Source organism: Azospirillum oryzae (genome assembly GCF_900177515.1).
Taxonomy (GTDB): domain Bacteria; phylum Pseudomonadota; class Alphaproteobacteria; order Azospirillales; family Azospirillaceae; genus Azospirillum; species Azospirillum oryzae_A.
This window is the reverse complement of sequence record NZ_FXAK01000007.1, coordinates 1,781,194-1,895,986: the sequence shown is the minus strand read 5'-3', so window position 1 is coordinate 1,895,986 and position 114,793 is coordinate 1,781,194. Positions and strand designations below refer to the sequence as shown.

General features: G+C 68.2%; 98 protein-coding genes (2 of these 98 running past the window's edge). 51 read left to right on the top strand and 47 right to left on the bottom strand.

The window, feature by feature from the left end:
* The 4 genes from B9N97_RS21360 to B9N97_RS21345 all read right to left on the bottom strand — a co-directional run.
* A protein-coding gene (locus tag B9N97_RS21360) for a flagellar hook-length control protein FliK (protein WP_085089748.1) crosses the window boundary here: on the bottom strand, positions 1–1,519 show its 5' portion. Its footprint begins 311 nt before the window's first position; the window shows 1,519 of its 1,830 coding nt (coding positions 1–1,519); the start codon lies at positions 1,517–1,519; its stop codon lies off the left edge, out of view.
* Positions 1,520–1,802: 283 nt separating this feature from the next.
* Complete coding sequence (locus tag B9N97_RS21355; protein WP_085089747.1) at positions 1,803–2,312, bottom strand: flagellar basal-body protein; 510 nt, start codon at positions 2,310–2,312, stop codon at positions 1,803–1,805.
* Positions 2,305–2,688: a rod-binding protein gene (locus tag B9N97_RS21350; RefSeq protein WP_244560826.1), complete on the bottom strand. Its 384-nt coding sequence runs from the start codon at positions 2,686–2,688 to the stop codon at positions 2,305–2,307. The genes B9N97_RS21355 and B9N97_RS21350 overlap by 8 nt, the downstream gene beginning before the upstream one ends.
* Before the next feature lie 5 nt (positions 2,689–2,693).
* Positions 2,694–3,836, bottom strand: a complete 1,143-nt coding sequence (locus B9N97_RS21345; protein ID WP_085089745.1) for a flagellar basal body P-ring protein FlgI — start codon at positions 3,834–3,836, stop codon at positions 2,694–2,696.
* A 230-nt stretch (positions 3,837–4,066) separates the two neighbouring features.
* Between B9N97_RS21345 and B9N97_RS21340 the strand changes: the two genes are divergently transcribed.
* Positions 4,067–4,492, top strand: a complete 426-nt coding sequence (locus tag B9N97_RS21340) for a flagellar assembly protein FliX (protein ID WP_085089744.1) — start codon at positions 4,067–4,069, stop codon at positions 4,490–4,492.
* 272 nt (positions 4,493–4,764) lie between these two features.
* Positions 4,765–5,184, top strand: coding sequence for an RNA polymerase-binding protein DksA (gene dksA / locus B9N97_RS21335; protein ID WP_012974451.1), 420 nt, complete (start codon positions 4,765–4,767; stop codon positions 5,182–5,184).
* A gap of 128 nt (positions 5,185–5,312) precedes the next feature.
* On the opposite strand, the gene ybaL is transcribed toward dksA, so the two are convergent.
* Positions 5,313–7,010: a YbaL family putative K(+) efflux transporter gene (gene ybaL, locus B9N97_RS21330; protein WP_085089743.1), complete on the bottom strand. Its 1,698-nt coding sequence runs from the start codon at positions 7,008–7,010 to the stop codon at positions 5,313–5,315.
* Between the two features lie 127 nt (positions 7,011–7,137).
* Here ybaL and B9N97_RS21325 point away from each other — a divergent pair, with 127 nt between their 5' ends.
* On the top strand, positions 7,138–7,395 hold the full coding sequence (locus tag B9N97_RS21325; protein ID WP_085089742.1) for a helix-turn-helix transcriptional regulator: 258 nt from the start codon (positions 7,138–7,140) through the stop codon (positions 7,393–7,395).
* A gap of 86 nt (positions 7,396–7,481) precedes the next feature.
* Positions 7,482–7,700, top strand: coding sequence for a DUF6494 family protein (locus B9N97_RS21320; RefSeq protein ID WP_085089741.1), 219 nt, complete (start codon positions 7,482–7,484; stop codon positions 7,698–7,700).
* A 4-nt stretch (positions 7,701–7,704) separates the two neighbouring features.
* On the opposite strand, the gene B9N97_RS21315 is transcribed toward B9N97_RS21320, so the two are convergent.
* Positions 7,705–8,781 (bottom strand): ATP-grasp domain-containing protein, encoded by a 1,077-nt coding sequence (locus B9N97_RS21315; protein ID WP_167393339.1) that lies wholly within the window; start codon positions 8,779–8,781, stop codon positions 7,705–7,707.
* 213 nt (positions 8,782–8,994) lie between these two features.
* On the opposite strand from B9N97_RS21315, the gene B9N97_RS21310 reads away from it, so the two are divergent.
* The 4 genes from B9N97_RS21310 (at position 8,995) to B9N97_RS21300 (ending at position 10,980) form a co-directional block, all read left to right on the top strand.
* Positions 8,995–9,141, top strand: a complete 147-nt coding sequence (locus B9N97_RS21310; protein ID WP_167393338.1) for a DUF1289 domain-containing protein — start codon at positions 8,995–8,997, stop codon at positions 9,139–9,141.
* Positions 9,142–9,227: 86 nt separating this feature from the next.
* Positions 9,228–9,392, top strand: a complete 165-nt coding sequence (locus B9N97_RS35720) for a hypothetical protein (RefSeq protein WP_167393337.1) — start codon at positions 9,228–9,230, stop codon at positions 9,390–9,392.
* A gap of 154 nt (positions 9,393–9,546) precedes the next feature.
* Positions 9,547–10,545 carry a linear amide C-N hydrolase gene (locus B9N97_RS21305; RefSeq protein WP_085089738.1) on the top strand — a complete coding sequence of 333 codons (999 nt, stop codon included), beginning with the start codon at positions 9,547–9,549 and terminating at the stop codon, positions 10,543–10,545.
* Between the two features lie 243 nt (positions 10,546–10,788).
* Positions 10,789–10,980: a hypothetical protein gene (locus B9N97_RS21300; protein ID WP_085089737.1), complete on the top strand. Its 192-nt coding sequence runs from the start codon at positions 10,789–10,791 to the stop codon at positions 10,978–10,980.
* Between the two features lie 217 nt (positions 10,981–11,197).
* On the opposite strand, the gene flgH is transcribed toward B9N97_RS21300, so the two are convergent.
* From flgH to flgF, 4 genes are read right to left on the bottom strand one after another with little or no spacing between them, the layout of a single operon-like run.
* Positions 11,198–11,962 carry a flagellar basal body L-ring protein FlgH gene (gene flgH / locus B9N97_RS21295; protein ID WP_208621239.1) on the bottom strand — a complete coding sequence of 255 codons (765 nt, stop codon included), beginning with the start codon at positions 11,960–11,962 and terminating at the stop codon, positions 11,198–11,200.
* 13 nt (positions 11,963–11,975) lie between these two features.
* The gene (flgA, locus tag B9N97_RS21290; RefSeq protein WP_085089736.1) at positions 11,976–12,752 is read right to left on the bottom strand and encodes a flagellar basal body P-ring formation chaperone FlgA; all 777 of its coding nucleotides are present in this window, start codon (positions 12,750–12,752) and stop codon (positions 11,976–11,978) included.
* A gap of 60 nt (positions 12,753–12,812) precedes the next feature.
* Positions 12,813–13,598: a flagellar basal-body rod protein FlgG gene (flgG, locus tag B9N97_RS21285; RefSeq protein WP_085089735.1), complete on the bottom strand. Its 786-nt coding sequence runs from the start codon at positions 13,596–13,598 to the stop codon at positions 12,813–12,815.
* A gap of 31 nt (positions 13,599–13,629) precedes the next feature.
* The gene (gene flgF / locus B9N97_RS21280; RefSeq protein WP_085089734.1) at positions 13,630–14,352 is read right to left on the bottom strand and encodes a flagellar basal-body rod protein FlgF; all 723 of its coding nucleotides are present in this window, start codon (positions 14,350–14,352) and stop codon (positions 13,630–13,632) included.
* Positions 14,353–14,841: 489 nt separating this feature from the next.
* On the opposite strand from flgF, the gene B9N97_RS21275 reads away from it, so the two are divergent.
* From B9N97_RS21275 to B9N97_RS21260, 4 genes are read left to right on the top strand one after another with little or no spacing between them, the layout of a single operon-like run.
* Positions 14,842–15,396, top strand: coding sequence for a flagellar basal body-associated FliL family protein (locus B9N97_RS21275; RefSeq protein ID WP_085089733.1), 555 nt, complete (start codon positions 14,842–14,844; stop codon positions 15,394–15,396).
* Between the two features lie 28 nt (positions 15,397–15,424).
* Positions 15,425–16,498 (top strand): flagellar motor switch protein FliM, encoded by a 1,074-nt coding sequence (gene fliM / locus B9N97_RS21270; RefSeq protein ID WP_085089732.1) that lies wholly within the window; start codon positions 15,425–15,427, stop codon positions 16,496–16,498.
* Complete coding sequence (locus B9N97_RS21265; RefSeq protein ID WP_085089731.1) at positions 16,495–17,139, top strand: DUF6468 domain-containing protein; 645 nt, start codon at positions 16,495–16,497, stop codon at positions 17,137–17,139. Before fliM ends, B9N97_RS21265 begins: the two co-directional genes overlap by 4 nt.
* Entirely contained in the window at positions 17,136–18,101 is a 966-nt protein-coding gene (locus B9N97_RS21260; RefSeq protein ID WP_085089730.1) for a MotE family protein, read from the top strand. The genes B9N97_RS21265 and B9N97_RS21260 overlap by 4 nt, the downstream gene beginning before the upstream one ends.
* Positions 18,102–18,318: 217 nt before the next feature.
* Here the strand turns inward: B9N97_RS21260 and parC are convergent, their stop codons facing one another.
* Positions 18,319–20,544, bottom strand: coding sequence for a DNA topoisomerase IV subunit A (gene parC, locus B9N97_RS21255; RefSeq protein ID WP_085089729.1), 2,226 nt, complete (start codon positions 20,542–20,544; stop codon positions 18,319–18,321).
* 20 nt (positions 20,545–20,564) lie between these two features.
* Entirely contained in the window at positions 20,565–21,287 is a 723-nt protein-coding gene (gene recO, locus B9N97_RS21250; RefSeq protein ID WP_085089728.1) for a DNA repair protein RecO, read from the bottom strand.
* A 194-nt stretch (positions 21,288–21,481) separates the two neighbouring features.
* Here recO and B9N97_RS21245 point away from each other — a divergent pair, with 194 nt between their 5' ends.
* Complete coding sequence (locus B9N97_RS21245; protein ID WP_085089727.1) at positions 21,482–24,028, top strand: sensor domain-containing protein; 2,547 nt, start codon at positions 21,482–21,484, stop codon at positions 24,026–24,028.
* A gap of 35 nt (positions 24,029–24,063) precedes the next feature.
* Complete coding sequence (locus B9N97_RS21240) at positions 24,064–24,447, top strand: hypothetical protein (protein ID WP_085089726.1); 384 nt, start codon at positions 24,064–24,066, stop codon at positions 24,445–24,447.
* 31 nt (positions 24,448–24,478) lie between these two features.
* Here the strand turns inward: B9N97_RS21240 and B9N97_RS21235 are convergent, their stop codons facing one another.
* From B9N97_RS21235 to B9N97_RS21225, 3 genes are read right to left on the bottom strand one after another with little or no spacing between them, the layout of a single operon-like run.
* Positions 24,479–25,243 (bottom strand): SGNH/GDSL hydrolase family protein, encoded by a 765-nt coding sequence (locus B9N97_RS21235; RefSeq protein ID WP_244560825.1) that lies wholly within the window; start codon positions 25,241–25,243, stop codon positions 24,479–24,481.
* Between the two features lie 8 nt (positions 25,244–25,251).
* Positions 25,252–26,037, bottom strand: coding sequence for an SGNH/GDSL hydrolase family protein (locus B9N97_RS21230; RefSeq protein ID WP_085089725.1), 786 nt, complete (start codon positions 26,035–26,037; stop codon positions 25,252–25,254).
* A 31-nt stretch (positions 26,038–26,068) separates the two neighbouring features.
* Positions 26,069–27,241 carry an OpgC family protein gene (locus B9N97_RS21225; protein WP_085089724.1) on the bottom strand — a complete coding sequence of 391 codons (1,173 nt, stop codon included), beginning with the start codon at positions 27,239–27,241 and terminating at the stop codon, positions 26,069–26,071.
* A 621-nt stretch (positions 27,242–27,862) separates the two neighbouring features.
* On the opposite strand from B9N97_RS21225, the gene B9N97_RS21220 reads away from it, so the two are divergent.
* Entirely contained in the window at positions 27,863–28,960 is a 1,098-nt protein-coding gene (locus B9N97_RS21220; protein WP_085089723.1) for a TRAP transporter substrate-binding protein, read from the top strand.
* A 77-nt stretch (positions 28,961–29,037) separates the two neighbouring features.
* Here the strand turns inward: B9N97_RS21220 and B9N97_RS21215 are convergent, their stop codons facing one another.
* The 12 genes from B9N97_RS21215 to B9N97_RS21160 all read right to left on the bottom strand — a co-directional run bounded on the left by B9N97_RS21215 (position 29,038) and on the right by B9N97_RS21160 (position 40,965).
* Positions 29,038–29,847: an MBL fold metallo-hydrolase gene (locus tag B9N97_RS21215; protein WP_085089722.1), complete on the bottom strand. Its 810-nt coding sequence runs from the start codon at positions 29,845–29,847 to the stop codon at positions 29,038–29,040.
* A complete protein-coding gene (locus B9N97_RS21210; protein ID WP_085089721.1) occupies positions 29,844–30,623 on the bottom strand; it encodes a TatD family hydrolase in 780 nt (259 codons plus the stop codon). The genes B9N97_RS21215 and B9N97_RS21210 overlap by 4 nt, the downstream gene beginning before the upstream one ends.
* Before the next feature lie 8 nt (positions 30,624–30,631).
* Positions 30,632–32,182 carry a methionine--tRNA ligase gene (gene metG, locus B9N97_RS21205; protein WP_085089720.1) on the bottom strand — a complete coding sequence of 517 codons (1,551 nt, stop codon included), beginning with the start codon at positions 32,180–32,182 and terminating at the stop codon, positions 30,632–30,634.
* A 52-nt stretch (positions 32,183–32,234) separates the two neighbouring features.
* Positions 32,235–33,371, bottom strand: coding sequence for a DNA polymerase III subunit delta' (locus tag B9N97_RS21200; protein ID WP_085089719.1), 1,137 nt, complete (start codon positions 33,369–33,371; stop codon positions 32,235–32,237).
* Positions 33,368–34,039 carry a dTMP kinase gene (gene tmk, locus B9N97_RS21195; RefSeq protein WP_085090695.1) on the bottom strand — a complete coding sequence of 224 codons (672 nt, stop codon included), beginning with the start codon at positions 34,037–34,039 and terminating at the stop codon, positions 33,368–33,370. The genes B9N97_RS21200 and tmk overlap by 4 nt, the downstream gene beginning before the upstream one ends.
* An 11-nt stretch (positions 34,040–34,050) precedes the next feature.
* The gene (locus tag B9N97_RS21190) at positions 34,051–35,241 is read right to left on the bottom strand and encodes a D-alanyl-D-alanine carboxypeptidase family protein (RefSeq protein WP_085089718.1); all 1,191 of its coding nucleotides are present in this window, start codon (positions 35,239–35,241) and stop codon (positions 34,051–34,053) included.
* A gap of 86 nt (positions 35,242–35,327) precedes the next feature.
* Complete coding sequence (locus B9N97_RS21185; RefSeq protein WP_085089717.1) at positions 35,328–36,287, bottom strand: septal ring lytic transglycosylase RlpA family protein; 960 nt, start codon at positions 36,285–36,287, stop codon at positions 35,328–35,330.
* 133 nt (positions 36,288–36,420) lie between these two features.
* Positions 36,421–37,215 carry a YdcF family protein gene (locus tag B9N97_RS21180; RefSeq protein ID WP_085089716.1) on the bottom strand — a complete coding sequence of 265 codons (795 nt, stop codon included), beginning with the start codon at positions 37,213–37,215 and terminating at the stop codon, positions 36,421–36,423.
* 86 nt (positions 37,216–37,301) lie between these two features.
* Positions 37,302–37,694: a VOC family protein gene (locus tag B9N97_RS21175; protein ID WP_085089715.1), complete on the bottom strand. Its 393-nt coding sequence runs from the start codon at positions 37,692–37,694 to the stop codon at positions 37,302–37,304.
* Between the two features lie 43 nt (positions 37,695–37,737).
* Entirely contained in the window at positions 37,738–38,325 is a 588-nt protein-coding gene (locus B9N97_RS21170) for a class I SAM-dependent methyltransferase (protein ID WP_085089714.1), read from the bottom strand.
* 43 nt (positions 38,326–38,368) lie between these two features.
* On the bottom strand, positions 38,369–39,073 hold the full coding sequence (locus B9N97_RS21165; RefSeq protein WP_085089713.1) for an exopolysaccharide biosynthesis protein: 705 nt from the start codon (positions 39,071–39,073) through the stop codon (positions 38,369–38,371).
* Positions 39,070–40,965 carry an ABC-F family ATP-binding cassette domain-containing protein gene (locus B9N97_RS21160; RefSeq protein WP_085089712.1) on the bottom strand — a complete coding sequence of 632 codons (1,896 nt, stop codon included), beginning with the start codon at positions 40,963–40,965 and terminating at the stop codon, positions 39,070–39,072. Before B9N97_RS21160 ends, B9N97_RS21165 begins: the two co-directional genes overlap by 4 nt.
* A 284-nt stretch (positions 40,966–41,249) precedes the next feature.
* Between B9N97_RS21160 and betB the strand changes: the two genes are divergently transcribed.
* From betB to B9N97_RS21135, 5 genes are all read left to right on the top strand, one after another.
* The gene (gene betB, locus B9N97_RS21155; protein ID WP_085089711.1) at positions 41,250–42,719 is read left to right on the top strand and encodes a betaine-aldehyde dehydrogenase; all 1,470 of its coding nucleotides are present in this window, start codon (positions 41,250–41,252) and stop codon (positions 42,717–42,719) included.
* 61 nt (positions 42,720–42,780) lie between these two features.
* The gene (gene betA, locus B9N97_RS21150; protein WP_432264197.1) at positions 42,781–44,544 is read left to right on the top strand and encodes a choline dehydrogenase; all 1,764 of its coding nucleotides are present in this window, start codon (positions 42,781–42,783) and stop codon (positions 44,542–44,544) included.
* A 46-nt stretch (positions 44,545–44,590) separates the two neighbouring features.
* Entirely contained in the window at positions 44,591–45,559 is a 969-nt protein-coding gene (locus B9N97_RS21145; RefSeq protein WP_085089709.1) for a choline ABC transporter substrate-binding protein, read from the top strand.
* A 220-nt stretch (positions 45,560–45,779) separates the two neighbouring features.
* On the top strand, positions 45,780–46,202 hold the full coding sequence (gene ndk, locus B9N97_RS21140; protein WP_085089708.1) for a nucleoside-diphosphate kinase: 423 nt from the start codon (positions 45,780–45,782) through the stop codon (positions 46,200–46,202).
* A gap of 156 nt (positions 46,203–46,358) precedes the next feature.
* Entirely contained in the window at positions 46,359–46,871 is a 513-nt protein-coding gene (locus tag B9N97_RS21135; protein ID WP_085089707.1) for a hypothetical protein, read from the top strand.
* Between the two features lie 27 nt (positions 46,872–46,898).
* On the opposite strand, the gene B9N97_RS21130 is transcribed toward B9N97_RS21135, so the two are convergent.
* A complete protein-coding gene (locus B9N97_RS21130; RefSeq protein WP_085089706.1) occupies positions 46,899–47,228 on the bottom strand; it encodes a cupin domain-containing protein in 330 nt (109 codons plus the stop codon).
* A 277-nt stretch (positions 47,229–47,505) separates the two neighbouring features.
* On the opposite strand from B9N97_RS21130, the gene B9N97_RS21125 reads away from it, so the two are divergent.
* The 3 genes from B9N97_RS21125 to B9N97_RS21115 are packed head-to-tail and all read left to right on the top strand — an operon-like array spanning position 47,506 to position 52,165.
* Positions 47,506–50,040 (top strand): response regulator, encoded by a 2,535-nt coding sequence (locus B9N97_RS21125; RefSeq protein WP_244560824.1) that lies wholly within the window; start codon positions 47,506–47,508, stop codon positions 50,038–50,040.
* A gap of 8 nt (positions 50,041–50,048) precedes the next feature.
* Positions 50,049–51,923: a response regulator gene (locus tag B9N97_RS21120; protein WP_085089704.1), complete on the top strand. Its 1,875-nt coding sequence runs from the start codon at positions 50,049–50,051 to the stop codon at positions 51,921–51,923.
* 59 nt (positions 51,924–51,982) lie between these two features.
* Entirely contained in the window at positions 51,983–52,165 is a 183-nt protein-coding gene (locus tag B9N97_RS21115; RefSeq protein WP_085089703.1) for a hypothetical protein, read from the top strand.
* Positions 52,166–52,186: 21 nt separating this feature from the next.
* On the opposite strand, the gene B9N97_RS35120 is transcribed toward B9N97_RS21115, so the two are convergent.
* The 6 genes from B9N97_RS35120 to tssJ form a co-directional block, all read right to left on the bottom strand.
* On the bottom strand, positions 52,187–52,372 hold the full coding sequence (locus B9N97_RS35120) for a hypothetical protein (RefSeq protein ID WP_136704195.1): 186 nt from the start codon (positions 52,370–52,372) through the stop codon (positions 52,187–52,189).
* 400 nt (positions 52,373–52,772) lie between these two features.
* A complete protein-coding gene (locus B9N97_RS21110) occupies positions 52,773–53,204 on the bottom strand; it encodes an ATP-binding protein (RefSeq protein ID WP_167393336.1) in 432 nt (143 codons plus the stop codon).
* Between the two features lie 24 nt (positions 53,205–53,228).
* On the bottom strand, positions 53,229–55,235 hold the full coding sequence (locus tag B9N97_RS21105) for a serine/threonine-protein kinase (protein WP_085089701.1): 2,007 nt from the start codon (positions 55,233–55,235) through the stop codon (positions 53,229–53,231).
* Positions 55,217–58,858, bottom strand: coding sequence for a type VI secretion system membrane subunit TssM (gene tssM, locus B9N97_RS21100; protein WP_085089700.1), 3,642 nt, complete (start codon positions 58,856–58,858; stop codon positions 55,217–55,219). Before tssM ends, B9N97_RS21105 begins: the two co-directional genes overlap by 19 nt.
* A 17-nt stretch (positions 58,859–58,875) precedes the next feature.
* On the bottom strand, positions 58,876–60,387 hold the full coding sequence (gene icmH / locus B9N97_RS21095; protein WP_085089699.1) for a type IVB secretion system protein IcmH/DotU: 1,512 nt from the start codon (positions 60,385–60,387) through the stop codon (positions 58,876–58,878).
* Positions 60,384–61,097, bottom strand: coding sequence for a type VI secretion system lipoprotein TssJ (gene tssJ, locus B9N97_RS21090; RefSeq protein WP_244560823.1), 714 nt, complete (start codon positions 61,095–61,097; stop codon positions 60,384–60,386). The genes icmH and tssJ overlap by 4 nt, the downstream gene beginning before the upstream one ends.
* Positions 61,098–61,340: 243 nt before the next feature.
* Between tssJ and B9N97_RS21085 the strand changes: the two genes are divergently transcribed.
* Positions 61,341–62,078, top strand: coding sequence for a tetratricopeptide repeat protein (locus B9N97_RS21085; protein WP_244560822.1), 738 nt, complete (start codon positions 61,341–61,343; stop codon positions 62,076–62,078).
* Between the two features lie 22 nt (positions 62,079–62,100).
* Here B9N97_RS21085 and B9N97_RS21080 read toward each other — a convergent pair whose 3' ends face one another.
* The 9 genes from B9N97_RS21080 to tssA form a co-directional block, all read right to left on the bottom strand.
* Complete coding sequence (locus B9N97_RS21080; RefSeq protein WP_085089697.1) at positions 62,101–63,642, bottom strand: class I SAM-dependent methyltransferase; 1,542 nt, start codon at positions 63,640–63,642, stop codon at positions 62,101–62,103.
* A gap of 43 nt (positions 63,643–63,685) precedes the next feature.
* Positions 63,686–64,771 (bottom strand): type VI secretion system baseplate subunit TssG, encoded by a 1,086-nt coding sequence (tssG, locus tag B9N97_RS21075; RefSeq protein ID WP_085089696.1) that lies wholly within the window; start codon positions 64,769–64,771, stop codon positions 63,686–63,688.
* Positions 64,735–66,567 (bottom strand): type VI secretion system baseplate subunit TssF, encoded by a 1,833-nt coding sequence (gene tssF, locus B9N97_RS21070; RefSeq protein WP_085089695.1) that lies wholly within the window; start codon positions 66,565–66,567, stop codon positions 64,735–64,737. Before tssF ends, tssG begins: the two co-directional genes overlap by 37 nt.
* Positions 66,560–67,036, bottom strand: coding sequence for a type VI secretion system baseplate subunit TssE (gene tssE, locus B9N97_RS21065; RefSeq protein ID WP_085089694.1), 477 nt, complete (start codon positions 67,034–67,036; stop codon positions 66,560–66,562). The genes tssF and tssE overlap by 8 nt, the downstream gene beginning before the upstream one ends.
* Positions 67,037–67,189: 153 nt before the next feature.
* Positions 67,190–67,987, bottom strand: coding sequence for a type VI secretion system accessory protein TagJ (locus B9N97_RS21060; RefSeq protein WP_085089693.1), 798 nt, complete (start codon positions 67,985–67,987; stop codon positions 67,190–67,192).
* 37 nt (positions 67,988–68,024) lie between these two features.
* Positions 68,025–69,575, bottom strand: coding sequence for a type VI secretion system contractile sheath large subunit (gene tssC / locus B9N97_RS21055; protein WP_085089692.1), 1,551 nt, complete (start codon positions 69,573–69,575; stop codon positions 68,025–68,027).
* Positions 69,576–69,582: 7 nt separating this feature from the next.
* Entirely contained in the window at positions 69,583–71,076 is a 1,494-nt protein-coding gene (gene tssC, locus B9N97_RS21050; protein WP_085089691.1) for a type VI secretion system contractile sheath large subunit, read from the bottom strand.
* A 4-nt stretch (positions 71,077–71,080) separates the two neighbouring features.
* Positions 71,081–71,587 (bottom strand): type VI secretion system contractile sheath small subunit, encoded by a 507-nt coding sequence (gene tssB / locus B9N97_RS21045; protein ID WP_085089690.1) that lies wholly within the window; start codon positions 71,585–71,587, stop codon positions 71,081–71,083.
* Between the two features lie 44 nt (positions 71,588–71,631).
* Positions 71,632–72,771 carry a type VI secretion system protein TssA gene (gene tssA, locus B9N97_RS21040; protein ID WP_085089689.1) on the bottom strand — a complete coding sequence of 380 codons (1,140 nt, stop codon included), beginning with the start codon at positions 72,769–72,771 and terminating at the stop codon, positions 71,632–71,634.
* Between the two features lie 278 nt (positions 72,772–73,049).
* Between tssA and B9N97_RS21035 the strand changes: the two genes are divergently transcribed.
* From B9N97_RS21035 to B9N97_RS20930, 22 genes are all read left to right on the top strand, one after another.
* Positions 73,050–73,355 carry a hypothetical protein gene (locus B9N97_RS21035; protein ID WP_085089688.1) on the top strand — a complete coding sequence of 102 codons (306 nt, stop codon included), beginning with the start codon at positions 73,050–73,052 and terminating at the stop codon, positions 73,353–73,355.
* Positions 73,356–73,373: 18 nt separating this feature from the next.
* Positions 73,374–73,757 (top strand): PAAR domain-containing protein, encoded by a 384-nt coding sequence (locus tag B9N97_RS21030; protein ID WP_085089687.1) that lies wholly within the window; start codon positions 73,374–73,376, stop codon positions 73,755–73,757.
* Between the two features lie 4 nt (positions 73,758–73,761).
* Entirely contained in the window at positions 73,762–74,829 is a 1,068-nt protein-coding gene (locus tag B9N97_RS21025) for a class I SAM-dependent methyltransferase (RefSeq protein WP_085089686.1), read from the top strand.
* A 250-nt stretch (positions 74,830–75,079) separates the two neighbouring features.
* Positions 75,080–77,770 (top strand): type VI secretion system ATPase TssH, encoded by a 2,691-nt coding sequence (gene tssH, locus B9N97_RS21020; RefSeq protein WP_085089685.1) that lies wholly within the window; start codon positions 75,080–75,082, stop codon positions 77,768–77,770.
* Positions 77,771–77,922: 152 nt separating this feature from the next.
* A complete protein-coding gene (locus B9N97_RS21015; protein ID WP_085089684.1) occupies positions 77,923–78,399 on the top strand; it encodes an Hcp family type VI secretion system effector in 477 nt (158 codons plus the stop codon).
* Positions 78,400–78,519: 120 nt separating this feature from the next.
* Positions 78,520–80,640 carry a type VI secretion system Vgr family protein gene (locus B9N97_RS21010; protein ID WP_085089683.1) on the top strand — a complete coding sequence of 707 codons (2,121 nt, stop codon included), beginning with the start codon at positions 78,520–78,522 and terminating at the stop codon, positions 80,638–80,640.
* Between the two features lie 64 nt (positions 80,641–80,704).
* Positions 80,705–81,274 (top strand): DUF6931 family protein, encoded by a 570-nt coding sequence (locus B9N97_RS21005; protein WP_244560821.1) that lies wholly within the window; start codon positions 80,705–80,707, stop codon positions 81,272–81,274.
* A gap of 4 nt (positions 81,275–81,278) precedes the next feature.
* Positions 81,279–82,583 carry an FHA domain-containing protein gene (locus tag B9N97_RS21000; RefSeq protein ID WP_085089681.1) on the top strand — a complete coding sequence of 435 codons (1,305 nt, stop codon included), beginning with the start codon at positions 81,279–81,281 and terminating at the stop codon, positions 82,581–82,583.
* Positions 82,584–82,637: 54 nt separating this feature from the next.
* On the top strand, positions 82,638–83,972 hold the full coding sequence (tssK, locus tag B9N97_RS20995; RefSeq protein ID WP_085089680.1) for a type VI secretion system baseplate subunit TssK: 1,335 nt from the start codon (positions 82,638–82,640) through the stop codon (positions 83,970–83,972).
* A 45-nt stretch (positions 83,973–84,017) separates the two neighbouring features.
* The gene (locus B9N97_RS20990; RefSeq protein WP_244560820.1) at positions 84,018–84,773 is read left to right on the top strand and encodes a hypothetical protein; all 756 of its coding nucleotides are present in this window, start codon (positions 84,018–84,020) and stop codon (positions 84,771–84,773) included.
* Complete coding sequence (locus B9N97_RS20985) at positions 84,770–86,923, top strand: MFS transporter (protein WP_085089678.1); 2,154 nt, start codon at positions 84,770–84,772, stop codon at positions 86,921–86,923. Before B9N97_RS20990 ends, B9N97_RS20985 begins: the two co-directional genes overlap by 4 nt.
* Positions 86,924–86,928: 5 nt before the next feature.
* The gene (locus B9N97_RS20980) at positions 86,929–88,026 is read left to right on the top strand and encodes an ABC transporter substrate-binding protein (protein ID WP_244560819.1); all 1,098 of its coding nucleotides are present in this window, start codon (positions 86,929–86,931) and stop codon (positions 88,024–88,026) included.
* A 10-nt stretch (positions 88,027–88,036) separates the two neighbouring features.
* Positions 88,037–88,828, top strand: a complete 792-nt coding sequence (locus B9N97_RS20975; protein ID WP_085089676.1) for a GNAT family N-acetyltransferase — start codon at positions 88,037–88,039, stop codon at positions 88,826–88,828.
* Between the two features lie 55 nt (positions 88,829–88,883).
* Positions 88,884–89,687 carry a hypothetical protein gene (locus tag B9N97_RS20970; RefSeq protein WP_085089675.1) on the top strand — a complete coding sequence of 268 codons (804 nt, stop codon included), beginning with the start codon at positions 88,884–88,886 and terminating at the stop codon, positions 89,685–89,687.
* A complete protein-coding gene (locus B9N97_RS20965) occupies positions 89,684–91,111 on the top strand; it encodes a HAMP domain-containing sensor histidine kinase (protein WP_085089674.1) in 1,428 nt (475 codons plus the stop codon). The genes B9N97_RS20970 and B9N97_RS20965 overlap by 4 nt, the downstream gene beginning before the upstream one ends.
* A gap of 10 nt (positions 91,112–91,121) precedes the next feature.
* Complete coding sequence (locus tag B9N97_RS20960; RefSeq protein ID WP_085089673.1) at positions 91,122–93,275, top strand: PP2C family protein-serine/threonine phosphatase; 2,154 nt, start codon at positions 91,122–91,124, stop codon at positions 93,273–93,275.
* A gap of 104 nt (positions 93,276–93,379) precedes the next feature.
* On the top strand, positions 93,380–93,718 hold the full coding sequence (locus B9N97_RS20955) for an STAS domain-containing protein (RefSeq protein ID WP_085089672.1): 339 nt from the start codon (positions 93,380–93,382) through the stop codon (positions 93,716–93,718).
* Positions 93,719–93,791: 73 nt separating this feature from the next.
* Entirely contained in the window at positions 93,792–94,193 is a 402-nt protein-coding gene (locus B9N97_RS20950) for a response regulator (RefSeq protein WP_085089671.1), read from the top strand.
* Positions 94,194–94,443: 250 nt separating this feature from the next.
* A complete protein-coding gene (locus B9N97_RS20945) occupies positions 94,444–96,012 on the top strand; it encodes a BON domain-containing protein (RefSeq protein WP_244560818.1) in 1,569 nt (522 codons plus the stop codon).
* A gap of 245 nt (positions 96,013–96,257) precedes the next feature.
* Entirely contained in the window at positions 96,258–96,866 is a 609-nt protein-coding gene (locus tag B9N97_RS20940; protein ID WP_085089669.1) for a TetR/AcrR family transcriptional regulator, read from the top strand.
* 42 nt (positions 96,867–96,908) lie between these two features.
* Positions 96,909–98,162 carry an efflux RND transporter periplasmic adaptor subunit gene (locus B9N97_RS20935; RefSeq protein WP_085089668.1) on the top strand — a complete coding sequence of 418 codons (1,254 nt, stop codon included), beginning with the start codon at positions 96,909–96,911 and terminating at the stop codon, positions 98,160–98,162.
* Positions 98,159–101,278: an efflux RND transporter permease subunit gene (locus B9N97_RS20930; protein ID WP_085089667.1), complete on the top strand. Its 3,120-nt coding sequence runs from the start codon at positions 98,159–98,161 to the stop codon at positions 101,276–101,278. The genes B9N97_RS20935 and B9N97_RS20930 overlap by 4 nt, the downstream gene beginning before the upstream one ends.
* Before the next feature lie 21 nt (positions 101,279–101,299).
* On the opposite strand, the gene B9N97_RS20925 is transcribed toward B9N97_RS20930, so the two are convergent.
* Positions 101,300–101,764 carry a hypothetical protein gene (locus B9N97_RS20925; protein ID WP_085089666.1) on the bottom strand — a complete coding sequence of 155 codons (465 nt, stop codon included), beginning with the start codon at positions 101,762–101,764 and terminating at the stop codon, positions 101,300–101,302.
* Between the two features lie 245 nt (positions 101,765–102,009).
* Here B9N97_RS20925 and B9N97_RS20920 point away from each other — a divergent pair, with 245 nt between their 5' ends.
* From B9N97_RS20920 to B9N97_RS20910, 3 genes are all read left to right on the top strand, one after another.
* Positions 102,010–104,016, top strand: a complete 2,007-nt coding sequence (locus tag B9N97_RS20920) for a PAS-domain containing protein (protein ID WP_143266798.1) — start codon at positions 102,010–102,012, stop codon at positions 104,014–104,016.
* Positions 104,017–104,185: 169 nt separating this feature from the next.
* The gene (locus B9N97_RS20915; RefSeq protein ID WP_085089665.1) at positions 104,186–104,398 is read left to right on the top strand and encodes a hypothetical protein; all 213 of its coding nucleotides are present in this window, start codon (positions 104,186–104,188) and stop codon (positions 104,396–104,398) included.
* 180 nt (positions 104,399–104,578) lie between these two features.
* Entirely contained in the window at positions 104,579–106,630 is a 2,052-nt protein-coding gene (locus B9N97_RS20910; RefSeq protein WP_167393335.1) for an ELWxxDGT repeat protein, read from the top strand.
* Between the two features lie 97 nt (positions 106,631–106,727).
* Here B9N97_RS20910 and B9N97_RS20905 read toward each other — a convergent pair whose 3' ends face one another.
* Together B9N97_RS20905 and B9N97_RS20900 are read right to left on the bottom strand one after the other, a co-directional pair.
* Positions 106,728–110,231 carry an indolepyruvate ferredoxin oxidoreductase family protein gene (locus tag B9N97_RS20905; protein ID WP_085089663.1) on the bottom strand — a complete coding sequence of 1,168 codons (3,504 nt, stop codon included), beginning with the start codon at positions 110,229–110,231 and terminating at the stop codon, positions 106,728–106,730.
* 258 nt (positions 110,232–110,489) lie between these two features.
* A complete protein-coding gene (locus B9N97_RS20900; RefSeq protein WP_085089662.1) occupies positions 110,490–111,542 on the bottom strand; it encodes a response regulator in 1,053 nt (350 codons plus the stop codon).
* Between the two features lie 363 nt (positions 111,543–111,905).
* Between B9N97_RS20900 and B9N97_RS20895 the strand changes: the two genes are divergently transcribed.
* Entirely contained in the window at positions 111,906–112,460 is a 555-nt protein-coding gene (locus B9N97_RS20895; protein WP_244560817.1) for a cation diffusion facilitator family transporter, read from the top strand.
* A gap of 145 nt (positions 112,461–112,605) precedes the next feature.
* Here the strand turns inward: B9N97_RS20895 and B9N97_RS20890 are convergent, their stop codons facing one another.
* Positions 112,606–113,889, bottom strand: coding sequence for a lytic murein transglycosylase (locus B9N97_RS20890; protein WP_085089660.1), 1,284 nt, complete (start codon positions 113,887–113,889; stop codon positions 112,606–112,608).
* 401 nt (positions 113,890–114,290) lie between these two features.
* Between B9N97_RS20890 and B9N97_RS20885 the strand changes: the two genes are divergently transcribed.
* Positions 114,291–114,793 carry the start of a CgeB family protein gene (locus B9N97_RS20885; RefSeq protein ID WP_085089659.1) on the top strand. The gene runs 565 nt beyond the window's last position, so 503 of the gene's 1,068 nt are visible here — the first part of the coding sequence; it begins with the start codon at positions 114,291–114,293; its stop codon lies beyond the right edge, outside the window.

Genomic DNA, 114,793 nt, shown 5'->3' with positions numbered 1-114,793 from the left:
TGTCCAGCTTGATGTCGATCCGGCCAAGCTCGGCCGGATGCAGGTTGATGGTGAACTGGTCGACCTCGTCGCCGACATTCTTCTTGATATGGACGGCGATCTGGTCGTGCACGCCCATCGGCATGCCGGCGCCGCGCGACGGGCGGAGCGTCGCGGTCGCCTGCGGCTGATCGAGTCCGGGAATGCCGCCGTGAGCACCTTCCATCGCGGCCAGGGCCGGGTGGGTATGCGGGCTGGCGGTGGCGGTGCCGGATGCCCCGCCGGCCGCGCCGGTGGCATCGATGCCCTCCAGTGCCGTAGCGGCCTTACCGGTCGCAGCGGTCGTGACGGTTTCCGCCACTGGAACGGCGGGCGTCGCCGGCGGAACCGGCTGCTGCGGCATCGCCTGAGTTTGGGGCTGGGCATCGTTCCGGCCGCTGCCCTCACCGCCGGCATGCTTGCCATTCTGCTTGGCTTCGCCCGTCTTGGCCTTGGCTGCGGCCAGCAGGTCGGCGAAGTGGTCGGGCAGGGCGACGTCCTCGTCGCTCGGCAGTGCTTCGACACCGGCATCGGCCTGTGACGCGTCCGCGGCCTTCGCGGCGTCACCATCCACGGCACCGCCCTTGCCCGCCGCCTTCGCGGCTGCGTCGGCACTGGCGGCCTGTCCACCCGCCATCGCACCGGCAGCAATGGCCTGCGCCTGGGCGAGCTGGGCGGCGGGATCGAGGGTGCCGGCCGTGCCGGTTCCGGCGGCCCCGACCTTCACGTCATCATCGGCGCCGGCGCCGGCCTCATCGGTGACATCCTTGGCTGCGGCCTGTCCGGACGGCATCAGTCCGGCGAGGATCAGGTCGCTGGCCTGTGGCACCGGCTGCGGCGGCACCGGCTGAGCGGCCGGAGGCTGTTCGGTGGTGGACTGTTCGTCGGGCTGGGCCTGCCCGTGGGTTCCGTCATCGGCCGACGCGGTTTCGGTCTGCCCGGCATCCTCGGCCGAAGCGGCTGCATCGTCTGTCGCAGCGGCCTCGTCGGCCGACGCGGTCTTGGTGTCGTCCGTCTTCGCCGCGGCAGTCTTGGAAGAATCGGCCTTCGCCCCGTCGGCCTTCGAGTCCTTCGCCGGCTTTTCGGCTTTGGTCGGCCGGTGGTCGTCCTGCCCGGCCTGGACCTTGCGGTCATCGTCGGCCTTGGCGGACTTCGGCTCCGGAGCGCGGGCGGCATCGGCGGCATCGGCAGCCGGACGGGCGGTCTGGGCCGGGCGGTCGCGGGTCAGGTCGGGCTTCGGTTCGGCGCGCACCGGCTGCTTGCGCTGGGCTTCCGCCCTACGGGCGTCGCTGGCCTCCTTGGCCGCGTCCTTTGCGGCGTCCTTGGCCGCGTCGCGTGCCGCCGCATCGGCCTGCTCACGCTTGCGCGCGGCGGCGTCGGTCAGCATGCGGTCCATCATCTTGGAAAACAGGTCGTTCTTCGTCCCCGTCCCCTGCGTCTGCTGGGACTGGCTGAGACCGTCGAACAAGGACGCGGCGATGTTGTTCGATTGGACTTCCATGGAACGGCCTCTCAGGGACGGCGGAACGCACCGACAGCGATGCGGAGCGACCAATGCAACAGGCGGGCCAGTTGCGACCCCAAGCCATCGGGCCATCCATACGGTGCAGGGCGGCAGTTCCCGCCCCATGGCGCGCGTCCGACCGGCAATTTCCGCCGGGTGCGGGGCCTTTCTTGCCGCAGCAGCCCGATCGTGAGGAAAAGCCCCAAAGAAAAAGGCCGCCCCTGTGGAGAGAGGCGGCCGTCCGAAAGATCTCGGCAGTCACGGATGAAGGCTGTTCGGATCAGAGCCGGGTGTTCAGCGCCGCCGAGGTGCGCGGCCCGCTGGGCGTCGGGGAATAGCCGCGGCCCCCGCCCATGTGGGCGGCATAGGCGGTGGTCGGCGCCTTCTGCTGGCGGGTGATGACGGTGACGACGGTGTCGACCATCACCTTCTGCGCCTCGCCGCCGATGCGCAGGGCCTCCGCATTGTCGGCGGTGGCGGCATAGAGCCTGCCGGTCGCATCCTTCAGCGCGGTCTTCAGCTCCTGCGGCAAACCCATCAGCCCGTCGCGGTCGACGCGCAGCATGCGGCTGATCTCTTCATAGACCAGCGTCATCGGCTGCTTGTCCTTGACGATCTGCGCCAACTCCTTGGCCGGGCGGCGGGCACGCACGGCTGCGGCCTCGCGCTCCAGCAGGGCGGTCAGGCGGCCCATCAGCTCGACCAGCGCCACCGCGCGTTCCTGCGCGTTCTTCGGCAGGTTGGCGGCCGGCTTTGCCGGCTGGGGGAAACGGACGTCGACCTTATCCATGGCTGGCCTCCTGGGCGCGAAGAAGCTCTGCGTAAACCTGCTTGGCGATGCCGAAGCCGCCGCGCTGGGTGATCTGCTTGCCGAACTGCTCGACCAGCATCGGCCGGAACATTTCCTCGCCGCGCCCGCCGCCGAAGGTCTCGTCGGTCTCGATCCCCTCGAACATCGGGCTCAGCATCTGCGACACGAACTGGCTCTCGAACTCGTTGGCGGACTTGCGCAGCTGGGCAAGCTTTGCCGGGTCGGTCTTGGCCTCCAGATCGGAAATCTTTGCCAGGGTGCGCACGCCGAACCCGGCGGCCTGGGCACGCTCCACCAGTGAAGAGGCTGGCGAGGCGCTGCGCGGGGCCGAAGCGGCGGAAAGGGCGGGGCTCATGGACATCAGATCACCTCGATCTCGGCTTGCAGGGCTCCGGCGGCCTTGATCGACTGGAGAATGGCGATCATGTCCCGCGGACCCACTCCAAGCGCATTCAAGGATTGTACCAACTCCTGCAAGGTCACCCCGGAATTCATCACGGCGAGGCGGTTGTTGGACTGTTCGTCGACCTGGATGTCGGTGCGCGGCACCACCGCGGTCTGGCCCTGGCTGAAGGGGCCGGGCTGGCTGACCTGAGGGGTTTCCGTGATGCGGATGGTCAGGTTGCCCTGGGCGATGGCGACGGTGGAGATGCGCACATTCTCGCCCATCACGATCACGCCGGACTTTTCGTCCACCACCACGCGGGCGACCTGATCGGGGGTGATGCGCAGCTGTTCGATCTCCGTCACCAGCCCCACCACGTCGCCGCGACGCGACTCCGGTACGTTGATGAGGACGGAGGACGGATCGGTCGCCTGGGCGCGGTTGCCGCGCAGCTGGATGTTGATTGCGGTCGCCACCCGCTGGGCGGTGGTGAAGTCCGGATTGCGCAAGGACAGCCGCAGCACCGGCAACTCGGCCAGCGAGAACTGGATTTCCCGCTCCACGATGGCGCCGGAGGAGATGCGGCCGGAGGTCGGCACGCCGCGGGTCACGCTGGCGCCCTGACCCTGGGCGGTGAAGCCCGAGACCGCGATCGGCCCCTGGGCCACCGCATAGACCTCGCCGTCGGCGCCCATCATCGGGGTGACCAGCAGGGTGCCGCCCAGCAGGCTCTTGGAGTCGCCCATCGCCGACACGGTCACGTCGATGCGCGTGCCCTGTGCGGCATAGGCGCCCAGCGTCGCCGTCACCATCACCGCCGCCACGTTCTTGGTGCGCAGGTTGGTGCCGCGGGTGTTGACACCCATCCGTTCCAGCATGCCGGTCAGGCTCTGCTCGGTGAAGGGCGAGTTGTTCAGGCTGTCGCCGGTGCCGTTCAGACCCACCACGAGGCCATAGCCGATCAGCATGTTGTCGCGCACGCCCTCGACATCCACGATGTCCTTGATACGGGCGGACGCGGCCAGTGCCGGTGCGGCCGGGGTCCCGAACGCCAGCAGGGCGGTCAGCACGGCCAGGACGGCGCGGCGGCGCAGAAGGCGAAGGGTGGTGGAAATCATGACGCGGACACTCCTGAACTCGTGCCCGTCCCTATACAAACGCCGTGCCAGATGCCGAAAACGGCGGCCTTCTGCTCATGTCCTGAAAAACGCCCGGGAAATGGCGCCTTTCGGTCACAGCCGGTCGGCAAATTTTGCCCGATTGCGGCAAACCTTGACCGGATGTTAAGGTTGGTCCATCTACAGTGCGCGCGTTTACGCATCCTTTACTGCAAACGGTTGCACGGATCATGAAAGTCGAAGGCTCCGGTAACATACGCGGCAGCGGTTCGGTACGCCGCACCGGCAAGTCCGAAGGCTCGTCCGGCGCCGCGTTCTCCAAGCAATTGGTGGGGGAGGCGGGCTCGGCCCATGGCGTCAGCGGCACCGCCGCCACGGCCGGGGTTTCGGGCGTGCTGGCCCTGCAGGAGGTCGACGCGACCGACGACGCCACCGCGCGTGCGTCGCGCGGCAAGATGCGGGCGGAGGAGATGCTCGACCGGCTGGAGGAAATCCAGCACGGCCTGCTGTCCGGTACCCTGTCGATGCAGAAGCTGGTCGATCTGGCGAAGGTGGTGCAGACGCGCCGTGCCCAGGTCGACGATCCCGGTCTTGCCGAAATCCTGGACGAGATCGATCTGCGGGCGCAGGTCGAATTGGCGAAGCTTACCTCCTGAGTCCTCTCGAGCAGTTGGGCCGATGCCCCGTGGCCGTTCGGCGGCAGTCTGGCGGGGCAGGGCGCGGCCCGACCCGTGGCGCCATGACCGACGGGTCACATGCCCCGATGGGGTAGCGGTACGGCGCGGCCAATGTGCCACTCTGACAAATCTTTTTTATTCCAAGGGCTTGTTTGGTCGTTTTAGGGGCGAACCAATGGGTTGCGGTCGCGCCGTGGCGTGCCTATACTCCGCGCCGCCCGGATCACCCCTTTTTCGCTGGATGCTTTCGGATGACGTCGCCGCTTCTGCCCCAGAACTATTCCCCGTCGGAAGACGAGGAGTTCATGAACCCGATCATGCGGGAGTATTTCCGCCAGAAGCTGCTGCGCTGGCGCGCCGAGCTTCTTGCGGAATCGACCGGCACGCTGAACAGCCTCCAGGAAGGCGGTATCCAGGAACCGGATATCGCCGACCGCGCCTCGGCGGAGACCGACCGCGCGCTGGAACTGCGCACCCGTGACCGCGAACGCAAGCTGATCTCCAAGATCGACGCCGCGCTGGAGCGTCTGGTCGACGGCAGCTACGGCTATTGCGAGGAGACGGGCGATCCCATCTCCGTGCGCCGGCTGGATGCCCGTCCGATCGCGACGCTGAGCCTGGAGGCCCAGGAGCGTCACGAGCGGATGGAACGGACCCAGCGCGACGACTGACGCCGCGCCGTCTTCTGGTGGATCACGGCCTTCCCGGCGCCTGTCGCCGGGTCGGGGGACGTGCGTTTCGCCGGAAGTAGCACCGACGGATTCGAAAGCGCCGGTCCCCGACCGGCGCTTTCGTCGTTTCAGGTCGCCGCCAGCACGCCGGCTCCATCGGCCTCGTCCCCGTCCCCATCACCAGCGGCGTGGCCGGCATAGTCGATCATCCGTCGGGCGATCTCGCGCTCGCCCATGAAGACGGCGTCGGCGCCGGTGCGGTCGAGATGGGCCACGGCCTCGTCGCTGTGGGCGCGGGCGGCGATGGCGATGGACGGATTCACCGATCGGGCCTGCTGGACGACACCGCCGCCCTCCAGCGCGTCGGGAACCGTGACCAGCAGCAGCGAGGCACCCTGTACCCCGGCGCGCTCCAGGATTCCGGCGGCATTGGCATTGCCGTAGATCGCCCGCACGCCCGCCGCCTGCAGGCTCTTCACCCGTTCACGTTGAAGGTCGATCACCACCAGCGGCCGGTCTTCCGCCAGCAGAGCCTGCGTGACGTAGCGGCCGACACGCCCATGGCCGACGACGATGACATGGCCGCTCAAGGCTTGGTAATCGCGCAGTTCCGGCGCTGTGTCGGCCGGCGGCAGCGGCTCCGCCTCGTCCGGGAACAGGCGCTGGACCGCGGCGAACAGCAGCGGGTTGGCGGTGATCGACAGCAGGGCGCCCGCCAGGATCAGACCCTGGCCCTCTTCCGGCAGGATGCCGAGTTGCATGCCCAGCGCCACCAGGATGAAGGAGAATTCGCCGATCTGCGCCAGACTGACCGCCACCGTCACCGCGGTGCGCAGCGGATAACGGAACAGCAGAACCAGACCGAAGGCAGCCACCGACTTGCCCAGCAGGATGATCGCCAGCGTCGCCAGGACCGCCCAGGGCGACCGGGTCAGCACCGCCGGGTCGAACAGCATACCGACCGACACGAAGAACAGCACGGCGAAGGCGTCCTGCAGGGGCAGGGTCTGTTCCGCCGCCCGGTGGCTGAGGTCGGATTCGTTCAGCACCATCCCGGCGAAGAAGGCGCCCAGCGCGAAGGACACGCTGAACAGGGTGGCGGAGCCATAGGCGATGCCGAGCGCCAATGCCAGCACGCACAGGGTGAACAGTTCGCGCGAGCCGGTGCGGGCGATGCGGTCCAGCACCCAGGGCACGACCCGCCGGCCGCCGACCAGCATCAGGGCGACGAACAGCGCCACCTTTCCCAGCGTCCACGCCAGCGACAACAGCACCTCGCCGTCCATCCCGCCGCCGCTTTCCAGCATGCGGGATACCGGCGGCAGCAGCACCAGCGCCAGCACCATCGCCAGATCCTCGACGATCAGCCAGCCGATGGCGATCCGCCCCCGTTCGGTCCGGAACAGGTTCAACTGCTCCAGCGCGCGCAGCAGCACCACCGTGCTGGCCACCGACAGGGCCAGCCCGAACACCAGCCCGGCTGCCAGACTCCAGCCCAGGAAACTGGCCAATCCCCAACCCATCGCCGTCGCGATGGCGATCTGCACCACCGCGCCGGGCACTGCGATCGCCCGTACCTTCATCAGGTCGTCCAGCGAGAAATGCAGCCCCACGCCGAACATCAGCAGGATCACCCCGATCTCCGCCAACTGCGACGCCAGCTGCATGTCGCCGACGAAGCCCGGGGTGAAGGGGCCGATTGCGACGCCGGCAAGCAGATATCCCACCAGCGGCGACAGGCGCAGCCGGTGGGCCAAGGCGCCAAAGACGAAGGCCAGGACGATGGCGGCCACCATGGTGGCGATCAGGGGGACGTGATGGGGCATGCGGCGGCATCTCCGGCGGCGGGGGGAAGGGCGCGGAAGGAGCTTGGATTCCGGGGTGGTCATGCACATATTGTGGTGGAAATGACCAACTTCAACGCTTATGGCGGAGCTTTTTCCGGAGAAAAATATGCCCACGAAAGGTGTTTTGACTCCGGGGCTGTGCCGTGCGGCCCGCGGCTTCCTGGACTGGACGCAGGAGGAGCTTGCCGAACGGGCGACGGTGTCCCGCGGGACCATCCGCGACTTCGAAAAGGGGCGCCATGCCCTGCACCGAAGCACCGAAACCCTGCTGGCCACGGCCTTCACCGCCGCCGGCCTTCTGCTGGTCACGCGGGAGGACGGGGGGCCGGGCGTGCTCCATCCCGGCGAGCCGCCGCCAGAATAGGGGACGGCTGCCCCATGGAACCAACGCCGCTTTGCAGGGGTTCGGAACGGAACGCTCGACAGCGGTTCCCAATTCGGAGGCCGGACATGGACAACGAGATCTTCAACCTCGACCTGCGCAAATTCCTCAAGCAGGTCGGCGTCACCTCCCAGCGGGAGATCGAACTGGCGGTCGGCCGCGCGCTGGCGGAAGGCAAGCTGGACGGGATGAAGTCCCTGCCGGTCCGCATGGTGCTGACGGTGGACGGTATCGACCTGACGCACGAGGTTACCGGCGAACTGTCGCTGGACCAGCCGCCGCAATGACCGGTCAGGCGGGGTGCAACTGTGGCGTGATGTTCAGGATCGCCGCGGTCATCCGCCGTTCGGTCCAAGGCACATCGTGGTGGGCGGCGGTCAGAAAACGGCTGTTGGCATCGCGGGCCCATTCCGCCGGGAACAGGGCAACCGTCTTGCCGGGGGTCCGGCCGAACATGCCTTCATAGGGCCGGCCGTCCAGCGCGCAGGCCATCGCCCGGCACAGGTCGCTGCCCGCCAGACTGCCGAGATGGGTGGTCTGGGTCGGGCGGGCGTTGAACTCCAGGAAAACGGGCGGGCCGCCGTCCTCCGGCAGGATGGCGTCGATGCCGCCAAAGCCGGAGTAGCGCGTCAGCTCCACCATGCTGCGGGCCATCTCCATCAAAGGCGGAAGGTCAGCCAATTCGATCACCGAGGCGGGGCCGAAGGGCTCCGGCTGGTGCTGCAGGACGGTATAGGCGAACCCCTCCAGCATCCGTCCGTCCAGCGCGCAGAACGACACCGACGCCGCCCGCCCGCGCACGAACTCCTGCGCGACGAGCCGCCGGCCGGCTGGAAACGCGCTCGTCTGTTCCAGTTCTGCCACCATAACGGTGGCGTGCCGGGCGTCGGATGCCAGAAAAACCCCGCGGCCCGCGGAACTGCCGTCATATTTCAGCAGAAGCGGTGCGCCGAGCCCGGACAGGTCGTTTGAGCCGAGGCGCCGTGGATCGACCAGGACCTGACGTGGCGTCCGAATGCCGGCCTCCGCCGCGAGTTCCACGCAGCGCGAGCGCGCCTCTTCCCAGCAGACGTCGCCGTACCAGCCCTGGAGGAAGCGTAGCCTGCGTGCATCGGCGCTGTCCCCCGCCAGCCGTTCGAGCAGGCGGCCGGCCAAGCCGAGCACCCGGACAGCGCTTTCCTCGCAACCGATGACGATGTCCGCACCCAGTTGTGCCGCCGCACGCGCGGCAGTGACCGTCAGGTCGTCGACCGGCATTCCCGCGGCGAACGGATGCCTGCCGTCGACATGATCGCTGAACTCGAGCAGGGAATTCCGGGGGAAGATGGCAAAGACGCGAAATCCTGCCGCTTTCAGCGCGGCGGGCATTCTTGCGGTGCCGTGACGATACATCGCGCAGGACACCAGCAATGCCGTTGGCATACGAAACTTCGCGGGGAGTGGATAGAGAGGATGCTTTATACCCTAAGCATCCTGACCGCAACCCATTCCGCCTATGCCTCCACCCCCGACACTTGAGATCAAAACTGCTTTCCGATAGGGATGGGTCCGCACCGCCAACCGTAGGGAATGCCCACTGCCATGAGCGACGATCCCGATTGCCTGGGCATGTGTGCCATCGACCGCGACGTCTGCACCGGCTGCGGCCGCACGCTTGACCAGATCAATGCGGCCCTCGACCGTGCCGATGGCGAAAGCGACGCCGAGACCGGTCGGTCGGCCGGCTGAGGTCCCCGGCCTTCTCCCGCGACGATCTCCGGCCGCCGCTGTTTCCTCCTCATCGCCAGTCGGAAGAACGACCGAGGAGCAGCAAGATGGCCGACCAGCCCAACCAGAATCCAGCCGACGCCGACCGCAGCGAAACGCCGCAGAAGCCTGCCGATGCCGGAAAGGCCGGTGGCGGCAAGATCAGCCGGGTCACCGAGAAGGCCCAGGAAGAGGCGGCCAAGGACCGTGCCCGCGAAGGCGGCTACCAGTAGGTGGCAGCCTTCCCAAGGCAAGACGGCCCGGCTCCCGATGCAGGAGGCCGGGCTGTTTCTTTTTGAATGGTATGCAGTCCAGAATATTTTTGAAAGCGATTGTCGCGTTGATATTTTCCCGTTGTGAGAGTCATTCAGACGGGGAAATACAACCATGTGCACGGATTTTCTGGTGGAGGCGGCTGATGGAACGGTCGTCAACGGCCGCAGCATGGAGTTCGGCATCGACCTGAAAGGCGCCCTGATCGTACGGGCGCCGGGCAAATCGGCCGGACTGGTGGGATGGCTGGAGGACAAGCTCCATCTGGTCCCGAAATACGGCTATGTCGGCGTGACCTCCTTCGGTCTGCCGATCTGCTCCGATGGCGTGAACAGCCAGGGCCTGTCCACCGGCGCGCTTTGGCTGCCCGGATCGGAGTATCAGGCGCCCGACGCCAAGGCGACGAACGTCTTCTGCGGGTTCTTCGTCGACTGGCTTCTGGGCAACTGCGCCACGGTGGCGGAGGTCCGGCAGGCGCTGGAAAGCGGCGCGATCCGGGTTGTCGGCGACCAGTGGGTGGCGAAGGCCGGGCCGCTGCATTTCCCGGTTCACGACGCCGCCGGCAACAGCATCGTCATCGAATTCCTCGGCGGCCAGCCGGTGATCAGCGAAAACCCGGTGAAGGTGCTGACCAATCTGCCGACCTTCCCCTGGCATCTGACCAATCTGCAGAACTATGTCAGCCTGACCCCCTGGGACGCTGACCCGATGACCGTCGGCGACCTGACCGTCTCCCGTCCCGGCCATGGGACCGGACTGGCCGGGCTTCCCGGAAACGCGACGCCGCCCGCCCGCTTCATCCGCACGGCTCTTCTGAAGCAGTTCGCCAACCAGCCCGCGACCGCGGCCGAGGCGCAGAGCCTTGCCTTCCACCTGCTGAACGCCGTCGATATCCCCAAGGGCACGGTGCGTGCCCGCAAATCCGACGGGACGGTGGAGTGCGATTATACCCAGTGGGTGGTGGTGAAGGATCTGACCAACCGCGTCCTCACCATCCGCATGGCCGCCTCTCCACTGCCCTGGAGCCTGGACCTGAAGACGGTGGATTTCGAGGGTATGAACAGCCGGCAGATCGCCGTTCCCGTGGCAATGGCCAATCCGCTGCCGGTGTAAAGACGAACCGCAAAATGTGGTGCTTGCGGCCTGGGGGTACGCCACTCTCCCCGTGACGGTCGGCAGCTTCGCTCCCACCGAACCGGACCGGCGTTTTCCCGGTTGTGGTTTTCCCGGTTGTCAGGGCCGCAAGCGCCATCAGCATGCGCGCTGAGATCGTGAAGCACGCAACAGCGGATTAATGTGGTGGTGCGTATGGTCATCCTCGTCCTGCCGATCATGGCTTGTCCGAGGAGATGAACGATGACGAGTGACCTCACCTTGTCCCAGAGCATCACCAACGCGGCTGATCTGATCGACTGCGTTGCCCAGCGCGAGGCTTACCGCCGGGCGACCGAACTTATCGGACCGGCCTTGGTGCGCATCGGCGGCAACATGGCGGTGGGCATGATGGACGGATTCACGGCGACATCCCGGCCGTCGCTGGAAGGCTGAACCGCCGCCGTGCTTGCCCGTTATCAGGAATGGACGGCCCGGCAACATCGCCCCGGCACAACCCACCGCGCGGCAGCAATTGCCGACCCGTCCGTATCGCGCCGAGCTTCCGACATCAATGCCGATGCCGGAGTTCACGACCACCTGCAACACGACCGGGCCACAGGGGAACTCCTCCCCCATGGCCCCGCTCCCGCCACCGTTAGGTCGGTCGTCCTCAGAACGGCATGATGATGTCGTACAGCTGCTGGCCGTAGCGCGGCTGCTGGACGTCGGTGATCTGGCCACGGCCGCCGTAGGAGATGCGGGCCTCGGCGATCTTCTCGTAGCTGATGGTGTTCTGGGCGGTGATGTCTTCCGGACGGATCACGCCGTGGATCTGCAGGTCGCGCAGCTCGTAGTTGACGCGGACCTCCTGGCGGCCCTGGATGACCAGATTGCCGTTGGGCAGGGACTGAACCACCAGCGCCGCCACCTTCAGGTCGATCTGCTCGTTGCGGTTCACCGAACCCTTGCCGTCGTTCGACGTGTCGCTCGACAGGTCCACCAGGCTGGAGGCCGAGGCGCCGGCCGGCAGGACGCGGCTCAGCGTGGCGCCTTCCAGGCCGAACAGGCTCGGCATGCCGGCCTTCTCGGTGTTGGCGCGCGACCGCTTGCTCTCGTTCGACAGCTTGGCTTGATCGGCGATGGAGATGTTGATCGTCAGGATGTCGCCGACCTTGGCCGCGCGCTGGTCCTTGAAGAAGGCCTTGGCGCCGGTCCGCCACAGCGAGTTCGGGTTGCGCTCCGTCGGCAGCGGGGTCGGCATCGGCAGGCTGATCGGCTGGTAGCCGGGCTTGGCCTGCGGGTCCTGGATGCTGGACATCTCCGGGGCCTTGCCGATGTCGGCGATGCGCGAGGCGGCGCCGCAGGCGGTCAGGGAGGTGGCGGCGGCGGCGACCATCGCGAAGCGGATCAGGCGGGCGGTCATGGTGGCGGACATTGGAGCTTTCTCCTTACTGCGCGATGGTGCCGGGCTTTGCCACGGCGACGACGTTGGGGCCTGCGACCGTCGCTTCGACGATCCGGTTGGATTGGGTGTTCACGACGCGGATGACCTCGCCCTTGCCGCCGTCCTGCAGGGCCTTGCCCTGGGTGGTCAGCGTCATGGACGGCGTCGACAAGGTGATGGTGACCATGGCGCCCTTGTCGACCATGCGCGGCGATTGCAGGTCGCGCAGGCGAACGGGCTGGTTGGTGGACACGCCGCGCTTCGGCGTCATGCCGATCAGTTGCGCGTCGGTGGCGGCGGTGTCGCTGGTGGTCTGGTCGGCGCGCATGTCCTGCCAGTCGATGTCGCCCGGGCCGATGATGTCGCCGGGCAGGACGCGGCGCGACAGCACCGGGATCTGCACCACGCCGAAGGCGCGGCCCGACACCGGCAGGCGGACCTGGCTGCCGGTCACCACGATCTCCGCGGCGAAGCGGCCCTGGACCGGGCTGTAATAGAGGTTTTCCACCGCCAGCCCGCCGGCGCCCTGCGGCGCGCGCAGTTCGACCGCGCGGTTGTCCAGCTCCATCTGCAGCCGGCCGGCGGTGATGACCCGCGACAGCGCATCCGACAGAACCGCCTCCACATGCGGCATGCCATAGACGACGTCGGGCGCCGGGGCCGCGACGCCAGCGGCCGGAACCGCAGCGACCGTGGCGGCCTGCACCGCGACCGGAGCGGTCAGCAGGGCGGCGCCGAGGATCAGGGCGGAGAAGCGACGGTTGGCGAGGTGGCGGATCATGGCGGTAATTCCCGATGTGAAGGCTGAAGCGAGGCGGCGCCCGGATTACTCCATGCGCCGTTACTTCATCTGGCTGGCCTGCTGCATCATCTCGTCGGTGGTCTTGATGACCTTGGAGTTCATCTCGTAGGCGCGCTGGGCGGTGATCAGGGTCGTGATCTCCTGCACCACGTTGACGTTCGAGGTCTCCAGCGCGCCCTGGGTGACGCGGCCGAAGCCGGGGGCGCCGGGGTTGCCGGTCACCGACTGGCCCGACGCGCCGGATTCCAGGAACAGGTTGTCGCCGGTGGCTTCCAGGCCGGCGGCGTTGGCGAAGGTGGCGAGCTGGAGCTGGCCGACATTCTGGGTGGCGGTCTGGCCGTCCAGCTTCACCAGCACCTCGCCCGACGAGTTGATCGAGATGTCGACGGCGTCGGTCGGGATGGTGATGTTCGGCTGGACCGGGTAGCCGTCGGCGGTGACGATCATGCCTTCCGGCGACAGCTTGAAGTTGCCGGCGCGGGTATAGGCGGTGTCGCCGCTGGGCAGCGTCACCTGGAAATAGCCCGATCCGTTGATCGCCACGTCCAACTTGTTGTCGGTGATGTTCAGGTTGCCCTGTTCCAGCACGCGGGCGACCGCGGCGACGCGGACGCCGGCGCCCACCTGCACGCCGGTCGGCACCACGGTGCCGGCATCCGACGAGGTCGAGCCGATGCGGCGGAAATTCTGGTACAGCAGGTCCTGGAACTCGGCCCGCTGCTTCTTGTAGCCGGTGGTGGTCGAGTTGGCGATGTTGTTGGAGATCGTCTCGACGTTGAGCTGCTGGGCGATCATGCCGGTGGCGCCGATGGCGAGGCTGCGCATTGTGGTCTTCTCCTCTCGTCGTCGGTCTGGTTCAGGCCGTCCGGCCCAGACGCTGGATCATCGTGCGGATACGCTCGTGCTCGTTTTCGATCATCCGCTGGGCGGACATGTACTGGCGCTGGATTTCGATCATCTGCGTCATCTCGACCACGGGCTTCACGTTAGAACCCTCAAGCAAACCCTGTGCCACTTTCGTCTCGGCCGGGGCGGGCTCCGGCTGCTCGTCGCTGACATACAGGCCGTTGCCGACCTCGGTCATCAACTGCTCGTTCTTGAAGGTGACGATGTTCAGCTTGCCGACCGGACCCAGTTCGGTGGCAACGGTGCCGTCGCCGCTGACCTTCACGTCGCTGGTGCCGGCCGGAATGGTGATGGGCTGGCCGTTGTTGGCCAGGACGGGCAGGCCGCCGGCATCCACCAGCTGGCGCTGGTCGTTCAGGCGGAAATTGCCGGCGCGGGTGTAGCGCGGGCCGCTGGCGGTATCGACGGTGAAGTATCCCTGGCCGGTCAGCGCCAGATCCAGCGGGTTGCCGGTCTGGGTCATGGCGCCGTTGGCGAGGTCGCGAACCACCGCGCGGTCCTGGACGAAGCTGACCTTCTCGTGCAGGCCGGGCTTTTCCAGGAATTCGGTGAACAGCATCCGCTGGTTCTTGTAGCCGGTCGTGTTCATGTTCGCGATGTTGTTCGACGTAACGTCCAGCTCGCGGCGCAACGCCATCTGGCGCGACAGGGCGACGTAGATCGAATTTTCCATCTTGCGGCCTCTTCACCTTGCGAACGGATCGGGCGACAGCGTCCGACCGGCGAAAAGGGTATTGCAGGCGGCGTGCCAACTCCGGGAAGTGCCGGAAATCCACGGAGTCCGGGCAAGTCGGGGGTGTTCCCGCCCGGTGGGGCAGGGGATGCCGGGCAGATTCTGCCGGGGTAGGAGCGCTCCTTGCCGGGTTGGACCGGGCAAGACTCTCCCGTACCCGCCGCATGGTCGGTGCGGCAGGGCGATGGACCGCGGTCCCACCGGTCCCAGGGGGGATTTCGGGCGGTCGCGGTCGGACTCCGGACGCGGAGTGCCGGGCAGACCCAATCAAGAACCGTGCCGAAATGGTGACAGGGGGCGGAAACCTGCCCGTCCGGGGCGGTCCATTCCCCACTCGAAAGGAGTTATTAACTATCCCAAAAGTAGCTTTGACCTGGTCAGGCGGGTGAAGCCTGAGCCGTTGCGCACCTCGAACGATCTCAGGATGTCATGGCTGCCGAAACCGACGCCGGCGAACTTTCGACCGACGGCCTGCCGCGAAAGAAATTCAGCGGCAAGAAGCTGGTCCTGTTCGTCGTTCTTCCCCTGGTCCTGCTGATCGGCGCCGGTGCCGGGGTCTATTTCTCCGGCCTGCTCGACAGCTTCCTGGGGAAGGAGAAGCCGGCGGAGGAGGGCGAACACGCCGCCGCCGCCGAGGGTGAGCACGGGGCGGAGCCCGGCAAGGCCGATCCGCATGCGGCACCGATCTTCTACGATCTGCCGGACATGCTGGTGAACCTGAACACCGGCAACAAGCGCCCGGCCTTCCTGAAGATCAAGATCTCCATCCAGCTGTCGAAGCCGGAGGATGTCGGTGCGGTGGAGCATGTGCTGCCGCGCATCATCGACAATTTCCAGGTCTACCTGCGCGAATTGCGGCTGGAGGATCTGCGCGGGTCGGCCGGCATGTACCGGCTGCGCCAGGAACTGCTTCTGCGCATCACCGCCGCCGCTTTTCCGGTGAAGGTGAAGGACGTGCTGTTCAAGGAAATGCTGGTCCAGTGAGGGCCCGGTCAGCTGGGGATAAGGGCCGATGAGCGACACCGGTGAACTGAGCGAAGAGGAACGGCTTGCCGCCGAATGGGCGGCATTGGCCGAGGACAGCGGCGATGTCGGCGACATGGGCGGCGGCGGGTCGACGCGCGTCCTGAACCAGGACGAGATCGACAGCCTGCTGGGCTTCGACCAGGGTGGCGCCGGCGACGGCGACAACTCCGGCATCATGGCGCTGGTGAATTCGGCGCTGGTCAACTACGAACGCCTGCCCATGCTGGAGGTGGTGTTCGACCGCCTCGTCCGCATGATGTCGACCTCTCTGCGCAACTTCACCTCCGACAACGTCGAGGTCAGTCTCGACCAGATTTCCTCGGTCCGTTTCGGCGATTACCTGAACTCCATCCCGCTGCCGGCCATGCTGTCGGTCTTCAAGGCGGAGGAGTGGGACAATTACGGCCTGATGGTCGTCGACTCCGCCCTGATCTATTCCATCGTCGACGTGCTGCTGGGCGGCCGGCGCGGCACGGCGGCGATGCGCATCGAAGGCCGGCCATACACCACCATCGAACGCAACCTCGTGGAACGCATGGTCCATGTGGTGCTGTCCGACCTGTCCGCCGCCTTCGATCCGCTGTCGCCCGTCACCTTCCGCTTCGACCGGCTGGAGACCAACCCGCGCTTCGCCACCATCGCGCGGCCGGCCAACGCGGCGGTGCTGGTCAAGCTGCGCATCGACATGGAGGATCGCGGCGGCCGGCTGGAGTTGATGATCCCCTACGCGACGCTGGAGCCGGTGCGTGAACTGCTGCTCCAGATGTTCATGGGCGAAAAGTTCGGCCGTGACTCGATCTGGGAAACCCACTTGGCCTCGGAACTGATGGTGACGGACGTAGACCTGTCGGCCGTGCTGGACGAGGTGACGATGACGCTGCACGACGTGCTGAACTGGCGCGTCGGCACCCGCATCCTGCTGAACGCCACCCCCGACGGCGCCATCGAGCTGCGCTGCGGCGACGTGTCGATGTTCCAGGGGCGGATGGGGCGTAAGGGCGGGCACATCGCCGTCCGCCTGGAAAAGGAACTGCCCAAGCAGGAGGTCATGAGGCTATGAGTCCGCTGGTCTCCATCATCATCGACGTCGTGATGGTCGGCCTGCTGGCCGCGACCATCGCCTACGCGATCATCCTGAACCGGCAGATCATCGCGCTGCGCGAGAGCCGCGGCGAGATGGCCGAGCTGATCCAGGGCCTGAACGACGCGATGGCGCGGGCGGAGACCGGTGTGCGCACGCTGAAAAAGGCGGCAAGCGACACCGGCGAGGACCTTCAGCGGACCGTCAACAAGGCGCAGACCCTGCGGGACGAGTTGGAGTTCATGATCGAGGCCGCCGACGCGCTGGCCAACCGGCTGGGCGGCGTCGGCGACCGCGATGGCGGCCGTGATGCCGGCCGGCGCGACAGCGGTGCTCGGCCGGCCGCAGTCGCCCCGGCGCTGGCGTCGCGCGCTCCTGCCAAGGCGCCGCTCGTTGCGCCGCGTCCGGCCCTTCGCAGCCTGCCGGTCGAGGACGACCACGACCATGACGACCACGCTCCTCCGCCGGCCCGGCTGGACGCGCCGCCGCGCCGCGCCGCCGCCCGAGCCGAACCGCCGACCGAGGTGCGCGACCCCATCACCCGGGATGGCGAGAGCCTGTCCAGGGCCGAACGTGAACTGCTGCAGGCGATCGAGAATGCCGGCAAGGGGCTTGGATGACCATGCGCACCAGTGACGGCAAGCCCAGCCCGGCGGGCGGCGAACCCAAGGTCGTGATCCGCCCGGCCGGCGCGGCGCCGACCGGCGTTCGCACCTCGCCCACGCTGGCCGCCCAGCAGGCGCAATTGCCGGCGGTGCGTCCCGCCGCCGGCAAGGTCCAGGCCAAGGCTACGGCGAAGAAGGGCAAGGCCAAGGCCCGCAAGCCGGCGACGCCCCGCGTTCCGCTGACCGAGCGGCTGCGCGCCCGCGCACGCAATTTCCGGTTCCGCCTTCTGCCGCTGACCATCTTCGTCGCGGTGATGATGCTGGGGGTGCGGGTCGGCGACCTGTGGCGCCTCGCCACCCATGACGCCCGCCTGCCGGACTTCCCGGTCACCTTCGCCCAGGGGCCGCAAAGTTCCACCCCGGCGACGCCGCCCTCCCAGATGCCCTCGGCCACGACCAAGCCGGCCGGCAAGGAAGCACCGCCGGCTCCCGGCGGGTCGAGCGGCCCGGCCGACGCCCCGGCGGCCAACGCGCCGCTGGCGCCGCTTGGTCCCATCGACAACCAGGAACTGCTGCAGCATTTCGCCGAGCGCCGTGCCGAGATCGAGCGCCGCACCAAGGAAATGGAACAGCGCGAAGCCCTGCTGGCCGCCGCCGAGAAGCGGATCGACCAGAAGGTGGCGGAGATGGAGAAGACCAAATCCGACATCCAGAAGCTGATGGCCCAGGGCGACCAGCAGCAGTCGGCGCAGCTCGACAGTCTGGTGAAGATCTACGAGACGATGAAACCCAAGGACGCCGCCCGCATCTTCGAGGAACTCGACATGCCGGTGCTGCTGGGCGTCATCCAGAAGATGAAGGAACAGAAGACCGCCCCGATCCTGGCGGCGATGGACCCGGTCAAGGCCAAGGAGGTCACCTCGGCGCTTGTGGAACGCCGCGTGCCGCTGTCGGCGACGGTCACGGCGCCGAAGTAAGTTCTATTCGGCGAGGTTAGACCCCCACCCTAACCCTCCCCCGCTGGGCGGGGGAGGGGACAAGTGCCTAGGCGGGAGAGTGGCGGCAGCCCCTCCACCGCCCAGCTCTCGCACAAAACTTCGCTTTGTGCTGACGCGGCAGGCGGACCGTAGGTCCGCTGAGAGCGGGGGAGGGTTAGGGTGGGGCCTAACCTCTCCACCCGCCAACCACCCAATCTCACATAAACCGGTTGTTCTTCGGGAACCCATTCGGCGGCATCTTGCCCTGGCCGGCGCGGTCGCCCATCCAGCCGGTCAGGTCGATGACGCAGAAATTGCGCTCGCCATTCTTCCAGCACAGACCATCGGCCAGCGTGAAGGTCTTCACGTCGGCGACGCTGGCGTCCTTGTACTTCTGAAGCTGGACGCCCTTGCCGCGGGTCATCACCGGCACCTGCTCCAGCGGGAAGACCAGCATCTTGCGGTTGTTGCCGATGATGGCAACGGTGTCGCCGCTCACCGGATGGCAGATGCGGGCCGACTTGCCGTCCTCCAGGTTCAGCACCTGACGGCCGGCGCGTGTCTGGGCCAGCACTTCCGCCTCTTCCACACGGAAGCCGCGGCCATCCTCCGACACCACCATCAGGGTGCGGCCGGGCTGGTGGCGGAACAGGTCGACGATGTCGACGTCGTTGCCGAGGTCGATCATCAGCCGCACCGGCTCGCCGAAGCCGCGGCCACGCGGCAGCTTGTCGACACCGATGGTGAAGAACTTGCCGTTGCTGGCGAAGACCAGAAGCTTGTCGGTCGTCTCGCACCGCTCGATAAAGCCGCGCGAATCGCCGTCCTTGTACTTCACATCCTCCGCCTCGGCGTCGGTCAGGTGTCCGCGCACCGTGCGGATCCAGCCCTTGGCCGAGCAGATCACCGTCACCGGCTCGCGCTCCACCAGCGCGTCCAGCGGCACCTCGATAACCGCCGGGGCATCGGCCACGTCGGTGCGCCGCTTGCCCAGCGCGCCGGTGCCGAACTTCTTCTTGATCTCGGCGACGCCCTCGGCGATCCGCTTCCAGCGCAGGGCTTCGTCGCCCAGCAACTCCAGCAGGCCGTTCTTTTCCTTGGTCAGAGCGTCATGCTCGCGCCGGATCTCCATCTCCTCCAGCTTGCGCAGATTGCGCAGCCGCATGTTGAGGATGGCGTCGGCCTGCACGTCGGTCAGGGTGAAGGCGCGGATCAACTCCTGCTTCGGCTCGTCCTCTTCGCGGATGATGCGGATGACCTCGTCCAGGTTCAGATACGCGGCGAGATAGCCGCCGAGAACCTCCAGCCGGTGGTCGATCTGCTTCAGCCGGTGGTTGGACCGGCGGACCAGCACCTCGTGCCGGTGGTCGAGGAAGGCCTGCAGCACCTCGCGCAGGTTCATCACCCGCGGCACATGATCGGCGCCCAGCACATTCATGTTCAGCGAGAAGCGGATCTCCAGGTCGGTCGCCTGGAACAGCGAGGCCATCAGCACCTCGGGATCCACGTTCCGGCTCTTCGGCACCAGGACGAGGCGGACATCCTCCGCCGATTCGTCGCGGACGTCCTCCAGCAGGATCAGCTTCTTGGCCAGCAGCAGCTCGGCGATCTTCTCGACCAGCCGGGCCTTCTGCACCTGATAGGGCATCTCGGTGACGACGATCTGCCAGGTGCCCTGGCCCAGCTTCTCCACCTCCCAGCGGGCGCGCAGGCGGAAGGCGCCGCGGCCGGTGCGGTAGGCTTCGATCACATTCTGCCGCGACTCGACAAGCACGCCGCCGGTGGGGAAATCCGGGCCGGGCATGAAGCCGACCAGCGTCTCGATCGGGGCGTCGCGGTGCTTGATCAGGTGGCGCAGCGCGTCGCAGATCTCGCCGACATTGTGCGGCGGGATGTTGGTCGCCATGCCGACGGCGATGCCGCTCGACCCGTTGGCCAGCAGGTTGGGGAAGTTGGCGGGCAGAACCGCCGGCTCGTCGCCGTCGCCGTCATAGGTCGGGCGGAAATCGACCGCGTCCTCGTCGATGCCCTCCAGCAGGGCCTTTGCGACCTCGGTCAGGCGGGCTTCGGTGTACCGCATCGCCGCGGCGTTATCGCCGTCGATGTTGCCGAAATTGCCCTGGCCGTCGACCAGCGGATAGCGGACGGAGAAATCCTGCGCCAGACGGACCAGCGCGTCATAGACGGAGGTGTCGCCGTGCGGATGGAACTTACCGATCACGTCGCCGACGACGCGGGCCGACTTCTTCGGCGGTGTCGTCGGTTCCAGCCGGAGCTGGCTCATGGCGAACAGCAGCCGCCTGTGCACCGGCTTCAGCCCGTCGCGCACGTCGGGCAGCGAGCGGGACATGATGGTGGACAGCGCGTAGCTGAGATACCGCTCGCCGAGCGCGTCGGCCAGCGGCTTTTCCAGAATCTCGGAGGCAGGGTTTTGCGGCTTCATGATGATGGGGTCTAGCAGTTTCAGGCGGAACGCGCTACCGCGTTCGCGTAACGTTCTCTCAACCGTTCGCGCGCGGGCGGCAGCGGCCCGTTCAGCACGTGGCGTTCCAGGAAATGAGCGGTCAGCCGCAGCCCGTCGGACACCGCCGCCGGCCCGCCGCCGCCGCGCCCGGCCAGGAAATCGGGCAGGGGAAGCAGCCGGTCACGATAGGGCTCCCCCACCGACGCCGTCACCGCGCGGCCGGTGCGCGGGCTGACATAGGCGAGATAGTCGTTGGCCCCCGACACCGCGCAGCGATCGAGGTCGAGGCCGAAGCCAAGCTCCGCCAGCAGCCCGATCTCCCAGCGCACATAGCTCTCCGCCCAGGCCGGGTTGTCGAGCAGGTCGAACAGGGCGAGCATCCCGTCGAACAGGGCAGGGTGCGCCTCCCGCTCCGGCAGGGCGGCTTCCACCAGCGCGCAGGCGCTGATCAGCGCGGCCAGGGCCTGGGCGTCGTCGAAGAAGTTGGCGGCATAACCCTTCACCGGCTCCAGCGTGAAATGGCCGAGATGTTCCGGCAGACGGCCGCGCCAGCGGGCGTGGACCAGCGTCCCCGGCTCCAGCGTGCCGCGCTGGCGTGCCGACCGGCCGCCCATCACCATGCCGGCATGGCGGCCGTGCCCGCGCGTCAGCAGAGTCGCGACGGCGGACCCCTCCCCCTGGGGGCGGGTGGACAGAACGATTCCCTGATCGGACCAATCCATTGGTGCCGGTCCCGGATGAGGTGGCGAGCTATCCTAATATAGGAAAAAATTTCGCAGAGAAAACCCTCAGCAATCGGGATGCCCGGCCACTGGCAGGCATTTATGGTTTCTTCACCAAAATGCCCCTACCATCGGAGGCTCAACGGTGGGAGGCCCCACCAATCGCTGACCGCCGACGGGTCCGACGAGGGGTCTTGAACACCAACATCGACCGATATCTGCTGGCGGAAAAGGCCGGAACCGAAGGCGTCTGGGATTGGGACCTGCGTAGCGACACGCTGTACCTCTCCCCTCGCTTCAAGGACTTCCTCGGGCTGCCGCCGGGCGATGCAAGCCGCGACTCCAACCGGCCGAACGATTGGCTGTCGCTGGTCCACCCGGAGGACGTCGACTGGCTGCATGCGTCCTTCGAGGCGCAGATGGTCGGTCTGTCCGTTCCCTTCCAGATCGAACACCGCGTCCGCCGCGCCGATTCCTCTGCGACCGCCAAGCCGCACTGGCGCTGGCTGGTCTGCCGCGGCATGGCGGTGATGGACGATTCGGGGGAGCCGATCCGGCTGGTGGGATCGGTCGCCGACATCACCGACCGCAAGCACGCTGAAAAGGAACTGCGCCGCAGCGAGGAACGCTATGCGCTCGCCGCCGCGGCCAGCAACGACGGGCTCTATGACTGGGATTTGGTCACCGACCGCGTCTATTTCTCGCCGCGCTGGGCCTCGCTGCTCGGGCTGTCGCCGGCCGAGTTGACCGACAACCCGCAGGAATGGCTGGGCCGCATCCTTCCGGCCGACCGGGCGATCCTGACCGACGCGATGGCGGCACTCGGCGGGGCAGGGGAAGCGGCAGAGGCCGGGGCCGAATCGGAAGCGGCCTTCCAGGTCGAATTTCGCATGCGTAACGCCGTCGGGGCGATCCGATGGATGGCCTGCCGCGGCATCGCCGTGCTGGATGCCGACGGCAAGCCGATCCGGCTGGTCGGCAGCCAAGCCGACGTGACCGATCGGAAGACCGCCGAACAGCGCCTGCGCCAGAGCGAGGAGCGCTATGCCCTTGCCGCCGCCGGGGCCGCCGACGGGCTGTGGGACTGGTACATCGACAGTGGCGAGGTCTATTACTCGCCGCGCTGGAAGGCGATGCTGGGCTTCGGGGAGGCGGAGATCGCCGGCTCCATCGATGAATGGTTCCAGCGGGTCCTGCCCGGCGACCTGGACGGGCTGCGCACCGCGCTAAACCTGCATCTGACCGGCGAGCGTCCACATCTCCAGCATGAATTCCGCATCCGCGACAAGGCCGGGCAGGAGATGTGGATGCTGGTGCGCGGGCTGGCCGTCCGCAACGAGAAGGGCTGCGCCGTCCGCATGGCCGGCTCGATGACCGACATCACCGCGCGCAAGAAGGCCGAACAGCAGATCCTGTTCGACGCCGTCCATGACAGCATGACCGGCCTTCCCAACCGCACGCTTCTGCTGGACCGCATCGGGCAGGCGCTGGACCGCAACCGCCGCGCCGGCGCCCGGCCCTTCGCCACCATCATCATCGACCTGGACCGCTTCAAGGCGATCAACGATGCGCTGGGCAGCAGCGCCGGCGACCGTGTGCTGCGCATCGTCGCCAGACGGCTCGACGCCAGCCGCCGCGTCGGCGACACGCTGGCCCGCCTGTCGGCGGACGAGTTCGCGGTCCTGGTGGACGAACTGGACGATGCCGGCGACGCGCTGGAGGCGGCGGAGCGGATGGCCCGCTCCATTTCGCGGCCGGTCACCTTGGAGGAGGGGCGCGACGTCGTGCTGACCGCCTCGATCGGCGTGGCGCTGAGCCAGACCGGCTATGACCGGGCGGAGGACATGTTGCGCGACGCCAGCCTCGCCATGTACCGCGCCAAGAGCGGCGGGCGGGCGCGCATCGACGTGTTCGACACCAACCTGCGCCGGCAGGCGATGGCCGCCATGCGGATGGAGGCCGACCTGCGCGCCGCCCTGGAGCAGGGGCAGCTCTGCCTGCATTACCAGCCCATCGTCCTGCTGGAGACCGGCGCCATCGCCGGCTTCGAGGCGCTGATGCGCTGGAACCATCCCGACCGCGGGCTGGTCTCTCCCGCCGAGTTCATCCCGCTGGCCGAGGAAACCGGCCTGATCGCGCCGATGGGCCGCTGGGCGCTGGGGCAGGCGGTCCGGCAACTGGCGGCGTGGCAGGCGCGTTTCCCCCGCGCCACCCCGCTGTTCATGAGCGTCAACGTCTCCACCCGCCAGTTCCGCGACGACGACATCGTCGGCGCGGTGCGCGACCTGCTGGACGCGGTGCCGATCCCGCCCTCCAGCCTGAAGCTGGAACTGACCGAAAGCCTGCTGGTCCAGGATCCGGATGAATGCCGGATGCTGATGCAGAGCCTGCGCGACATGGACGTGCGGCTGTCGATCGACGATTTCGGCACCGGCTATTCCTCGCTGGCCTATCTGCACAAGCTGCCGGTCGACGTGCTGAAGATCGACCGCAGCTTCGTCCGCGCGGTGTCGACGGGGGAGGGCAACGCCGCCATCGTCCAGGTCATCGCCGGCCTTGCCACCATTTTGCGACTGGATTGCGTGGCGGAAGGGGTGGAAACGGCGGACGAAGCGGTGTATCTGCGCGGTCTGTGCCAATACGCCCAGGGCTATCACTTCGCCCGCCCCGCCCTGCCGGAGGCGGTCGAGCGTCTGCTGGCCGCCGAGGACGCGCACATCGCCCTGCCAGCATCGGTGTGAGCCGCTGCAAGCCGTCGTTTTTTGGAGTTTGCCTGATGTCCGACCGCAACTGCGGTGAATGCACCCTCTGCTGTAAGCTGATGGGCGTGCCCGAGTTGAAGAAGCCCGCCGCCAAATGGTGCGCGTCCTGCGACCAGGGCAAGGGCTGCTCGATCTACGAGGAGCGGCCGCAATCCTGCCGGAACTTCCAGTGTTTCTGGCTGATGGACGAGAATTTCCCCGACGAGTTCCGCCCCGACCGCATCCACGCGCTGGCTGCCTTCAACGACGTCAAGGACAGCTGCGTCCTCCATGTCGACCCCGCCAAGCCGCGCGCCATGGGCAGCCCCGAGGTGCAGGCGCTGACCGACGCGCTGCTGAAGGTCTATTCCAAGGTGTTCTTCCTGTGCGGCAAGGAAAGCGCGATGATGCAGCGCTGAGCGGGCGGGGCGCCTTGACGCCCCGGTTCCTTTACCGCTGAAGCCCGCTGTTGTGGACGTTCACCGCATCCTCGATGCCGACCGCCAGTATGCGGGCGACGCAGTCGTATCCGACGTCGTTCTGGTGGACGCCGTCGGGTCCGATCAGGTCGGCCACGGTCATCCCACCGCTCTCCACCAGCGACCGCATGACGTCGAAGCGGTGGAACAGGCCGATGTGGTTGTCGGTGGCGATCCCGGTGATGCGGGTCAGCATCGGGGCGACGCCGGCCTTCTCCAGCATCTTCGGAGCGTATTGCAGGTCCATCAGCACCACATCGACCCCGGCGGCGCGCAGCCGCGCCACGCCCCGGCGGATGGACCGCTCGCTCAAACCCTGGTCTCCGTCGCGCAACACCGTGTTGGCGCCGACTTGCCAGATCACCAGATCGGGCTTGGCGCTCAGCGCATCGGCCTCGATTCGCTTTTCGGTCTGGTCGTCGGTCTCGCCGTTGATCCCGCGGTTCAGCACCGCGATGTCGGCATTGCGGAACCGCTCGCTCAGATAATGGTCGAGCCGGGCCGGATAGGCCTTGTTCTGCGAACTCGCTCCCGCTCCGGCGGTGGAGGAGGAGCCGATGGCGACGATCCGGATCGGCGCGCCGGCCGCGATGCGCTGGGCCATCTGCGGCAGGGGCGCCGACAATGCCGCGTCGCCGCGTGGAAGCTGGCAGCGCGTTGCGGGGTCGGCGGCAAGGGCCGGGACGGATACCGCCAGGGCGGCGATTACGGACAGGACGCGTACGGCGTACGGCACAACAGGACTCAATTGCTTGCTCCGGTGCGCTCGCCGACCGGCAGGGGCACGATCATCGCCGCGACGCTTTGCGCCAGCAATTGTCCGATGCATTGGTGAACGAATTCATAAGCACGCTGCTTTGCTCTGCTCGATTCGTCGGCGAAATCGACCCGGCCATCCTCCACCCAGTACCGCATGATGTCGTAGCGGGGAAAATGGAAGACGTCGGAACTCTGGGCCAGCCAGGACATGTATGACACGTAGGGAGCGAAGTCGATCAACTGCGCGGTGTGCATGCTGTACTGCATGTCCATGATGACGATGTCGGCGCCGCGGCGTTGAACCTCAGCGATGCCGGCCTGGAGCGCTGTGCCGAAACTCTCCAAGTCCAGGCTGCGCATGGCGTCGACCGTGCCGGTCTGCCAGACGACCAGCGCCGGCCGCTCCTTCTCGACGGCCAGGGTCAGTGGGGCGACCATGGCAGGCGCCGCTTCGCCGGTAAGGCTCAGCACGGTGGTATTGATCTCGCGGCCGGGCAGGCGGCGCTTCAGCTCGCTTTCCAGCCGGGCGGGATAGCCGACGATGCCCGGCTTGGATGTCGGCTTGGCGGAATGGGCGATCAGGATCGATAATGACCCCCCGGCGGCAAGTCGCGCCGACGTCCGCGGCAGTCCGCCGCCGGGAGCGAGAACCGACTCCGGCACGGCGCAGGTGGGATCGACCGACTGGGCTGTCGCCGGCTGGCCGGCCATGACATGGTCCGGAGAAAGGAACAGTGCGACCGCCAGCAGGATGGCCGTGACCGTCAGCATCCCTCGCCCCCGTCCTCCCGCCATTCCCCCCTCATGTGCCCATTTTCGTGGTGGCCGCGACCCGGTGGCGCCGCGCCCGTTCCGCCGACTGATACCAGTTCAGGAAGCGCGCCAGCAGCACCATCATGGCGATGCCGAACACGGTAACAAGGAACTGTGCAGAAAGCGAGCCGCTGACATGGACGAGCATGGTCTGCCCGGCAAAGGACAGCAGCACTCCCAGGCAGAACACCGGCAGTGATTGCCGGCCGCAGTCGAGCACCGGTGCGGCCAGCGGTCCGCGCAGCCAGGATGCTCCCGCCGGCACCAGCCACAGCATCAGATAGGCCAGGGCGAAGAAGTGCAGCAGCCGCAAAGGGTCGAGGTCGGTCTTACTGATGGGATAGAGGATCTCCGTCAGCGTCACCGGGATCAGTGCGTGCAGCGGGGCGAATTTCCAGGACAGCGTCAGGAACAGGCCGGCCAGCAGGACAGCCCCGGCTGTTGCCGCCACCGGCGTCCGGAATCGGGTCAGCACGGCCCGCAGTTCCGGTTGGAACTGCAGTGATGCACCCAGCACGAACAGGAATTGCCAGGTGAAGGGATTGAAGTACCAGACGCCGCCATCCGGGTATGTCGGCAGGTTCCATCCCCATTGCCGTGCCGCGAGGTACAGCGCGGCGGACCCCGCCAGCACCGCCAGCGGTCGGCGGCGCAGGGCTGGCAGCAGCAGTGGGAAGCTCAGCAGCAGCACGATGTAGAGCGGCAGAACGTCCAGGTTGGCGGGCCGGAACTTCAGCAGGATAGCCTGGGTCAGGGCGGTGACGGGGTCCTGGAAATAACCGGCGATGCCCATTTCCTCCGCGAACAGCGGGCTGTCGAAGGCGCGGGCGGTGTAGGCGATCTGGGTGGTGTAGGCGAAGAACAGGATGATGTAGGTGACGTACAGCGTCCAGCAGCGGTGCAGCATCTGCGCCGCCGCCATCGGCATTCCTTGCCGATCCAGTGTTCGACCGTAGACCAGGGCCGCGGTGTAGCCGGAGATGAAGACGAAAATTTCCGTGGCGTCGCTCAGGCCGAAGTTGCGCGGCGTCGCCCAGGAGATCTGATTGGCAGGGATGTGGTTTACGAAGATGAACCACAGCGCCAGACCGCGGAAGAAGTCGAGCCGCAGATCGCGCGCAGCCGTCTCGTTCCTGCCGTCCGCCGATGTTGCGTCTTTCATGGCCGTCCAACCCGCAAGTGTCTTGCTCCGCACTCGTGAACAATCCAGCCCGACCAGCGGTCCTCAACCCACCCGCAAGGGCGTCGCGTTCCAAATACCCGCCTTGATCCCTGCAAAAGATGGGTGTGCCGCCTCCGGATTCGAGAAGGCGGACGGCATAAGGGCTGCGGATGATTGCCGAACCGTGGTTGAACGAGACCCGCGGCTTCGCGTCGCAGCGTTAAACCTCTGAAATACAGTCTTCAATTCCCGATCGCGCTTGATCCTCACCGTTTGCTTCCTGCATAATCCGATCAGCAAAAGAAAGCTGGGGCGGATCGGCCGGAAGGCCGGCGGCAAGCCCGGATGGACGGGAGGAAACGCACACCAACGTCGGGACGCCATGGAACCGGGCGGATGGCGCAATGCGCCGGTGCCCACCGGTTCCATGGTTCCCAGCGGTGCGCCGTCCGGGTCGGTCGAGCGTGCATCCCACTCATTCCCGCTTTCCCTGCTCACCCGGTATTCACCGGTCCCGCGAGGGGCCCGGCATGCCCGGGTGCGGGTCGGCATGCCTTGGCAGGGTGTCCGCCGGTCCGGCGATAAGAACGCATAACAGAGAATGGACAAGGGAGCTTCTGCATGAAACGTCGTGCATTTCTGACCTCCGCCGGTGTGGGCGTCGCCGCCAGCACGCTTGCCGCCCCCGCCATCGCCCAGTCCACGCCCGAGATCAAGTGGCGCTGCGCCTCCAGCTTCCCGAAGAGCCTCGACACCATCTATGGCGGTGCGGAGTTCGTGGCGAAGCGCGTGGCCGAACTGACGGACAACAAGTTCCAGATCCGTGTCTTCGCGGCTGGCGAAATCGTTCCGGCTCTGCAGGTTCTGGACGCGGTCAAGGACGGCACGATCGAGTGCGGCCACACCGTCTCCTACTATTATGTCGGCAAGGATCCGACCTTCGCGTTCGACGCGGCGATGCCGTTCGGCCTGAACGCCCGCCAGCAGAACGCCTGGATGACCCACGGCGGCGGCAAGGAGCTGATGGCAGAGTTCTTCGCCGGTCACAACCTCGTCGCCATCGGCGCCGGCAACACCGGCACCCAGATGGGCGGCTGGTTCCGCAAGGAAATCAAGTCGGTCGAGGACCTGAAAGGCCTGAAGTTCCGCATCGGCGGCTATGCCGGCACCATCATGGCCAAGCTGGGCGTCGTGCCGCAGCAGATCGGCGGCGGCGACATCTACCCGGCGCTGGAAAAGGGCACCATCGACGGCGCCGAGTTCGTCGGCCCCTATGACGACGAGAAGCTCGGCTTCAACAAGGTCGCCAAGTACTACTACTATCCCGGCTGGTGGGAAGGCGGTCCGCAGGTCTCCATGCTGTTCGGCAAGGACAAGTTCGACTCGCTGCCGCCGGCCTACAAGGCGGCGCTGCAGGCGGCCTGTTCCGACGCGACGCTGGACATGCTGGGCAAGTACGACGTCCAGAACATGACCGCGCTGAAGCGTCTGGTTGCCGCCGGCACCCAGCTGCGTCCCTTCCCGAACGAGGTGATGCAGGCCTGCTATCAGGCCGCCATCGAGGTGTACGAGGACGAAGCGGCGAAGAACGAGAAGTTCCGCAAGATCTACGACGCGTGGAAGAAGTTCCGCGAGGAAGAGTATCTGTGGTTCCGCGTTGCCGAATACAGCTTTGACCGCTTTGTCTACGCGGCCCCGCCGCTTGAGAAGAAGAAGTAAGGGCAAGTATTGCCCCCACCCTAACCCTCCCCCGCCCAGCGGGGGAGGTTAGGTGGGGGCATCGAAGCCAACCACCTTCAAACCTCGATCACCAGCCCATCATACGCCGGCTCGACCCCCTCCGGCAGGATCCGCAGCAGACTGTCATAGTCCATGCTGTTGTCCATGTGGGTCAGATAGGCCCGGCGCGGCTTCACCCGCTCGATCCACTCCAGTGTCAGCGCCAGGTGCGCGTGCACCGGATGCGGCGGCTCGATCCGGCCGCAATCGACCATCCAGGTGTCCACCCCCGCCAGTGCCTCGAACGCGCGGTCGTCCAACCGCACCACGTCGGTCGAATAGGCGAAGCGCCCGAACCGGTAGCCGACCGTCCGCATATAGCCGTGGTCCTGCTCGAACGGCGTCACCTCCAACCCCTTCACGCTGAAAGGCCCGGCGATCCGATGCGTGTTCAGCACCGGCCGGTAGAAGGGATACCCCTCCGGTAGCGGATCGAAGCAGTAGGGAAAGCGAATCTCAATGTCGCGCAGATGCTCGTCCCAACCATAGGCGTCGATCGGCGCATGCATGTGCCGGCAGATCTCACGCAGTTCGTCGATGCCGTGGCAATGGTCGGCATGCTGGTGGGTCCACAGCACGGCATCCAGACGGGCACAGCCGCTGTCGAGAAACTGCTGCCGCAGGTCAGGGGAGGTGTCGACCAGCATCGAAACCCCGCCGCTCTCCACCAGAACGGAGGGGCGCATGCGGCGGTTCTTCGGATTGGCGGGATCGCAGCGGCCCCACTGGCCGCCGGGAATACCGGCGATCACCGGCACGCCGCGCGACCCGCCGCAGCCAAGGACGGTCACGCGCATCGCGCCGGTTGATGCGCCGTCCACTGTCATGCAGCCGCCTTGTCGAACAGGCGGAAGAAATTGTCGGTGGTGACGCGGGCCAACTCCTCCGCCGACACTCCCTTCACCTCGGCCACGCAGGCCGCGGTGTGGGCGACATAGGCCGGCTCGTTGCGCTTGCCGCGGAAGGGAATCGGCGCAAGGTAGGGCGCGTCGGTCTCCACCAGGATGCGGTCGAGCGGCACGTCCTTCACGATGGCGCGCAGGTCTTCCGACTTCTTGAAGGTGACGATCCCCGACAGCGACAGGCTGAAGCCGAACTCCACCGCTTCTTCCGCCAGGGCCCGGCCGGAGCTGAAGCAGTGCAGCAGCCCCTTCACCGGCTGGCCGGCCGCCTCCTCCTTGACAATGCGCATGGTGTCGTCGTCGGCGTCGCGGGTGTGGATGATCAGCGGCAGGCCGGTCTCCAGGCTGGCGCGGATGTGCCGGCGGAAACACTCCTGCTGCTGGTCGCGCGGGCTCTTGTCATAGAAGTAGTCGAGCCCGGTCTCGCCCAGCCCGATCACCTTGGGATGGCGCGAGAGCTCCACCAGTTTGTCCACGGTGGTGATGGCGAACTCCTCCTGGGCCTGATGGGGATGGACGCCCACCGAGCAGAGGATGTCGTCATAGCGTTCCGCCACCGCCAGGATGCGGTCGAAACGGCTGATATAGGTGCAGATGGTGACCATCCGCCCGATGCCGGCCTGCCGGGCGCGGTCGACGACCGCGTCCAGTTCCTCGGCGAAATCGGGAAAGTCGAGATGGCAATGGCTGTCGACGAGCATCAGGGAACTCAGGCCTTCGGTTCTTCGACGTAACGCGGGAAGACGCCCTGCGGCGTCGGCAGCGGCGTGCCGGCGGCCAGCGCCCCCGACGGACCCAGCGTGCCGAAGCCGCGCGCATCCGGACCCAGCGCCAGCAGGTCGAGGATCTTGGCGGAGCTGTCCGGCATCACCGGCTGGGTCAGGATGGCGAGGTGGCGGATCGTCTCGGCCAGCACATAGAGCACGGTCGCCATGCGCGCCGGGTCGGTCTTCTTTAGCGCCCAGGGGGCCTGTTCGTCGACATAGCGGTTGGCGTCGCCGACCACGGCCCAGATGGCGTCCAGCGCCTTGTGGAAGGCCTGCGCCTTGAACTCCGCCCGGACGATGTCCAGCATGCCGTAGGCGGAACCGAGCAGCGCGTTGTCCGCCTCGGTGAAGGCCCCCGGCGTCGGCACGGCGGCGCCGCAGTTCTTGCCGATCATCGACAGGACGCGCTGCACCAGATTGCCGTAATCGTTGGCGAGATTGCCGTTGATCCGGTTGACCATCTGCTTGTGCGAGAAGTCGCCGTCATTGCCGAACGGCACTTCGCGCAGCAGGAAATAGCGGGTCTGGTCAAGGCCGTAGGTGTTGACCAGCGTTTCCGGCGCGATGACGTTACCCAGCGACTTCGACATCTTCTGGCCTTCGATCGTCCACCAGCCATGGGCGAACACACGGCGGGGCGGCTGCAGGCCGGCGGCCATCAGGAAGGCCGGCCAATAGACGGCGTGGAAGCGCAGGATATCCTTGCCGACCATGTGCAGGTCGGCCGGCCAGTACTTGGCATACTCGCCGGTGGTATCGGGATAGCCGACGGCGGTGATGTAGTTCGCCAGCGCGTCGAGCCAGACATACATGATGTGGGCGTCGTCGTCCGGCACCGGGATGCCCCACTTGAAGGTGGTGCGGCTGACCGACAGGTCCTTCAGGCCGGACTTGACGAAGGACATCACCTCGTTGCGCTTGCCGGCCGGCGCGATGAAATCCGGGTTCTGCTCATAGAACTCGATCAGCCGGTCCTGCCAGGCCGAGAGCTTGAAGAAGTAGGACGGTTCCTCCACCCATTCGCACTCGGCGCCGGTCGGGGCGATCTTCTTGCCCTCGGCATTGGTGGTCAGTTCGTCCTCGCCATAGAAGGCCTCGTCGCGAACCGAGTACCAGCCTGCATAGGACCCCAGATAGATCTCGCCGCGATCCTTCAGCACCGTCCACAGCGCCTGCACCGACTTGACGTGGCGCGGCTCGGTGGTGCGGATGAAGTCGTCGTTGGAATAGTTCATCAGCGACACAAGATCGCGGAAGTTCTGAGACACCCGGTCGGTGAACTCCTGCGGCGCGATGCCGGCCTTCTCCGCCGACTTCTCCACCTTCTGGCCGTGCTCGTCGGTGCCGGTCAGGAACTTCACGTCATAGCCGTCGAGGCGCATGAACCGGGCGAGGACGTCGCAGGCAAGGGTCGTGTAGGCGTGGCCGATGTGCGGCACGTCGTTCACGTAATAGATCGGCGTCGTCAGATAGAAGGTCTTCGGCCCGGCCATTTGCGGCACTTTCTTTCAAGTCAGGTTCAACCGGCAGGTTCAAGAAACAACGCTAGGCGGCGGCCGCTTCCAGCGCTGCCAAAGCGTTCAGGACCACCTGCTTGCGGTCCAGGTTTGCGGATTCCGCGCGCGCGAAAAGACGCTGAACCTTTTCCCACACCTCCACCCAACGTTCAAGACCGCGGGCGTTGGCCAGCCGGGTCATCAGGGCGGCCTCGCCCGGCACCACCTCCGCCGGCCAGGATCCGCGGGCGAGCGAGCGGGCGAAGCGGGCGAGCCACCAGACCAGCAGCTCCGTCGCCGTCTCGAACATCCCGTCGTCTTGGCGGCGGGTCAGCTTGTCGCCGAAAGCGTGCGCCGCGACGATGTCGATGCGCGGCAGGTCGGACAGCAGCCCGATCATCTCGCGGTACAGCGCCAGCCCGCCGGCATCGGCCAGATCGATGGAGCGGCCGACGCTGCCCTCCGACAGGCGGGCCAGCGCCGGGCGGTCGTCGGCGGCGATGTCCGGCCGGTGCTGCCCCAGCAAATCGATGACGGTGTCCTCGCCCAGCGGCTTCAGCGTCAGCTTGCGGCAGCGCGAGCGGATGGTCGGCAGCATGCCGCCGGGATTGTCGCTGACCAGCAGCAGCAGGGCGCCGGGCGGCGGTTCCTCCAGGATTTTCAGGATGGCGTTCAGGCCGCTCAGGTTCATGCGGTCGGCGCCGTCGATCACCGCGACGCGCCAGCCGCCTTCCGCCGAGGTGCGGCGCAGAAACGGCCCGATCTTGCGCACGTCGTCGACCGCGATGTCGCGCTTCAGCCGGCCCTTCTTCTCGTCGCGCTGGCGTTCGATGGTCAGCAGGTCGGCATGGCCGCCCGACGCCACCCGGCGGAACACCGGATGGTCCGGCCCGATGTGCAGCGAGGTCGCCGGCGCCGCTCCGCCCAAGAGACTATTGCCGAACAGGCTGTCTCCGGGCGGGTCCTGCGCCAGGACGAAGCGGGCGAAGCGGAAGGCCAGCGTCGCCTTGCCGATCCCCGGCGAACCGCCGATCAGCCAGGCATGCGGCAGCCGGCCGGAGTTCCAGGCCTCCAGCAGCCGCCGCTCCGCCTCCTCATGACCGACGAGGTCCGGGTTGCGCCGGGGGGCGAGCGCTTCCTCCGCAACTGGTGTTGCCGCCGGGGTGGATGTGCGGGCCTTGCTCACGACGCCAGCCCCTGGGCCAGCCCCAGCCGGCCGGCGACGGCATCCCACACGCGGGCCTGCACCCCGTCCAGGTCGGCATCGGCATCCACGACGGCGCAGCGCTCCGGCTCCCGTCGGGCGATGTCGAGGAAGCCGTCGCGCAGGCGCTGGTGAAAGCCGATGTCCATCCGCTCATAGCGGTCCTCGCCGCCATGGCGCGAGGCGGCGCGGCGCAGACCCAGCTCGACGTCGATGTCCAGGATCAGCGTCAGGTCGGGCCGGAACTCGCCCAACGCCGCCCGCTGCAGGGTCTCCACCAACTCGCGCCCCAGCCCCAGCCCGTAGCCCTGATAGGCCATGGTGCTGTCGAAGAAGCGGTCGCACAGCACCCACTTGCCGGCCTCCAGCGCCGGCCACACCGTCCGTTCCAGATGGTCGCGGCGGGCGGCAGTGTGCAGCAGCGCTTCCGTCACCGGGCTCCAGCGGCCGGTCTCGCCGGTCACCAGCAGGCCGCGGATCTCCTCCGCCCCCGGCGATCCGCCCGGCTCGCGCGTCGTGACGACGTCGATGCCCCGGGCGCGCAGGGTATCGGCCAGACGGCGCAGCTGCGTCGACTTGCCGGCCCCTTCGCCGCCTTCCAGCGTGATGAAGCGGCCACGGTTGGCGGAGGCGGTGAAGGAGGTCGGCATGGTCGTCACGATTACAGGCTGTTGCCGAAGACGAGATATTTGGCGGCGGCGAAGGCGCGGCCGACGAAGCCGGCCTTCGGCACGTCCTGCGCGGCCACCACCGGCACCTCCTTGCCCGGGAAACCGGGGGCGGAGATCACCAGCTTGCCGACAGTGTCGCCCTTCTTGATCGGGGCGGCAACCGGCGCGCTGCTCACCAGCGACACCTTCATGCCGGGACGGTCGTTGCGGGCCATGGTGACGCTCAGGTTCTGCGGCACGGTGACGGGAACGCTGTCCTGCTCGCCCAGCCAGACCGGCACCTGCTCGATCGTCTCGCCGCCCTTATAGAGGGTGTAGGAGGCGAATTCACGGAAGCCCCACTCGATCAGCCGGGCCGATTCGTCGGCGCGCGACTGCATGGTCGGCAGGCCGTTCACCACCAGCAGCAGGCGCCGCCCCTCGCGCTCGCCCGACGCGGTCAGGCCATAGCCGCCGGCCTCGGTGTGGCCGGTCTTCATGCCGTCCACATCCATGCCGCGGTACAACAGCGGGTTGCGGTTGCCCTGGTTGATGTTGTGATATTTGAAGTCCCGGATCGAGTAGTAGTGGTAATATTCCGGGAAGTCCTTGATCAGATGCTCGGCCAGGATCGCCAGATCGCGGGCGGTCATATAGTGGTTGGGGTCGGGCCAGCCGGTGGCGTTGACGAAGTTGCTGTTCTTCAGCCCCAGCTCGCGCCCCTTCTGGTTCGCCTGCTCGGCGAAGGACCCTTCCGACCCGGCCAGACCTTCGGCCAGCACGATGCAGGCGTCGTTGCCGGACTGGACGATCATGCCCTTGATGAGGTCATCGACCTTGATGTTGTTGTGAAGCTCCACGAACATCTTGGAACCCTGCATCCGCCAGGCGCGCTCGCTGACCGGCAGCGTGCTTTCCAGCGTCAGGCGGCCGGCCTTGATCGCCTCGAAGGTCAGATAGGCGGTCATGATCTTGCTCATCGACGAGGGCGCCATGCGCTCGTCGGCGTTCTTCTCGAACAGCACGGTGTTAGAGGTCAGATCGACCAGGATCGCCTGCTTGGCGATCGTGTCGATGGTCGCGGCCTGGACCGAGACCGCGGTGAAGCCGGCGCCAATCGTGGCCCCGGCCATCGCAATTCCGGCCGCAACAGCAACGGAACGGCCGAAAACGGCACACAGGCGGACGACAACAGCGTTCATGGCAACAATCCTCCAAGGGCACTCGGTACAGGCATGGGTCATTGGCGCTCGCGAAGAGCAGCCGGGGTAAGCGTCGGGTGGCCGGATCAATCCACCACGATTTTGGCCTCCGTAAGGCCGGCCTGAATGATCTGGTTCAGCAGGCTGTCGGCCCGGTCGACGCTGTCCAGCGGGCCGACGCGGACACGGTGCAGGGTCATGCCGGCCGACCGGGTCCGGCTGACGCTGGCCTGCTGTCCGATGGCCGACAGCCGGGCGCGGGCCTTCGCCACATTCTCCTCGCTGCCGAAGGCGCCGACCTGCACATAGATGGCCTCATGGGCTTTCACCGGCAATTGCGCCACGACGGGGGCCGGCACGAAGCGTCCCTCCGACATGCTGCCGGCGACGGTGGCGGGCGGCGGGATGGGGGCACCGACCACCGCCGGGCGGGCGGCGGCCAGTGTCGTCACCGGTCCGGCCGGCCCAGTCACCTCGATCCGACCGCGCGGAGCGGCCTTCGGCGGCGGGCCGTCGAGTTCGGCCAGCATCGGGGCGGGCGTGCCCTGGCGCGCGGCGGCGGCGATGGCGCGGCTTTCCTCGGCCAGGATCTGCACGCGCACCTTGGCGGTGCCGGGACCGTCGAAGCCCAGCAGCTGGGCGCCGCGGCGCGACATGTCGATGATGCGGCCGTTGGCGTAGGGGCCCCGGTCGTTGACGCGCACCACGATCGACCGGCCGTTGTCCAGGTTGGTCACCCGTACCAGACTCGGCATCGGCAGCGTCTTGTGTGCGGCGGTCAATTCGTTCTGGTCGTAGATCTCGCCGTTGGCGGTGGCCTTCTCATGGAAGCCGGGGCCGTACCACGAGGCGATGCCGGTCTCGTCGTAGCCGTAATCTTCCTTGGGATAGTACCAGACGCCGTTGATCTGATAAGGCTTGCCCACCTTGTAGACGCCGCTGGTCGGAAGGCCTGATCCGGTGACGGCGGGCTTCTGCGCGCAGGCGGCGAGCGCTGCCACGCCTACCAGCACGACGACCCTGCTCACCCCGCGCCAGCGACGCATCCGCCAAACCCCTTCCTTCCCCAAACCCGGCCGGAACGCCGGGGCGGCGGCACTCTAGCGGGTTGGCATCGCCGCGCCAATGCCTCGAACGCGGCAGAAACACGATGACACAGCCCATGCGCGGGCCGGACCGTCAGGGGGCGGGGAACAGGCTTTCGGTCCGGCCCATCAGCCAATAGGCGGTCAGCCCGATCCACTCACGCACCGCGTCGTCGAGGATCACCAGATTCTGTCCGAACTCGAAGCGCAGGTAGGGCTTGGCGTCATGGCGGGTGCGGTAGTCGACGGGGTAGGGGATAACCTCCCACCCGATCTGCCGGAAGATGCCGACCGACCGCGGCATGTGCATGGCCGACGTGACGAGGACCCAGCGGTCCCCCGGCGCCGGCTTGACCATCTCCTTGCTGAAGACCGCGTTCTCCCAGGTATTGCGGGACTCCGCCTCATAGATCACGCGGTCTTCGGGTATGCCCGCCTGGAGCAGGGCGGCGCGGGCGGTGACGTCCTCCTTGTATTCCTGTCCCAGCAGCCGGCCGGACCCGCCGGTGAAGACCGCCTTGGCCTCTGGATGGCGGCGGACGAGGTCGGCGAAGCCCAGGATGCGCTCGGCCGCCTCATTGACGGAGGGATCTCCGCGGTCGGCGGTGATCGGCGGGTTGACCGCGCCGCCCAGCATGATGATGCCGTTGATCCGTCCCTCCGGCTCCACCCGCGGGAAACGGTTCTCCAGCGGTACGGCGACCAGCGCGCCCACCCCCGTATACATGACCAGCAGAAGCAGCACCGCCGCCAGCGTCACCAGCCGCCGCCCGGCGCGCCGCCAGCGCCGCGTCCGCAGCAGCACCGCCCCAAGCGCCACCGCCAGCACCAGCGCATTGCCGGGCGCGAAGACGCCCCACAGCAGCTTCGACAGGATGAAGGACAGCACCGGCACGCTCACGATGGTGAAGGGGGAGGGGGCGGAGCATAAGCGGGGCGGTTGGGGTGGAGCAACCGCGGTCGCTCTCAGTGCCGTCAGCCTCCGACCGGCGTGCACAGCTCCACCAGGGTGCCGTCGGGACAGCGGATGAAGGACACGGTTTGGCCCCACGGCATGGCCTTTGGCGGTGCCAGCTCGGTGGCACCGGCGGTCAGTGCGGTGGCGTGCGCCGCCTCCACATCGTCGGTGACCAGGGCGATCTCGACCCCCAATGGCTTATCACTGGTGCTGCCGAACACATAGCCGGCGGGGTGGTGCGACAAAGCCAATTCCTGGCTGGCGAAGGACAGGGTGGTGGTGCCGGTGTCCAACTCGCCATAGTCGCCGGTTTCGGCGAGGAAGCGGCGGTTCAGCCCGAAAGCTTTCTCGAAGAAGGCCAGCGACGCGGCGACATCGGGAACGTAGAGAATCGTATAGCCGAACTTCATGACGACCCTCACTTGAATGGGTGACCGGAGGGAGGCGACTCTATCACTCTCCGGCGCGGCGGTATCCCCAGACCGAGGCCGGCGGCAGGTTCCGCACGGTGAATCCCAGCCTCTCGCCCTTCAACCCCAACGCCGCGCGGTTCAGCGGCGAGTGCGGCATGAAGCTGTAGAGCAGGAAGCGCCCGCCCGGCCGCAGGATGCGGAAGGTGGCGTCCAGCACCTCGCGCTGGAACTCCAGCGGGAAGGTGATCATCGGGATGCCGATCACCACCGTGCCGACCTTACCGCACAGCGCCTCGCCCAGCAGGTCCGGCGCCTTGCGGCAATCGTCGGCGATGACGGTGACGGCGGGGCAGCGGGCGCGCAGATGGCTGGCGAGGTTGCGGTCGATTTCGAAGCTGTAGAGCCGGTCGGCCGGGATGCCGGACTCCAGGATCGCGGCGGTGATCGGGCCGGTGCCGCCGCCGAACTCGACCACCGCCTCGTCAGGCTCGCAACGGATCTCGCGGGTGATGCGCCGCCGCAGCGCCGGGGAGGACGGGACGACCGAGCCCATCGCCCAGGGATCGGCCAGCCAGCGGCGGAAGAACAGCCAGGATTCGGAAAGCGGCGCGGGTGCGGTCCGACTCATCTGTGGGCCTCCCTGGATCGGGGCGGCCCATCCGTGGCTCACCCTACAGCGGAGTAGCTGCCATAAGATGGTGACCTGCGTATGACAGGCCGCTCGCCACCAGCGTCAAGAACACCAGCGCCGCCACGGTCAGCCCCAGCCCGATGCCGATGGCGCCGCCGTCGCGCTCGATCAGCCCCAGCGAGATCAGCACCAGCGCGAAGCCCGGCAGCCAGCCGGTCAGCGGCAGCGGCACGATGCAGGTCAGCGTCAGGATGAACAGCAGCAGCCCGAACCAGCGCTCCTGGTCGATGCGGGCGAGCCGGTGCAGCCTCGGCTTCAGCATCCGCTCGATCCCGGTCAGGCGCGGCATGGCGGCGTCCAGCGTGCGTGCCGCCAGCCCGGTGCCGATGGATCGCCGCAGCAGCCAGTCCGGCAGCCGCGCCCCGCGCCGGCCGAAGGCGAGTTGGGCGGTGTAGAGCACGATCGGCAGGTCGAACAGGCAGGACACGCCCAGCGGCACCGGCGCGATGGTGGGCAGCGACAGCGCCAGCAGGATGGTGCCAAGCGACCGGTCACCGAGAGCCCGGATCAGGTCGCCCAACGTGACCCGCCCGGCCGGCAGGTTGGCGCGGAACCGGGCCAGCACGTCCGACGTGCGCTCTTCCTCCACCGCATCGCACAGCGCGGGCAGGGCGATGGCTCCGTCACGCTGCGGCTCGCCGGCATCATCGGCGAGCGGGTGGTCGATGTGGTGATCGGCGTTCAAACGCCGGCCTCCGCCGCGGCGCTCTCATAGAGCTCGAGCGCCTCCAGCCAGGTTTCCTCTGCGGTCGCCAGCTTCTTCTCCACCGTGCCCAGGTCGATCTGCAGCTTGGTCAGCTTGTCCGACGGGCCGCTGTAGAGCGCGGGGTCGGCCATCTTCGCCTCGATCTTGCGCTTCTCCTCGCTCAGCTTGGTCACCAGCGCCTCGGCGTCGGTGGCCTTGCGCTTCAACGGGGCGAGCGCCGTGCGCGCCTCGGCCGCCGCGCGGCGCTGGTCCTTCTTGTTCGGCCCGGCGTCCCGCTCCGCACCGCCCTTGGCAACTGCCCGCTCCGCCTTTGCGCGGTCGAGCAGGTAACGGCGGTAGTCGTCCAGATCGCCGTCATAGGCCTGAACCGTGCCGTCGGCGACAAGCAGCAGCCGGTCCACCGTCATCTCGATCAGGTGGGGGTCGTGGCTGATGATGATGACGGCGCCGGGGAAGTCGTTGATCGCCTCGATCAGCGCTTCGCGGCTGTCGATGTCCAGATGGTTGGTCGGTTCGTCCAGCATCAGGATGTGCGGGACTTCCCGGCTCATCAGCGCCAGCAGAAGCCGTGCCTTCTCGCCGCCCGACAGGTTGGCGATCTTGGTCTCCGCCTTCGCCTGGGGGAAGCCGAAGCGGCCCAGATGGGCACGCACCTTCTCCTCCAGTGCCAGCGGCATGATGCGCTGGGTCTGCTGGATCGGCGTCAGCGACAGGTCCAGCTCCTCGGCCTGATGCTGGGCGAAATAGCCGATGCGCAGCTTGGACGACCGCCGCATCTCGCCGGCCATCGGAACCAGCCGGTTGGCCAGCAGCTTGACCAGCGTCGACTTGCCGTTGCCGTTGGCGCCCAGCAGGCCGATGCGGTCCTCCATGTCGATGCGCAGGTTGACCCGCCGCAGGATCACCTTGTCGCCATAGCCGATGCTCACCCCCTCCAGCGCGATCAGCGGCGGCGCCAGCTCGTCGGGCGGCGGGAAGTTGAAGACGACCTCCGGATCGTCCTCCATCAGCGTGATCGACTCCATCTTCTCCAGCAGTTTCAGGCGGCTCTGCGCCTGACGGGCCTTGCTGGCCTTGAAGCGGAAGCGGTCGACATAGGACATCATGTGCTTGCGCCGCGCCTCCTGCTTGGCGGCCATGGAGGCGATGCGTTCCTGGTTGGCGCGGCGCTGCGCCAGGAACTGGTCGTAATTGCCGCTGTAGGTGACGAGCTTGCCCTGGTCGATATGGATCGTCGTGGTCGGCACCGCGTTCAGCAGCTCGCGGTCATGGCTGACCAGCAGGATGGTGTGCGGGTAATTCTTCAGATAGCCCTCGAGCCAGATCGTCGCTTCGAGGTCGAGGTGGTTGGTCGGCTCGTCCAGCAGCAGCAGGTCGGGCCGGGAGAACAGCACGCCGGCCAGCGCCACGCGCATCCGCCAGCCGCCGGAGAAGTCGGAGCAGGGCCGCTGTTGCGCCTCGGCGTCGAAGCCCAGGCCGGACAGCACCTGCGCCGCGCGCGACGGGGCCGAATGCGCCTCGATGTCGGCCAATCTCGCGTGGATTTCGCCGATGCGCATCGGGTCGGTCGCCGTCTCGGCCTCCGCAAGCAGGGCGGTGCGTTCGGTGTCGGCAGCCAGCACGGCGTCGATCAGCGTCGTCGGGCCGCTGGGGGCCTCCTGCGCCACCATGCCCATCCGCATGCCGGCCGGCAGGGTAACGGCGCCGGCATCGGTCTGCAGCTGGCCCGAGATCAGCTTCAGCAGGGTCGATTTCCCGGTGCCGTTGCGCCCGACCAGCGCCACGCGATGCCCCTTGGGCACCACCGCCGTCGCGTGGTCGAACAACACTCGGCCGCCGAAGCGGAAGGTCAGGTCATTGATGTGCAGCATAGCGCGCGAGGATGTAGCACGAGGGGGCGCCGATTTGAAGCGGGGGCCGGCGAATGGCACGGCTTTGTCCCGCGCGGGGCGGCCCGATTGCCGGACCCGCGCCCGGATGCAGGCCGGCAGATTTGTTCGAACACGACCAATATGGAGAACGGAGGCGCCACTCCCTTTTTTTTGATTGAACGTTCAATCAAAAAAAATCAGGCTGTGCTCCTGGAATGATGGTGCTGCGAACCAATGCACTTTTGGACCCTGGGACCTGGGCTCAGGAGGAGGGGAGACAGGAGATGACGCGATTCGGACAGCAGGCCCATTACATCCACGGTCGCCCCTTCCCAGGCGAGGGTGAGGAGCGCTTCGCCACCGTCAATCCGGCGACCGGGGAAACCCTGGCCGAGGTCGCGCAGGCGACGTCCGCCGATCTGGACCGCGCGGTCGACAGCGCGCGGGCCGGGCAGGCGGTGTGGGCGGCGATGACGGCGATGGAGCGGGCACGGGTGCTGCGCCGGGCGGTATCCCTGCTGCGCGAGCGCAACGACGCGCTGGCGGAGATTGAAACCCTCGACACCGGCAAGCCGCTGAGCGAGACGCGGGCGGTCGACATCGCAACCGGCGCGGACGTGCTGGAATATTACGCCGGCCTCGCGCCTGCGCTGGAAGGACGGCAGATCCCGCTGCGCCCAAGCTCCTTCGTCTATACCCGGCGCGAGCCGCTGGGGGTGGTGGCCGGGATCGGTGCCTGGAACTATCCGATCCAGATCGCGCTGTGGAAATCGGCCCCGGCGCTGGCCGCCGGCAACGCCATGATCTTCAAGCCGAGCGAGGTGACGCCGCTGACCGCCCTGCATCTGGCGGCGATCTACAGCGAGTCCGGCTTACCCGACGGCGTATTCAACGTCCTGCAGGGCGACGGTCGGGTCGGCGCCATGCTGGCCAACCATCCCGGCATCGAGAAGCTGTCCTTCACCGGCGGGGTTGAGACCGGCAAGCGGGTGATGGCCGCGGCGGGCGGATCGACCCTGAAGGAGGTGACGATGGAGCTGGGCGGCAAATCGCCGCTGATCGTCTTCGCCGACGCCGACCTCGACCGCGCCGCCGACATCGCCATGATGGCGAACTTCTACAGCTCCGGTCAGGTCTGCACCAACGGCACCCGTGTGTTCGTCCACCGCAGCATCGCGGCGGCGTTCGAGGAGCGGTTGCTGGCCCGCGTGCGCCGCATCCGCATGGGCGATCCGCTGGATCCCGACACCAATTTCGGCCCGCTCGCCAGCTTCCCCCACCGCGACAAGGTGCTGCGCTACATCGAAACCGGCAAGGCGGAGGGCGCACGGCTGTTGGCCGGCGGCGTCGTTCCGGAGGGGGCGGCCTTCGCGCGCGGCGCCTATGTGGCGCCGACGGTCTTCACCGACTGCCACGACGGCATGACCATCGTGCGCGAGGAGATTTTCGGCCCGGTCCTGTCGATCCTGATCTTCGATGACGAGGAAGAGGTCATCACACGGGCCAACGCCATCAGCTACGGCCTCGCCGCCGGGCTGGTCACCAGCGATCTGGCCCGTGCCCACCGGGTGATCCACCGGCTGGAGGCCGGCATCTGCTGGATCAACGGCTGGGGTGAATCGCCGCCGGAGATGCCGGTCGGCGGCTACAAGCAGTCGGGCATCGGCCGCGAGAACGGGGTCGAGACACTCGACCATTACACCCGCGTCAAATCGGTTCAGGTCGAACTCGGCGCCTATTCGTCGGTGTTCTAAGCCCGCCGGTCGCGGAAATCCGCCTTTCAGAGAAGGCCGCCTTTCAGAGAAGGGGTGTTCGATGTCGAATTCACCGACCTCCGGGGCCGCTGCGCCGGAGAACGGCGCCGCCATGTCCTCCATTTCCCCTGCGGCGCGCGAGTATGACTACATCATCGTCGGCGCCGGGTCGGCCGGCAATGTACTCGCCTGCCGCCTGACGGAGGATGCCGGCGTCAGCGTCCTGCTGCTGGAGGCGGGCGGACCCGACCACAGGCTGGACTACCGCACCCAGATGCCGGCGGCGCTGGCTTTCCCGCTGCAGGGCCGCCGCTACAACTGGGCCTATGAGACCGAACCCGAACCGCACATGGACAACCGCCGGATGGAGTGCGGGCGCGGCAAGGGGCTGGGCGGGTCGTCGCTGATCAACGGCATGTGCTATATCCGCGGCAACGCGCTGGATTATGACGGCTGGGCCGAGCTGCCGGGTCTGGAGGACTGGAGCTATCTCGACTGCCTGCCTTATTTCCGCAAGGCGGAGACGCGCGACGCCGGCTCCAACGCCTATCACGGCGGCGACGGCCCGCTCTTCGTCACCACAGCCAAGCCGGGCGTCAACCCGCTCTACGAGGCGATGGTGGAGGCGGGGGTGCAGGCCGGCTATGGCCGCACCGACGACCTGAACGGCTACCGCCAGGAGGGTTTCGGCCCGATGGACCGCACGGTGACCGCGCAGGGGCGGCGCTGCAGCACGGCCCGCGGCTATCTCGACATCGCCCGGGGGCGGTCGGGGCTGACCATCGTCACCCATGCGATGACCGACCGCATCCTGTTCGACGGACGCCGCGCCGTCGGCGTCGCCTATCTGCGCAACGGCACGCCGGTGACGGCGCGGGCTCGGCGCGAAGTGCTGCTGTGCGCCGGGGCCATCGCCTCTCCGGCGATCCTGCAGCGGTCGGGGGTGGGGCCGTCGCCGCTGCTGCGCGAGCTGGGGGTGCGGACGGTGCTCGACCTGCCGGGCGTCGGCGGCGATCTCCAGGACCATCTGGAGATGTACATCCAGTATGAGTGCCGCCAGCCGGTGTCGCTCTATCCCGCGCTGAAATGGTGGAACCAGCCGGCGATCGGCGCCGAATGGCTGTTCCTGGGCACCGGTATCGGCGCCAGCAACCAGTTCGAGGCCGGCGGCTTCATCCGCACCGGCGACGACGTGCCCTGGCCGAACATCCAGTACCATTTCCTGCCCGTCGCCATCAGCTACAACGGCACCAACGCGGTGGAGGCGCACGGCTTCCAGGCCCATGTCGGCTCGATGCGCTCGCCCAGCAAGGGGCGGGTCCATGCCCGCTCGCGCGATCCGGGGCAGGCGCCCAGCATCCTGTTCAACTACATGGCCGATCCGCAGGACTGGCAGGAGTTCCGCGCCGGCATCCGCATCACCCGCGACATCATGCGGCAGCGCGCCCTGGCCCCCTACCGCGGGGAGGAGATCAGCCCCGGCGCCGATTGCATGACCGACGCCGACCTCGACGCCTTCGTCCGCCACCACGCCGAGACCGCCTATCACCCCTGCGGCACCTGCCGGATGGGGACCGACGACGGCGCGGTGGTGGACGGGCAGGGCCGGGTGCACGGGCTGGAGGGACTGCGCGTCATCGACGCCTCGATCATGCCGCGCATCGTCACCGGCAACCTGAACGCGCCCACCATCATGATGGCGGAGAAGTTGGCCGACGCGGTGCGCGGCCGTCCGCCGCTGCCGCGGGCCAACGTCCCCTATTACGTCGCCGAGGCCGCCGTCATCGAGAAGGAGAGCCGGAGGGACCAACGACTGCGGGCGTAAGACCCGCAAGCCGACAACGACAACCACAAGCAAGGAGAACAGGGATATGGGCAAGACATTCGGTAAACTCTGTGGTCTGGCCGTCGGCCTGATGCTGGCAACCGGGACTGCCGCCCTGCCGGCGGTCGCCGCCGATCCGGCATCCTGCAAGTCGGTGCGTTTCGGCGACGTTGGCTGGACCGACATCGCGGCGACGACGGCACTGGCCTCCGTCACGCTGGAGGCGCTGGGCTACAAGCCGACCACCAGCATCTCCTCGGTGCCGGTCGTCTATCTCGGGCTGAAGACCAAGTCGCTGGACGTGTTCCTGGGCAACTGGATGCCCACCATGGAGAGCTTCATCAAGCCGGTGCTGGAGGACGGCTCGGTTGAGGTGACGCGCGTCAATCTGGAGGGCGCCAAATACACGCTGGCCGTCCCCACCTACGCGGCCGAGGCGGGACTCAAGAGCTTCAAGGATCTGGCGAAGTACAAGGACAAGTTGGACGGCAAGATCTACGGCATCGAGGCCGGCAACGACGGTAACCTCGTCATCGAGAAGATGCTGAAGGAAGGGGCGTTCGGCCTGAAGGACTTCAAGCTGGTCGAATCCAGCGAGGCCGGAATGCTGGCCGAGGTGAAGCGCGCGACCCGGTCCAAGAAATGGATCGTCTTCCTGGGCTGGGCGCCGCACCCGATGAACAAGACGATGGACATCACCTATCTGGCCGACGGCGACGACTGGTTCGGCCCGAATTACGGCGGCGCCACCGTCAGCACCAATGTGCGCAAGGGCTATGCCGCCGAATGCCCGAACGTCGGCAAGTTCCTGTCCAATCTGGTCTTCACCGTGGACATGGAGAATTCGGTGATGGACGGCATCATGAACGGTGGCCGCAAGCCGGAGGCGGTGGCGGCCGACTGGCTGAAGAAGAACCCGGCCATCCTGAAGACCTGGCTGTCCGGCGTCACCACGCTGGACGGCAAGGACGGTTTGGCCGCCGCGCAGGCCAAGCTGGGCGCGGTCAAATCCTGACCTGACGCCGAGTTTCCGCATTGCCTCCTCGACTCCGGCCGCGACGGGATGCCGCCGCGGCCGTTTTTTTCAGGAAGCAGGCGATGTCCGCCCCCAACGAACGCCTTGCCGCGCCGCGAAAGCGCCTCTATAAAGCGGCCCATCCGGCGCCCCGGTCTTCCGGCGGCGCCTGCGTGTTTTTCAAACGGCGAAAAGCCCCATTCCCGCAGGAGTCACCACCATGGCCGTCGAACGGACCCTCTCGATCATCAAGCCCGATGCCACCCGCCGCAACCTGACCGGCAAGATCAACGCCAAGTTCGAAGACGGCGGCCTGCGCATCATCGCCCAGAAGCGCGTCCAGCTGTCGAAGGCCCAGGCCGAGCAGTTCTACGGCGTGCATCGCGAGCGTCCGTTCTTCGGCGATCTGGTCTCCTTCATGATCTCCGGCCCGGTGGTCCTGCAGGTTCTGGAAGGCGAGAACGCCATCGCCCGCAACCGCGAGATCATGGGCGCCACCAACCCGGCCAACGCCGCCGAGGGCACCATCCGCAAGGAGTTCGCCGAGTCGATCGAGGCCAACTCGGTCCACGGTTCGGACGCCCCGGAGACCGCCGCCCAGGAGATCGCCTTCTTCTTCGCCGGCATCGAGCTGGTGGGCTGATCCCGCGCGCTTGACCCAGCGTCAGGCTTGCCGAAAGGGCCGCTCCCACAAGGGGGCGGCCTTTTTTGCGTTTTGCGTCAAGCTCTGGCAGTATCGGGGGCCGTGACCATTTTGCCCCGCAGACGTCGGGGCCGATCCCGACAGGAGTTGCCCGCGATGGAATCCCAATCCGCAAAGCCGATCATCGCGGCGCTGCTGCAACCGCTGCCGGTGCTGACCCAGCCGCAGGCCCGCAACGACCTGTCCGACGAATCCGTTGTGCGGCTGCTGGTCCGCCAGTTCATCGACCTCAGCCTGGACGCCTTCAACCAGGTCCTGCAGGGCAAGTTGGATCAGGACGAGGCGGTGGACGGCATCAACCGTCAGGCCATCGCGCTCAACTCCGTCTTCCTCGGCACCAGCGGCTTCGACACCGTCATCACCCACCCGTGGAACTCGCCGGACCAGTTGGGCGCCTTCCTGAAGGACGTGGTGGCGCTGGAATATCCAGAGGACGACTGCGTCCGCGCCATGCTGATCCATCTGGCGACCCAGGTGATGCACGCGCTGCGCCTTCCCGACGAGGAGCGCAACGAGGAGGTGGAGGCGCTGACCCTCGACGCCGCCGACCTGCTGCTCGGCCGCGCCCCGGAGGATGACGGCGAGATCGACATCGACATCGACGTCTGAGCCTGCGCCACCCTTGACCCGGCGGCCTCACCCCGCCGGGTTCAGGTTCACCTCGATCAGGACAGTGTCCTCGATGAAGTCGGCGCTGTGCCAGGCGTCGGGGTCGAAACGGATGACCATTCCCGGCCGCAAATCCACCGGACCGGCTTCGCAGGTCAGCAGGACGCGCCCCTCCACGACGATGACGAACTGTTCGTGGACGTGGGAATGGCGCGGGGCGGCGGTCCCCGCCTTGATGACGATGTGCTTCAGCGACGCGCCTGTGCCGGGAAAGCCGCGCCGTTCAACCCCGTCGGCGGTCTGGGCCGGCAGATTGCTCCAGGTGATCACGTCTGCCTTTGGAGTGGCGGGGGCCATTGGGCGGTGTCCTTCCTTCCGAAACGTGCCGGCTTATCAACGTCAACCCGTTGATACGTACACCGTTGCATGCCGGATCTCCTCCGGGGCGCCGGTTCTGCTTCAGGCTGTCGCATCCATGCCAAAGCCGGGGTGCTAAACCTGCTGTTAACGCCTGACCTTCTAAGACGGGACAGTTCGGTGGCATTACTGCCGGACGATCTTCCGGACCGACGGAGGCTTTGTGGACGTTGCCGACACCGACCGACCGCTCCGCCCTGCGGGTGCCGCTGAACCGGTGTCCGGGTCTTCCCGTCTCTCCGCCTCGTTTCCCGGTGCCCTGGCCGCGCTGACCGGTGTCGGCACGCTTCTTGGGCTATCGGCCTCCGGCCAGATCGGCTTTCCGGCCGCCGCCGCGCTGGCCGCCGCCGGCGGGCTGGCATTGTGGAGCGCGGTTCGTGCCGGCTCGGCCGCCGCGGCATTGGCCCGTTCCAACGCCGCCCTGGTCCGGACGCGCGACGATCTGGAGGGGCTGCGCGCCCGTTCCCGCGACTTTGCCGCCGTCTCCCCCGGCTGGTTCTGGGAAACCGGCTCGGACCATCGCTATCTGTCGCTGTCGGGCGGGCTGACCGATCTGCTCGGCTGCGATCCGCGAACCGTGTTCGGCGATTCGCTGTTCGATCTGGGACCATTGGTCGCCGACGAGGCGACCTGGGCCGAATACCGCGCCGACATCGAGTCCGGCCGGCCCTTCCGCGATCTGGAGGTCAGCTTCGAAGGGGTGGACGGCCGCGATCTCGTGCTGCGGCTCAGCGCCGTGCCGGTGCGCGGCTCCGACGGGCGCTTCCGCGGCTATCGCGGCTGCGGCGTCGATGCCACTGCGGAGACGCTGGCGCTGGTGGAGGCGCGCTTCATGCAGGCGGTGGTGCATGACGCCATCGACAGCGTGTCCGAAGGCTTCGTCCTGTTCAGCGCCGACGGCCGGCTGCTGATCTGCAACGAGCAGTACCGCCGCGCCTATCCGACCATCGCCGACATGCTGACCCCCGGCCGCAGCTTTGCCGAGATCCTGCGCGCGGCGGCCGAACGCGGCGGATTGGAGGGTGCCGACGACATCGGCGCCTGGGTGGAGCAGCGGCTGACCCGCCATCTGCAGCATTCCGCCCCGGTCGACGGCCGGTTGTCCGACGGGCGCTGGTACCGCATCAGCGAACATGCCACCGGCACCGGCGGCGTGGTGAAGATCCTGATGGACATCACCGAGCTGAAGACGCGGGAGCAGGAACTGGCCGACCAGACCGCCCGCCTGAAGCAGACGGTCGCCGCCCTGCGCGAAAGCGAACTGCGCTACCGCCAGCTGGTGGAACTGGCGCCCTACGGCATCGTCATCTGGGACCGCGCCGCCATCCGCTTCGCCAACGGCGCCGCCGCCGCGATCCTGGGCATGGCGGCGGATGTGCTGGAGGGCCAGCCGCTCGCCGGATTCCTGGAGGATGGCGACGCGCTGGCTGCGACGCTCGCCACCGCCGCCGATGGCGAGGAACAGCGGCTGGAATGCGACGCCCTGCGCCCCGACGGCGAGCGCCGCCGGCTGGAGGTCGCGGCCAGCCAGGCCGTCTATGCCGGCGGGCCGGCGGTGCTGCTGGTGCTGAACGACATCACCGACCGCCGCCGGGTCGAGGGCGAACTGCAGCGCGCCCAGAAGATGGAGGCGGTGGGCCGCATGGCCGGCGGCATCGCCCACGAATTCAACAACATGCTGACCGCCATCGGCGGCTTCGCCCGGCTGGCGGAGCGCAATCCCGCCGATCCCGACCGTGTGCTGACCTGCGTGCAGGAGATCGCCAAGGCATCGGAACGGGCGGCGGCGCTGACCGGCCAGCTTCTCGACTTCTCCCACCGCCGCGTCACCGACGAGCGCGAGGTGGTGGCCGTCGCGCCGCTGGTGCGCGACCTGCGCGTCTTCCTGAAGCCGCTGCTCAGCGCCGGCATCGACGTCGCGATCCTGGCGGAGGATGAAGGCGCGCATGTGCTGGTCAACCCGGTCACGCTGAATCAGGCGCTGCTGAACCTCGCGCTGAACGGGCGCGACGCCATGCCCCACGGCGGTACCCTGACCATCGCCCTGACGACCGAGGTTCCGGACGATGCCTTCTTCGCCCGCCACCGCAGCCTGAAGCCCGGCCGTTACGTGGTGATCCGCGTGACGGACCAGGGCACGGGCATCCCGCCGGAGATTCGCGACCGCATCTGGGAGCCCTTCTTCACCACCAAGGAGCCGGGGAAGGGCACCGGGCTCGGCCTGTGGATGGTCTACGGTACGGCGCAGCAGTCCGGCGGTGCCGTCGAACTGGAGGACGCGGCAGCGGAGGCCGGGCACGGCACCAGCTTCGCCCTCTACCTGCCCGCCGTCGATACGCCCGCCGAGCCGGCCGGGCTCGATCCCCTGCACGTCGCCGAGGGGGAGGGGGCGGTCATCCTGCTGGTCGATGACGAGGACTCGGTCCGCCGTTACCTGCGCCTCGTGCTGGAGGAGGCCGGCTGTACGGTGGTGGAGGCGTCGGACGGGCAGGAGGCGCTGATCCGCTATGACGAGGCCGGCGGTCTGTTCGACGCGGTGGTCAGCGATGTGTCGATGCCGCGGATGAACGGGCTGGAACTGGCCCGCGCGCTGGAGGCCCGCAACCAGCTCCTGCCCATCCTGTTCCTGACCGGCTATGCCTCGCGCGAGACGGCGGCCGGGCTGACGGCGCAGGAGGGGCGGCAGATCGTGATGAAGCCGGTGACGCCTGAGCGGCTGTTGGCCGCGCTCCGCGACCTTCTGGCCTTGTGAGGGCTGGGATGGAGACTGCCCGTCACGAGTCTCTGGCACCGGACGAGGCCGACGCTTCCTCTCCCGCCGCCTGCCGCGAGCCTGCCGACTTCTACACGCCCGCCGGCCGCGACGGCGTCGGCCGCTTCTGCCGCCGCTTCCTCGACGAGAACGCACTGACCGCGACGGAGCTGCTGCATCACCCGCGTCACCAGACCGCGCTGTCCAACACCGCCACCTTCGTCGCCATCCTGACGCAGGCCGAACGGGCGATGGACCGGAAGGGCGGGATGACCCCTCTGGTCAACGAGATCGCCCGGCTTTCGCGCGAGCGGCTGAAGGAAAATCCGCCGCCGGATTTCCTGCCCGATGCCTATCCCGGCACGGCTGCGGAACTGCTGTCGGTCGGCGGCTTCCTCGGCCGTTTCCTGCTCGACGCCGCCGTCACCCAGCACATCGCCACTTGCCGCAGCTTCGCCGAGAAGGCGGAGTCGCTGCTGGACCTGGCGGAGACCACCGAGCATCCGGACGCGCTGGCGCCGCTGGAGCGGCTGCTGGGCGAAATCCTGCTGAGCGACGCCGGTACTGCGTCCTGCGCGCGCGATGCCCCCTTCGTCACGCTGATCGACCTGATCGTGACGCTGATCGCCGCCGACCGGCCGATGGTGGAAGAGGCTCCGCCGGTGTTCCGGCGGCTCGACGCGTTGATGCGCCGGGTGCCGATGCCGGGCTTGCGCGATGCGCTGGCCGCCGCCTTCCGCCGCGAGATGGCCAAGCCCGCCTGCTTCACCATCGCCAGCGCCGGCGACATGTTCGGCATCGAGGCGGTGCAGCGCGAGATCCTGGCGCTGAGCGACCTGTCCGCCCGCCTGCGCGACGGCGAGGGCGCCTATGTCGGCGGCGCCCGCACCGAGGCGGCCCTGCAGCGGCGCACCGCGCTGCTGGTCAACGAGGACACGGTTCCGGAGATCACCCGCGGTCGCAACTTCGTACAGAAGCTGCGCATCCTGCTAGTGCTGCAGAAGATGCCGCTGTCGCCCTCCGCGGCCAAGGCGGTGACCGATTACCTGAAGAGCTTCTTCGACAGCCGCGACTTCGCCGGCCGCCTGCTGGATTGCTGGAAGGACCGGAACGAGAAGCTGAAGGGACTGGCGGAGGTGCAGCGCATGGTGCTGTCCAGCGCCTTCCCGGAGGAGGAGCGGGAGTATCTCGGCGGCCAACTCGACGACATCCAGAACGCCTTCCTGCGCACGCAGCGTGTGCTGGCTCCGCTGATCCAGGCCAAGGACGACCCGCCGGTGGACAGCGTGCTCGACATCGTCCGGCTGGCGGGGGAGGGGGCGATCTGCAGCGGCAAGAGCCGGCTGGCGGTGGCCCGCGTGCTCTACCGCCACTGCCACCGCCCGCGCTTCGTCCGCCATGTGCTGCTGAACGCGCCGGGGCCGAAGGAGCGGGTGGCGCGGGCGAACTGGCTGCGGCAGTCGCTGGCGATGGTCGGCGTGCCCTTCATCGACCTCGCCGCCCAGCGCGTTCTGGTGGTGGATGACGAGGCCGGTCCGCGCGCCCTGGTCGCCTCCGTCCTGCAGGAGCTCGGCATCGGGCATGTCGACAGCGCCGCAGACGGGCAGGAGGCGCTGGAGCGCTTCCGGGCCGATGGCACGGCCTACGACCTGATCATCTGCGACTGGATGATGCCGCGGCTGAGCGGCCTCGATTTGCTGAAGCAGGTCCGCGAGTCCCGCAACGACCTGCCGTTCCTGATGGTCACTGCGCTTGCGACGCTGGAGGCGGTGAAGAAGGCGCTCGCCCATCAGGTCAGCGGCTACATCGCCAAGCCCTTCACGCCCGATCAGTTGGAGGAGAAGATTTTCCTGGTGCTGGCGCAGAAGGGCATTGGTGAGTAGGGGACTTCCGCCGCGCCGGGCTGTTGTGGTGTGCGAGACCCTATCGAAGGAGCCGTTCCATGGCAGACCAGAAACCCGCCAGCAGCAATGTGCTGTCCAACGAACCCGACCGCGACATCGCCGATCCGCTCGATGCGGCCAAGGAGGTTTCGGACACCGGCAAGCCGATCACCCCCGACACCGAATCGGCCAAGCATATCGACCGGCCCGCAGAAAAGGGGAAGGCGGGCAGGACGGAGTGAGCACGACCTGCGACGGGTGGCTCAGCGCAACTCCAGGCCGGCCTGTTTGAAGGCGCGGGCGAGGGCATCGACGATGGCCGGATCGACCTCGCCCGTTCCGTAATCGAGGTTCATGACGGCGTACCACGGCACGCCGGCCTTGTTCGCCAGCATCCGTGTCGACCAGCCAAGGCGCAGGCGTGCCTCTTGGCACTGCGACCCGGTCATGATGCGTCGACTCCACACGTTAGCGTTTGCCTTCCATGGCATTGCCCCGGACCCGCCGCGAGAGGCCCGAATGGCCAATCCCGCCCGCAACCTGGGGCTATCCACAATAGTGCAAGAATTTGCCCGGCTTGTCATGTGTCGGGTTGTTGCAGAGCGAAACGCTCTGCTTTGCTGGATTGTCATGGAAGGCAATTCGCTGACATTCGATGAAAACCGCAGGAAGTCCGTGCGACCATCAATATGGCCTTATCAAAGATGTGGACTTGTGCGGACAGTCGGCTTTTGGGTCGAACTGCGGGATCGACAAGGCATATGTGAAGATTTTTTGAAGTGCGTTTTGTCGAGTGCGCCGCCGCCTCCGGTTGCGCCCCTCCGTACGGCTGCAGCGCCGTAAAACACATCAGCCGATGGTCTTTGACAGAAGGATCAGGTTCCGGTCACCCTCCCGCCGGTAGCTGGCATGGTCCATCGTCTTCTGGACCAGGAACACCCCCAGGCCGCCGACGCGGCGGTCGTCGACGTCGCTGGTCAGGTCGGGCGGCGGGGCTTCGGCGAAGGGGTCGAAGGCGTCGGCATCGTCCTCCACCTCCGCCCGCAGCTCCGTACCGTCAGCTTCCATCCGCACCTTGATCTCGTGCGGGCCGGTATCGCCATAGCCATAGGAAACGGTGTTGGTGATCAGTTCGTCGAAGCAGAGGTTGAACTTGAAGGAGAGGTCGGGGGGCAGGTCGTTGCGCTCGATGAAGTCGTCCACCGCAGCGGCCAATCGTTCCAGTTCGGACAGGTCGTTGCGCAGGACCATCTCCAGGCGGTTCTTCACGGTGTCGTTCATCCGCTCTGCCCCCATTTCCGCCCGTTATGCCGCCACGCCGGCCACTGCCCAGCGGCGCAGGGCCGTCAGGGCGATCCGCTCCACCTCGCTCCAGCCGAGCCCGCTCGCCATCTCCGCCAGCGCCACCAGACGGCTGCGGGCGCCGGTGTCGCCGACCGGCGCATTGCCAAGATCGGCGGTCAAACCGGCGACGAGGCCGTAGAGCATGGTCGAGAGGCTGTGCATCAGCGCCGCGCAGTCGGGCGCCGTCAGCCGGGTGGCGAACAGATAGAGCTGGCCGACGCCGCGCAGCCGGGCGGCGAAGCTCTCCGCCGTGCCGGCACCAGTCGCGACCTCGCCGCGCAGTTCCTCCACCGACAGGCTGGCGAAGCGGCCGGCGGCGGCGATGAACTCGGCCACCGCGTCCTGGGGCAGGCCGCCGGTGGCCTGGCCACCGGTCTCGAACAGGCGTTGCGCCATGACGATCAGTTCCTCGATGTTGGCGAGGATGATGGCGACGCCGAAGCGGGCCAGCCCATCATTGCCGTCGGTGCAGGCCCGCAGGATCTGCGTCACCTTGCGGATGACCTGCACGGCGAACATCAGCATGGCGCTGCGGCTCTGCGCCAGTTCGGCCTCGGCGCCCAACTCCTCCAGCGCGTGCTGCAGGATCTCCAGCCGCAGGAAATCGAGCGACAGCATCTGGATGTCCGGATTGTCGCCGTCCATCAGCACGCGGTTCAGCTCGCCGGAATAGAGGAAGAAGCGGCCGGACAGGTCGAAGGCGATCCGGGCCGCCGACATCTTCGCCCGGTCGGCCGCCGGCGTGCCGGCCAGCGCGCGGGTCATCGCCGCGAACAGCCGGACCATCGGCATCCAGTCGCGCCGCTGGCTGGCCGGCGTGGCGCGCGGCGCCGGGGTGGAGGCGACGATCAGCTCGGTCAGCGGCTCGATTCCGGCGCCGAGCAGCACCGACTGCCAGCGCTGGGCGTCGCCGCCGCTGCCCGCCTGCCAGTCCGTCAGCATGTCCAGCAGTTCGGTCAGCTTGCGGGCGTCCAGCGGCTGGCCGGGGATGGCGCGCAGGGCTGTTTCCAGCGCCGCCGCCAGCGCATCGCGGTCGCGCAAGGGCGCCGCGGCCGGAACCTCCGCATTGAACAGGGTCAACTCGGCGGTGGGCACCGGCGCCTGCATGGTGCCGGCAACCACCAGCGCATGGCGCAACGCCTCGGCGAACTCCGCGGCACTGGCGTAACGGTCGGCCGGCGCCTTGGCCAGCGCCTTCAGAATGACCGTGTCGAAGGGCGGCGGCAGTTCCGGATTGCCATGCGACGGCGGTGGCGGCTCGACGAACAGGATCTGCTGCATCACCGTGGCGACCGAACCGGAGAAGGGCCGCCGCTGCGCCAGCAGGTAATAGAGCACCACCCCGGCGGAGAACAGGTCGCTGCGCGCGTCGGCCTTCTCCCCGCGCAGCACCTCCGGCGCCATGTAGGCGGGGGTGCCCAGCAGGTCGCCGGCCTGGGTCAGGTCGGAGGAGGAGATTTGCGCAATGCCGAAATCGGCCAGCTTCGGCGTCAGGTCGTCCTGCACCACGATGTTGGCCGGCTTGATGTCGCGGTGGATGACGTTGCGGGCATGGGCGAAGGCCAGCGCGTCCAGCACCGCCGCCATCAGCGCGCCGCCCTGCTGCACCGACAGCGGCGTGTCGGCCTCCAGATACTGCTTCAGCTCCTTGCCCTGGATCAGCTCCATGGCGAGATAGGGGGCGCCACCCTGTGCGGCGTCCAAGGTGCCATAGTCATGCACCCGGACGATGTTGGGGTGGTCCAGCTTCAGCCCGATCTGCGCCTCGCGCCCGAAGCGGGCGAGCACGGCGTTGCGCTCCGCCGCCGCCAGCAGTTCGCCGCGCAGCAGCTTCAGCGCGACCGGCAGTCCGGACCGCCCGTCGGTGGCGCGATAGACCACGCTCATCGCACCCTGGCCCAGCACCCCCTCGACCCGATAGGGGCCGATGGGACCGGGAAGCACGCCGCCTACAGCGCCGTCGGGCATCGGAAACTCTCCAGCAGGTTCTTGCCGAAGGGGTTGTTCACGCTGTCGGCCCGCAGGGCGAAGACCGCCTTGCGGGTGCCCACCGTCACCGAGAAGGTGAAGCGGTCGGGCTGCGGCGTGGACTCCAGCTTGCCGTCGGCGAGGAAATGGAACAAGGCCCAGGGACCCTGACGCGAGATGCCTGCCGGTTCGCCCGGCAGCGGCGGGCCGAAGCCGAGGCGCACGCTGCTGGTGCCCTCCGCCCCCGGCCATTTCATCACCTGCGGACGTGGCGGGCCGTGCTGGTAGATCAGCGTCTGGCCGTCGATGTCCATCGCCACCTGGGTCGCCTTGGCGTCCAGCTCCACCGGCGTGATCTCGAACACCACCTTGGCGGCGGTCGCCCCGGCCGGGAACAGGCTGTCGCGGATGCGCGCCGCCCGTTCGAACTGGTCGAGCACGGCTGGCGGAATGCCCAGATCGACCTGATCCACCTTCTGCCAGGCCCAGGGGCTGACCGTCATGTCGACGAAGGGGCGCAGGTTGGTGTTGAAGAACTGGTCGATCATGCCGCCCGGCGCGAACAGCTTGGCGAAGTCGGCCGCGGTCACGTCGACCGGGCTGTTCGGCACCATGGGGAAGCGATTGTCCAGCGCTGCCCGGCAGAAGGGCAGGACGGTGGACTGCCACGCCTTGTTGATCTGCACCCGCGCACCGCCGGCGCTGACCGTCGCCGCGCTCTGCGCCACGGTGGCGACCATGCCGCCGACCGGGTCGGGCAGGTCGCGGGCGAGAGTGCGCAGCTGCGCCGCCACCGCCCCCTTGTCGCCGCCGCCGGCCAGCCCGGCCAGCAGCGCGCCGTTCTGGTCGGGCGCGTTGGCGGCCCGTGCAATCTGCTGGTACAGCTCGCCCAGCAGCTTCAGCGACTCGTCCAGCTTCGGCGGCGCGCCGCCTTCGCCCTGCACCAGCTCGCGCAGAGCCTTGAAGTGGTCGTTGATCGGCTGGCCCGGGGGCGGCCCTTCCGGCTGCAGCGAGACGCCGGCCAGCCGCGCCAGATAGGCGGCGTTGGTGCCGGTGGAGTCCACCGCCTTCTCGGCCACCTGCGCCTGTTGCGCCACCCCGGCCAAAGGACCGCCGGCCACCGGACCCTTTCCATCGGCGGGCTTGTCATTCGGGCCGGGCGCCAGCGTGGTCTGCCGCACCATGGCGGTCAGCCACAGTTTCAACGGCGATTGCGGGCCGGACAGCGTGTTCAGCACGTCGGCCGCCTGATTGAGGCTGCGCAGCGGCACGATCACCACGTCGCCCAGCATCTCGTCCCACTGGCGGGCGTAGCGGTCGAGATAGACGGCAAGGATGCCCTGTTCCAGCCGCTGGGCGCTGGCGACCGCCTGCGGCCCGCTGCTCGGCTGGCCCAGCACCCAGTTCTCGGCCACCAGCGCCTTGGCGACCTTGGGCAGCGCCGGCAGCACCGCTTTGTGGAAACCGTCATAGGTGTAGAGGCCGGAGACGCCGTCCGACAGCGGCTTGCCCGACGGGCGGATCAGCACCCGCCCGGCCAGTGGCCCGGCATTGTCGACCAGCCGCCAGTCGGCCAGCGCCTGGATCTCCGGACGGTCGCGCAGGATGGCGAAGCCGCGTTCGGCCAGCGGATAGTTGGTCAGGCTCTGCCGCGCCTCCTCCACCAGCGCCTCGTCCAGCGGCAGGGCGGGCAGGGGGGCGGCCAGCATGGCGTCCAAATGGGTGCGCAGGTCGCGCCGGATGCCGTCATAGGCAGGGCCCGGCAGCGAGGCCATCCAGTCCAGCGCCATCCACTCCGACACCAGCGCCTTGTCCATCGGCCCCTTGCCGGCCAGCATCAGGTAGACCTTCAGCGCCTGGAACAGGTATTCGGGCCGGCCGCGCTCGTGGCGCAGCTGCCCTTCCACCCGCAGGAAGACGCGCGGCAGCAGCACGGCGTCCAGCGCCCGGCCATAAACCGTCCCGCTCTGCCGGCCCAGCCGGTCGCCCTGATAGAGGCCGCCGGTCATCTCCAGCGGCGGCGGCTCGGTCCAGCCGGCGGGGATGGCGCGCAGCGTGTTCAGCGGCGGCACGATCGTGATGAAATCGGTGTCGTCCACCTTGGTCAGCGACCGCGGCGCGACGGCAAGTGGCTCCAGCTCCGCCTGCGCCTTGGCGGCGGCGGCATCGACCCCGGCGACCAGCGCGGTGTTTCCGACGAAGCTGTTGGCCCAGAAGGCGGCGACCGCCAGCCCGGCCAGCAGCATCGCCGCCATCGCCCCGCCGCGCAGCAGGCGCCGCCGCCGCTCCAGCCCGCTGTCGGCGCCGACCAGCCCGGCCTCGGCGAACACCACCTCGCGCAGGGTGCGGGTCAGGAAGAAGCTGCGCCCGCCGCTGGCCGCCGGCAGCACCGGCCGCTCCAGCCCGAAGGAGCCCGCCACCATCTCCGACAGCCGGTCCACCGGGGCGCCGTCCTGGGTGCCGCTGGTCAGATAGACGCCGCGCAGCAGCGCCCGTTCCTCATAGCGGTTGGGTTCGAAGATCACCATCAGCAGATCGGCGATGGCCGGCTTCAGCGCGGCGATCTGCGCCGGGAACAGGGTGTCGAGCGAGCGGCGCTGGATGTCGGATTCGCCATGGACGCGGTCCAGCACCCGGCGGGCGATGCGCCCGGTCAGCGCGTCGAACTCCTCGCCGAAGCGGTAGACCGGGGCGTCGTCACCCTTCCGGCCGTCGTCCAGCGGGAAGGTGACGCCCCAGACCTGTTCGCGCTCATCGCGGCTGAGGTCGTCGAAGAACTCGGCGAAGCCGGCGATCAGGTCGGCCTTGGTCAGCAGCACATAGACCGGCACGCGCGACCCGACCTGACCGCGCAGTTCCTTCAGCCGCAGCTTCAGCTGCTCGGCATGGCCCTTGCGCTCCGGCTCGCTCCAGGCGGCAAGCTCGGCGAGGCTGACGGCCAGCAGGATGCCGTTGACCGGCTGGCGCGGGCGGTGGCGCTTCAACAGGGCGATGAAGTTCTTCCACACCTTGCCGTCAATGGCCGGCTGGCTGTCCTGGGTGATGTAGCGTCCGGCGGTGTCGATCAGCACCGCCTCGTCAGTGAACCACCAGTCGCAGTTGCGGGTGCCGCCGACATCGCGCAGCGCCGCCCGCCCCATCTCCGCCGCCAGCGGAAAGCGCAGGCCCGAGTTGGCCAGCGCCGTCGTCTTGCCGGCTCCCGGCGCGCCGATCAGCAGATACCAGGGCAGCTGGTAGAGATAGCGCTGCCCCCATTTGCCGCCGAAGCGCGCCTTGCGCAGCTGGTCCAGCGCCTCGCGCAGCCGGCCGCGCAGCAGGTCGGTCTCCTGGTCGACGGCCTCGGAATCGGGATCGCCCTTGGCGGCCGGCGTCGCCTTGGTCAGTGCCTGCACCATGCGGTCGTTGGCGCTGCGGTGGCGGTACAGCGACCATTGCATCGCCAATGCCCACACCAGAAGGATGCCGAACACGACCGCCAGCCGGATGGTCGCATCCTCCAGCGGGAAGGCGCCGGACACGGCGACGAGCGGCCCCAGGAACCAGACGATGGCGCCCAGGCACAGCGCCGCGACCAGCGTCAGGAACCAGCGGGAGGTCAGGGCGGAGAGGATGGATTTCAGCATCGGTGTTTCGCCATCGGTCAGGGCGCCAGCACGATGTCGACGCGCCGGTTGGCCTGCCGGCCCTCCGCCGTCGTGTTGGGGGCGATCGGGTCGGTGTCGCCGCGCCCTTCGGCGCTCAAGCGGCTCCCACCGTCCTTTGCGGCGTCGGCGCCCAGAATCTCGGTCATCAACCGCTGCACCTTGTCGGCCCGCGCTTCCGACAATTCCTGGTTGGACGGGTAGCGCAGCGAACGGATGGCAACGCTGTCGGTGTTGCCGATCACGGCGATCCGGCCCTTCTCGGGGCGCAGCGCCTCGGCCACATGCTTGAACACCTCGACATAGCGTGGCTCGATGCGGTCGCTGCCCGACGCGAAGACGTTCAGCCGGGTGCGGACCAGCACGCGGCCGTCGGTGCCGCCGCTGACCTCCACCAGCCCCGCCTTGATGTCGGCGGCCAGCGCGGCGGCGACGCGGTCGGCAACCGTCCGGCTGGGCGGCGGGGCGGGCAGGGTGGCCGGCGCCTCGATCCGTGCGACCTGCACCGGCTTGTCGGGGATCAGTCCGGCCAGCCGGCGATAGGCGGCGTCCGACTGGTCGGCGAGCGCGAAGACGAACCAGGCATAGAGCGCCGCCAGCAGCGCCACGATCATCACCGCCGGGACCCACAGCGGGACGGTGGCCGCCAGCGGACGGAAGCCGTCGGCCTGTCCGCGCCAATGGGGAGACAGGTCGCGCTCCGCCTCGCCGCGCTGCTTGCGGATGACGCGGTACAGTCGGTCGCGCAGCTTCGCCAGATCGCTGTAGCCGCGCGGCATGACGCGGTACTTGCCCTCGAACCCCAGCGAAACGCAGAGGTAGAACAGCTCCAACTCCATCAGGTGGCGGTCGGGCGCATCGGCCATCTGGTCGAGCAGGTCGAAGAAGCGCTCGCCGCCCCAGGTCTCCTTCTGGATGGTGGAGACCATGCTCTTGTGCGCCCACAGGCTCTGGCTGCCCCAGGGGGTCGCCAGCACCACGTCGTCCACGGTGGCGCACAGCGCATAGCCCGCGTTGCGGATCTGGGCGGCAGGCAGACCGGCGCGCACCGTCGCCGCCTCGAACCGCTGCATCTCCGCAATCACCCGCTCGCGCAGGGACTCCACGTCGCGGTGCTGGGGAAGGTCGCGCACCCGCACCACCATCGCCAGGATGGGCGCCGCGGCGGTGACCAGCGGGTTGTCGCTGACCGCGGTCAACGCCGTCAGCGCCGCGTCGTCCAGCTGCCGGAAACCGGGAGAGAACGGGGCCTGGACGGGGGCGGACGCAGGAGCCGGCGCGGCGGCCGGCTTGGCCGATGCGAAGGCGGGCGGCGAAAAGGCTGCCGGGGAGGGGGAAAAGGACGCGGCGCCCTGGCCGAAGGCGGGCGGCACCAGCCCGGCCGCCGGAGCGGGAGCAGGGCCACCGGCCGGCGCGGCCGGGCGCTGGAACGCCATCGGCTGCATCACGGTGGCGTCGATGTCGTCCGGTTCGTCGAACGGATTCTTGTCGGGCGGCGGCCGGACGCTCATGACGGCCCCTTCACGATCAGGTTGTGCTTGGCGGCGGGCGGCTGGTCGGCGGTCGCCTTCGGCGCGGGTTCGGCCTTCTCGGCCTTGGGCGCATCGGCCTTTGCCTTGTCGGCATCCGGCTTTTGGGCATCCGGCTTCGCGTCTTCGGGCTTGTCCGCGGCCGGCTTGTCGCCCTCTGCTTCGCCGTCGGTGGCGGCGGCATCGCCGTCCTCGCCATCCTGCCGGACCAGCGTGATGGTGCTGTCCTTGGCGGTCAGGACGAAATTGTTCGCTTTGTTCGGCTCCACCGGCTGCAGCGCGCGCCAGCCGGCTTCCTCATAGGCGCGGAAGGCGGCGGCGACGGCCAGCGTCTTGACGTCCGGCTTGGGCTGGATCGTCACCGTCTGCCTGCCGTCCGGCTGCACCGCCAGCTCCTGCCGGTCGAGCAGGGTGGGGCCGAGCGTCGCCTTGTCCTGGTCCATGACCTGGAAGAAATCGGCATTGGCGAAAGCGTCGCTGGGGCCGAGCTGGTAGAGCCGCAGCATCACCGGCGACGGCCGGCCGCTGGGATCGGGGTTTAGCGCCTTCGCCCCCACCACCGTCAGCCGGATGGTGGTCGGCGGCGGCGGTTTCGGAGCGGAGGAACAGGCGGCCAGCGCCAGCGCTGCGGCCAGGGCGGCAGCGGACCATGTCGTCTTCCGGATCCGCATCCAGCCGGCAATCCTCTGCATCACCACACCTTTCCCCTTATACGTTCGGGTATAGCAGGGCACGAACGGATGGTCATCCCTAACCAAAGGCGCCGGCGTGACAATTCCTCGACCGCCGGCTGGAGAGGTTGAACCGACGGCGGCGGGGGGACAGACTCGGGCACGGGGGATGGTCCACAACGCCGCGGCGAATGGAATAAAGCCGGTTCGCGCGCTGTTCGTGGTGCCGATCCTCGGGGGACAATTGACGAAGGTACCAACGCCATGCCCACGCTTTGGACCCGGATGAGAGCCGAACTGGGCGACAGCGACGCGCAGTACCGGCTGGCGGAAATGCTGCGGACGGCCGATGTCGCCGCTTCCGTGCCCTGGTACCGGCGCGCGGCCCGCCAGGGCCATGTCGCGGCGCAGACCATGCTGGCCTTCCTGCTCGCCAACGGCATCGGCGTGCCGCCCGACCCGCGCCGGGCGGTGTCCTGGTACCGCCGCGCCGCCGCCAAGGGCGATGTCGGGGCGCAGAACAACCTGGGCTTCATGCATGAGCATGGCGCCGGCGTGCCCTGCGACCCGGCCAAGGCGGCGCTGTGGTACCGGCTGGCCGCGCTGCAGCATTCCGCCCCCGCCCAGGTCAACCTCGCCCTGCTGCTGCTCGACGGCCGCGGCGTCGACCGCGACGAGGTGGAAGCGGTGCGCTGGCTGCGCGCCGCCGCCGAACAGGGCCACCCCGCCGCCCAATACCGGCTGGGCCTGTGCCTGCGCGAGGGGGTCGGCCTGGAGCGCGATGCCGCCGAAGCCGCCCTCTGGCTCCAGGCCGCCGCCGCGGCCGGCGACCGCGAAGCGCTGGTCGCATTGGCCGAGCTGCGCCAGACCGTCGTCCCGGCCTGGGCCGGTGGCGCGGAGGAAAGCGGCGCGGAGGATGAGGACGAGGCGATCGACTGGCAGCATCAGGCGGAACGGCGTCCCATGCAGGACGCCCGTGCCAGAGCGATGCCGCCGGGCTGATGACCGTCCCAATCGGCGTCCATCATCCGATCACGCCCAGCTTGCGCCAGACCGGCAGGCTGTTGCGCAGGCACCAGTCCATGCTGTCGGCGATGGCCTTGCGGCTGGCGTCGTCGGCATTCTCCGGCGCGGCCAGCCGGCGCATCGCGTGGGCGACCAGTGCGTCCAGCGTCTCCGGCACGCCTTCGCACAGGCCGTCATAGAGCAGCGCCTCCATCGTGCTGACATGCAGGCCGGCCCCGCCGACCGAGGCGGCGAAGGCGCTGCTCTTGCGTCCCTCGCTGGTGGCGAGTTCGTTGGCGGCGGCGCGGTTGTGGGCAAGCACGCCCGGCAGCGGCGTTACCGTCTCGGGCGGGTTCGGCACCGGGATCGCTTGGTTGGAGCCGGTCAGCATGCCGGCGATCTCCACCGCCGACAGGTTGCCGCCGGCCTGCCGCACCTCCGGCAGCTCCATCAGCTCGCCGATGCGGCGCGGCCCTTCGGCCAGCGCGTCGAAGATCGGCTCGTAATGCCTGGCCTCCAGCGTCGCCTCGCCCAGCGGCACCTGGATGGTGGTGCGGGCGTCGGCACGCGGGATGGTCAGCGCCATCGCCATGTCCATCAGCATCGCGTCGCGCTTGGCCACGCTGATGCGCCGGGCGCCGCGCACGAAGACGTCGCGGCGGAAGGGGCGGCCGACGCAATAGTCCTTGAAGGTCTCGCGCAGGCTGGGCACGCCGATGCTGTCGAGCGCCTTGCGCTGGTCGGGCGTCAGGGCGAGGTCCGGGTAATTCTCGAACAGCGTGGCCGAACCGGCATAGGTCAGCTTCGCCTCGCCCAGTTCGCGCGCGACATCGACATGGTAGAGCGGCTGCCAGCTGCCGTTCAGATACTCGTGCGCCAGATAGACGGACTGGTCGGTGGCGCTCTGCGTCTTGGTCTCGCCGCGCAGCTTGCCGAACATCGCCTCGTCGCCCAGGATCTTGGCGCCAGCCTTGTAGAGCTGTTCGGCGAAGTCCAGCCCGGCCTTGACCTGTACGTCGCTGCGCTGATGGACCAGCCCGGAATATTCGTAGAGCAATCGCTGCAGCGGCATCATCGGCGCCCAGCCCGGCATGGCGTTGTAGCTGACATAGACCAGCCCGCCCGGCTTCAGCTTCTTGGCCAGGAAGCGCGCGATGGCGCCCCGGTTCATCGGGCTGACCCAGCTGTAGACGCCGTGCAGCGTGACGAAGTCGAACTCCGGCAGCTCCGGCCCCTCACCCTCGGCCATCTCGGCGAAGCTCGCCTCGTGGAAGCTGATGTTGGTCAGGCCGGCGGCCTCGGCGGCATCGCGGGCGCGGGCGATGTGGGCAGGGTGGAAGTCCACCGCGTGGAACCGCCCCTGCGGGTTGGCCGCCGCGAACAGCGCCACCGTCGTGCCGTGGCCGCAGCCCAGTTCGCAATAGTCGAACCCGTTGGCCGTGGATGGCGGGGCGATGCCGTTGATCAGGCAGCTCAGCGTCAGATGCGCCGGCCCCTGTTCACGGTAGAAGCCCGGCAGATATTCGATGTCCGACACATAGCCGGCGCTCCAGTCGCTCATTGGGTCCTCGTCGTTCTAAGGCGGGGCGTCGCAATGGCGCGCCTCACAAATCCTGCATAGGAAACACCGCGTCCTTGCGCTCGACCGGGCTCGGCGCGTGCAGCACCCAGCCGTTCCAGCCCAGCCGCGTGGCGTCGCGGTCGTCCTCCCCGGCGGCCAGCCGGGCGCCCGGCACCTCCGGCGCCTGCAACGTCACCTGAAGTTCGAAATCCAGTTCCGGCCCGACATACATGCGGACCAGATCCTGCAGCTTCCTGAACTCACGGCCTTCCGGCATGAAGTCGCGGAACTGGTCGTGGTTCAGCGGACCGATGCGCAGGCGGAACTTGCCCTGGACATCCCAGGCGCGGTCGCCGGCCAGCGCGTCGATGCCCAGCCGGCAATGCCGACCCTCCGGCTCGGCCAGCGTCGGCAGCCGTGTCTGCCCGTCCGCCGCGATCGGCAGCCAGCCGCCGACGAAGCTCTCCACCGTCACCGGCCGGCCGAGGAAATCCGACAGCATCTCCTGCAGATCGACGGCCGAGCGGGTCCCGCGCGACAGCAGTCCGGAATAATGCAGGAGCGTCTCGTCCTCCACCACCAGCCGCTTGGTCAGCGACGGCTGGCCGATGCCGACGAAGCTGGACAGCGTGGTGCTGACCGGATCGGGCTCCCGCGAACCCTGCCCGCGCTCGAAGGACACCGGCAGGCGGTATTTGGCCCAGGCGCGGTAGAACAGTGAGAAGCTGCGGTGATGGAAGACGTCGAAGAAGTCGCGCAGGGACCGGTTCCGCTCGCGCAAGCTGCGGATCATGATCTCGGTGTAGTGCTGCGGCAGCACGCCCAGAGGTCCGACCAGCCCAAGGAAGGCGCCGACCACCGTCGGCGGCCGGCCATCCTGGCCCGGCTCCGCCCCAGCCACTTGATTGCCGGGGAAGGTCAGCGAGGTTTCGGCGCGCAGGCGCACCACCTCCTCGCGCGGGTCATGGTCGTGGCCGACGGCGTGGCGGCGGGCCTTGCGCGGGTCGCGCGCATCGCGCCGGGCCTGCCATTCCAGCACCCGCACCGCCTGGAAGAAGTCGAAGCGGTGGGGGGTGCGGAACAGCCGGTCGATCACAGAAGCGGGCGGTTGCCGGCGCGGGCGGGCCATGTGCGGAGCACTCCGGTGCGGCCCTTGACCGTAGCGGTCAGCCGCGTGAAGGAATTGATCGAGCAGTACAGCCCCAGGAAATGGTCGAGGATCATCGCCAGCAGGAACATGCCGCTGCCGCTGAAGCGCTGCGGGTCGAATTCGATGCCGACGTCGATGCCGCGGCAGATGGCGTCGCCCCAGGCGACGTCGCCCGGCCGCGATGGCGCCCGCGCGGTGCCGCGCTTGGTCGTCACCTTGACGATGCCGTCGGCGATACCGCGTGTCTCGGCCGAATCGCGGAAGTCGTAGAGCCGCAGGATCTCGCGCAGCGCCTCCGTCCCCTCCGCCCCGCCGGAGATCGACAGGTGGTTGAGCAGCAGGTGCGAGACGAGGCGCCAACGGTGGCCCTTGCGTTCGGCGATGCGCAGGGTCGGCGTCGGCGGCGTCAGGCAGGCGACACCGGACACCGCCGCCATTCCCTCCATCAGCTTCAGGTGCGGGTGGCCGCCGCCATAGGGCAGCTGCGAGGGCAGGTCGCGGTTGAGGCAGGTGGTTTCGACCGACAGCACTGATTCCGCCGGGCTGGACGGGTCGAAATCGAGATCGACCAGCGCCAGATGCACCTCGGTCCCCGGATCGCGTCCCCCGGCCGGGCGGCGGCTGGCGGTGTAATAGGTGCGGCTGACCGCCTCCACCCCACCATGGCGCAGGCCGTAGAAGGGCAGGAAGCGACGTTGCTTGCCGTCGGGATCGGTGGCCAGCACGCTGTCGACCGAATAGACCTCCAGCGCGCCGGGGCGGCGGGCGTCGGGCACCACCCGGTGCTCGTGCTGGGTCTGGGTCAGCGCCACCGGCTCCGCCCGCTGGCGGAACAGGTTGACCACCGGGGTGCAGCCGAGAGCGAAATTGTCCTTCGACACCGCGCGTTCCAGGTCGCCGTCGGTGCTGTTCAGATAGATGAAGATCTCCAGCGTGCCGCCGGCGCGGCGCAGCACCTTCGGCGAGATGTTCAGGTCGAAGAACAGGAACTTCTCGGGGAAGGCGAAATATTCGGTCAGCAGCCGGTAACCGCCGTGGGAACGGGCGGGGTAGGGCAGCATGCCCTCCTCGTCGCCGAAACCGACCGGGCGGATGGCGTCGGGGCCGAGGATCACCGCGTTCGGATCATGCGGATCGTCGGCCAGCGCCACCGAGACGGCGTTGTTGAAGATCAGTTCATGCAGGGCATAGACCTGCTGTGGCTGGCCGCGCAGGAAGAAGCGCAGGGTTTCCGGCCCAAGTTCGGTGAAGGTCATCTCCGGCACGCGGCAGCGCAGGGTCAGCCGCAGCGCCGCCACCGCGTCGCCCGCCCGCGGGTTGGGCGGCGCCACCAGTGGCCGGCCGCTCAGAACCGCCTGATCCAGATCGACCGGCCAGAGAGTCGCCGGGTAGACGGTGCGGAAGCGGCAGGTCTCCCCGCGCAGCGCCTCGGTCTCCAGCTCCGTCCCCTTCGGCACGGTGTGGGCGCCGGTCAGGTCGGGGCTGCTCCGCATCTGCACCACCGCCATCGACGGGATCGGCGCCAGATAATGCGGATAGAGCACATCCAGCAGCGTGTCGACCAGCTCCGGATATTCGTCGTCCAGCTTGCGGCTGATGCGGGCGTTGAGGAAGGCGACGCCCTCCAGCAACCGGGCGACATGCGGATCCTCCACCGCGTCGGCGCTGAGCCGCAGCCGCCCGGCGATCTTCGGATGCGCCTCCGAGAACTCCGCCGCCATGCGGCGCAGATAGGTCAGCTCGCGGTTGTAATATGGGAGGAGTTCGTCAGCCACGGGCCTTGCTCGTCACGGTGACCATGTTGGAGGTGGGGTCGACCACCGAGTCGAAGACCATCGGCTCGGGCGCCGGATCAGCGTGGATCAGCGCCTCGATCCGGAATCGCAGCGTGCGGTCGGCCGGGTCGCTGTTCTCGACCATGCTCACCGCCAGCTGGGCGAAGCGAGGCTCCCACCGCCGGATCGCCGCCTCAATCTGCGCCACCACCTCGCGCCGGCGGGATTCGGTGCCGACATTCTCGACCAGCAGGTCGTGGCAGCCATAGCCGAGGATCGAGTCCGCCAGTTCCGTCAGGTCGTCCGGCCAGCCCAGCACCCGCCGCCGCGTGTTCAGCAGGTTCTCCAGGTCGCGCCGGATCGCCGCCCGCAGGTCCGCCACGGTGTGCGGCCGCGGCGCCATGTGCTCCGGCGTGTCGTCGAGCAGACGGTCCAGGACGGACAGGGTGATGGATTGGTTGCGATCCATGGTGGCTTTCCTATGCGGGGGGATCATGCCCCCACCCTAACCCTCCCCCGCTTCGCGGGAGAGGGGACTGCCGCTGAACTTCTGCAAAGCTCCTACCCCCTCTCCCGCCGAAGGCGGGGGAGGGATGGGGAGGGGGCACCGGCATCAGGACCCTCACACCGCCCCCGAAAACTCCAGCGTGCCCAGCTGCATCATCGGCACCGCCTCTTCCCCGACCAGGAAGCAGCGCTGGCCGGTCCCGCGCACCGGTGCATCCTCCGACCATTCCGTCACCCGGCCCAGCTTCACCGCGGCATCGGCATCGGCGGGGGCGCCGCCATACAGCGCCGGCAGATAGACCTCGCCGTCCGGGCCGCCGCGCACCGTCATGTGGGCAGGGCGCCACAGCAAGTCGCGCGGCCGTTCGGGCGCGCGGAACTCGACCAGTTCCACCGTCTCGGTGGCGATCCAGAAATACTTGCCGGTGCTGGTGTAGACCTCGAAGAAGCCGCCGGTCAGGTCGTCCAGGTCGCGGAAATCCTCGAACGGCGTGCCGTCATGGCTGCCGGACACCGGCGGGCGCATCTCCTCCGCCTGGGCCAGCTTCGCCACCGCGTCGGCGGTGTCGCCGGCGCGGAGCGCCACCAGTGCCTCCAGATGCAGGCGCAGATGGTCGGCGGGCTGGTCGATGAACTCCGGCACCCGGCCGTCGGCGAACAGCTGGCCGCGTGCCTGCTCGGCGCGCACCAGTTGGCGGAACAGCGCCATGGTGACGGCGACCTGCGGTTCCTGCGTACCGATGGTGTCGAGTTGCAGGTCGGCGCGTTCCAGGTTGCCGGCGAAGCTCAGCAGCTCGGCCAGGAAGACGCGGCGGTCGAGATCGGTCGGCTTCTTCTTGATCTCGCCGTTCAGCGCGGTGATCGCCTCGTCGAGACGGCCCGCCTGGAACAGCTGGGCTGCGGTTTCGCTCATGATCGGTTTCTCCCCTGGATGGCGCACCTGATCCGGATCAGGCTGCCCCGCCGGTTTGGGCCAGCTCCGTCACCAGCTTGAAGGTCGAGAAGACCTGATCGAGCTGGAAGTGCGGCCGTAGATGGATGACGCATTGATAGTTGCCGGGCTTGCCCGGAATGGCGCGGACCTGGATGCTGCCTTCCCTCAGGGGATAGCGCGCCTTCTGGTCCAGGCTGGCGTCGTCGTTGCCCAGGCAATAGCCGTGCAGCCAGCTCTGCAGATCGCGCTCGCATTCCTCCGGCGTGACGAAGGCGCCGACGCGGTCGCGCACCATCACCTTCAGGAAATGGGCGAAGCGCGCCACGCAGAACATGTAGCGCATCATGGCCGACAGCCGGGCGTTGGCGGTCGCCGTCGCGGTGGTGTACTGCCCGACCCGCTGGACCGACTGGTTGCCATAGAAGACCAGATAGGGCGTGTCCTTGCAGCGGCTGACCGGGATGAAGCCCAGATCGTCCAGGTCCCGTTCCAGCTGGTCGGAGATCGAGACCTCGACCGAGAATTTCTGGGCCACCTTCGTGGCGTCGGTGGCGAAGTCCGGCACCACCAGTTCGGTCACCAGCCCCCCACCGACCACATCGCGCTGGGCGCCGCGGATGTCGGCGAACCAGCCGTGGTGCAGAAAGGAGCGGATCAGCACGGTGCCGAAGGCGTAGACGGCATTGCCCCAGCAGTGATCCTCCAGCCGCATGCCGCCTTCACCGCCGAGAGACTCCTCGCGGTAGCGGAAGCCGTGGCGGGCCTGCGGATCGTCGCCGTAGGGTTCGCGCATCAGCACGCGCGGCAGAGCCACGCCTATAAAGCGTGAATCCTCGGTTTCCTGGAAGCGGTGCCAGCGCTGGTATTCCGCCTGCCGCAGCACCGATTTCAGATCCAGCGGCAGGCCAAGCTCGTGGAAGGTCTCCAGTCCGAACAGCTCAGGCGCCGCCCCGACGATGGCGGGGGCGAAAGCCGCCGCGGCGACCTGGGCCAGCCCCTTCAGGCCGGACACGTCGTCGGTCGGCCGTTCCTTGGTCGGACGATGCTGCACCGCATAGTCACACAGCAGCACGCCGAAGGGACGGCCGCCGGGCATGCCGAATTCGTCGCTGTAGACCTTGTTGAACAGCTGGCTCTGGTCGAACTCGATGGCGCGTTCCTGGTCGCGGCACAGTTCGGCCCAGGTCAGGTTCAGCAGCCGCAGCACCACCGTCTCGGCCGTCTGCGCCTGCTTCACCAGCGTGCGCACCCCGCGCCACGAACCTTCCAGCGACTGGAAGCGCTTGTGGTGCAGGATGGCGTTGACCTGCTCGGACAGCAGCGCGTCGATGGCCGCGATGTCGCGGTCGAGCGCGGCGCGCAGCATGTCCAGGCTGTCATAAACGGGAAGGGTGATCCCGAACCACAGGCGAAGCGCCTCGCCCGGCCCATCCGCCGCCAGAAAGGCGTCGAGCAGGCCGGGGTCGTCGCGGCCGATCGCCATGTCGACCGCCCGCAGACGCAACGGCCGTTCAAGGACCGTTGCCTCCGCGTCATCGGCATGAAAGTCGGCCGCTGACTCGCTCATGCGGTTATCAGCCGGCCTGCGGGATGCGGGCGACCATGCGCATGGAGGTGGTCAGTTCCTCCATCTGCAGCCACGGGCGCATCCAGGCGACGGCATTGTAGGAGCCGGGCTTGCCCGGGATCTCCTTCACCTGCACCTTGGCTTCGGCCAGCGGATACTTCGCCTTCATCTCCTGGCCTGCGGCTTCGTTGCCGTTGACGTAGTTCAGGATCCAGCGGTTCAGCCACGCCTCGCAGTCGCTCGCCTCCATGAAGGAGCCGATCTTGTCGCGCGCCATGATCTTCAGGTAATGGGCGAAACGCGAGGTCGCCATGATGTAGGGCAGGCGGGCGGAGATCGCGGCGTTCGCGGTCGCCTCCGGCCGGTCGTACTTCTTGGGCTTCTGTGTGGTCTGGGCGCCGAAGAAGACGGCGTAGTCCTGGTTCTTGTAGTGGCAGAGCGGCAGGAAGCCCAGCTTCGACAGCTCGGCCTCGCGACGGTCGGTGATGCCGATCTCGGTCGGGCACTTGGCGTCGCTGTCGCCGTCGTCCGAGGTGAAGGTGTGGAAGGGCAGGTTCTCCACCTTGCCGCCGCCCTCGGCGCCGCGGATGGCCGTGCACCAGCCATACTGCGAGAAGGCGTTGGTCAGGCGCTGGCCCATCGCGTAGGAGGCGTTCATCCAGCAGTAATCGTTGTGGGCCATCGGCCGGGCGATGCCGCCTTCGTACGGGGCCTCCTCGTACTCGAACTCCTCGACCGGCTTGGTGTTGGCGCCGTAGGGCATGCGGGCCAGCACGCGCGGCATGGTCAGCGTGACGAAGCGGCTGTCGTCGCTTTCACGGAAGCTGCGCCACTTGGTGTACTCGACGCTGTCGAAGATCTTCTCCAGGTCGCGCGGCTTCGACAGCTCGGTCATGTCCTCGAAGCCAAACAGCTTGGGGCTGGCGGCGGAGATGAAGGGCGCGAAGGCGGCCGCCGCGACGTTGGAGACGCCGGTCAGCAGCTCCATGTCGTCGGGGTGGTTGGTGAACTCGTAGTCGCCGATCAGGGCGCCGTAGGGTTCGCCGCCGGCGATGCCGAACTCGTTCTCGTAGATCTTCTTGAACAGGTTGCTCTGGTCGAACTCGACCGCCTTCGAAATGTCCTTGTACAGGTCCTTCTTCGGGCAGTTCATGACGCGGATCTTGAGCGTGGAGCCCGTCTCCGAGTTCATGACCAGATAGTTCAGGCCGCGCCACGAGCCTTCCAGCTTCTGGAACTTCTCGTGGTGCATGATGGCGTTGAGCTGCTTGCTGATCTTGGCGTCGATCGCGGCGATCGCCTTGTTGATCGTCTGGCCCAGGTTCTTGTTGAAGGTGACCGTGCCGGCCAGCGCTTCCTGGGTCAGCGTACGCAGCAGCTCCTGCGCACGATCAGGCTCGGTCTGCTTGGTGGCGGCGATGGCCTGGTCGAGGATCGAGAGGCCGGTACCTTCGGCGACCGCACCGGCGGCGGCAGCGCCCTGGGTCTGAGCGTCGCTCATAAGATCAGCCCTCCTTCGTCTCGGTGCCGAGCTCGCCGCTCAGCGCCTTCAGCTCGTCGGTGTTCTGCAGCACGCGCTCCAGCAGGCCTTCCAGCTCTTCCGAACGGTCGGCCTTGCTCAGCAGGTCGCGCAACTGGTTGCGGGTCTCCAGCAGCTTGCGCAGCGGCTCCACCTGCTGAACGACGCGGCCCGGCTCGAAGTCCTCCATCGACTTGAAGGCGAGATCGACCGACAGCTGGGTGCCGTCGTCGGCCAGGGTGTTGTCGACCTTCATCTTCAGGCCAGGCGTCATGCGGGCCATGACGTCGTTGAAGTTGTCGCGGTCGATCTGAATGAACTTGCGGTCCTTCAGCGGCTTCAGCGGCTCGGTCGGATCGCCCGAGAAGTCGCCGAGGACGCCCACGACGAAGGGCAGCTCCTTGACGACGGTCGCGCCTTCGGTCTCGACGTCGTAGGTGATGTGGACGCGGGGCTTGCGCACGCGATCCAGCTTCTGGTGGATACTCGCCATGTGATCGGACCTCCCTGCTCACGCCGTAGGATAGGCGATGATCGTCAATACCCGGATTGCTCTGCCGGCGGCGGCGCCTTGGCGCCGGAGGCGATGAAGAACTGCCGCCGCGTTTCCTCGTCGGTGATGAGTTCCTGCAAAAGCTCCTGCAGCGACATGCGGCCGCGGCGCACCACCTCCTCCAACGTGTAGGAGATGGGGGAATGAGGTTCCGTCTTGCGGAAGAAATCGGCGACCTGCAAGAGGACCTTGAAGGCTTCCTCGCGCGTTGTCACAGCCCCGCTGGCCTGGACCTTCGCCGTCGCGGTCACCGCCCCGCCGCCGGCCGCCACCAGCTCGGTCGATCCCGAGGGGGCGTCGGCCGCCGCTGCCGGCTCGTCGCCGGACAGGGTCGCCAGACGGTCGCGCGCGGCATAGTTCACCGCGTCCAGCGCGGCGGCCAGCACGTTGCGGATGTTGCCGGCGGGCGGCGAATCGTAGCCGGCCTTGTCGTACAGGGTCTTGCCCAGCGCCTCGAACTCGTCGATGGCGCCCTGGATATCCTCGACCAGCGTCTTGAACTCGGAGGCCGGCGTCTCGCGCACGCTCTGCTCGAACTGTTCCCAGGTGACGGCGCCGTTGTCGATTCGCGCCTGACGGCGTGCTTCGTCGGTGATCTTCGCCAGCTCGATGGCCTGTTCGTACTGCCAGAGCGAGTAGGGGATGTCCCCCATCGTCAGCGGCACCTTGCGGATCGGCTGGATCAGCGTGCCGTCGGCCGATTCGCCGTTCAGGCCGGTCAGCGGGCCGACGCGGGTGGCAATGCCGTCCTCGTCCGGCGCGGGATACAGCCCGTCCCAGAACCGCTCCACCAGGCCGCGGGCCAGCGCGAAACCGTCGCGCAGGCCGGCATAGCCCTCCGCCCGCAGCAGCGCCTCGATGAACCACGCGGTGACCTCCAGGTCCTTGGCCTGGGTGCGCAGGATTCTGGGGCTGACCTCCAGGATGGTGCGCCATTCGGGCAGGAGCCCGCCGGCGTCGTCCTCCACATCCATGGAGCGTTCCGCGGCGCGGGCGGCGCTGCGCGCATCCTTGACTGTGTAGTAGTCGGCCGAAGCGTTCTCGCGCAGGTCGATTCCAGACTCGGAATCACCCTCGATCGGCTGCAGAAGCTCTTCAATGTCGAAAATCTGCGGTGACGCCATGTAAGGAGAGCACCCTTTCCGCATTCATATGAAGGAAGCGATAGCCGACCGCCGGCCCTCCCACGAGTTTGGGAGTAAGCGTTCGGGCCACAAAATTGATAGCGTTACTTATAACGGTTCGACAAGGCTATTCGTCATGGGCCGGGTGGACGAACGAAATATTGCAGATGCGTAACAAATTAGCGGGTGGGCTACCCAGACAAGCTTGACGAAACGCAATTGCGGATGAATGCTGCCGGTCTGACGTCGGAACGAAGCCCCTCGGGATGCCTTTTGCGATGACTCCTGACGCCGACCGGTACAACCCGAAAGACGCCGCTACCGGCTTTCCGGTCGATGTGGCCGTGGACACCGGCATTCCCGTGCTGGTGGATAAGCGCGACTCCTCCGGCCGGCTGCTGGCGCGGGTCGGCATTGCCGCGGGGATGCTGGAAGGACCGTGCCTCTTCTTTGCGGAGGATGGCGAGACGGTGGTGTCGCGGATGACGTTCCGCGCCGGCCGCCCGCTCATGCCGCAATCGCCGGGCGTCCCGTCGCCCTTCCTGTCCGGCAGCCCGGTGGCTGCCGGCGAATCGCCGTTCTGACCGGCCGGAGTCACCAGGATGCCGCCTGCCGCCCGCCTCGGCGACCTGATCAAGCAGGACACGCCGCACTGCCACGCACCGATCCACCCGCCGGCCCCGGTGCCGGCGCCGGCACCCCATCCGGGACTGCCGCTGGCGATCATCCTGGGCAGTCCGACGGTGCTGATCGGCAAGATGCCGGCGGCGCGGCTGACCGACATCTCCGCCCCCTGCGTGCTGCCCGGCTGCATTCCCGCCGGTCCCGGCATGATCTCGCAAGGATCGGGCACCGTTCTCATCAACAGCCTGCCGGCTGCCCGGATCAACGACATGACCGCACACACCAGTTGCGTCGCCCCGATCCCCGCACCGGTCGGCAAGGTGCTGCCGCCCGGCTGCCCCACCGTCATCATCGGCGGCTGACCACATGCGCCTCGGCCATTTCGAGAGCCTGCGCCCTGTCTGCCCGCGCTGCCTCGCCACCGGCGGGGCAGCGGTGCCGCTGGCGCTGGGCATGGTGGAAGAGGCGACGGCGGACGAGGTGCGCTGGGGCACGCTGGTGTGCGGCAACGACGCCTGCGCCATGGAATATCCGATCGTCGACGGTGTTCCGATCCTGGTTCCCGACCTGCGCGGCTGGATGGCGGCCAACGGCCATCTGCTGACCACGCGCACCGACCTGCCGGCGGCGATGGAGGGGGTGCTGGGCGACGGCTTCGGCCCCGACAGCGCCTTCAACGCCACGCGGCAGCACCTGTCAAGCTATGGCTGGGATCATTACGCCGACCTCGACCCGGAGACGCCGTCGGGGCAGGGCGGATCGGTGGTGCGCTGCCTCGACGCCGGGTTGGAACGTCTGGGCGCTCTGCCGGCCGGGCCGGTGCTGGACCTCGGCTGCGGCGCCGGACGGACCAGCTTCGAACTGGCGGAACGGACCGGCGGCCTCGTGGTCGGGCTCGACCTGCACTGGCCGTTGCTGATGCTGGCGCGGCGGGTGATGGAGCGGGGCGAAGCGGTCTTTCCGCTGCGCCGTTCCGGCATCGCCTATGACCGCCGGCGGATCGAGGTCCGGTTTCCCGGGGCGGAGCGGGTCGATTTCTGGATCGGCGACGCGATGTTCCCGCCCTTCGCACCACGGCAATTCGCCCTGGTCGCGGCGATGAATGTGCTGGACTGCGTGGCCTCGCCGCCGGCGCTGCTGCGCGCCATCGACGGGGCGGTGGCGGACGGCGGCGGTGCGCTGCTGGCAACGCCCTTCGACTGGTCGACCCAGGCGACGCCGGTGGAGGCCTGGCTCGGTGGCCATTCCCAGCGGGGTAACGATGCCGGCCGCTGCGAAGCGGTGCTGGCCCGGCTCCTGACGCCGGGTGCCCATCCGCAGTCGGTCGGAAGGCTGCACGCCGAAGGAGAGGCTCTGGACATGCCATGGAATGTTCGTATGCACGACCGCGCATGCATGCAATATCTTGCGCACATCGTCATGTTGCGGGCGTGAAACGGGCAAGTCGCGGAGTGACAATCCGTCTGCTGCGAGGTATCGCAGTGGATTTTTCGAAATGGCTTGGCCACAGTTCGACTTGCAGCCGCAGGATGAACCGCCCGGACGGGGGCCAGCCGGTTACTTGAGGTCAAGCGGGTCCGGTTTCCGATGCGCGCCGTTCGGCGCCGTCCGGCGGAACCGGCCGCAGAAGGTCCGAAGGGCCTTCCAGTCGGAACGATAAGGGTCACACGAAGGGGGTGGAGCTATGGTGGCGGTCGATCTGCAGAGCATGATTTCCCGGCTGAATCCTCTGTGCCGGCGGGCGCTGGAGGCTGCGGCCGGACAGACGCTGTCGCGTACGCATTACAATTGCGAGATCGAGCACTGGCTTCTCCAGCTGATCGGGGCCGCGGACGGCGACATCTCCGCCATCCTGCGCGTCTACGAGATCGACGCCGGCCGGCTGTCGGCCGACCTGACGCGGGTGCTGGACAAGCTGAAGACCGGCAACAGCCGAGCCCCCGCGCTGTCGCCCAACCTCGTCCAGCTGATGCGCGAGGCGTGGGTGCTGGCCTCCCTGCAATATGGCGAGGGGGCGGTGCGCTCCGGTCATCTGCTGACGGCTCTGCTGTCGGACGAATCGCTGTCGGCGCAGGCGCGCGACATGTCCGGCCAGTTCGCAAAGATCACCGCCGAGGCGCTGCGTCGCGACCTGCCCAAGATCGTCGCCGACACGGCGGAGGCGCGGACCAGCGCCCCGGTCGCCGCGGCCGGGGGCGGTGCAGCCGCGGCTTCTGCCGGCGGCGCGCCGAAGGTGGGCGGGGCGACCCCCAACCTCGACCAGTACACCATCGACCTGACCGACCGCGCCAAGAACGGCAAGATCGATCCGGTGCTGGGCCGCGACGCAGAGATCCGCCAGATCATCGACGTGCTGACCCGCCGCCGCCAGAACAACCCGATCCTGACCGGCGAGGCCGGCGTCGGCAAGACGGCGGTGGTGGAGGGCTTCGCGCTGCGCATCGCCGCCGGCGACGTGCCGCCCGACCTGCGCAACGTCCGCCTGCTGTCGCTCGACCTCGGCCTGCTGCAGGCCGGCGCCGGCATGAAGGGCGAGTTCGAGAACCGGCTGAAGGGCGTCATCGACGAGGTGAAGGGCTCCACCCAGCCCATCATCATGTTCATCGACGAGGCGCATACCCTGATCGGCGCCGGCGGGCAGGCCGGCCAGAACGACGCCGCCAATCTGCTGAAGCCCGCCCTGGCGCGCGGCGAGATGCGCACCATCGCCGCCACCACCTGGGCCGAATACAAGAAGTATTTCGAAAAGGACCCGGCGCTGACCCGCCGCTTCCAGGTGGTGAAGGTGGAGGAGCCGGCGGAGCCGGTCGCCGTCGACATGATGCGCGGCCTGACCGCCACGCTGGAGAAGCACCACAAGGTCCGCATCGTCACCGAAGGGCTGATCGAATCGGTCCGCCTGTCCAGCCGCTACATCCCGGCGCGGCAGTTGCCCGACAAGGCGGTCAGCCTGCTCGACACCGCCTGCGCCCGCGTGGCGATGAGCCAGACCGCGACTCCGCCGGCCATCGAGGACCGCCGCCGCACCATCCAGTTGACCGAGACCGAGGTCGCGATCCTGGAGCGCGAGGAGGCCATCGGCATCGACCATGCCGAACTGCTTGCCGCGTTGAAGGACAAGATCGCCGCCACCCAGGCCGAGCTGGAGACGCTTGAGGCGCGCTGGACCAAGGAACTGGAACTGGTCAAGGCGATCAACGAGACGCGCGACCAGCTGGTTGCCGCGCACGAGCAGGCCAAGGCCCCGGCCGCGGAGGGCGCGGCGCCTGCCGAGCCGCTCGACGCCGAGGCGCTGAATGCCAAGCTGAGCGCGCTGACCGCCGAGCTGACCGCGCTGCAGGGCGAGGATCCGCTGGTCAAGGTCGCGGTGGACGGGCAGGCGGTGGCCGAGGTGGTCGCGAACTGGACCGGCGTGCCGGTCGGCCGCATGGTCTCCAACGAGATCAAGACCATCCTGTCGCTCGCCGACCGCATGAAGGAGCGGATCATCGGCCAGGACCACGCGCTGGACGCCATCGCCCAGGCGATGTGGACCAGCCGGGCCAAGCTGACCGACCCGCGCAAGCCGATTGGCGTCTTCCTGATGGTCGGCACGTCCGGCGTCGGCAAGACCGAGACGGCGCTGACGCTGGCCGACCTGATCTATGGCGGCGAGCAGAACGTCACCACCATCAACATGACCGAGTACAAGGAGGAGCATAAGGTCTCCCTGCTGCTCGGCTCTCCTCCCGGCTATGTCGGCTTCGGCGAGGGCGGCGTCCTGACCGAGGCGGTGCGCCGCCGGCCCTACAGCGTCGTCCTGCTGGACGAGCTGGAGAAGGCCCATCCCGGCGTGCAGGACATCTTCTTCCAGGTGTTCGACAAGGGCACGATCAAGGACGGCGAAGGCCGCGACATCGACTTCAAGAACACCGTCATCATCATGACGTCGAACGCCGGCACCGACCTGATCCACAAGCTGTGCGCCGATCCGGAGACCGCGCCGGACGCCGACGGGCTGCTGGAGGCGCTGCATCCGGAACTGCAGAAGAGCTTCAAGCCGGCCTTCCTCGGCCGCTGCACGGTCATCCCCTACTTCCAGCTGTCCGACGAGAATCTGGCGAAGATCGTGGTCCTGCAGTTGAACCGCATCGCCAAGCGCGTGGTGCAGAACTACAAGGCCGCCTTCTCCTACTCCGACGATCTGGTGCAGAGCATCGTCAGCCGCTGCCAGGAGGTGTCGAGCGGCGCCCGCAACATCGAGACCATCCTGAGCCGTACCCTGCTGCCGGAAATCTCGTCCCGCATCCTCGCCCGCATGGGCGACGGCGAACCGATCACCCGCGTCCACGTTTCGGTCGATGGCGAAGACCGCTTCGTCTACGACATCGCCTGATACGCCGGGAAGCGGGAGGGCCGGGGCGGGAGCGTGAAAAAAAGACCGGGCGGTGACGCCCGTCACAGCAACCGCCTCAATTCTTTCGTAACCATACTGCGCAGATCAAGCTTACCCGTTAAGACCGACCTTTAAAGAGCGAGGAGACCAACATGGCGATCTACATCAAGTACGAAGGCATCGACGGCGAAGCCACCCACGAGACTCACAAGAAGTGGCTGGACGTCGGTTCGCTGCAGTGGGGCGTCGGCCGCGCCATCAGCACCCCGTCGGGTTCGACCGCCAACCGCGAGGCGTCGGAGCCGTCGGTGTCGGAAGTGACCATCACCAAGCTGATGGACAGCTCCTCGCCGAAGTTCTTCGTCGAATCCTGCACCGGCGCCATCGGCAAGAAGGTGCAGATCCACCTCGTCACCACCGGCAGCCCGGGCAACACCTATGCCGAGTACACCCTGACCAACGCCCTGGTCTCGGCCTACTCGATGTCGTCGGGCGGCGACCGTCCGTCGGAGTCGATCTCCATCAGCTTCACCAAGATGGAGTACAAGTTCATCCCGTACGACGACAAGAACAAGGCCGGCACGCCGATCTCGGTCTCTTACGACCTGTCGACGACCAAGAGCGCCTAAGTTCGGCTGCGCTTGCCCCCACCACTACCCACCCCCGCTTCGCAGGGAGGGGGAGGGTTAGGGTGGGGGTAAGGCACCTGCCATCACTGACACTTTCTCTTCATCAAGGACCAAGCCCGCATGTCGGATGCGCCCACCATCTCGCAGACCGGCCGGCTTCTGTCGCTGACCTCGCCGTTGGGCGCGGACGTGCTGATCCCGGTGGCCGTCGAGGGGGAGGAAGGGCTGTCGCGCCTGTTCCGCTACACCATCACGATGATCTCTTCGCGGATGACGATCGCGCCGGCCGACATCCTGGGGAAGTCGCTGACGCTGTCCATCGCGCGCAAGGGCGGCGATCCCCGCATCATCAACGGCATCGTCAGCAGCTTTTCCGCCGGGCCGCTGGCGCTCCGCGGCTATCGCCAATACACCGCCGAGATCGTGCCGACCCTATGGCTGGCCACGCTGCGCTCCGACTGCCAGGTCTTCCAGGAGAAGTCCGTTGTGCAGATCGTCGACGCCATGCTGTCCGACTGCGGCGTGACCGAGGTGAAGAAGCAGGGACTGTCCGGCACCCACAACGCCCGGCCGGTCTGCGTCCAGTACCGCGAGACCCATTACGACTTCATCGTCCGCCTGCTGCAGGACGAGGGCATCTATTTCTATTTCCAGCACGAGGCCGGCAAGCACACGCTGGTGTTGAGCGACAGCGCGTCCGGCTACACCGATTGCCTGGACAAGGACGTCATCCACGCCACCTCGGTGCAGGGCAACACGCTGGCCATCGACGGCTGGGCGCATTCGCAATCCTATGTGTCCGGCAAATGGACGCTGAAGGACTATAATTTCGAAACGCCCAGCACCGACCTGACCGCCAGCACCACGACGGTGCTCAGCGTTCCCGCCTTCAAGTCGCACGAGATGTTCGGCTATCCCGGCGGCCATATGGTGAAGGCCGACGGCACCACCCTGTCCCGCCTGCGCATGGAGGAGACGGAGACCGGATACGAGCGGGTGGAGGGCAGCGCCACCTATCGCGGCCTGTTCGCCGGCGGCAAGATCTCGATGACCGGCCATGCGGTGACGGCGGAAGTCGGCAAGGGCTATGTCCTGACCGAACTGGCGTTGAGCGCCCAGGACCAGAGCCATCTCGGCAATGGCGGCGTTCCGCCGTCCTTCTCCTGCCGCTTCGCCGCGATCCCCGACGCCACCGTGTTCCGTCCGCCGCCGGTGCCGCGCCCGCGTACCCATGGGCCGGACACCGCGACCGTGGTCGGCCCCAGCGGCGAGGAGATCTATTGCGACAAGTACGGGCGGGTGCGGGTGCAGTTCCATTGGGACCGCAAAGGGACCAACGACGAGAAGAGTTTCGTCTGGCTGCGCGTCGCCCAGACCATGGCCGGCAAGAACTGGGGCACAATCTTCACCCCGCGCGTCGGCATGGAGGTGCTGGTCGACTATATCGGCGGCGATCCCGACCGGCCCTTGATCGTCGGCTGCGTCTACAACGCGGAGAACATGCCGCCCTACACGCTGCCCGACAACAAGACGCAGAGCGGCATCAAGACGCGCTCCAGCAAAGGCGGCGACACGGCCACCTTCAACGAACTGCGTTTCGAGGACAAGAAGGACGCGGAGGAGATCTACTTCCACGCCCAGAAGGACTTCACCCGGATGGTGGAGAACGACGACAAGCTGACCGTCGATCACGACCAGACCATCACCATCAAGAACAATCGGACCGAAACGGTGTCGGAAGGCAACGAAACGGTCACGATCACAAAGGGCAACCGCAGCATCACCGTGTCGGAAGGCAACGACAGCCACGAGGTGTCGACCGGCAACCAGTCCCTGACGGTGGGGGAGGGCAACCGCACCGTCACCGTCAGCAAGGGCAACGACACCCACATGGTCAGCCAGGGCAACCGGACTGTGGAGGTCGGGCAGGGCAACGACAGCCTCACCGTCGGCCAGGGAAACATGGCGATCGACGTGAAGCAGGGCGACTATGCGCTGAAACTCGGACTGGGCGACGTGTCGGTGAAGGCCAGCACCGGCAAGATCACCATGGAGGCCACGACCTCCATCGAGCTGAAGGTCGGCGGCAACAGCGTCAAGATCGACCAGAGCGGTGTCACCATCAAAGGCCTGATGGTCAAGGTCACCGGCGACGGTCAGGTGCAGATCAAGGGTGCGATGACGCAGGTGAACGGTGACGGGATGGTTAAGATTCAAGGCGGCGTGGTAACCATCAATTGACGAAACACCGTCCAGACTGGGGCGGTCTTCACGAGCGGGGTTTGGGACGGTGGACATCGGGTTGTTGCCGAAGTTGCGCTTCGCCCGCGCGGCCGAAGCGGTCGCGGGGCTGGACCTGTCGCCGGAGGCGAAGGCGCTTTTTGCGCCGAACGCCCCGACATCCGCCTATCTGAAGGCGCTGATCGACGCCGAGCTGTCTGCGGACGCCATCCGCCTGCTGGGCATGGCGCTGCCGCGGCGCGAGGCGGTGTGGTGGGGCTGTCTGGCCGCCCGCGGCGCGCTTCCTCCCGAGCCGGCCCCCGCCGACGGGGCCGCGCTGGAGGCGGCGGAGGCCTGGGTTTTCCGCCCGACGGAGGAGAATCGCCGCGCCTGCTTCGCTCCCGCCGAGGCGATGAATTTCGAGACCGCCTGCGCCTATGCCGCCATGGCCGCCTTCTGGTCCGGCGGCAGCCTCGCCCCGCCGGATGCGGCTGTGGTGGTGCCGCCGGGCGACGGGCTGACCGGAACCGCCGCCGCCGCCGCGGTCCTGCTTGCCGCCGCCGCCGTGCCGAAGGAGATCAAGGCCCGCCACCGCGCCTCGCTGGCGCAGGCGCTGGACATCGCCAATGGCGGCAGCGGCAAGGTGGGGGCATAATCCAATGAAGCTTCGCCTGACCCTGATCCAATGTCCGCCGTCGCAGGGCTCCAATATCGCGCGCGACCTCGGCACCGGCCGGCTGGTGATCGGCCGCGGTCCCGATTGCGACTGGATCCTGAACGACCCGGAACGGACGCTGTCCAAGATCCACTGCATGGTGGAGTTCAAGGGCGGCGTCTACATCGTCATCGACAGCTCGACCAACGGCGTATTCCTCAACGATGCGCCGGCCCCGATCGGCCGCGGCAACTCCGCCGTGGTGGGGGAGGGCGATCGGCTGCGCCTGGGCGGCTTCATCATGCGCGCCGGTTTCGCTGCCGAGGAGGCGCCGGCCGCCAACGATCCCTTCCTGGCGGTGCTGCGCGGCTCCGACACCCCGGCTCAGACCGCGCAGGCGGCCGACGACGACCCCTTCGCCCTGCCGGCTTTCAACAGCGGCGTGGTGCCGGTGATGCCGATTCCGGACGACGAGGATCTGTTCGGCGACCTGCCGCGCGCCGACGACCGATGGAGCGACAAGCAGACCGGCGGCTGGCAGCCCACCGCCGCTTCAGGTCAACCGGCGGCGCAGCCCGATGCCTACGGCCGCGACGCCGACTGGGCCGGTGCGGCCCAGCGCGATTTCTCGCCGGACAGCCTCGGCACCATCCGCGTGGCGCCCGAACAGCCCGCCTTCGACCAGGGTAGCGGCGGCGGAACGGGTGGACTGTCGATCCCGGACGACTGGCTGGACGATCCGGTCGATCTGCCGCCGACCCAGCCTGCGCCCCCCGTGGCACCGGCCTTGCCCCCGACACCTCCACTTGCAACGCCCCCGCAGCCCACGGCGGATGGACTTCCGCCGGAGGACTGGGCGGACGATCCGCTGGTGCCGCCCGCCTTCGGCGCCCGCCCGGCGCCCTCCGCGCCGCCGGCCGCCGACATGGGCTTTGAATCCGGCTTCGCATCCGGCCCCCCTTCCGACCCTCTGGCCCGCGCGCTCGCCGACGTTGTGCTGTCGCTGGCGCGGCGGCAGGCGGCACTGGAAGCGTTGCTCGGCCTCGATCCGGAGGACACGCTGACGCAGGGGGCTTCGCCCTTGCTCCGCGCGGCGGATGCCGACGATGCGCTGGTTCGGCTGCGCGCCCTGCCGCCGGGCGAGGCGGAGGCGCTGCTGCAATCGGCCGCAGCCGACGGTGCCGCCCACCAATCGGCCCTGCTGGCGGCGGTACGGGAATTGACCGGCGAGACGGCCGACGGCGGCACCCGGCTGGCGGCGCTCTACCGCCGGCTCCTGCCCATCCACCGCCACGCGCTCGGCGGCTGACGGCCGAGCGCGACCCATGACGACGACCACCAGCCTGCAAGAGGGAAAGCGCCCATGAGTTGGGACGACAAGGTCATCTGGTCCGAAGGCATGTTCCTGCGGGCGCAGCATTTCCAGCAGCAGGACCGCTATGTCGAACGGCTGGTGCGCGGCCGGGTGGCGGGCCTGCGTCCCTTCGCCTGGGGCATCAGCGAGCTGACGATCAACCGCGAGCTTCTGGCCGTCGGCAAGTTCGCCGTGCTGCGCTGCAAGGGCATCCTGGAGGACGGCACGCCGATCAACATCCCCGACGACGACGATCCGCCGCCGCCGCTCGACCTGCCGGAGACGCTGGCCAACAGCATCGTCTATCTGGCGCTGCCGGTGCGCCAGCGCGGCGGCGTGGAGTTCGAGGTCGGCGAGAGCGCCGACGCCGCCACCCGCTATGTCGGCGAGGAGACCGAGACGGTCGACGCCATCGCCGGCTCGGCCAGCGTGTCGCGCATCCGCACCGGGCGGCTCCGCCTGCGCTACCGGCTGGAGCGGCAGGAGCGCGCCGGTTACCATTGCCTGGGCCTCGCCCGCATCCAGGAGGTCCGGTCGGACCGCCGGGCCACGCTGGACGAGCGTTACATCCCGCCGACCCTGAACGTCCAGGCGCTGGCCCCGCTGGCCGGCTACATCACCGAAATCCAGGGACTGCTGAACAGCCGGTCGGAGGCGCTGGCCGCCCGCGTCGCCGGCTCCAACGGGCGCGGCGCCGGTGAGATGGCCGATTTCCTGATGCTCCAGGTCGCCAACCGTTCCGAACCGCTGTTCGCCAACGTTGCCCGCATGCCCGACATCCATCCGGAACGGCTGCACGGTATGATGCTGTCGCTGGCCGGCGAACTGGCAACCTTCACCGCGGTCAACAAGCGACCGCCGGCCTTCCCGCCCTATCGGCACGACGATCTGCAGGGCACGATGGAGCCGGTGATGGCGGAGATCCGCCGGTCGCTCAGCGCGGTGCTGGAACAGACCGCCATCCCCATCGACCTGCTGGAACGCAAATACGGCATCCGCGTCGGCACCATCGCCGACCGCTCGCTGATCACCACCGCCACCTTCGTGCTGGCGGTACGGGCGGACATGCCGGGCGAGGCGCTGCGCCGCAACTTCCCGGCGCTGGTCAAAATCGGTCCGGTCGAACAAATCCGCGAGCTGGTCAATGTCCAGTTGCCAGGAATCCGAGTAAGGCCGCTGCCCGTCGCACCCCGGCAACTGCCCTATCATGCCGGGGCTGTGTATTTCGAACTCGAACGCGGTAGCCCGATTTGGAAACAGCTTGCAACTTCGGGCGGAATCGCGGTTCATCTAGCGGGTGACTTCCCCCAGGTGGCGATGGAGCTTTGGGCGATCCGTGGCTGATGTATCACCAATTCATCATGTAGGGTTGCAATGAGGCTCGGCGGCGTGCTGGCCTTACGCACGGGCGCCGTCATCGCCGCGACGGTGGCGACGGCCGTACTGCTGTCCGTCGCCCTGTCGGGACTGAAATTCGAACAGAAGCTGCGCGAGGTCACGACGTCCCGCCTGACCGTGGTGGCGGACGAGATGAGGCGCCGGGTCGAATACGGGCTGACGCTCGGGCTCGACCTGTCCGAACTGGTCGATCTGCAGGCGCAGGCCGAACGCGCCGCCTCCGGCGAGGAAATCCTCGGTGTGGAGGTGGTGGACGACCGAGGCATCGTGCTGTTCGCGTCCGACCGCAACAGCGTCGGCGGTCCCAGCCCGGTCCATTGGAGCGAGGAACCCGGCAGCATGCTGCGCCAGCGCATCGACGGCGACGTGCTGGTCATCGGCACCGGCGTGCGCAACAGCTTCGGCCAGCCGGTGGGCGAGGTGATCCTGCGTTCCTCCCTCGCCGGCCTGAAGGCGCGGGTCGCGGCGGTCGAAGACGGGCTGCGCTTTGGAACTCTGGTCCTGGTGCTGCTCGCCGCGCTTGCGACATTCGCCGCCGTCTTTGTCGTCGTGCGCCAGGGCGGCGGTCGCCGCGGGCTGGCCGCCGGCGCGGCCCCCCTTGGCGTGGTGCGCGACCGCCTGAACCACGGCATCGCCGACGCCGACCGCGCCATGGAGGATCTGGAGCGGGAGCTGGATGCGATGGCTCCCCTCGGCATTCCATCGGTGAACATGGCATCGCCGATGCCGAAAGGGGCCGCGCCATGACCGGAAGAGGGCAATCCAGCGCCGCAAAGAACGCGCCGGCGCGGCAGCGCGACCCGATCAGCGCATTGGTACTGCGGCTGACCATCGTCACGGTGGCGGTCCTGCTCGTGGCGGCGGGGGCGGCGTCCTGGCTGTCGCTGCGCAGCTTCGACCCGCTGTTCCAGCCGGAACTCGCGCGCAAGGCGCAGACGGTCGGCGGCCTGCTGGCGGCGCAGATCGACCGCGGCCTCGGCGTCCGCATCCCGCTGGACCGCATGGCCGGTCTGGACGCCCTGCTGGCGGCGGAGGTCGATCGCCACGACGACATCGCCTACATCGCGGTGACCGATCCTGGCGGACGCATCGTGGCGACGGCGGGCAAGCCACTTGCCGGACTGTCGTCCGTGCCGGCCGGCCGCCTGTCCGGCCCCGCCGACGGACGGCTGGTGAGCGGCTTCGTCGACGTCGAGAACCCGCTGGGCGGGGCCGGCGCGTCGGCCGGCGCGCTGCATGTCGGCATCGACAGCGCCTTCCTGGCGAAGGCCTCCACCGATCTGGCGCTCGACGTGCTGTCGGTGGTCATCGTCTCGGTCCTGCTGATCTTCGAAGTGCTGCAGCTCGTGGTCAATCTCGCCATGCGGCGGGTGCTGACCCTGCGGCTGCTTGCCGACCGGGCGGAGGAGGGCGATTTTCGCGCCACCCTGCCCGTGATCCCCGAACCCGCCGGAGTGCAAGCCGCCGGGGCCAATGACGACCGCGCGCTGGAAGGTGGCGTGCGGGCCGCGCTCGACGGCGTGAACGCCCGCCATGCCGGCCTCGCCGCGCGGGTGGCGGAGCTGCGGAGCCGGCTGGGCGACGACGATCCGCGGGTCGACCGGGCCGAGGCCGGGTTGGCCGCGCTCGCCAGCCGTTTCCGCTTCCGCGATCCGCAGTCCGCCACCCCGCCGCCGCCGCTGAACCTAGTGTTCCTGCGCCTGCCGGTCTTCCTGTTCTGCCTGTCGGAGGAGCTGTCCCGGCCCTTCCTGCCGGCCTACGCCAAATCCTTCGCCGGCGAGGTGCCGTGGCTGACGCCGGACATGGTGGTCAGCCTGCCGATCACGCTGTTCATGCTGATCTGGGCGCTGTCGCAGCCGGGCGGGGCACGCTTCTCCGAACGCTGGGGCCGGGCGCGCTCCTTCACCATCGGCGCGCTGCTGGGTTCCGTCAGCCTGGCGCTGACCGCCTATGCCGGCTCGCTGTTCGAACTGATGCTGTGGCGTTGCCTGACGGCGCTCGGCTATGGGCTGGTGCTCATCACCGCGCAGGGCATCGTGGTCGACCACACCACGCCGCGCAACCGGGCGGCCGGCATGGCGATGTTCATCGGCGCCCTGCTGGCCGCCGGCGTCTGCGGTCCGGTCGGCGGCGGCATCATCGCCGATCAGGCGGGCTTCCGCGCCACCTTCCTGCTGGGTGCGGTGCTGGCGCTGGGCTCCGGCCTGTCGGTCAGCCTGCTGCTGCTGCGCGGCCGTTCGGCGGCGCGTCCGGCCGGCGCGGCGGCGCGTCCGGCGATGGGCAGCGCACTGCCGCTGTTCCGCGACTTCCGCTTCTCCGCCCTGATGGTGCTGAGCGCGATTCCGACCAAGATCGCCTCCACCGCCTTCCTCTTCTGCCTCGTCCCGCTGCTGCTGACCGCCGACGGCGCCACCAAGGCGGAGATCGGCCGGGTGCAGATGATGTATTTCGTCGCCTTCATCCTGGTGTCGCCGCTGGCCGCCAGCCTGTCGGACCGCTGGCAGGCGCGGCGCGGCTTCATCGCCGCCGGCGGCATCGGCACGCTGGCCAGCTGCCTGCCCATCGTCGCCACCCAGGCGCTGTGGGGGCCGCCGCTGGCCATCGCCCTGTTCGGGCTTTCCCAGGCGCTGGTCGGCGCGCCGCAGCTGACGCTGGTCTCGCAGATCGCCCGCGAAGGTGGCCTGCAGGAAACCGCGGCCATCGGCTGGTACCGGCTGATCGAGCGGCTGGGCGGCGCGCTCGGCCCCGTCACCGCGATGGCGGTGGCGGTCGCCACCTCCTACCGGGAGGCGATGCTGGGCATCGGCCTTCTGTGCGGGGCTAGCGCCCTGCTGTTCTGGATTCTCTTCCGCACCGGCCGGCCGGCCACCCCGGCAACCCGGCCGCAGGAGGCATGACCGCGATGAACGCGAACTTCTTCGATGAGAACGATCTGCGGCGCATCCGCCGCCGTTCGCTACTGCGGCTGGCCGCCGCCGGCGGGCTGGCGCTTCCGGGCCTGCCGCTGGTCGGCAACGCGCTGGCCGGAAACGCGCTAGTCGGGTCGGCGCTCGCCGCCGCGGTGCCGGAAAAGACCTTCCGCATCACCATGGTGCTGGGCCGCGGCGAGAGTGACAACGAATATGGCTTCAAGGACTATCTGGCCCGCCGCGGTCTGAAGGTCGACTACACCATCCGCAACACCGGCGGCGACATGGCCAAGCTGCCGGGCATCATCGAAGAGATCAAGGACACCCGTCCCGATCTGATCTATAGCTGGGGTACGCCGCAGACACGCGGCCTCGTCGGCCCCTTCGACGAGCCGGACCCGCGCAAATACGTCACCGACATTCCGGTCGTCTTCACCTTCGTCGCCGCCCCGGTGGACGCGAAGATCGTGCCCGACCTCGCCCATTCCGGGCGCAACGTCACCGGCACCATCCACATCGCCCCGATCGCGGTGCAGCTGAACACCATCCAGGCCTACCGCCCGATCAAGAAGCTGGGTGTCGTCTACAACCCGAAGGAGCGCAACTCCGTCCTCACCATCGAAGGGCTGCGGGCGGAGACGGCGCTGCGCGGGCTGGAGCTGATCGAGGAGCCGGTGCCGCTGAACGACCGGGGAGAGCCGATTTCCGCCGCGGTTCCCGACGCCATCGCCCGCGCGGCGCAGCGCGGGGCGGAGATTCTGTATATCGGCCCCGACACCTTCATCGCCTTCCACAACCGCAGCGTCGTGGCGGCGGAGGCGTTGCGGCTGCATCTGCCGACCTTCTCCGTCACCGAATTGATCGTGCGCACCGACAAGGCGATGCTGGCGCTGGCCAGCAGCGCCTACGGCATCGGCCGCTTCACCGCCTTCAAGGCGGCTCAAATCCTGCTCGACGGAGCCAAGCCGGCCGAGATTCCGGTGGAAACGCTGAAGCGCTTCTCCGTCATCATCAACATGGCCACGGTGCGGGCGCTGGAATATTACCCGCCCATCGGCCTCCTCAACTTCGCGGAAATCATCGAATCGTGAGTGGCGAATTATGAGCGTCCCGCCCCCCGTCGCCCTGCCGTTCGGCGCAATCCCCCTGCGCGGCGACGCCGCGCGCGCGGTCGCCGCCGTCCGCCTGCGGGCGCTGGCCGCCGACCTGCCGGACGGGCTGAGCGTCCGCATGATGGACCTGGACGATTCCAATCTGCTCGCCGACTTCCGCGTCCGCGTGGTGGCGACGCTGGAGGACCCCGACCATTACCGCATGGCGGGGGAGGTCGGGAACTTCGTCGCCGACCATCTGGGCGACCGCGGCCTGACCGCCGGAATCTTCCGCAACGGCGCGCTGGTCGCCTATGGCGCGCTGGGCCTGCCGGCGGCCGAGGATCACAATCGGGGCCGCGACCTCGACCTGCCGGACGCGGAACTGCCCTGGGTGGCGCACATGTCGTCGGCGATGGTCGACCCGAGGGAGCGCGGGCGCGGCCTGCATCACCGCCTGATCGACTGGCGGATCGAAGTCGCGGAGGCGCTCGGCCGCCGGCATCTGGTCACCACCGTCAGCACGCGCAACCACCGCAGCTGGGGTCATCTGGCGCGCCACGGCATCTATCCAAAGCGGCTGATCCGCGTCGGCGGCGATCTGGTGCGGCTGCTGGTTCATCGCGACTTCACTGCCGACCCGGTCTTCGACACCGCCAGCGCCGAACTGGTTGCGGTGGATGAGCTGGCCTCGCGCTGGGACGTGTTCGACCGCGGCCATGTCTGGGGCCGCGTCGCGGCGGGCGAGGGAGCGTCGCAGCGCTGGTACGCGCTATGCGGCCGGGAACGCGATTCGCGCTGATTGGGCCGCGCCGATCGAAAGCTGATCGGCAGACGGCCGGAGGGAGAGGACCGGGATGGGATCGGGCAGTTTCGGGGCGCGGCTGGCGGCGTTCGTGGCGGTGGCGGTGTTCGTCGCCGGCCTGTCCGCCGTCGTGCTGTGGACGCGCGAACAGGCGCGCCGCCTGGACGAGGCCGTGTCCTCCCAGGTCGGCTTCGTGCTGAGCGAGGCGAAGACGTCGCTCGAGACCCAGCTGAACCTCGGCCTTGCGCTCGGCGACCTGCCGCAGGTCGATGTGCTGCTGGCCCGCGCCCGCGCCGCACTTCCCGGCATCCAGTCCGTCGCCGTCCTCGACGAGGCCGGCACCATCCTCTTCTCCACCAACGCGGTGGAGGTAGGGGAGGCGCTGCCGCCCCGCCCGGCATCGGCGTCCGACGGCGCCGACGGCGACATCAGCGGCTTCTGGTCGGAGGTGCGCGGGGCCGAGCGGGTTTATGGCGTCGGTCTCGCAACCAGCTTCGACACGGCGGCCGGCAGCGTGCTGGTGCGCATGCCGTCCGGCGCAATGGCGGAGCCGATGCGCCATTATGCCCTGACCCTGTCGATCGGCGCGGTGCTGATCGTGCTGCCGCTGGCCGTGGTCGGCTGGCTGGCCGGGCTGGGGATCGCCGCCGGGCCGCGCCGGTCGCTGGCCGACCTCGCAGCATCCCTGGAAGGGCTGGGGGAGGGGGCGACCGCTCGTCCCGCCCTATCCGCTGCCCATTCCACCGCCAAATCTCTCGGCCTGCCTGCACCCGCCTTCACCGAAGCGGTGCGGCGGCGCCTGAACATCCTCGACGAGGCGGAGCGCGAAGTCGCCCGTCTGGACGAACTCGCATGACATCGCGCAGCCACCGCTCCTTCATGCTCGGCATACCGGCCGTCATCCTTCTGGCCGCCGCCCTGGCGATGGCGGGGATCGGGCTTCTCGGCACCTGGTTGGCACAGGAGCAGCTGGGCGAGGCGCGGGCCGCCAAGGCCGCCGCGGTGGCGGAGGCGGTGCAGCACGATCTGGAACGTGCCATCGGCTACGGCATCCCGCTTCCGCGCATCGAGGGGGTCGGCGCCTTCCTCAAGGGCATCGCCGACCGCAACCCGGACATCGGCTTCCTGGCGCTGACCGGCGCCGACGGCGCGCTTCTCCAGTCGGCGGCCACCGGCGGCTCACTTCCTGACCACAAACAGATGGAGACGCTGGCCGGCTCGCTGCGCAATCTGCCGACACCCGAGACCCGCGCCGCGACCCTCCAGCCGATCGAGCGCGACGGCTTCCTGATCCTGCGCCTGCCGGTGCGCATCGGCAGGCTGTCGTCGGAAGGCGGCGGCGGCGGGGTGGGGCAGCCGCCGGCCGGCCATGTGCTGGTTGGGGTGCAGCCCGGACAGGTGCGCGGCCAGATCGCCGGGGAACTGGCGACGGTGGCACTGGGCGGGCTGGCGGTCCTGCTGCTGCTGGCCGAACTGGCCGGCGTGCTGGCCCGCGCCAGCTTCCGTGCGCCGCTGCGCCGGCTGGCCCGCGCGATGGAGGAGGCCGCGGCCGGCCGCTTCGCCACGCTGCTGGGCCGCCGTCCGCGCGATCAGGTCGGCCGTCTGCTCTTCTCCTTCAACGCCGTGGTCTTTGGCCTGCATGAGCGCCGGCAGCGCTTCGCCGCCCATGCCGAGGAGGTGCGCGCCGCCGTCTTCGACCCGGAGGTCGCGGAGGCCGTCGACCGCACCCGCCGCTCCGCACTGGAGGCGCTCGGCTCCGGCCTGGAGGCCGCTCCCCGGCGCGAGGTCGATTCCCGTGCCGACGACATCCATTCCTTCGCCCTGCTGGCGGCGTCCGCCGCGGCGATGTTGGTGCCGGGTGCCGGGGACCTGTCCGGCGGCTTGCTCGCCGCTCTGGCGGCGGTCGCGCTGGCCGGTCTGGTCGCGGGCTACGCGGTTCCCGCCCGCCTGCGCCGGATCGCCGCCTTATTGGCCGCGCTTCTTCTTCTGGCGGCGGGCGTCGCGGTGATCGCCGCGACGTCCACGTCCGCCCTGGCATCCGGCTTCCTCGGCGCCGTGTCGGGAAGCTTCGCCGCCGGCCTGGCGCTGTCCTATGTGCGGCGGCAGACCGGGGACGGTGGTCTTCCATCGGTCCTGCGGGCGCTGGCGGTCGGTGTCCTGGCCGCGCTGCTCTGGTCGACGGCGGTCGATTGGGACGGCGGGTTGCTCGCCGCGTCGGCCCTGCTTCCCGCCGGGCTGGCCCTGCTGCTGGCGCGGCCCATCGTCGTTCCGCGGAGCTGAGAGGCCCCCCATGCTGCTCCAGACCCGCATCATCCTGTTCGTGCTCGCCACCGTCACCATCGTGGCCGGCCTGCTTCTCGGATTTGCCGCCCTGCGCGAGGACGCCGCCGACGAGCGCGCGCGCGAATTGGAACTGGCACGGCTCGAAACCTCCTGGCAGCTCGCCGTCTCCGGCGCCGTCGGCCGCATCGACCAAGGCCTCGGCCGGCTGGCCGGCGACGCCGAGATCGCCCGCGCCGTGGAGGTGGAGGAGCGAGGCGCGCTCGACCGCCGGGTCGCCGCGCTGGGGATTCTCGCCGCCCCCGCCACCGGCGGCATCACCGACGTCAACCTGCTGTCGAAGACGGGCGACCTGCTCTACAGCAGTGATCCGGCCTTCGATCCGGCGCCGCTGCTGAACCGTGGCGCGCTGGACGCCATCCTGTCCGGGCAGAAGCTGGCGCGCGGCGTCCGTCTGGTCGATGGCGAGCGTCTGGTGGTGGTGGCCGGCGTGCCGATCTATGCCGGGACCGGAGCCGGCGGCGGCGCGGGAAGCGGGGCCGGCGTCACCGGCGCCGCGGTGGCAGGCCTGGATTTCGTCGCGGCGCTCGACGTGCTGCGGCGGACCACCGGCGGGCGCGTCTTCGCGGTCGGCCGCAGCGGTGCCGCGCTGGATGGCGAGACCGATCCGCTCTGGCCGGCGGTCAAGCCGCTGGTCCGCCCGGCGGAGCGCAGCATCACCCATGTCGCCGACGGCGGGCGCCGCTACGCGCTGGCCAGCCTGCCGGTCGCCGATCTCGCCGGCGGGCGCGTCGCCACCGTGCTGATCGCCACCGACGTTACCCAGGCGGTGGAGGAGCAGGCGCTGTGGTCGGTCGCCTATGTCGCGGCAGTCGGGCTGGTGCTGCTGGGCGCGCTGGGGCTGCTCTACGGCTTCCTGCGGCGGAACTTCTCCACGCTCGACGGGGCGGTGAAGGCGTTGCAGGACCTCTCCCACGGCCGGTCCATGGGCTATGTCGAGCTGCCGGCCGGCAATGACGAGATCGGCCGCATCGCCGGCGCGGTGGAGGTCTTCCGCGGCGTGATGCGCGAGATCGAGCGCAGCGCCGGCCAACGCGAGCGCCGCCTGCGCCGCCAGCAACGCTTCATCCGCCGCCAGATGGAAGCGCTGGCCGTCACGCTGGAGGAGGATGCCCGCCAGACCCTGCTGGAGGAGCTTCGCCAGATCGAGGCGGAGACCCACGACACCCAATCCGCGCAATCCAAGGGAGTGGGCGACGAGCTTGGCCTGCTGGCGCTGGGCTTCTCCCGTCTGGCGACGCGGGTCAGCACCCAGCAGGTGCAGCTGACCCAGATGGTGCGCGACCTGCGCGAGGCCCTGGAGGACAAGCGCCGCCTCATCAGCCTGCAGCAGGAGCTGGAGATCGCCCGCACCATGCAGCTGACCATCCTGCCCCAGGTCTTCCCCGATCTGGCCGAGCTGGACATCGCTGCGCGCATGATCCCCGCCAAGGAGGTGGGCGGTGATTTCTATGATTTCTTCCCGATCTCCGAACACAAGGTGGCGCTGGTCATCGCCGACGTGTCGGGCAAGGGCATCCCGGCCGCCTTCTTCATGCTGATCACCCGCACGATGCTGCGGGCCATCGCCGAATCGGGCGTCGGCCCGGCGGAGACGATGCGCCGGGTCAACAACCTGCTGGCGGCGGAGAACGAACAGATGATGTTCGTCACCGTCTTCTATGGCGAGCTGGACCTGCGCACCGGCGTGCTGGCCTATTCCAACGGCGGTCACAACCCGCCGCTGCGGATGACCGCGTCCGGCACGGTGAAGGAGCTGGAGCGCACCCCCGGCATCGCGCTGGCCGCCATGCCCGACATGCCCTTTGGCGAGAGGAGCATCATGCTCGACACCGGCGACATGGTCTTCCTGTTCACCGACGGCGTCACCGAGGCCTTCAACGGCGAAAATGTGATGTATGGCGACCCCCGCCTTTCCGCCGCGGTCGCCGGCCAGTCCAGCGCGTCCGCCCGCGACGGGCTGGACGGGGTGCTGACCGACGTCGCCCGCTTCACCGCCGGTGCGCCGCAGTCCGACGACATCACCTGCCTCGTCCTGCGCTGGCGCGGGGCGGCGGACACTCCGGTGTCGGCCATGGCGGCGCTCTCCGATCCGGTCGCCTGACGGACGCGGCCGGGAGGAATCGTCCGCCGCACCGCGAATGCATCGTCCGGCGTCCGCCGACATGATATAAGCACCAACGTGGTAAGACGAGGCGAGGGCAGGGTATGAACATCACCGAACAGTCGGTCAACGGCGTCACCGTTCTGCGGGCGGAGGGTCGGATCGACAGCGGCAATGCCGGCGAATTCGAATCGGCTCTGCTGTCGGCCATCGGCGCCGAAGGCACGCGGCTTGTTGTCGATATGGCCCAGCTTTCCTACATCAGTTCAGCCGGGCTTCGTTGCCTGCTGGTCGCCGCCAAGGCGGCACGGACGAAGCGCGGCTCGATCGCCCTTTCTGCCATGGCGCCGCACATCCGCGAGGTGTTCGACGTCAGCGGCTTCTCGTCCCTGTTCGAGATCCATGCCGACGCGGCTGCCGCCGTCGCGGCGCTCGGCGGGTGAGGGGCAAGGGGGCGGGTTTCCGCCGGCCGTTGCCGGCTTTTCGATAAGGCGGTTCCCAAAAGGAACCGGGTGCATGATGGTAAGTGCCATTCGGCCCAACATCCTGGTCGTGGAGGATTCTCCGGCCGTCCGCCTCTCCGTCGCCGGCTATCTGGAAGGGCGCGGGTTCGAGGTGACGGAGGCGGAGAACGGACGCGCGGCCATCCGCGCGCTCGACCGCCGCAGCTTCGACCTGATCGTCACCGACGTGCTGATGCCCGAGGTCGACGGAATCGAACTCATCAAGGCTGCGCGCAACGCCCAGCCCGACGTGAAGATTCTCGCCATGTCCGGCGGGGCGCCCAACATGCCGGCGGGCTATCTGCTGAAGATGACGCGCATGTTCAATGCGGATGAGATCATCTACAAGCCCTTCCTCAATGAAGAGTTGGGGGCTGCGGTTGCCCGTCTGCTCGACCGACCGCTTCCTAATTAAGCAGATCGACGCGTCTGCCCAATAATGGGGCGCAAAAGAAAGCGGCTTCGGTGCATGAAGCGCCGAAGCCGCAAGTGATGCGTGGAACCAACCGCTCTTAACCACGCAAGTGCCGTGCCAGAACTCCCGTGATGGTCGGGGGCCGGCCGCTGAAAATCCGGAACGCCGTTCGATTGCTCCTGTTGTTCGGGGAAGGACGGGCACGCCCACGCCATTCGTGGCGCGAAGCCCGCATTCCAAGAATCCGGAAATGAGGGAGCCGACCACGATGGCGCAGTATGAAAATCGGTGGCGGGGTGAAGGCCGTGATTGGCGCGACGACGACCGGGAGCCGAACCGGCACCGCGACTGGGGTGAGGGGCCGCAGCGCTCCGGGGTCTACGGCCAGGATGACGACCACCGGCACGAAAGCATGTATCGCCCGCAGGCCCACCGCCACCAGGACGACCAGGGCCGCAGCTACCGCGACGCCGGCTATGGCGGGCGCGTCGGCAATGAATCCGGCGGCTTTGGTCGCGAATCCTATTCCGACAGCGACGACCGCCGCGGCGACAATTCCCGCGAGATGGAGCGGGTCTATGACCGCAGCTTCGGCGGCGGCCGTGACATGAACCGGGGCGGCTACGGCGCCGGCTATGGCGGGCGCTCCGGCGGCAGCGGTTACGGCGGCTATGCCGGCGCCGGCAATGCCGGGACCGAGGGCAACTATACCAGCCGCGACATCGGCAGCGCCGATTACCGCGACCGCGATTACGGCGTGCGTCCCTATGGCGAGAACGACCGCGGTGTACGCGGCCGCAGCTCGCTCGGCTATGGCGGCCGGGAGTATGGCGAGCGCGACCGGGATTACGGCTCGCGCGGTTATGGCTCGCAGGGCGGCCATGGCGGCGGCTACGAATCCGGACGCGACCGTGGCGACTGGGACCGTGGCGACTGGAGCCGGCGCGATTTCGGCGGCAGTTCCTCCACCAGCTATGGAGGAGGCTACGAGCGCGACGGTGACCGCAACCGCTCGTGGGGTGAGGACCGTGGCAGCATGTTCCGCGGCGGGCAAGGCCGCGGCGGCAATGGCGGTGACTATGGCGGCGGCTACGCCGACGACCGTTACGAGCGCCGGGGCGACGACCGCGGCCGGAACCGTGATCGCGGCTTCTGGGAACAGGCCGGCGACGAGATCGCCTCCTGGTTCGGCGACGACGATGCCGAGCGGCGCCGCCGCGAGGATGAGCGCCGCGCCGCCCAGCATCGTGGCAGAGGTCCGCGCGGCTACAGCCGCTCCGATGAGCGGGTGCGCGAGGATGTCAGCGACCGCCTGACCGACGACGCCTACATAGACGCCTCCGACATCGAGGTGACGGTCAGCGGCGGCGAGGTGACCCTGACCGGCATGGTCCCCGATCGCAACAGCAAGCGCCGGGCGGAGGATGTCGCCGAATCGGTGTCCGGCGTCTCCCACGTGCAGAACAACCTGCGCGTCCGCAGCCAGACCGGAAACCAGAGCGGCACGGGCTGGGGCAGCTCCACCGGCGCCGGCGCCTCCGCCATGGCGACCGCGGGCAGCGATACCACCTCCACGTCGATGAACCGGACGACCGGCGGCCATCAGGGCTCCGACACCACCACCGCCGGCACCGCCGCCGGCCTCGGTATGGGAACCGGCACCAACACAGGTTCGGCCTCGCCGTCCAGCACCGGCACGGGCGCCGGCACCAGCGGCGGCCCGGCCGGCGCCTCGGCGGGCACCGGGTCGATGGCCGGCTCGACCACCGGCGTGACCGGCTCAACCGGCACCGGGCGTTCGCCCTCCACGCGGAGCTGACCGGCAGGCATCGCATGCCGCCGCAAGGGCGCGACGCCCGGCCTCCCAGGCATCTCCGCCTGGGCAGGTCGGGCTTCGCGCCCTTTTTCGTGAGGGGTCGGCGCCTGCCGCAGTGACGTTGTCAGGCCCTTGCAGGGCAAGGGTTTTCCGCAGATGACGCGGAATTCATTTTTCTTGGAGACTGGTTCCTTGACACTCTAAGGATCTCGACTATCGTCAGTTTTTGAAACCCGTGAGTTCCATTCATGCCTCTTGATGCGGAAGAGATACCTGACTGGCGCGCTCGGCGGCGCGAGGTGATCCTCAACGCTGCGGCGGAGCTGTTTGCCGGCCGTGACTACGCCTCCGTCCAGGTTGAGGAGGTGGCGAAGCGTGCCGGCGTGGGCAAGGCCACGCTCTACCGTTACTTCCCCTCCAAGGAAGAGCTGTATCTGGAATCGCTCGAACGGGCGCTGGGTGGGCTGGAGCACAAGCTGAACGTCGAACTGGCGCCCCAGCAGGTTCCCGCTTCGGTCCGCTTGTCGGCGATGGTCTCCGCCCTGGTGAACACGCTGAGCGAGCAGTTGCAGACGTTGAAGCTGCTCGGCGGCGACCAGTCCGATCTGGCCGACCGCACCCGCCGCATCCTGCGCCGCCGCAGCCAGCGCAGCGCGACGGCCCTGCAGCAGGTCCTGGCCGAAGGCATGCAGTCGGGCGAATTCCGCAAGATCGACCTGGAAATCGTGCCTCTGCTCATCATCGGCATGGTCCGCGGCGGGATCATGCAGGTGGACGAACGCCCGCGCGAGGCGCTGGAGCGCTCCGTCATCGATTTTCTGATGTCCGGCATAACCAACCTGCCTCCCTTCATATAAGCGTTTGCCGGCCACAGGCTCCGGCGATTGGAGTCCCATCCGATGAGACGGTTTTTCCTGGTCCTGCTGATCGCCGCGCTGGTCGGCGGCGGCGGGTACTACTGGTATGCCTTCCACAATGGCGGGGCGGGCAGCGGGACCGCCGCGGATGGGGCCAGGAAGACCCAGGCGCAGGCCTCCGCCCGCACCGTGCCGGTGGTGACGCAGAAGGTGGCGGTGCAGGCCGTCCCCGAACAGATCGTCACCATCGGCAGCGTTCAGCCCATCGCCGCCATCGCCATCAAGGCACGCGTCGACAGCGTGGTCGAGACGGTGAACTTCACCGAAGGGCAGGAGGTGAAGGCCGGCGACACGCTGTTCACGCTCGACAGCCGCTCGCTCGACGCCCAGCTGCGTCAGGCCCAGGCCAATCTGGAGCGCGACCGCGCCAACCTTGACAAGGCCCGGGGCGACGTGAAGCGCTATGGCGAGCTGGTGCGCACCAGCGCCATCTCCCGCACCACCTATGACGCCGCCGTCGCCACCGCCGACGCGCTGGAAGGGACGGTGAAGGCCGACCTCGCGGCCATCGAGGCGGCGAAGGTGTCGCTCAGCTTCACCCGCATCGTCGCGCCGATGGACGGCCGTACCGGCACCATCACCGCCAAGGTCGGCACCATGGTCCGCGCCGCCGACGCCAACCCGCTGGTCACCCTGACCCAGCTTCGCCCGATCAACGTCGCCTTCAACGTCCCGGAAAAGCATCTGCCGGCGATCCGTGCCGCGATGGCCGCGGGTTCGCTGCCGGTCGCCGCCAGCATCGCCGGCAGCCGCGGCGAAGTCGCGGAGGGCAAGCTGTCCTTCGTCGATAGTCAGGTCGACCAGCAGACCGGCACCATCCTGGTGAAGGGCGAGTTCCCCAACGCCGACACCCGGCTGTGGCCGGGCCAGTTCGTCGACACCGTCCTGACCCTGCGCGTCGAGCAGGACGCGCTGACCATCCCCGATCTGGCGGTGCAGACCGGCCAGAAGGGCCGCTTCGTCTATGTCGTCAAGCCCGACGAGACGGCGGAGGTCCGCCCGGTCACCATCGAGCGCAGCCATGGCGGGCTCAGCGTCGTCGCCTCCGGCCTTCAGGCCGGTGAGCGGGTGGTGGTCGACGGCCAGTCGCGCCTGTACCCCGGCGCCAAAATCAGCGAACGCGCCAAGCCGGCCGCTCCCCCGGCCGGCGAGACCGCCGAGGGCGGCCGGCGGCAGGGCTCCGCTGCCGAGGAGGCCGCCGGTCCCCGGACGCAGACAGCCGGGGGTGCGACGTGAACCTCTCCGAACTCTGCATCCGCCGTCCGGTGATGACCATTCTCCTGACGGCGGCGCTGGTGCTGAGCGGTCTGGCGGCCTACCGCCAGTTGCCCACCGCGGCGCTGCCGCGGGTGGATTTCCCGGTCATCAGCGTCAGCGCCAGCCTGCCCGGCGCCTCGCCGGAGACGATGGCGGCCTCTATCGCCAGCCCGCTGGAGCGCGAGTTCTCCACCATCGCCGGCATCGACACCATCACGTCGAACAGCACGCTGGGCAGCACCAGCATCACCATCCAGTTCGTGCTGGATCGCGACATCGACGCGGCGGCGGCCGACGTGCAGGCGGCCATCGCCCGCACTCAGCGCCGGCTGCCGGCGGAGATGACGACCCCGCCCAGCTACCGCAAGGTCAACCCGGCCGACCAGCCGATCCTGTTCCTGTCGCTGAACTCGCCGACCCTGCCGCTGGCCCGTCTGAACGACATTGCCGAGACGCTGATCCAGCCGAAGGTTGCGACCCTGCCGGGCGTGGCCCAGGTGCAGATCTACGGCTCGCAGAAATACGCCGTGCGGGTGCAGGTCAACCCCAACGCGCTGGCCCTGCGCGGCATCGGCATCGACGAGCTGCAGAAGGCGCTGGCCGCCGCCAACGCCAACACCCCCGTCGGCACCCTGACCGGCCAGCAGCAGCAGCTGGTGATCGCCGCCAACCCGCAGCTTCCCGACGCCGACGCCTTCCGCCAGCTGATCGTCGCCTATCGCAACAACGCCCCCGTGCGGCTGGGCGACGTGGCGAAGGTGCTGGACAGCGTGGAGAACGACCGCACCGCCAGCTGGCTCAACGGCACCCGCAGCATCATGCTGGCGGTCCAGCGCCAGCCCGACGCCAATACGGTCGATGTGGTGGACCGCGTGCGCGAGTTGGTGCCCGTCTTCCAGGCCCAGCTCCCGGCCTCGGCGGCCATCCAGGTGGTCAACGACCGCTCGCAGTCGATTCGCCAGGCGGTGGAGGACGTGCAGTTCACGCTGGCCCTCACCATCGTGCTGGTCGTGCTGGTGATCTTCCTGTTCCTGCGCCGGCTGTCGGCGACGCTGATCCCGGCGCTGGCCGTTCCGATCTCGCTGATCGCGACGGCGGGCGGCATGCATCTGTTGGGCTTTTCCGTCGACAACATCTCGCTGATGGCGTTGACGCTGGCGGTCGGCCTCGTGGTCGACGACGCCATCGTCATGATGGAGAACATCGTCCGCTACGTCGAAGAGGGGATGAAGCCGTTCGAGGCCGCGATCAAGGGTTCGCGTGAGATCGGCTTCACCATCCTTTCGATCACCCTGTCGCTGGTCGCGGTCTTCATCCCGATCCTGCTGATGGGCGGCGTGGTCGGGCGGCTGTTCCACGAATTCGCCCTGGTCGTGACCATGGCGATCGCAGCCTCGGCCTTCGTGTCGCTGACGCTGACGCCGATGATGTGCTCGCGCTTCCTCACCCACGCCCACGACCAGAAGGAAGGCTGGTTCGGCCGGACGCTGGAGGCGGGATTCTCCGCCCTGCTGAACGGCTATGGCCGCACCCTGCGTTGGACTCTGCGCCACCGGCCGCTGATGGGGCTGGTGATGATCGGCACCATCGTCGGCACCGTCCTGCTCTATCAGGCGATCCCCAAGGGCTTCTTCCCGACCGAGGACATCGGCCAGATCTTCGTGACGACGGAGGCGCGGGCCGATATCGCCTTCCCGGCGATGGCGGAACGGCAGCAGCAGGTCGCCGCCATCGTCAAGGCCAACCCGGCGGTGGTGGACGTCATCTCCTCCGTCGGGACCGGCGGCAACACCGGCAACATGGGCCGGATGTTCATCACCCTGAAGCCGCGCGACGAGCGTCCCTCGGCGACAGAGGTGATCCAGCAGCTTCGCCGTCAGGTCGCCGGCATTCCCGGCATGGCGGTCTACATGCAGCCGGTGCAGAACCTGCGCATCGGCGGCCGGTCGTCCAAGAGCCTCTACCAGTACACCATCCAGGGCCTGGATCTGGACGAGCTGTACCAGTGGTCCGACCGGCTGGAGCAGGCGCTGCGCGGCATCCCGATCCTGCAGGACGTGACCAGCGACCTTCAGCTCAACAACCCGCAGGCCTATGTCCACATCGACCGTGAGAAGGCGGCGACGCTGGGCATCGGCGTCGATCAGGTGCGTTCGACCCTCTACAGCGCCTTCGGCCAGAGGCAGGTCTCGACCATCTACACCCCCAGCAACGACTATCAGGTGATGATCGAGCTGGAGCCGAAATACCAGGGCGACGACAGTTCGCTGTCGCGCATTTATGTCCGCTCCACCACCACCGGCAAGCTGGTGCCGCTCGACGCCTTCGCGCGGGTGGAGCGCACGGCCGGCCCGCTGGCGGTCAACCACCAGGGCCAGCTTCCGGCCGTCACCCTGTCCTTCAACCTGGCGCCCGGTGCCTCGCTGGGGCAGGCGGTCGATCTGATCCGCGCGTCGGAGCGCGAGATGGGGCTGCCCGCCACCATCACCACCGGCTTCGCCGGCACCGCGCAGGTGTTCCAGGACGCCCAGTCGGGGCAGGCCCTGCTGCTGGCGGCGGCGGTGCTGGTGATCTACATCGTGCTGGGCGTGCTGTATGAAAGCTTCATCCACCCGCTGACCATCCTGTCGGGCCTGCCGTCGGCGGCCATCGGCGCGCTGGCGACGCTGATGCTGTTCGACGTCGAACTCAGCGTCATCGCCATCATCGGCATCCTGATGCTGATCGGCATCGTGAAGAAGAACGCGATCATGATGATCGACTTCGCGGTGGAAGCCCGGCGCAACGGCATGGCGGCGCGCGATGCCATCGAACAGGCCTGCCTGCTGCGTTTCCGCCCGATCATGATGACGACCATGGCGGCGATCATGGGCACCCTGCCCATCGCCATCGCCCACGGCGCTGCCGCCGAGCTGCGGCAGCCGCTTGGCCTCGCCGTGGTCGGCGGGCTGTGCGTGTCTCAGGTGCTGACGCTCTACATCACGCCGTCGCTCTACCTCTACATGGAGGATTTCGGCCACTTCGTCGGCAATCTGTTCCGCAGCCGCAAGGCGGACCTGCCGCATGGCCCGATGCCGGCCAGCGGGGACGATTGAGGCGACAACAGGTGGGGAGGCTTACACCGCGATCTGTGTCACCAGCGGCGTGTTCACCCCGGCGTCGGCGCGGCGGTAGGCGTCGATGGCTTCCGACCAGGGTTCGATGGTCAGGCCGCTGCCCATGGCTTCCTGGTGGATGCTCTGCGCGACATAGCCGGCGTTCGGCAGGGCGTTCAGCGGCACCGGCCCGCCATTGACCGGGCCGGCATCCTCCGCCGCGCCACCGATGGTGAAGCCGCCGGCCGAGCCGCGCGACGATTTCGCCCGTGTCGCCGTCGATTCGGCATCGGCGCGCCCGCTGCCCTGCAGGGCGTCGCCGGTCGCCTCGGTGCCGTCCTTGCCGCGCTTGCGTTCCTCCTCGCCTGGGATGCGGCGGATCGGCTGGACCGCCGCGGCGTCGCTCGCCAGCATCTGACGCAGCTTCGCGAGGCCCGCGTTGGGCGACGCGCCGGTCGGTGCGGGAAGGGCGGCCAGTCCGGACAAGGGGCGGTTACCTCAGAACTGCCAATGGGAGACGGGAAGCGATGCAACGCTCAAGCAGTATCGCTCATCCGGCGATCTTGCACAAACCACCTGCGATTCGAAACAGGGTAGTGGGGCAAAGGTTCCGAAATACTTAAAATGCCTCACAAATGTCCCCGGATTGCGACTCCATGGCGCAGAGGAGAACTCGGCAGGAGGGAATGGGGCTGTTACAGTAGCCCGATCGATAGCGGACCAGCAAACCGATGGATGGCGCGCAGACCTTGCCGGCCCAGATTCCCGATCTTCCCCAGCATCCTGAATACCTGGAGACCCGTTCCCCTTCGGGTGACGGGCCTGGGCCGAAGCCCGCAACCGGCGACGATCTCGCCGTGCTGGCTCTGGAGCAGATGGACCAGGGCGTGATGCTGGTCGATGCCGACCTGACGGTGCGCGTCATCAACGGCCGGCTGTACGAGATGTTCGAGGTGCCGCGCGGCTATATGCCCGGTGCCGATTATGCCCGCATGGTTCATTACCTCGCCCACCGCGGCGAATACGGCCCCGGCGACCCCGATGCCATCGCGGCCCGCCATCTGGATCGGGCGCGCCGCGCCGACCCGCCGCTGTACGAGCACCGCCGCCCCAACGGCCGGGTGCTGGAGGTGCGGACCCGCCCCACCTCCGGCGGCGGCTTCGTCCGCACCTACTCCGACGTGACAGAGCGGCGGAGGGCGGAGGACGAGCTTGCGACCCAGCGCCACCTGCTGCGCCTGACACTGGAGAACATGGGGCAGGGCATCGTCCTGCTCGACCGCGACCTGCATTTCATCGCCTGGAACAGCAACGCGCTGGACATACTGGGCATGTCGGAGGAGGTGATGCGCGGCACGCCGGCGCTGCCCGACGTGGTGCGGCACCAGATCGCCAGCGGCATGGTCGGACTGCCTTTCGGCGCCCCCGATTTCGGCGACGATCTGGAGGCCAAGACCGTCTATCTGATGGACCGCATCGGCCGGCCGGAGCGGGAGTTCGTCTATGCCCGGCCGCAGGGCGACGGTCGTTTCATCGAGGTGCGGGTGGTGCCGCTGCCGGACGGCGGGCAGGTGCGGACCTTCACCGACATCACCGACCGCCTGATCGCCGACGAGGCGCTGCGCCAGAGCCGCGAGATCCTGACCGGGGTGATCGACGCCATCCCGGCCCTGATCGACGTGAAGGACCGCGACGGCACGGTGCGCCTGACCAACCGCTACTACCGCGAGACCTACGGCCCCGCCGCCGCCCCGCCGCCCGGCCCATCCACCGACCGCGCCAGCGCTCTCGACCGGCTGGTGGTGGACAGCGGCCAGGGCGTTCCCTTCCACGAGGACCGCGCCCCCGACGGCGACGGCGCGATGCGGGACTGGCTGACCACCAAGATGCCGCTGACCGACGATGACGGCGAGGTCACCCACATCGTCACCGTGGCGCTCGACATCACCGCGAGGAAGCGGGCGGAGGCCGAGTTGCGCGACGCTCAGGCCAGCCTGATCCAGGCGGAGAAGCTGTCTTCGCTGGCCCAGCTGGTGGCCGGCGTGGCGCATGAGGTGAACACCCCCATCGGCGTCACCCTGACCGCCATCTCTCACTTGGCAGAGGAGGTCGGCCGCATCCGCAGCCTGTTCGAGGAGAACCGCATCCGCCGCAGCGATTTCCAGGAATTCCTGGACGTCGCGTGGGAATCGACGCGGATGATCCTGTCGAACGTTGAGCGCGCCACCGGCCTGATCCAGAGCTTCAAGCAGGTCGCCTCCGACCAGGCCAGCGGCGAACGCCGCGCCTTCGACCTCGCCGACTATGTCGACGAGGTGCTGCTGAGTTTGCGACCCCGTCTGCGCCGCACGCGGGTGACGGTGGAGTTGGACATCCCCACCGGCCTGATCGTCGATGGCTATCCCGGTTCCTTCGCTCAGGTGCTGTCAAACCTGATCATCAACGCCCTGGTCCACGCCTATGACGAGGGCGAGCCGGGCCGCATCCTGCTGTCCGCCCGCGAGCAGCCGGCCGGCTGGATCGAGATGCATTACGCCGACGACGGCAAGGGCATCCCCGCCGACATCCGCTCCCGCATCTTCGACCCCTTCTTCACCACCAAGCGCGGCCTGGGCGCCAGCGGCCTGGGCCTGAGCATCTGCGCCAACATCATGACCAGCACCATGCGCGGCAGCATCGCGCTGGCGGAGGACGAGGGGAAGGGAACACGCTTCGTGCTGCGGTTTCCGGTGGGGTAGGGCAGACGTTGGCGGCGTGCGGAGATGTCCACCTGTGCCGTCAATGCAAATCAACAAGAACTGCCAAACCCTTGCGAATTCGCAATGCCACCCGACCATCGACCCATTAGCCTGTGCTCATACTCCCCATCAAAGCCGCGCATCGCGGCACCGGAATGGAGCACATGCCATGGCGACCCACACCGACCTGAACGCCCCGATCTATGAGCACTTCAACCCCGGCATCTTCCTGCTCGGGCTGTTGGCTGCGGCGTTGATGCTGCTGATCCTGCCGATCGGCTTCATCTTCCACCCGAGCATCATCCTCTACGCCGCACTTCTCGGCACCGCGCTGTTCTTCGTCGCCATTTGGAAGATGACCGCCGGATCCAAGCGGACCTGATCCACGCGGACTGGGCAGGATCAAACCGCAAGGAAGCGAGAGGTACTCAGCGCGTGAGCGCTTCTTCCCGGCCGGATGCGGCGGACGGTGCAATTGGAGATTGCCGGACGCGCAGTACCTCCGGTCCGGCAATCATCGGACATTGGCCATGCTTCAGCAACCCACAAGGAAGGCGTGGTCATGGGAGCGGTGTCTGCAAGAGAAAATGGTTTTCTCCCGTCTGGACGGAACCTGACGGGAGGAAACGGCCGCGACCTGCTGTTCGGCGGGGCAGGTGACGACACAATCATCGGCAACGGTGGCAACGACTACATGGAGGGCGGGGCGGGCCGCGACCGCTTCGTCCTCAATCCCGGCGGGGGATGGGACTGCATCGGCGATTTCCAGGCGGGAAGCGGCGGCGACATGCTGGATCTCGGCAACTGGAAGGCGATCGGTGGCCTTTCCAACCTCCTGGCTTCGTCCCACCAAGACAGCGACGGCCTCGTCCTCGAGTTCAGCGCGACCGATTCGGTCAAGCTGATGGGCGTGACCGCCGGCATGCTGACAGCCGACAATATACTGTTTGCCGGTGCCGCCGGGCGGCGGATCGCGGGCGGTGCCGCGCGCGACCTGCTGTTCGGCGGCGCGGGCGACGACACAATCACCGGCAATGGCGGCAACGACTATATGGAAGGCGGCACCGGCCGCGACCGCTTCATCCTCAATCCCGGTGACGGATGGGACTGCGTCGGCGACTTTAAGGTCGGAAACGGCGGCGACGTGCTGGACCTGCGCGGCTGGAACGGCATCGGCGGCTTTGCGGAACTGCTGGCCGGATCGCATCAGGACCCCGACGGGCTGGTGCTGACCTTCGGGCCGACCGACAGCGTCAAGCTGATGGGGGTCACCCGCAACATGCTGACCGCCGACAACGTCCTGCTCGGCAACGACGGGCCTGCACGGGCGACCGCGGTGTTCATTGCCCACGATGAGCAGCATGGCGACGAACTGTGGGGAAGCGACGGCACCAGGGCTTTTCTGTTGCGCGACATCGCCGCCGGTCCCGCGGGTTCGGAGATCATCGGGCCGGTGAGCGCCGGCGGACGGGTCTTCTTCTCCGCCGATGACGGCGTCCATGGCCGCGAGCTGTGGATGAGTGATGGTACGACGGCCGGTACCCGCATGGTGTCCGACATCGTGGCGGGCAGCGGCGGATCGAATCCGCTGGCGATGACCGCCTTCGGCGACCGTGTGCTGTTCCAGGCGGACGACGGCGTGCACGGCACCGAGCTGTGGGTGAGCGACGGCACGGCGGCCGGCACCCATCTGCTGAAGGACATCTATGCAGGTGCGACAAGCTCCAACCCCGGCTCCTTCACCCAACTCGGCGACAACGTCTATTTCTCCGCCCGAGATGCGGAGCATGGCGTAGCGCTATGGAAGACCGACGGAACGGCGGCCGGCACGGTGATGGTCAAGGACTTCCTGCCCGGGAATCAGGACCCGCCGGTGATGGTGATCATCCAACCGTCGCACCTGACTGCGGCGGACGACCGCCTGTACCTGACCGCCTGGGACGGCACTGACGGCTTCACTCAGCTGTGGGTGACCGACGGGACGGAGGCGGGAACGACCAAGCTGCGTGGCGACCTGACCGATCTGCCGCAGTTCGGCCTCGACCTTGAGATCGGGGCTGTCGGCAAGCAGCTTTACTTCAACGACGACGTCAATCTCTGGACCAGTGACGGCACGGTGGCAGGAACCCGGGAGGTCCGGCACAATTACCCCGACGTCTACGCCCGGCCTCAGCAATTCACCGCCGCCGGCGATACGATGTACTACGTCAATTACGACCGCCATACCGGCTACGAAGTGATGGCGACCGACGACAGTGGTTCGGAAGGGAGGTTCCTTGGCGACTTCAATCCCGGACCAAACAGTAGCCGGCCGTTCGAACTCACCGCCGTCGGCGACACGATGTATTTCGCCGCGGATGACGGCACCACCACCACCCTTTGGCAGAGCGGCGGCCACAGCTGGGACACCCGCAAGGTCGTCGATGCCGGCGGTGACGACAGCTGGTCCTCCGTCACCAACCTCAGTGCAGTGGGCGGCGACCTCTATTTCAGCGCCAAGGACCAGTCGCAGGTCGATGCCATGTTCCGCCTCGACACCGGCAGCGGCGAAGTAACCCGGCTTGCCGGCTCCTACGGGCTGCCCTTGGGCGGGCCGACCGTGGTGGCGATGTAGAAGTCTCCGGAACCTTGCGGCAAAAAAGCGCCCTCCCCAGCATCATCGGGGAGGGCGCCGTCGCTTCACATCACCTCACTGAACCACCCGAACCGCCTCACTCCGCCGCCAGCGGCTGCGGGGCGGCGACCGGGGCGCGGAACGTCTCCAGCAGCTTGGCTTCCTTCGCCTTCGCCGCCGCGACGTTGCGGGCCTTCACCGGGCCGTATCCGCGCATCTCCATCGGCAGGGTGGCGATTTCCACCGCCAGGGCCAGCTTCTCGCGGGTCAGGCCGTTCAGCAACTCGCCCACCACCGCCTCATAGTCGGCGATCAGCTGGCGCTCCTGCCGGCGCTCGGCGGTGCGGCCGAACGGGTCCAGCCGGGTGCCGCGCAGGCGCTTGCCCTTGGCCAGCAGGCGCAGGGCGTGCAGCATCCACGGGCCGAAGGTCTTCTTCTTCGGTTCGCCGCCGTCCTCCTCGGTCTCGCCCATCACCGGCGGGGCCATGTGGAAGGTCAGCTTCCAGTCGCCTTCGAACATGCGCTGCACATTCTCGACGAAGCCGCTATCGGTGTAGAGGCGCGCCACCTCATACTCGTCCTTGTAGGCCATCAGCTTGAAGTGGGCACGGGCGACCGCCTCGGTCAGCGCGGTGGAGCCGGGGACCTTCTGCTGCTCCGTCCGGCGGGTCCAGTCGATCAGCGCGTGGAAGCGGGCGGCATAGGCGGCGTCCTGGTAATCGACCAGGAAACGGTGGCGGCGCTCGATCACCTCCTCCAGGCTGCCGGACTGGCGGCGCTGGTCGAGCAGCAGCGATTGCGCGGCCTGCACCGGCTCCTGCAGCTTCGCGGCGGCTTCCACCGCGGCCAGATCGACGGCGGCGCGGCGGCCCCATTGGAAGGCGTCGAGGTTCAGCTTCACCGACACGCCGTTCAGCTCGATCGCCTTCACGATCGACTCCTCGCTCAGCGGGATCAGCCCCTTCTGCCACGCATAGCCCATCAGGAACGGGTTGGCGTAGATGCTATCGCCCAAGAGAGCGGTGGCAAGCTTCGTCGCGTCGAAGGCGTCGACATTGGCGTCGCCGCCGCAGGCCTTGCGGATGTCGCCGACCAGATCGCGCACCGGGATCACCATGTCGGGCTTCTTGATGAAGTCGGCGGTGATGCTGTCATGGGTGTTGATGACGGCGCGGGTGCGGCCGGCGGTCATCTTCGACAGGCCGTCGCCCGCCGCCGCGACGATCAGGTCGCAGCCCAGCACCGCGTCGGCGCCGCCGGCGGCGATGCGGACGGAGTGGATGTCCTCCGGCGTGTTGGCGATGCGGATGTGGCTGGTGACCGCGCCGCCCTTCTGGGCGAGGCCGGTCATGTCGAGCACGCCGACGCCCTTGCCCTCGATGTGGGCGGCCATGCCCAGCAGCGCGCCGATGGTGACGACGCCGGTGCCGCCGACGCCGGTGACATACAGGCTCCAGGTCTTGTCGAAGGCCGGAATGACGGGGGTAGGGAGGGCGGTGGCGTCGGCCGACTTCGCGGCCGCCGGCTTCGGCTTGCGCAACTGCCCGCCTTCCACCGTCACGAAGCTGGGGCAGAAGCCCTTGGTGCAGGAATAATCCTTGTTGCAGCTGGACTGGTCGATCTGGCGCTTGCGGCCGAACTCGGTCTCCTGCGGGATCACCGACACGCAGGACGACTTGGCGGAGCAGTCGCCGCAGCCTTCGCAGACCAGTTCGTTGATGACGACGCGCTTGGCCGGGTCGACCATCTTGCCGCGCTTGCGGCGGCGGCGCTTCTCGGTGGCGCAGGTCTGGTCATAGATCAGGACGCTGACGCCGGGGACCTCGCGCATTTCCTTCTGCACACGGTCGAGGTCGTCGCGATGCTCGACGTTGGCGTATTGCGGCAGGCCGCTGTTGATGCCGTACTTCTCCGGCTCGTCGGAGACGACGGTGATCCGCTGAACGCCTTCCGCCCGTAGGACGTTGGCGATCGACTGCACCGTCAGCGTGCCGTCGAAGGGCTGGCCGCCTGTCATGGCGACCGCGTCGTTGAACAGGATCTTGTAGGTGATGTTCACCTTGGCGGCGATGGCCTGACGGATCGCCAGGATGCCGGAATGGAAATAGGTGCCGTCGCCCAGGTTGGCGAAGATGTGCTTTTCGTCGGTGAAGGCGGCCTGACCCACCCACGGCACGCCCTCGCCGCCCATCTGGGTGAAGGTGTCGGTCGAGCGGTCGAGCCACGTCGCCATGTAATGGCAGCCGATGCCGCCCAGCGCGCGGCTGCCCTCCGGCACGACGGTGGAGGTGTTGTGCGGGCAGCCGGAGCAGAAGGTCGGCTTGCGCACCACGCGCGCCACATGGGCCTTCTGCTTTTCCTGCGCGTCGAGGAAGGCGATACGGCGGACGAGATTCTCGTTGTCGATGAAGCGCTGCAGGCGGCGGCCGATCACCACGGCGATCTGTGCCGGGGTCAATTCGCCGGCGCTCGGCAGGATCCACTCGCCCTGCTCGTCGAACTTGCCGACCACCTTCGGGCGGACGTCGGGGTTCCAGTTGTACAGCTGTTCCTTCAGCTGGTTCTCGATGACCGCGCGCTTTTCCTCCACCACGACGATCTCTTCCAGACCCTCGGCGAAGTGGCGGACGCCGTCACGCTCCAGCGGCCAGGGCATGCCGACCTTGTAGACGGTGATGCCCCAGTCGGCCGCCATCTCCTCGGTGATGCCAAGTTCGTCGAAGGCTTGGCGGACGTCGAGATAGCTCTTGCCGGTGGTGACGATGCCGAAGCGCGGACGCGGGCTTTCCATCACCACCTTGTCCAGCTTGTTGGCACGCGCGAACGCCAGGGCGGCGTAGAGCTTGTGCTTCATCAGCCGGTGTTCCTGCTCCAGCGGCGGGTCGGGCCAGCGGATGTTCAGGCCGCCCGGCGGCATCGGGAAGTCGGCGGGGATGACCGGGGACACACGATGCGGGTCGATGTAGACCGACGCCGAGGTGTCCACCGTCTCCGCGATCGTCTTCATGGCGATCCAGCAGCCGGAATAGCGGCTCATCTGCCAGCCGATCAGGCCGTAATCCAGGATCTCCTGCACCCCCGACGGGTTCAGCACCGGGATCATGGCGTGCATGTAGGCGTGTTCGGACTGGTGCGGGAAGGTGGAGGACTTGCAGTTGTGGTCGTCGCCGGTCAGCACCAGCACGCCGCCATGCTTGGAGGTGCCGGCCGCGTTGGCATGCTTGAACACGTCGCCGGAACGGTCGACGCCGGGGCCCTTGCCGTACCACATGGCGAAGACGCCGTCATACTTGGCGCCCTTGAACATGCCGACCTGCTGGCTGCCCCAGACGGCGGTGGCGCCCAGCTCTTCATTCACGCCGGGCTGGAACTGGATGTGGTTCTTTTCTAGGAACTTGCGGGCGTTCCACAGATTCTGGTCGAAACCGCCCAGCGGCGAGCCGCGATAGCCGGAAATGAAGCAGCCGGTGTTCAGCCCCGCGGCGAGATCGCGCTGGCGCTGCATCATCGGCAGGCGCACCAGCGCCTGGGTGCCGGTGAGGTAAACGCGACCCTCTTCCAGCGCGTACTTGTCTTCGAGTGAGACAGTTGCGAGCGCCATTCTTCATTCCCTCCCATCGGTCGGCAGCCTGGCAAACTCCGGTCCGGAGTGCTGGGGCGTCGATTTGTTCGCTGGGCAAAAAGGTAATGAAGGCTGTCTTATATCGCAACGCCTGCGGCCGGCCGGATCGCAAAAAGCAAGGATCGGCCGGCAACCGGCGGTCTTCCGTAACGGAGCGTATGGAATGCCCTGCCTTGCGGAAATTCCCGCTCCGCTCACCTCTCGCCCAGAACCTGTCCAAGCGATATGGGGACGGACTCAGCGGCCGGTGAGGGGGGACTTGCCCGGAGGCGTCGGGCTGCCGCCTTCGGGCCAACCGCCGAAGTCGGTATGGCCGCGGGCGGCCAGCGTGCGGACGCTGGCGCGCAGCGTGCGGATCAGGCACAGCGCCACCGCCATCGACTGGGTGCTGCCGTCCGATCCCACCAGCCAGCGTAAGGCGGCGGCATGGGCCTGCAGGGCGTCGATGTAGCCCTCGACATCCGGCTCCACCCAGGTGACGCAGGTGGACAGCGACGCGACGATGGAGGACGCGGCGGAATCGCCGGCGGCGGCGATCTGCAGATCGGACAGCGAATGGCGTAGCCGGCTGCCGATCGGGTCGGGCCGGTCGATGGCCGCTTCCAACTTGTCGAGCGCCAGCAGCAGCCGCACCCGCTTCGGATCGTCGCTGCGCATGGTGGCGGCGCCGCGATCCGGCGGCGTCACCGATGCAGGAACGGCTGCCGGCGGCATGGGAGGAGGCAGCTGCGCCGCGCCACTGGCGACCGGACGCGGAGCCGTAGGCCGGGGGGAGGACAGGCCGGCGGGGGAGATCCCACCCTGGTCGGACGGGCGTGCAGAGTCCGTTCGGCTTTCGCTGCGGGGTTCCGCACCACCCGTTGTCCCCCCGGTGGCCGTGCGCGGCGTGCCGTCGCGGCGGTTCAGCACCGCGTCGATGCGCCGGGCCAGCGTGGCGGCCGGTACCGGCTTTGCCAGCACGGAATCGGCGCCGGTATCCCAGGCGCTGCGTACGGTGGCGAGGTCGGCGTTGGCGGTCAGCACGATGATCGGCATGTTGGGCCGCAGGCTGCCCGGCGACTGGCGGATCCACTGGATCAACTGCGCGCCGCCCACCGGCTCCATTACCCAGTCGGTCACCATCAGGTCGAACACCTCGCGCCGCAAGGCGTCCTTGGCCTCCTGCCCATTGGCGACCGCGGTGATCTGGCCGACACCCCAAAGCCCCAGCATGTCCTTCAACGCCCGCTGCAACAGCGGATTGTCGTCGACAATCAGGATCTTGACGGGGGAGGCGGGTCGCTTCGTCATGGAGTGGTTCCGATGATGCGGCTGTGTCTGTCCCCATATCCGCCTCGCCCCGCTCTTTTTCATGGGAAGGGGACGGGTAAGCGACCAATGAGACGCCCGCTGCACCGTTGGGTGGGCCGGGTTATCCCCTCAGCCGTTCGAAAGGGTAGCCGACCGGCGACGCCACCCCTTTCGATGCGCAGCCATGGATGCGGTGCATATCAGGAAATCCTGATGATGGTGGACGCGCCGCCCCCGCACTTCTATGATTCCCGCCGGTCTCCTATGGGAAAGGGCGTTGCGATGGATGGCGGTTGCGGTGGCGGATCCTGTGGTGGCGGATCATCTCGTCCGTCCGGCGGGCCGGAAGACCTGAAGCACACGATGCGGATGGCGTTGGTGGTGAACGGGCTGCTCGGCGCTCTGCTGCTCACCGCCGCCGATGCGACGCAGGCGGTGTCGCTGTGGGTGGCGGCGCTGCTGGTGCTGAACCACGCCGCGGGTCATGCGGTGACCTTGGCGGGCATGGGGCGGCGGCCCGAGTTGCGCGTCCGGCTATCGATGCTGCAGGGGGTGGCGCTGGCGGTTGCCGCCGTGGCGCTGGTGGTGACGGCGGGTCGCAGCATCGCCGGCATGGCGATCCCCGACGTGCCGCTCGCCAGCCTTACCCTGCTGTTCGCCATCGGCGTGACGGTGGCGAGCGCGACCCTGCTGTTCGCCAATCGGCGTGGCTCGCTGACCCTGCGGGCGATCTGGCTGTGCTCGCGCAAGGACGTTCTGCCGCTCGCCGCCGGACTGGTTGGGCTGGCGGCAAGTTGGCTTCTGCTGGACGGCGCACCGGATGCACTGGTCGGCGCCGGCGTCGCGGTGCTGCTGCTGGCGGAGGCTTGGGGGCTGCTGCGCGGCGGGATGATGGGGGAAGGGGTGAAGCACCTGTAGTGGATGCCCCCACCCTAACCCTCCCCCGCTAACGCGGGAGAGGGAACTCCGCCGCTTCGCGATCAAACTACGCCGACAAGCATTTTACCCCTCTCCCGCAAAGCGGGGGAGGGATGGGGAGGGGGCCCGCTACGAAACCTCTTCCTTAAGACCGCTGCCGCAGCCTCTCCAGCAGACCCTTGGTGGCGAACCCGTCCGGGATTTCCCCGATGGACGCCTGGAACCGCCGCACCGCGTTGCGCGTGTTCGCCCCGACGATACCATCCGCCGCGCCCGGTTCCATGCCCAGCGCCGCCAGACGCTGCTGCAGGTCGATGCGTTCGTCGCGGCTCAGCGCCTGTTCGTCGCGCGGCCAGCTGCCGCGGACGCCGGGTTTGCCGGTCATGCGGTCGGCCAGCAATGCCACGGCCAGCGAATAGCTGGTCGACGGGTTGTAGCGCATGATCGCGCGGAAATTGTCGCGCACCAGGAATGCCGGCCCGCGATGCCCGGCCAGCACCAGCACCGAGGCCGGAGCGTCGCCGTCCAGTTCGCTGCCGTCCAGCGGACGCACGCCCAGCCGGCGCCATTCCGACATCGGCTTGGTCACACCCAGTTCCGCCTGATCGTAGGGGAAGCCGTCGGGCAGCCGCACCTCCTGCCCCCAGGGCTCGCCCGGCCGCCAGCCGTTGGCGAGCACGAACTTGGCGGTGGAGGCCAGCACGTCGGGCATGCTGCCCCAGATGTCGCGGTGGCCGTCGCCGTCCTCGTCCACCGCGTTGCGCAGGAACACGGTCGGCATGAACTGGGTCTGGCCCATCGCCCCGGCCCAGGAGCCGCTCATCCGCTCCGGCGCGATGTCGCCGGAATCGAGGATGCGCAGGGCCGCCAGAAGCTCCGAGCGGAAATAGGCGGCGCGGCGGCCCTCGAAGGCCAGCGTCGTCAGCGCGTCGATGACCGAGAAGTTGCCGGTGGACTTGCCGAAGTCCGACTCCACCCCCCAGAAGGCGACCAGGATCTCCCCCGGCACGCCGGTGCGGCGGGTAATGCGGGAAAGCAACGCCGCATGCTCCTGCAGCTTCTGCCGGCCGTCCTGGACGCGCTTTTCATTCACGGCGCTGTCCAAATACTGCCACACTTGCCGGGTGAACTCGGGCTGTGCCGAATCCAGCTCCACGACGCGGTCGGACAGCTTCACCCGCTGGAAGGCGCGGTCGAAGGTCTGCGGACGGATGCCCTGGCTCAGCGCCTCGGCACGCAGCGCCGCCAGCCATTCGGCGAAGGAGACGGACTGCTGCGCTGCTGCCGCCGGGGCCGGGATGGTGGCGACCGCAGCGCCGTTGGTTGCGCTGCCGGAGACGACCGGGGCGGTCGCGCCGGTGCTCTGGCAGCCGGCCATCAGCAGGGTGACGAGAAGGAGGCGGGCGGGATGACGGAACGGGACTCGCATGCGCTCGACCGTGATCGGAGGGGAAACCGGGGGGTGACCCTAAGGCGCCCGGCCGTGCCGCTCAACCGACAAATGGAGATGGCCGGGTCCTGGGGTGGGGCCGGGGGTGGGGTTGACCCCCCGATTGCGGCGCCTATGCGCTTGCAGGTCAGGCCAACCGGTCCATATCAAATTTTAGCGCATTGCTATCCCAACTCCCGCCCGGCGGGTCTCCGCCCTCCGGTGCCGACCCTGGAAAGAGCGGTTTCCGACAAGGCCGCCGGGACGGGAGCGAAATCCGGAACACCGCCTTCCTCAATCGCGTTGATCTGGAGGCGCTTCGATCCGGAAACCGCATCGATCGGGTGCCGCTTCGACGAAGAGGCCGCCTTCTGTCACGGAACGCCAAGGGTGCCGTCGCCATGAAAATCGTGATCTTCGGCTTGACCAACGGGTATCGCCATGATGGCGGGCATAGATCGCGCTGGCGTGCGCTGATCCAGGCGCTGGCGATCCGCGGCCATCGGGTCGTCGCGGTCGAACGCCGCGGCCCGGATGCGCCGACGCCCTGGACGATCCCCGGCGGCGACGTGTTGTCCTACGACGCCTGGGACGATGTCGCGGCGGAGTCGGCGGCGCAGGCCGACGATGCCGGCGTGGCCCTGGTGGTGGCGCAGGGGCCCGACGCCCGCGCTGCCGCCGACCTCGTCCGCAATTCCAAGGCGCCGCGCCGCGCGCTCTACGATCCCGAAGCCGCGGTCAGCCTGACCGCGCTGGAAGCGGGGGAGAGCGTGGCCCATCTGCCGGCCGACGGGCTGGGCGGCTTCGACATGGTGCTCGCGTCCTGCGGCGGGCCGGCGCTGGACCGCTACCGCGCCAAGGCCGGGGCGGAGTCGGTGGCCCCGCTCTATCCCTGGATCGTGCC

What these genes read in the sequence shown, in the direction of transcription:
- B9N97_RS21355 (WP_085089747.1), bottom strand. Translation starts at nt 2,312, where the DNA reads ATGGATAAGGTCGACGTCCGTTTCCCCCAGCCGGCAAAGCCGGCCGCC.
- B9N97_RS21350 (WP_244560826.1), bottom strand. Translation starts at nt 2,688, where the DNA reads ATGAGCCCCGCCCTTTCCGCCGCTTCGGCCCCGCGCAGCGCCTCGCCA.
- B9N97_RS21345 (WP_085089745.1), bottom strand. Translation starts at nt 3,836, where the DNA reads ATGATTTCCACCACCCTTCGCCTTCTGCGCCGCCGCGCCGTCCTGGCC.
- B9N97_RS21340 (WP_085089744.1), top strand. Translation starts at nt 4,067, where the DNA reads ATGAAAGTCGAAGGCTCCGGTAACATACGCGGCAGCGGTTCGGTACGC.
- dksA (WP_012974451.1), top strand. Translation starts at nt 4,765, where the DNA reads ATGACGTCGCCGCTTCTGCCCCAGAACTATTCCCCGTCGGAAGACGAG.
- ybaL (WP_085089743.1), bottom strand. Translation starts at nt 7,010, where the DNA reads ATGCCCCATCACGTCCCCCTGATCGCCACCATGGTGGCCGCCATCGTC.
- B9N97_RS21325 (WP_085089742.1), top strand. Translation starts at nt 7,138, where the DNA reads ATGCCCACGAAAGGTGTTTTGACTCCGGGGCTGTGCCGTGCGGCCCGC.
- B9N97_RS21320 (WP_085089741.1), top strand. Translation starts at nt 7,482, where the DNA reads ATGGACAACGAGATCTTCAACCTCGACCTGCGCAAATTCCTCAAGCAG.
- B9N97_RS21315 (WP_167393339.1), bottom strand. Translation starts at nt 8,781, where the DNA reads ATGCCCGCCGCGCTGAAAGCGGCAGGATTTCGCGTCTTTGCCATCTTC.
- B9N97_RS21310 (WP_167393338.1), top strand. Translation starts at nt 8,995, where the DNA reads ATGAGCGACGATCCCGATTGCCTGGGCATGTGTGCCATCGACCGCGAC.
- B9N97_RS35720 (WP_167393337.1), top strand. Translation starts at nt 9,228, where the DNA reads ATGGCCGACCAGCCCAACCAGAATCCAGCCGACGCCGACCGCAGCGAA.
- B9N97_RS21305 (WP_085089738.1), top strand. Translation starts at nt 9,547, where the DNA reads ATGTGCACGGATTTTCTGGTGGAGGCGGCTGATGGAACGGTCGTCAAC.
- B9N97_RS21300 (WP_085089737.1), top strand. Translation starts at nt 10,789, where the DNA reads ATGACGAGTGACCTCACCTTGTCCCAGAGCATCACCAACGCGGCTGAT.
- flgH (WP_208621239.1), bottom strand. Translation starts at nt 11,962, where the DNA reads ATGTCCGCCACCATGACCGCCCGCCTGATCCGCTTCGCGATGGTCGCC.
- flgA (WP_085089736.1), bottom strand. Translation starts at nt 12,752, where the DNA reads ATGATCCGCCACCTCGCCAACCGTCGCTTCTCCGCCCTGATCCTCGGC.
- flgG (WP_085089735.1), bottom strand. Translation starts at nt 13,598, where the DNA reads ATGCGCAGCCTCGCCATCGGCGCCACCGGCATGATCGCCCAGCAGCTC.
- flgF (WP_085089734.1), bottom strand. Translation starts at nt 14,352, where the DNA reads ATGGAAAATTCGATCTACGTCGCCCTGTCGCGCCAGATGGCGTTGCGC.
- B9N97_RS21275 (WP_085089733.1), top strand. Translation starts at nt 14,842, where the DNA reads ATGGCTGCCGAAACCGACGCCGGCGAACTTTCGACCGACGGCCTGCCG.
- fliM (WP_085089732.1), top strand. Translation starts at nt 15,425, where the DNA reads ATGAGCGACACCGGTGAACTGAGCGAAGAGGAACGGCTTGCCGCCGAA.
- B9N97_RS21265 (WP_085089731.1), top strand. Translation starts at nt 16,495, where the DNA reads ATGAGTCCGCTGGTCTCCATCATCATCGACGTCGTGATGGTCGGCCTG.
- B9N97_RS21260 (WP_085089730.1), top strand. Translation starts at nt 17,136, where the DNA reads ATGACCATGCGCACCAGTGACGGCAAGCCCAGCCCGGCGGGCGGCGAA.
- parC (WP_085089729.1), bottom strand. Translation starts at nt 20,544, where the DNA reads ATGAAGCCGCAAAACCCTGCCTCCGAGATTCTGGAAAAGCCGCTGGCC.
- recO (WP_085089728.1), bottom strand. Translation starts at nt 21,287, where the DNA reads ATGGATTGGTCCGATCAGGGAATCGTTCTGTCCACCCGCCCCCAGGGG.
- B9N97_RS21240 (WP_085089726.1), top strand. Translation starts at nt 24,064, where the DNA reads ATGTCCGACCGCAACTGCGGTGAATGCACCCTCTGCTGTAAGCTGATG.
- B9N97_RS21230 (WP_085089725.1), bottom strand. Translation starts at nt 26,037, where the DNA reads ATGCTGACGGTCACGGCCATCCTGCTGGCGGTCGCACTGTTCCTTTCT.
- B9N97_RS21225 (WP_085089724.1), bottom strand. Translation starts at nt 27,241, where the DNA reads ATGAAAGACGCAACATCGGCGGACGGCAGGAACGAGACGGCTGCGCGC.
- B9N97_RS21220 (WP_085089723.1), top strand. Translation starts at nt 27,863, where the DNA reads ATGAAACGTCGTGCATTTCTGACCTCCGCCGGTGTGGGCGTCGCCGCC.
- B9N97_RS21215 (WP_085089722.1), bottom strand. Translation starts at nt 29,847, where the DNA reads ATGACAGTGGACGGCGCATCAACCGGCGCGATGCGCGTGACCGTCCTT.
- B9N97_RS21210 (WP_085089721.1), bottom strand. Translation starts at nt 30,623, where the DNA reads ATGCTCGTCGACAGCCATTGCCATCTCGACTTTCCCGATTTCGCCGAG.
- metG (WP_085089720.1), bottom strand. Translation starts at nt 32,182, where the DNA reads ATGGCCGGGCCGAAGACCTTCTATCTGACGACGCCGATCTATTACGTG.
- tmk (WP_085090695.1), bottom strand. Translation starts at nt 34,039, where the DNA reads ATGCCGACCTCCTTCACCGCCTCCGCCAACCGTGGCCGCTTCATCACG.
- B9N97_RS21190 (WP_085089718.1), bottom strand. Translation starts at nt 35,241, where the DNA reads ATGAACGCTGTTGTCGTCCGCCTGTGTGCCGTTTTCGGCCGTTCCGTT.
- B9N97_RS21185 (WP_085089717.1), bottom strand. Translation starts at nt 36,287, where the DNA reads ATGCGTCGCTGGCGCGGGGTGAGCAGGGTCGTCGTGCTGGTAGGCGTG.
- B9N97_RS21175 (WP_085089715.1), bottom strand. Translation starts at nt 37,694, where the DNA reads ATGAAGTTCGGCTATACGATTCTCTACGTTCCCGATGTCGCCGCGTCG.
- B9N97_RS21170 (WP_085089714.1), bottom strand. Translation starts at nt 38,325, where the DNA reads ATGAGTCGGACCGCACCCGCGCCGCTTTCCGAATCCTGGCTGTTCTTC.
- B9N97_RS21160 (WP_085089712.1), bottom strand. Translation starts at nt 40,965, where the DNA reads ATGCTGCACATCAATGACCTGACCTTCCGCTTCGGCGGCCGAGTGTTG.
- betB (WP_085089711.1), top strand. Translation starts at nt 41,250, where the DNA reads ATGACGCGATTCGGACAGCAGGCCCATTACATCCACGGTCGCCCCTTC.
- betA (WP_432264197.1), top strand. Translation starts at nt 42,781, where the DNA reads ATGTCGAATTCACCGACCTCCGGGGCCGCTGCGCCGGAGAACGGCGCC.
- B9N97_RS21145 (WP_085089709.1), top strand. Translation starts at nt 44,591, where the DNA reads ATGGGCAAGACATTCGGTAAACTCTGTGGTCTGGCCGTCGGCCTGATG.
- ndk (WP_085089708.1), top strand. Translation starts at nt 45,780, where the DNA reads ATGGCCGTCGAACGGACCCTCTCGATCATCAAGCCCGATGCCACCCGC.
- B9N97_RS21135 (WP_085089707.1), top strand. Translation starts at nt 46,359, where the DNA reads ATGGAATCCCAATCCGCAAAGCCGATCATCGCGGCGCTGCTGCAACCG.
- B9N97_RS21130 (WP_085089706.1), bottom strand. Translation starts at nt 47,228, where the DNA reads ATGGCCCCCGCCACTCCAAAGGCAGACGTGATCACCTGGAGCAATCTG.
- B9N97_RS21120 (WP_085089704.1), top strand. Translation starts at nt 50,049, where the DNA reads ATGGAGACTGCCCGTCACGAGTCTCTGGCACCGGACGAGGCCGACGCT.
- B9N97_RS21115 (WP_085089703.1), top strand. Translation starts at nt 51,983, where the DNA reads ATGGCAGACCAGAAACCCGCCAGCAGCAATGTGCTGTCCAACGAACCC.
- B9N97_RS35120 (WP_136704195.1), bottom strand. Translation starts at nt 52,372, where the DNA reads ATGACCGGGTCGCAGTGCCAAGAGGCACGCCTGCGCCTTGGCTGGTCG.
- B9N97_RS21110 (WP_167393336.1), bottom strand. Translation starts at nt 53,204, where the DNA reads ATGAACGACACCGTGAAGAACCGCCTGGAGATGGTCCTGCGCAACGAC.
- B9N97_RS21105 (WP_085089701.1), bottom strand. Translation starts at nt 55,235, where the DNA reads ATGCCCGACGGCGCTGTAGGCGGCGTGCTTCCCGGTCCCATCGGCCCC.
- tssM (WP_085089700.1), bottom strand. Translation starts at nt 58,858, where the DNA reads ATGCTGAAATCCATCCTCTCCGCCCTGACCTCCCGCTGGTTCCTGACG.
- icmH (WP_085089699.1), bottom strand. Translation starts at nt 60,387, where the DNA reads ATGAGCGTCCGGCCGCCGCCCGACAAGAATCCGTTCGACGAACCGGAC.
- tssJ (WP_244560823.1), bottom strand. Translation starts at nt 61,097, where the DNA reads ATGCAGAGGATTGCCGGCTGGATGCGGATCCGGAAGACGACATGGTCC.
- B9N97_RS21085 (WP_244560822.1), top strand. Translation starts at nt 61,341, where the DNA reads ATGCCCACGCTTTGGACCCGGATGAGAGCCGAACTGGGCGACAGCGAC.
- B9N97_RS21080 (WP_085089697.1), bottom strand. Translation starts at nt 63,642, where the DNA reads ATGAGCGACTGGAGCGCCGGCTATGTGTCGGACATCGAATATCTGCCG.
- tssG (WP_085089696.1), bottom strand. Translation starts at nt 64,771, where the DNA reads ATGGCCCGCCCGCGCCGGCAACCGCCCGCTTCTGTGATCGACCGGCTG.
- tssE (WP_085089694.1), bottom strand. Translation starts at nt 67,036, where the DNA reads ATGGATCGCAACCAATCCATCACCCTGTCCGTCCTGGACCGTCTGCTC.
- B9N97_RS21060 (WP_085089693.1), bottom strand. Translation starts at nt 67,987, where the DNA reads ATGAGCGAAACCGCAGCCCAGCTGTTCCAGGCGGGCCGTCTCGACGAG.
- tssC (WP_085089692.1), bottom strand. Translation starts at nt 69,575, where the DNA reads ATGAGCGAGTCAGCGGCCGACTTTCATGCCGATGACGCGGAGGCAACG.
- tssC (WP_085089691.1), bottom strand. Translation starts at nt 71,076, where the DNA reads ATGAGCGACGCTCAGACCCAGGGCGCTGCCGCCGCCGGTGCGGTCGCC.
- tssB (WP_085089690.1), bottom strand. Translation starts at nt 71,587, where the DNA reads ATGGCGAGTATCCACCAGAAGCTGGATCGCGTGCGCAAGCCCCGCGTC.
- tssA (WP_085089689.1), bottom strand. Translation starts at nt 72,771, where the DNA reads ATGGCGTCACCGCAGATTTTCGACATTGAAGAGCTTCTGCAGCCGATC.
- B9N97_RS21035 (WP_085089688.1), top strand. Translation starts at nt 73,050, where the DNA reads ATGACTCCTGACGCCGACCGGTACAACCCGAAAGACGCCGCTACCGGC.
- B9N97_RS21030 (WP_085089687.1), top strand. Translation starts at nt 73,374, where the DNA reads ATGCCGCCTGCCGCCCGCCTCGGCGACCTGATCAAGCAGGACACGCCG.
- B9N97_RS21025 (WP_085089686.1), top strand. Translation starts at nt 73,762, where the DNA reads ATGCGCCTCGGCCATTTCGAGAGCCTGCGCCCTGTCTGCCCGCGCTGC.
- tssH (WP_085089685.1), top strand. Translation starts at nt 75,080, where the DNA reads ATGGTGGCGGTCGATCTGCAGAGCATGATTTCCCGGCTGAATCCTCTG.
- B9N97_RS21015 (WP_085089684.1), top strand. Translation starts at nt 77,923, where the DNA reads ATGGCGATCTACATCAAGTACGAAGGCATCGACGGCGAAGCCACCCAC.
- B9N97_RS21010 (WP_085089683.1), top strand. Translation starts at nt 78,520, where the DNA reads ATGTCGGATGCGCCCACCATCTCGCAGACCGGCCGGCTTCTGTCGCTG.
- B9N97_RS21000 (WP_085089681.1), top strand. Translation starts at nt 81,279, where the DNA reads ATGAAGCTTCGCCTGACCCTGATCCAATGTCCGCCGTCGCAGGGCTCC.
- tssK (WP_085089680.1), top strand. Translation starts at nt 82,638, where the DNA reads ATGAGTTGGGACGACAAGGTCATCTGGTCCGAAGGCATGTTCCTGCGG.
- B9N97_RS20985 (WP_085089678.1), top strand. Translation starts at nt 84,770, where the DNA reads ATGACCGGAAGAGGGCAATCCAGCGCCGCAAAGAACGCGCCGGCGCGG.
- B9N97_RS20980 (WP_244560819.1), top strand. Translation starts at nt 86,929, where the DNA reads ATGAACGCGAACTTCTTCGATGAGAACGATCTGCGGCGCATCCGCCGC.
- B9N97_RS20975 (WP_085089676.1), top strand. Translation starts at nt 88,037, where the DNA reads ATGAGCGTCCCGCCCCCCGTCGCCCTGCCGTTCGGCGCAATCCCCCTG.
- B9N97_RS20970 (WP_085089675.1), top strand. Translation starts at nt 88,884, where the DNA reads ATGGGATCGGGCAGTTTCGGGGCGCGGCTGGCGGCGTTCGTGGCGGTG.
- B9N97_RS20965 (WP_085089674.1), top strand. Translation starts at nt 89,684, where the DNA reads ATGACATCGCGCAGCCACCGCTCCTTCATGCTCGGCATACCGGCCGTC.
- B9N97_RS20960 (WP_085089673.1), top strand. Translation starts at nt 91,122, where the DNA reads ATGCTGCTCCAGACCCGCATCATCCTGTTCGTGCTCGCCACCGTCACC.
- B9N97_RS20955 (WP_085089672.1), top strand. Translation starts at nt 93,380, where the DNA reads ATGAACATCACCGAACAGTCGGTCAACGGCGTCACCGTTCTGCGGGCG.
- B9N97_RS20950 (WP_085089671.1), top strand. Translation starts at nt 93,792, where the DNA reads ATGATGGTAAGTGCCATTCGGCCCAACATCCTGGTCGTGGAGGATTCT.
- B9N97_RS20945 (WP_244560818.1), top strand. Translation starts at nt 94,444, where the DNA reads ATGAGGGAGCCGACCACGATGGCGCAGTATGAAAATCGGTGGCGGGGT.
- B9N97_RS20940 (WP_085089669.1), top strand. Translation starts at nt 96,258, where the DNA reads ATGCCTCTTGATGCGGAAGAGATACCTGACTGGCGCGCTCGGCGGCGC.
- B9N97_RS20935 (WP_085089668.1), top strand. Translation starts at nt 96,909, where the DNA reads ATGAGACGGTTTTTCCTGGTCCTGCTGATCGCCGCGCTGGTCGGCGGC.
- B9N97_RS20920 (WP_143266798.1), top strand. Translation starts at nt 102,010, where the DNA reads ATGGATGGCGCGCAGACCTTGCCGGCCCAGATTCCCGATCTTCCCCAG.
- B9N97_RS20915 (WP_085089665.1), top strand. Translation starts at nt 104,186, where the DNA reads ATGGCGACCCACACCGACCTGAACGCCCCGATCTATGAGCACTTCAAC.
- B9N97_RS20910 (WP_167393335.1), top strand. Translation starts at nt 104,579, where the DNA reads ATGGGAGCGGTGTCTGCAAGAGAAAATGGTTTTCTCCCGTCTGGACGG.
- B9N97_RS20905 (WP_085089663.1), bottom strand. Translation starts at nt 110,231, where the DNA reads ATGGCGCTCGCAACTGTCTCACTCGAAGACAAGTACGCGCTGGAAGAG.
- B9N97_RS20900 (WP_085089662.1), bottom strand. Translation starts at nt 111,542, where the DNA reads ATGACGAAGCGACCCGCCTCCCCCGTCAAGATCCTGATTGTCGACGAC.
- B9N97_RS20895 (WP_244560817.1), top strand. Translation starts at nt 111,906, where the DNA reads ATGCGGATGGCGTTGGTGGTGAACGGGCTGCTCGGCGCTCTGCTGCTC.
- B9N97_RS20890 (WP_085089660.1), bottom strand. Translation starts at nt 113,889, where the DNA reads ATGCGAGTCCCGTTCCGTCATCCCGCCCGCCTCCTTCTCGTCACCCTG.